We start from the raw sequence: 113,769 nt of genomic DNA, 5'->3' as shown, positions 1-113,769 counted from the left end.
AGGATGCCAAGCGGAATCTCGATCGCCAGGATGATACCTGAGAAAATCAGGTTGCGGGTCAGCGCATCCCAGAAGCGGTCGGACTGCAGCACCTGGATGAACCAGTCGGTGCCTGCCCAGAAGAATTCATTATTGCCGAAGGTGTCCTGAACCGAATAGTTCACCACCGTCATCAGCGGGATAACCGCCGAGAAAGCGACCAGCACCAGCACCGGCAGAACCATGAACCAGGCCTTGTTGTTCCAGGTCTTCTCCATGATCAGGCCTCCCCGCCCACACGCCAGCTATCGGCGTAGATATTGATGGCTGCCGGATCGAAGGTGATCTTCGGTGCCGCCGGGATCTCTCCATCTTCATGAACGACAATGGCGATCGGCCGGTTGGCGAAGGTGGCGCGGACAATTTTCTGGCGGCCGATATCCTCGACCTTGGAGATCGAAACCGGCATGCCTTCGCGGCCAAGCCGGACAAATTCCGGGCGGATACCCAGTTCGGTCTTGGCACCAGCTGCGATTTTCGGCGCAAACGACAAGGCAACCTTCTGGCCATCGAGATCGACGGACGACCCGTCGATCTTTGCCGGCAAGACGTTCATGCCCGGAGAACCGATGAAATAGCCGACGAATGTGTGCTTGGGCTTTTCGAACAGCTCTGCAGGCGTGCCGATCTGAACAATCTCGCCGTCATACATGACGACGACCTTGTCGGCGAACGTCAGCGCCTCGGTCTGGTCGTGCGTGACGTAGACCATGGTGAAACCGAACTGCTTGTGCAGACGCTTCAACTGCGAGCGCAGCACCCATTTCATATGCGGATCGATGACCGTCAGCGGCTCATCGAACAGGATGGCGCTGACGTCGGAGCGGACCAGACCACGGCCGAGCGAAATCTTCTGCTTCTGGTCGGCCGTCAGCCCCTGTGCCTTTTTCTTCGCGCGATCGGAAAGCCCGATCATCTCGAGGATTTCCGTAACCCGGCGATCGACCTCATTCTCCGGAACCTTACGATTGCGCAGCGGAAAGGCCAGGTTGTCGTAAACGGTCATCGTGTCGTAGATCACCGGGAACTGGAACACCTGCGCGATGTTGCGCTCCTGCGTCGACAGGTTGGTGACGTCCTTGCCGTCGAACAGGATCTTGCCTTCGGACGGCTGCAGCAATCCGGAAATGATGTTGAGCAAAGTGGTCTTGCCGCAGCCGGAAGGCCCAAGCAGCGCATAGGCGCCGCCGTCGTTCCATTCGTGATGCACTTCCTTCAGCGAATAGTCGGAAGGCTTTGTCGGATTGGGGCCGTAAGCGTGGCGGATATGATCGAGATTGATGCGTGCCATGGTTTTCTCCTCACGCTCCTCGAACGGCAGAGCCGCCGATGGCGCGGCCATCCGGGCCGAAGGCCATCAGGTGGCGGGTATCGACGAAAAGCTCGATCGCCGTATCCGGCTCGATGTCGTGGATGCCGTGTTCAAGCATGACCCAGCGTGATCCCGCGCAATCGACGTGGATAAAGCTCTCGGAACCGGCAATTTCGGAAATGATGATCCGCGCCTTCAGCGTCGCTGCCGTATCGTGCGGACGGGTGAGCGACAGATGATGCGGATGGAACGCGATGGTGTAGGCACCATCGGCGATACCGGCCAGATGCCCCGGTACCGGCAGGACGCTGAGACCACCACGTTCGAATGTATTGCCGGACTTCACCACGTCGAGAACATTCAGCGGCGGATCGGCAAAGGTTTTTGCGGTCGCGATGTCTGCCGGCTTGCGATAGACCGAGATGGTCGGTCCAAACTGGCTGATGCGGCCTTCGCTCATGGTTGCGGTGTTGCCGCCGAGCAGCAGCGCTTCCTGTGGTTCGGTCGTCGCATAAACGAAGATCGAGCCTGCGGCCGCAAACAGTTTGGGCAGTTCTTCACGCAATTCCTCGCGCAGCTTGTAGTCGAGGTTGGCGAGCGGCTCATCAAGCAGCACGAGGCTGGCATTCTTGACGATGGCGCGCGCCAGCGCGGTGCGCTGCTGCTGCCCGCCCGACAGGTTGAGCGGCGTGCGCTCCAGATAGGGCGTCAGCTTCATCAGTTCGGCGGCTTTGCGAACTTCGCGATCGATCGTCGCCGCGTCCTTACCGGAAATGCGCATCGGCGAGGCGATATTCTCATAAACCGTCATCGCCGGATAATTGATGAACTGCTGATAGACCATGGCGACGGAGCGGTCCTGCACGCGCACGCCCGTCACATCCTTGCCGTCGAAGGTGATGGTGCCGGTGGTCGGCTTGTCGAGACCGGCCATCAGCCGCATCAACGATGTCTTGCCCGACAGCGTCGGGCCCAGCAGCACATTCAGCGAGCCCCGCTCCAGCACAAGGTTCGTCGGATGGATATGCGTATCCGCTCCGACAACCTTGGTTATGTTTTTCAGTTCAAGCATTCTCAGGCTTCCTCCCAGCCATCGGCGGCGCCATCCCGGCGCGGCCTTCAGGCAACGTTGCGGATCGTTTCCCGCATGTAGTCTTCCAACCCGTCGGCTTCCGCTTGGGTCAATGTCAGGCCCAGTTTGGTGCGGCGCCAGAGGATATCCTCGGCATGCCGCGCCCATTCCTGGCCAATCAGCCACTGCACCTCGACCTCATAGAGATCAGCGCCGAAATGCCGCCCGAGATCTTCGGTCTTGCCCGCGCTTCCAAGCAGGCTCGCCGCAAGTGTTCCGTAAAGCCGAACCAGACGGCGCGCGTAACGCTCGGCCAGAAACGGATAGCGGCTCTTGAGTTTCGCCACTTCGGCCTCGTAGCCCGTCGCTGGAAAATCACCGCCCGGCAGCACGCTCTTCGCGGTCCACGGATTGCCCTTGGCGCCAATCGCAGCAGCGATCTTTTCCAGGGCATGCTCTCCCAGCCGGCGATAGGTGGTCAGCTTGCCGCCGAAGACGTTGAGCAACGGCGCTTCGCCATCACCGCCATCGATCTTCAGCACGTAATCGCGCGTCGCTTCCTGCGCCTTAGAGGCGCCATCATCAAACAGCGGCCGCACGCCGGAATAGGTCCAGACCACATCGGCCGGTTTGACCGGTTCGGAAAAATACTCGCTCGCCGCATTGCAGAGATAATTGATCTCGCCTTCGGTGATCTGGATGGTCTTCGGATCGCCGGTAAAATCGTTGTCGGTGGTACCGATCAGGGTAAAATCGGTCTCGTAGGGGATCGCAAAGATGATGCGATTGTCCGGGTTCTGGAAAAAATAGGCGCGCGGATCGTTGAACTTCTTCTTCACGACGATATGGCTGCCTTGAACCAGGCGCACGTTGTGAACCTTGTTCTTGCGCACCGCATTCGATAAGACCACGTCCACCCAGGGTCCAGCCGCATTGACCAGCATGCGCGCTTTGAAGGTCGTGATGGCACCGGTCGACACATCCTCGACATTGACGGACCAAAGCGCGCCTTCGCGGTCAGCCGAGACGACCCGGCTGCGCGTCATGATCTGCGCACCCTTGAGCGCCGCATCCTTGGCGTTGAGCACCACGAGACGGGCGTCATCGACCCAGCCATCTGAATATTCGAAGGCCTTGGTGAACAGCGCCTTCAACGGCTTTGCGGCCGGGTCCCGCCGCATGTCGAGCGTACGGGTGGCGGGCAAAAGCTTGCGGCCGCCAATATGATCGTAAAGGAAGAGGCCGAGGCGAATGAGCCAGGCCGGGCGGATGCCACCCTTGTGGAACGGCAGGACGAACCGCATCGGCCAGATGATATGCGGGGCCATGGCCCAGAGCACTTCGCGCTCCATCAAGGATTCACGCACCAGCCTGAACTCGTAATGTTCAAGATAGCGCAGTCCGCCATGAATGAGCTTGGTGGCGCGCGATGACGTGCCGGAAGCGAAATCGTCCATTTCAGCCAGCGCAACCGAATATCCACGGCCAACGGCATCCCTTGCGATGCCGCATCCATTGATGCCGCCACCGATCACGAAAATGTCGAGTACGTTCTGCGCAGGCACTGCTTCCCCTCCCACATTTCGCATTGCACAATTTTGAGCACATGCGAAAGTGAAATTAATTAAAGCGAAAATATTACGAATGTCAAACGAATGTTTATGGAAAACAAGCAGACGCTAAAACCAGCGTTTTTAGCGCGCGGTCTCGATCAATCGCACATCCTGCTCCTGGCAGATGTTACGGACATTTTCGATGGGGCAAATATCGGTAATGAAGGTGTGAACCTGGGTAATATGGCCGATCCGGACCGGAGCTGTGCGCTCGAATTTGGTCGAATCGGAGACAAGAATGACATGCCTGGCATTGGCGATAATCGCCTGCGCCACTTTGACTTCGCGATAATCGAAATCCAGAAGCGCGCCGTCATGATCGATCGCGGATGCGCCGATAACCGCGTAATCGACCTTGAACTGCCGGATGAAATCGACGGCCGCTTCGCCGACGATACCGCCATCGGCACCGCGCACCACGCCACCGGCAATCACCACTTCGATCGAGGGATAAACCCGCAAGCGATTGGCAACGTTGATGTTGTTGGTAATGACCATCAACTCCGTATGGTCGAGCAGCGCTTCGCCAACGGCCTCTGTCGTCGTGCCGATATTGATGAACAGCGACGAATTGTTCGGGATCATGGCTGCTGCCGCCTGGCCGATTGCCTGCTTCTCGAGAGCCGCGATCGAGCGCCTGGCTTCGTATTTCACATTCTCGTTGCCGCGCGGAAAGATTGCTCCGCCATGGATGCGCGTCAGCACCCGGCCGTCGCAGAGATCGTTCAGGTCCTTGCGGATGGTCTGCGGCGTCACCGAAAAACGGGCAGCGAGTTCATCGACGAGAACCCGGCCTTCGGTCTTGGCCAGCTCCAGAATTTCCGACTGGCGCCCCGTCAGATACATGGTAATTCCTCCCCGTCGTTTTCGTTTTCTTTCATAATAGGCAAAAACGAAAGCAGCGCAATTTCATAAACGCGGCGAGTGCTCGAAAATGAGCCCTTCGCAAAGAAGGAAGCCGCTCCGCGTTGCAATTCAGGTCATCATGCGACAGCCTGTCGGTCGCGGGAGGGTTTCACCATGTTTCATCCATCGCTGTTCAAAGGTTTGAATGTCGTCGTCACCGGTGCCGGCCGTGGCATCGGACTGGAGGTCGCACGCCAGTTTCTCGATTGCGGCGCAAACGTCTACCTGCACGGCGGCCGCGTGGCGCGCGAACCGCTGCCGGATTTTCTCGATGCGGCGCTGACTGAGGGCCGGGCCTTTCTCTCCTATGCCGACTTCTCGACCGCTGGCGGCATTGAGCTTCTCGCCACCGGTATTGCGTCCCGTTTCAAAACGATCGATGTGCTTGTCAACAATGCCGGAACGATGGTCGGACGATTTCCGGCTGGCGACCTGACCGACGAACAATATGAGACGGTGGTGCAGCTTAACCAGACCTCCGTGGTCCACACCACGCGGGCGCTGCTACCGCTCATTCGGCGTGGCACGCATCCGGCCATTATCAACACCGTCTCGATCTCGGCACTCACCGGCGGCAGCGCCGGATCGGCGATCTATTCCGCCACCAAGGCCTTCGTCTCGACCTATTCCAAGGCACTCGCCCGCGAACTGGCGCCGGAGGGCATTCGCGTCAATTGCGTTTCGCCGGGAACGATCACCACCGATTTCCACGAACGCTATTCATCCGCGGAAAAGCTCGAAGCCACCCGCAAGACCATCCCGCTGCAGCGGCTCGGCACCGCCGAGGATTGCGCGCCGGCCTATTTGTTTCTCGCATCAAACGCGCTCTCGGGTTACATCACCGGTCAGGTGCTGGAAGTGAACGGCGGTCAATTGATCTGCTGAGCGCAGACGGCGGGAGGGTGGCGGTTGATCGACAAGCTGGAATTCTTCATCGCGCTGGCGCAGGAGCGGCATTTCGGCCGCGCCGCCGATCTCTGCGGCATCACCCAGCCGACGCTTTCGGCCGCGATCAAGCAGCTGGAAGACCAGCTCGGCGTCATGCTGGTCAACCGCGGATCCCGTTATCAGAGCCTGACGCCGGAAGGGCAGCGCGTACTGGAATGGGCGCGCCGGATCGTCGGCGATTCCCGTACCATGCACGAGGAAATGCGCGCCGCCCGCCGCGGTCTTGTCGGTCATATCCGGCTGGCTGCCGTGCCCACCACGCTTGCCATGGTGCCGCGCATTACCGCACCGTTTCAGGAGAAACACCCGGACGTCACCTTCTCCATCCTCTCGACAACCTCGCTGAAAATCCTCGGCCTCTTGGAAAACCTCGAGATTGATGCCGGTCTCACCTACCTCGAGAACGAACCGCTCGGACGCGTCACCAGCGTGCCGCTGCAGGTGGAGCGCTATCATCTGGTGACCGCCGCCGGTAGCCCGCTTTCGGATCGCGAAACTGTGACCTGGAAGGAAGTCGGCAGTATTCGGCTTTGTCTATTGACCGCAGATATGCAGAACCGTCGCATCATCAACCAGCATTTCGCCGAGGCTGGCGCCACCGTCGCGCCGACACTGGAATCCAACTCGATGATCGTGCTGTTCTCCCATGTCCGCACCGGCCACTGGGCCAGCATCATGCCCTATAACGTCGCAAAATCATTTGGTTTTCACGAGGATATCAAGCTGATCCCGATCATCGAGCCGGATGCCCGCCACACGGTTGGCCTGGTCGCGACGCACCGGGAGCCGTTTACCCCACTTGTCTCTGCCCTGCTGCACGAAGCGCGTATCCTGGCGGATGCGCAGGCGCTTTGATAGAAATCATCTATCGCTTAACGGAACACGCCTATTGACCCTCCCCCAGCCTGCTGACACGCTGTATTTCAGTACGTGAGCTGCAAAACCGCGTGTTATCGGCCCTTTCGAGCCGGAAATCTGAATCGATGATGGTCTGGAGGGACTTCGTTCGGTTGGAGGTATTGCAGAGCGCGGCCAATTGTTCATTTCAGTTCGGGAGGTCTGAACGTTGAACCTGCATGTATCAAGCCGTGATATCGGTGAACGGACACTGGATATAGTCAGCGCGTTGAAGTCGCTCGAAGGGCCGCTTCTGCCGATCCTGCACGAAATCCAGGCCGAGTTCGGCTATGTGCCGCAGGAAGCGCTGCCGGTCATTGCCCGCGAACTCAACCTGTCGCGTGCCGAAGTTCATGGCGTCGTCACCTTCTATCATGACTACCGTGATCACCCGGCAGGCCGGCATGTGCTGAAGCTCTGTCGTGCAGAGGCCTGTCAATCGATGGGCGGCGACGCGCTGGCCGAACGGGTGAAATCCCTGCTCGGGATCGATTTCCACCAAACGACGCCCGATGGCGCGGTGACGCTCGAACCTGTCTATTGTCTGGGGCTCTGTTCCTCCGCACCCGCCGCGATGCTCGATGGCGAGGTGCACGGACGGCTTGATGCGGATGCGGTGCGAGACCTCGTTGCGGAGGTGCGGGCATGAGCGTGCGGATTTTCGTTCCCCAGGATGCTGCTGCTCTGGCGCTTGGCGCCGACCGGGTCGCCGTGACATTGTCGCGTGAAATCGAAACCCGCGGCATCGACGTCACGATCGTTCGCAACGGCTCGCGCGGCCTGCATTGGCTGGAGCCGATGGTCGAGGTCGAAACAGCGGAAGGCCGCGTTGCTTACGGCCCGGTCAAGGCATCCGACATTTCTTCTCTTTTGGACGCGGGCCTTGCCAACGGCGGGGATCATCCGCTCTGTCTCGGGAAAACCGAGGAACTGCCCTTCCTGAAAAACCAGACACGGCTGACCTTTGCCCGTTGCGGTATCGTCGATCCGCTGTCGCTGGAAGACTACAAGGCCCATGACGGCCTGAAGGGCCTTGCCAAGGCCGTGGCGATGGCCCCTGCCGACGTGGTGGCACAGGTGACGGAATCTGGCCTACGCGGCCGCGGCGGTGCGGGGTTCCCGACCGGCATCAAGTGGAAGACCGTGCTCGACACCGCTGGCGACCGCAAATACATCGTCTGCAACGCCGACGAGGGCGACAGTGGTACCTTTGCCGACCGGATGATCATGGAGGGCGACCCCTTCGTGCTGATCGAAGGCATGGCGATCGCCGGTCTCGCGACCCTTGCTACCAAGGGCTTCGTCTATATCCGCTCGGAATATCCGCACGCGATCGCGACGATGACGGAAGCCGTCGAAATCGCCCGGCGCGCCGGTGTTCTCGGTGCTTCGGTGATGGGATCGGGCCGAGCCTTTGACATCGAAATCCGCACCGGTGCGGGTGCCTATGTCTGCGGCGAAGAAACGGCGCTGCTCAACAGCCTGGAAGGCAAGCGCGGTATCGTTCGCGCCAAGCCGCCTTTGCCCGCCCACAAGGGCCTGTTCAACTGTCCGACCGTGATCAACAACGTCATCTCGCTCGCGTCCGTGCCGATCATCATGGACAAGGGCGCAGTCTTTTATAAAGACTTCGGCATGGGCCGCTCGCGCGGCACGATCCCGATCCAGATCGCCGGCAACGTCAAGCATGGCGGGCTCTATGAGGCAGCCTTCGGCCTGACACTCGGCCAGATCGTTGACGAGATCGGCGGCGGCACGGCATCAGGACGCCCGGTCAAGGCCGTGCAGGTCGGCGGCCCGCTCGGCGCCTATTTCCCCCGCGCCCTGTTCGATACGCCGTTCGACTACGAAGCCTTCGCCGCCAAGGACGGCCTGATCGGCCATGCAGGCATCACCGTCTTCGATGACACCGCCGACATGCTGAAACAGGCCCGCTTTGCGATGGAGTTCTGCGCCATCGAATCCTGTGGCAAGTGCACTCCTTGCCGGATCGGCTCGACCCGCGGCGTCGAAACGGCGGACAAGATCGCGCAGGGCATCGAGCCCGAGAAGAATCTCGCCCTGCTCGCCGACCTCTGCAACACGATGAAATTCGGTTCGCTCTGCGCACTCGGCGGTTTCACCCCCTATCCGGTCACCAGCGCCATGACCCACTTCCCGGACGATTTCCGCCCGGCTCCCTTGGTGGAGGCGGCGGAATGAGCAAGACGTTGCCTGTCTTCGAGCAGCCCACCGCACGCTCCCTCTTCTCCCCCGCGGGGAGAAGTGCCGAGCGCAGTGAGGCGATGAGGGGGTCTGTCCTCGAATTCGTTGCGTGGCCCCCCTCATCCGGCGCGACGTGCCACCTTCTCCCCGACGGGGAGAAGAGGAGCCGCAGCGCCAGTGCCTACGACAGAAATCTCGCTAAGACATCCACCCAGGAGGCCCTCCATGCCCCTCGTTCCTGAAATCGACTTCGGCACCCCCGCTTCCCGCTCCGAAAAGATGGTGACGCTCACCATCGACGGCAACGAGATCACCGTGCCGGAAGGCACCTCGATCATGCGGGCCTCGATGGAGGCAGGCATCCAGGTGCCGAAGCTCTGCGCCACCGATATGGTCGATGCGTTCGGCTCCTGCCGCCTCTGTCTTGTCGAGATCGAAGGGCGTAACGGCACGCCCGCCTCCTGCACCACACCCGTCGCGCCTGGCATCACCGTCCATACCCAGACGAGCCGCCTGAAGGATATCCGCAAGGGCGTGATGGAGCTGTATATCTCCGACCACCCGCTCGACTGTCTGACCTGCGCCGCCAATGGCGACTGCGAACTGCAGGATATGGCCGGCGCGGTCGGCCTGCGCGATGTGCGTTATGGCTATGAGGGTGACAATCACGTCAAGGCGCGCAACAACGGCGATATCAACCTCAAATGGATGCCGAAGGACGAGTCGAACCCGTACTTCACCTATGATCCGGCAAAATGCATCGTCTGTTCGCGCTGCGTGCGCGCCTGCGAAGAGGTTCAGGGCACGTTCGCGCTGACCATCGAAGGCCGCGGCTTCGACAGCCGTGTCTCGCCCGGCATGCATGAAGACTTCCTCTCCTCCGAATGCGTCTCCTGCGGCGCCTGCGTCCAGGCCTGCCCAACGGCGACGCTCACCGAAAAATCCGTTATCGCCATCGGCCAGCCGGAACATTCCGTTGTCACCACCTGCGCCTATTGCGGTGTCGGCTGTTCGTTCAAGGCCGAGATGCGCGGCGAAGAGCTGGTGCGCATGGTGCCGTGGAAGGACGGCCAGGCCAATCGTGGCCATTCCTGCGTCAAGGGGCGCTTCGCTTATGGCTATTCGACTCACAAGGAACGCATCCTCAACCCGATGATCCGCGAAAAGGTCAGCGACCCCTGGCGCGAAGTCAGCTGGGAGGAGGCCCTTGCCCATACGGCATCGGAATTCCGCCGCATCCAGTATCAATATGGCCGCGAATCGATCGGCGGCATTACCTCGTCGCGTTGCACCAACGAGGAAACCTATCTCGTCCAGAAACTGATCCGCTCCGGCTTCGGCAACAACAATGTCGATACCTGCGCCCGCGTCTGCCATTCGCCGACCGGCTACGGTCTCGGCGCCACCTTCGGCACGTCGGCCGGCACGCAGAATTTCGATTCGGTCGAGCATACCGATGTCGTCATCATCATCGGCGCCAACCCCACCGATGGCCACCCCGTCTTTGCCTCGCGCCTGAAGAAGCGTCTGCGCCAGGGAGCGAAACTGATCGTCATCGATCCGCGCCGTACCGACATGGTCTCCTCGCCGCATATCAAGGCGTCGCACCATCTGCCGCTGCGTCCCGGCACCAATGTCGCCATCGTCACGGCGCTCGCCCATGTCATCGTCACCGAAGGCCTGTTCGACGAAAAATTCATCCGTGAACGCTGCGACTGGTCGGAATTCGAGGATTGGGCCGGCTTCGTCGCCGAAGAACGTCACAGCCCGGAAGCGATCGAACAACTGACCGGCGTTCCGGCCGAAGAGGTTCGTGGTGCCGCCCGCCTGTTTGCCACCGGCGGCAATGGCGCGATCTATTACGGCCTTGGCGTCACCGAGCATAGCCAGGGCTCGACGACCGTCATCGGCATCGCCAACCTTGCGATGGCCACCGGCAATATCGGCCGCCCCGGTGTGGGCGTGAACCCGCTGCGCGGCCAGAACAATGTCCAGGGCTCCTGCGACATGGGTTCTTTCCCGCACGAACTGCCGGGCTACCGTCACGTCTCCGACGACGCGACCCGCGACATCTTCGAAAAGCTCTGGGGCGTGAAAATCTCCAACGAGCCGGGCCTGCGCATTCCCAACATGCTGGACGCCGCCGTCGACGGGTCTTTCAAGGGCATCTACATCCAGGGCGAGGACATTCTGCAGTCCGACCCCGACACCAAGCACGTTTCGGCCGGCCTCGCCGCGATGGAATGCGTCGTGGTGCAGGATCTGTTCCTCAACGAAACCGCCAACTACGCCCATGTCTTCCTGCCGGGCTCGACCTTCCTCGAGAAGGATGGCACCTTCACCAACGCCGAACGCCGCATCAACCGTGTCCGCAAGGTGATGACCCCGCGCAACGGCTTTGCCGATTGGGAAGTCACGCAGAATCTGGCAAAAGCGATGGGGCTGAACTGGACCTATACGCACCCATCCGAGATCATGGACGAGATCGCCGCGACGACGCCGAGCTTTGCGATGGTCTCCTACGAGTATCTGGAAAAGATGGGCTCGGTTCAGTGGCCCTGCAACGAAAAGGCTCCGCTCGGCTCGCCGATCATGCATGTCAACGGCTTCGTGCGCGGCAAGGGCAAGTTCATCCGCACCGAATATGTCGCCACCGACGAAAAGACCGGCCCGCGGTTCCCGCTGCTTCTCACCACCGGCCGTATTCTCAGCCAGTACAATGTCGGCGCCCAGACCCGGCGCACCGACAACATCGTCTGGCACGAGGAAGACCGGCTGGAAATCCACCCGCATGACGCCGAACTGCGCGGCGTGCGCGATGGCGACTGGGTAAAGCTGCAAAGCCGCGCCGGCGACACGACGCTGAGAGCGCTGATCACCGATCGCGTCGCTCCCGGTGTCGTCTACACCACCTTCCACCACCCGACGACGCAGGCCAACGTCATCACCACCGACTTCTCCGACTGGGCAACAAACTGTCCTGAGTATAAGGTGACGGCGGTCCAGATCTCGCCATCGAACGGTCCCTCGCAATGGCAGGTGGATTACGACGAACAAGCCCGCCAGTCCCGCCGCATCGCCGGCAAGCTGGAGGCCGCGGAGTAAGGTTGGAATGTTGAGTTTGTTGCAACCCTGCCGCTCTGTCCCGTTGGGACATCTTCCCCGAAAGGGGGGAGATCGGATGAGCTGTGCGCGGCAAACTCCCTCTTCTCCCCAACGGGGAGAAGGTGCCCGAAGGGCGGATGAGGGGGCGGCGGCCCCATGACCCCCTTCAAACTCACCCAGACAGTGGCCGAAACCGCCCATCGCAGTGGCAAGCTCACGCGAGGCTCCCGCGTCGTGCCCGAAGAAACGCCGATCGCGCTGTCCTATGGCGGCTCCACCCATGCGGTGATGATGGCGACACCCGGCGATTTCGAGGATTTCGCCGTCGGCTTCAGCCTGACCGAGGGGATCATTGCCGATCCCTCCGAAATTGAATCCATCGAAGCTGTTGCGGACGAAAAAGGCATCGACCTGCAGATCATCCTGAAGGACGAGCAGAACGACGCGCTGGTCTCCCGGCGGCGCCATATGGCCGGCCCGGTCGGTTGCGGTCTCTGCGGTATCGAATCGATCGAACAGGCTGTCCGCAAGACACCAATAGTATCGACCTCGCCGCTGCGCCTCTCCGAACAGCAGATCGTCGAAGCAGTGTCCCTGCTGAACGGCCAGCAGCCGCTGCATTTCGAAACGCGCGCCGTGCATGGCGCCGGGTTTTATGTGCCAAGCAAGGGGCTGATCGCCGTGCGTGAAGATGTCGGCCGCCACAATGCGCTGGACAAGCTGGTGGGCGCTGCGGCGCGTGCCGGGCATGCCGGATCGACCGGCGCCGTCGTCGTCACCAGCCGCGTTTCCGTCGAAATGGTGCAAAAGACCGCCATCATCGGCAGCCCCTTCATCATCGCCATATCGGCACCGACGGCGCTCGCCATCCGCACGGCGGACGAGGCAGGCATGACGCTGATCGCGCTGGTGCGTGGCGCCGATTTCGAGATTTTCACCCACCCTGACCGCATTCAATCCGGAGCCATCGCCGATGTCGCTTGATAACACCAATGGCAAACTGGTCCGCATGGCCAACCAGATCGCCACCTTCTTCAAGTCGCAGCCCGAAGCCGAGCGCGTTGCGGGCATCGCCACCCATATCAACAAGTTCTGGGAGCCACGCATGCGCAAGGCATTCTTCGAACTGATCGAACAGGGCGACGCCGGCTTCGACCCGCTCGTGATATCGGCTGCCGCCATCATCAAGCGGCCGGGAAGTCCGGCAAAGCCGTCCGAGGCATCCGAACACGTCGATCAGACCATGCTGGAGGCCGGCTTCAGCGATTGATCCAGGTCCAATACTGACTTCCACATTGAACGCGATCGATGTTCACGCTATGCAGCAATATCGAAAAAGATGGGCCGGTTGGTAATCCGGTCCCTGCAATCAGCAGCTTATGCCCCCTCTGGGTTTCCACGGTACCGGTTTGATCAGCATTGGTCGGCGAGGTACGTGGTCTTGTGCCGTGGTTCCTCAATGACGAACAAGGAACAGCGACATGGCGCCATCCGCCTCCCCGGGCACCCCAATTCCAACGGAAAATGTCCTCGAAAACCGTGCGCTTGATCGCGCGGAGGTCGAACTCCTTTCGAAAAGTGGACAACCGCACAAGCTTGTCGCCTGCGTGTTTGAGGAAGTCGACCTGTCGCGCCTGATGCTGGAAGGCTGGGTGTTCGAAGCATGTACCGTCAAGCAAGCCAATTTCATAGGGGCGAAACTGAGTGCGACGCTCTGGTCTAGCTGCAAGGGCGGCCAGGCCGATTTCACCGGCTGCGACCTTTCCGAAAGCAAGATTGAAGCCTGTGACTTCAACAACAGCAATTTCCGGGGTGCGACGCTGACAGGAGCGCAATTTTCCCGGTGCAAGCTGACGGGAGCCAACCTCTCCGAAACCAAAACCCTCAACCTGACCTTCGACGAAACCCGCCTCGCCGATGCCCGCCTTCCCGGCCTCTCCTTTCGCAAGGCCCGCCTGAACGGCCTCGACTTCCAGATGGCCGACCTGAAGAAATGCGATTTCCGCGATGCGATCTTTCAGGATTGCAGCCTGCGCGATGCAAACCTCGCCGAATGCCGCTTCGAAGGCGCCGACCTGCGCGGCGCAGATCTGGGCGGCATCCGCCTGCTGAACGCCAAACAATTCAAAGGCGCAACGATCTCGCGGGATCAGGCCGGGCAACTGCTCGCGGAACTGGGGTTGAAGGTGCGGTAGATTGGCGCCTCTTAAAGCACGCCAATCCAGTCATGCCCCGGATGCACTAGCCCGAGGCTGGCCTTCAACCATTTCCGTTCCGGCGTGGTCAGCTTCGGCAAGGCAGTCTCGAAATCGGCTTCGTCCTTTGTCCGTTGGTACTTTGCCTTGAAAAGAAGGATCGCGGCCGGAGCCAGATAGGGAATGCCCTCGACAGTCTTGCGCACGAAATCATGACGGGGGCCGTGGATTTGCGGGTCGCGTTTGCAGACCCATGTCTGCTCCGTTCCGGGCTCGATCATCATGTCCACGCGCCAGCGGCGCGCGGCGGCGTCCATGCACCAGATCTGCGCGATATCGGCCGGCGGCTCCACGCCATGCGGCAGTGGCGTCACGACGCCGCTGCCTGCGGTGTAAAATTCGAGCCCTTTCAAAGCGTCGCGAAATATCCCGGTATGCTCGCGCAACACAGTGAATTCGAGATCGTCGTGGTCGCGGATCTGCTCACCATGCCACAGGTCAAGCGCCCAACCGCCGACAACGCACCAGGGTTTCGTCACGCCGGACAGCCGGGCTGCCAGTTCCAGCGGATGCCAAGCGCTCCAGGCATCGTGATCCGGAATTTTTAGTGCATTCATCGAAACGCCCTTCGCCTTCATCAGATCCGGCCTCTAGCAGAGTTGAACCAACGAATAAACAAGGCCGATCAGCGGCGACCAAGCGGCTGTTGGGCAAAAGAGTTTCGAAAGAGCTTTGTACCTGCCCGCCAGCCTTGCTAAGGTCGCCCCGTCAAAAGAGGGAGAGACTTTTGCAGGGAGAGGCAGCGCGAAAGACGTCCGTGCCGGAGCGCGATCCGGAGTTCGGCCCGTGGCTGGCGCAGGCCTCCATCCTGATTGTCGATGACGAACCAGGAATGCGCAATTTTCTCGTCCGCACGCTCGGCCCCCGCTGCAAGCGGATCGAAGAGGCGGCCGATACCGACGAAGCCTCGCGCAAGCTCGACGCGCACCATTTCGACGTCGTCATCCTCGACAATATCATGCCCGGCAAGAACGGCGTCGACTGGCTGGCCGAACAGCGCGCCATCGGCTTTTTCGCCGAAGCGATCCTGATCACCGCCTTTGCCGATCTTGAAACCGCGATCCAGGCTCTGCGCGCCGGCGCCGTCGATTTTGTCTTGAAACCGTTCCGCTCCAACCAGATCCTCAATTCCGTCGCCCGCTGCCTCGACCGGATGCGGCTGCAGCGCGAAAATTTCGTGCTGCGCTACGAGTTGAAGGCAACGTCCGATCACATCCTTTTGCGCGACCGGCTGATCGGTACGTCACGGGTGATCGGCGATGTCCGCGACACCATCGCGCGGGTCGCGCCGCTACCGACTTCAGTATTGTTGACCGGCGAATCCGGAACCGGCAAGGAAGTTGCCGCCCGCTCGTTGCACACCCTGTCCGATCGGGCCGAAAAACCCTTCGTGCCGGTCAATTGCGCTGCCATCCCGGCCGATATGATCGAGACCGAACTGTTCGGCCATATCAAGGGCGCTTTCACAGGGGCTGAAAACAATCGCGAGGGCCTGTTCACCTATGCGCAGGGCGGCACATTGTTCCTGGACGAAATCGGCGAAATGCCGCTCGCCACGCAGAGCAAACTGTTGCGCGTCATTGAGGATCGCCGCGTTCGGCCGGTCGGTTCGGAGCGCGAGGTACCGGTCGATCTCCGCTTCATCTTCGCCACCAATGCCGATCTGCAGAAGGAGGTCGAAAAGGGCCGCTTCCGCGCCGACCTGTTCTACCGGATCAATGTGATGCAACTCTACCTGCCGCCGCTGCGCGAGCGCGGCAATGACGTGCAGGAACTGGCCGATCTGTTCATGCTGAAACTGTCACAGCAACTTGGCATGCCGCAGGTGACGATCGACGCGCCGGTGCGGGCGGCTCTCACCCGCTACCCCTGGCCGGGCAATGTGCGCGAGTTGCGCAATCTGATCGAGCGCTCGCTGATCCTCGGAAAATTCCCTGGCGATTTTCGAGGCGGCCACAGCCAGCAATCCGCCGGCGAGACGCTGGATGACATCGAACGCCGGCATATTCTGGCAGTGCTGGAGGAAACCGGCGGCAATCGTGATGAAGCAGCCCGCCGCCTTGGCATTTCGCGCAAGACCATCGACCGCAAATGTGCCGTCTGGAATGGCTGAGTCCTCCCGCCCGCAGGAACGCCCTGCCCGCTCCATCCGGTTCCGGCTGCTGGCCATCGCGCTGCTGCCGACGCTGGTCATCCTGCCGCTCCTGCTCGGCATCGCCATTGCCCGCTGGAACGCCAAGTTCGACGCGCTTCTGATCACCAAGGTCAATGGCGACCTGACCATCGCTCACCAATATCTGTCCCGCATTCTCGAAAACACCGGCGAGCATATTCAGGCACTGGCCGTCTCCGCCGCGTTTCGCGACACTGTCGGCTCCAGCGAGATGCCGCTCTTGCCAGCATTCCTTGAGAGAAGCCGCGCGAAACTGGGGCTCGATTTTCTGATGCTGGTGGATCGGCAAGGCCAACCCGTAAACACAGCCGGACTACCGTCTGGCGCATGGCCGGTGGTGGCCACTGCGCTTCGCGGCACATCCTCGACCGCCATCGACATTTTTTCCATTGAACAACTGGCAGCCCTGTCCCCCGCCCTGGCTGCACGCGCCCAGATCGAGCTGGTAGAGACGCCAAACGCGGTGCCAACCGACAGGAAAATCGAGACCCGTGGAATGGTCGTTCATTCCGCCAGTCCCGTAACGCTGGCAAATGGCGAGAAAGCAGCGCTTGTCGGCGGTATCCTGCTCAACCAGAATCTTGTCTTCATCGATACGATCAACGACCTCGTCTACCGTGAGGCAAGCCTGCCGGAAGGCAGCAAGGGCACTGCGACGCTGTTTGTCGAGGATGTGCGCGTCAGCACCAATGTCCGCCTGTTCGAGGATCGCCGCGCGCTCGGAACCCGCGTCTCGGCTGCCGTGCGGGCCGCCGTTCTGGACGAGGGCCGGACGTGGCTCGACAGCGCCTTTGTCGTCAACGACTGGTACATCTCGGCTTACGAACCGATCGTCGACAGTTTCGGCAAGCGCGTCGGCATGCTCTATGTCGGCTTTCTCGAAACGCCGTTCCGGCAGGCGAAATACGCCACTCTACTGACCATCGTGCTTGCCTTTCTCGTCGTCACTGCCATCAGCGTACCGATCTTCCTGCGCTGGGCACGGGCAATCTTCAAACCGCTGGAGCGCATGAGCGACACGATTACTCGCGTCGAGGGCGGCAATATGGGCGCGCGCACCGAACTGAAGGCAGCCAGCGACGAGATCGGCCGCGTGGCGCTGCATCTCGACGGCCTGCTCGACCAGCTGCAGCAGCGCGACCGGGAGCTGCGGCAATGGAACGAGGAACTGAACGATCGTGTGGCCGAACGGACCAGCGAACTGGAGCTTGCCAACCGCCAGATCGAGGCGACAACCAAGCAGCTGATCATGTCGGAAAAACTCGCCGCCATTGGCCAGATCACCGCCGGCGTTGCCCATGAGATCAACAATCCGATCGCCGTCATCCAGGGCAATCTCGACGTGGTGCGCAGCGTGCTGGGCGCAAGGGCCGAAGAAGCGAAGGTCGAGTTCCGGCTGATCGATGAGCAGATCCACCGCATCAGCCAGATCGTCACCAAACTCCTGCAATTTGCCAAGCCGGAGGAATATGCCGGTTACGTCGAGCGCCACGCGCCATCGAACGTGATCTCCGATTGCCTGCCGCTGGTGCAGCATCTTCTGCACAAGGCCGCCATCAAGCTTGTCCGCGACGACAAGGCAACCCGGCTGGTTCTGATGAACCGGACGGAGCTGCAACAGGTGGCCATCAACCTGATCGTCAATGCCATCCACGCCATGCCGAAGGGCGGATCCCTGACGATCCGAACACTGGACCAGGATATCGAGGCCCGGCCCGGCGTCGTGATTGACATTACCGATACGGGCGTCGGCATGACGCCGGAGTTGATCGGCAAGATCTTCGATCCGTTCTTCACCACCAAACGCCAGGAAGGAACCGGTCTTGGCCTGTCCATCAGCCAGCGGTTGATCTCCCGCCAGGGCGGCCGTATTTCGGTTCAAAGCGCCCCCGGAAAAGGAACCACCTTTTCCGTCTGGCTGCCAGAAGCCAGCTAGAGCGGACAAAATGTCCGCCAAGTTTCGGACATTTTGTCCGCTACCGGCGGCGTGCCTCCCATAAACCATTGAAATCCTGAATGAGCCAATTTGGCATGCCGATTGCTCCCATGTTGGCAAGGACGGCAAAGACGGCACCACGCGTTGAGGAGCGGGTGGTGCAAAACAAACCTCTGCCGACCCCGAAATGGCTTCATTGGGAACCGCCCGCTTGGGCGCACGGAGGACAAAATTCATGACGGCAACAACGGACACCTATGTGGGCGGAGGCTCGGTGGGTCTTCTCGACCGCGAACGCATCATCGCCAGGCCCGGCTTCAACCGCTGGCTCGTACCGCCTGCGGCACTTGCCATCCATCTCTGTATCGGCATGGCCTATGGCTTCAGCGTCTTCTGGCTGCCGCTGTCCAAGGCGCTCGGCACCACGCCTGACACCTGCGCCAGCATGAACCTCGCGTCTGCGCTGTTTACCACCACCTGCAACTGGCGCGTCGCCGATCTCGGCTGGATTTATACGCTGTTCTTCGTGCTGCTTGGCTGTTCAGCCGCCATTTGGGGCGGCTGGCTGGAACGCGTCGGTCCGCGCAAGGCAGGCTTCGTCTCCGCCTGCTGCTGGTGCGGCGGCATTCTTGTCGCAGCACTTGGCGTCTATACCCATCAGCTCTGGCTGATGTGGCTCGGCGCCGGAGTGATCGGCGGCATCGGTCTTGGCCTCGGTTACATCTCGCCGGTTTCCACCCTGATCAAATGGTTCCCCGATCGGCGGGGCATGGCGACCGGCATGGCGATCATGGGCTTTGGCGGCGGCGCCATGATCGGCGCTCCGCTTGCAAACCTGCTGATGACCACTTTCCGCACCGATGTTTCGGCCGGCGTCTGGCAGACCTTCGTCGTCATGGCCATCATCTATTTCGTCTTCATGATGGGTGGCGCCTTCGGGTACCGCATCCCGCCTGCCGGCTGGCGTCCGGAAGGCTGGACACCGCCAGCCTCCAAAAGCACGATGATCACCACCAAGCACGTGCATCTGCGCGACGCCCACAAGACAAAGCAGTTCTGGTTGATCTGGGCAGTCCTCTGCCTGAATGTCTCGGCCGGTATCGGTGTCATCGGCATGGCATCGCCGATGCTGCAGGAAATCTTCGCCGGTTCGCTGATCGGCCTGCCGGATGTCGCCTTTGCCGACCTTGATACGACGCAGAAGGCATCAATCGCCGCCATCGCGGCGGGCTTTACCGGGCTTCTCTCCCTGTTCAACATCGGCGGCCGCTTCTTCTGGGCATCGCTGTCGGACAAGATCGGCCGCAAGAACACCTACTTCTGCTTCTTCATCCTCGGCATCGCGCTCTATGCGCTGGCGCCGACGCTGGCCGGTCTCGGCAACAAGGCGCTGTTCGTGCTCGCTTTCGGCATCATCCTGTCGATGTATGGCGGCGGCTTTGCCACCATCCCGGCCTATCTCGCCGACATCTTCGGCACGCAGTTCGTCGGCGCCATCCACGGGCGCCTGCTGACAGCCTGGGCAACGGCCGGCATCGTCGGTCCCGTCGTGGTCAACTATATCCGCGAAGCGCAGATTTCAGCCGGCGTCGCCCCAGGACCCGAGCTTTATACCGGCACGATGTACATCCTCGCTTGCATGCTAGCGCTGGGCCTGATCGCCAATGCGCTGGTCCGGCCGCTGGCGGACACGTGGTTCATGAAGGATGAGGAAGTGGCTGCCCTGCAGGCCAAGTCGGCTGCCGCAAACGCGGGTCCGACCGGTTCCTTCGGCATCGGCACTGGCAGTTTCGATGGGACAGCCCTGATCGCCTGGGCCATCGTCGGCATTCCGATGCTCTGGGGCATCTGGGTAACGCTTCGGGCCAGCATGGCATTGTTTGGGTAAGGACGCGCTGGGGTCGCCCCTCATCCGCCCTGTCGGGGACCTTCCCCCGTAAACGGGGAGAAGGGAACAAGCGGCAACCTCTATCATTCCCTCTCCCCGCAAGCGGGGAGAGGGTTAGGGTGAGGGGCGGTTGCCAAGCGCCTCACTGGCCGAATGACTACCGGTTGATCCGCGTCGACAGAATGATTGACGACAGCGTCTTTTCCACCCCGTCGATCTCGCCGATCCGGTCGATCACCAGATCGAGTTCGCTGATCGATGACGCCGCGACGATGGCGATCAGGTCGAAGCTGCCGCTCACCGAATGCAGCGTCCGCACGTCCTCGATATCGTGCAGGTCCTGCGTCACCCGCCCCAGCGCCTTGGCCGCGAGCGTGATCAACACATGCGCCTTGACCAGCCCCTTTTCGAAATCATCCGACAGGCGCACGCCATAACCGGCAATGATACCGTCCCGCTCCAGCCGCTCGAGCTTTGCCTGTACCGTGGTGCGTGAAAGACCGAGTTTTCGCGCCAGAAGCGCCGTCGGCATGCGGGCATTCTCGCTGAGAATGGCGAGAAGCTGCCGGTCCTTGTCTACTAACGTCATATTGATCATCCAGATCGGCATTATGCCGATTATTGGTCGGCATTTTTATCAGATCAGCGCTTCATATCAACCATCGAAAAGCGGACAATGACGCTACAGACAGACTCATTCGGGGAACTTACTATGAAAAACATCGTTGTCATCGGCGCCGGCAAGATCGGCTCGACCATTGCCCGCCTTCTCGCCCATTCCGGCGATTATCAGGTGACATTGGCCGACCGCAGCGCCGAGCAGCTTGCCCTGATCGAAAAGCACGACGCCATTTCGGTCACGGAAATCGACATCTCCGACAGCGCTGCCATGGTCAAGTTGCTGACCGGCAAGTTTGCCGTCCTCAGCGCTGCCCCGTTCCATCTGACGATCGCGATTGCCGAAGCCGCCTCCAAGGCCGGTGTCCACTATCTCGACCTGACCGAAGACGTCGAATCCACCCGCCAGGTCAAGGAAATTGCCGAAAAGGCCAACACCGCCTTCATTCCGCAGTGCGGCCTCGCACCGGGCTTCATCTCCATCGTTGCCAACGATCTCGCCAGCCGCTTCGACACGCTTGACAGCGTCCGCATGCGCGTCGGCGCCCTGCCGCAGTATCCGTCCAACGCCCTGAACTATAACCTGACCTGGAGCACCGACGGCGTCATCAACGAATATATCGAACCCTGCGAAGCCATCGTCGAAGGCCAGTTGATCACGGTACCGGCGCTCGAAGAACGCGAAGAATTCTCGCTCGACGGCGTCACCTACGAAGCCTTCAACACGTCGGGCGGCCTTGGCACGCTCTGCGAAACGCTGAAGGGCAAGGTCCGCACGCTCAACTATCGCACCATCCGTTATCCCGGCCATGCCGCGATCATGAAGGCGCTGCTCAACGACCTCGGCCTGCGCCATCGCCGTGAAGTCCTGAAGGATATCTTCGAAAACTCGCTGCCCTCGACCATGCAGGACGTCGTCATCATCTTCGTTACGGTTTCGGGCCGCAAGGAAGGCCGCCTGGTGCAGGAAACCTACGCCAACAAGGTCTACAGCGCCGTTGTCGCCGGCCGCATGATGAGTGCCATCCAGATCACCACGGCAACCAGCATCTGCGCCGTTCTCGACATGCTGGCCAAGGGCGAGCTGCCCGCCAAGGGCTTCATCCGCCAGGAAGAAATCGGCCTCGACGCGTTCCTCAAGAGCCGTTTTGGCCATCACTACGAACAGCGCGCCTACGCCGACAAAATGGCTGGCTGATCTGCGGGGATAAAATGACTTCAAAACCGCGATGCCCGGGATTTTACGATCCCGGGCTTTTTTGTGCGCGGACTTACCCAAGACCTTCAGAGAGGCGGCAGTCCCTTCTCTCCGACGGCAAGAAGAAGAGCACGCGAAAACCTGGCCTGCCGGAAAGCTCCCCCACAAAACCGCTCAGGCCGCCGAATGATACGCTGTTACCCGAAACAGGAGGTTATCTGGCGCTCAATCCGGCCAGCTGGATCTTTGCACGATCAAACCGGTGACACGGCGTGCGCCGGCAGCAAGGGGTCTTAAACCACCGCGCGGCGAGCAAAATCCGGACAATAAAAAACCCCGCCGGAGCGGGGTTCGAAAGTCACGTCACTGACCCTTTCAGGCTGCAACAACGATCTCATTCAACTGCGTCAGCTCTGCAAGAAAGCTTTCCAGGCGCGTCTTGTGTTCGTCGCTGTGCGAGCCGTCTTCCAGCTCGGACTTGGCAGCGTCCATGCGCCTCTGGATCAGCTGGGCATCGACTTCGCTGACCGGAACAGCGGATTCGGCAAGTAGCGTGCAACCGGTCGGCAGGATATCGGCGAAACCGCCAAACACGACATAGCGCGTAACCTTGCCGTCAACAGCCTTGACGGTGACAATGCCCGGCTTGATCGTCGTCATGACGGGCGCATGATTGGCCATCACGGTCATTTCGCCTTCCGTTGCCGGAAGAACGACTTCGCTGACGCGCTCGGAAAGCAGCAGGCGTTCCGGGGAGACGAGTTCGAAATTGAAATCAGCCATGATCATTCGCTTCTTTTGGCGCTACCGGCGAGAAACCCCGGCAGAAAATCCCGTTCGGCGCGGCCGGACAACTGCCAGCCGCAGCGAGTGACGATCGGGGCGCCATTAGCGCCCCGATCAAAAGTCATTAAGCGGCTTCGGCAGCCAGGCGCTTGGCCTTTTCGATCGCTTCTTCCATGGAACCAACCATGTAGAAAGCGGCTTCCGGGAGATGGTCGTACTCGCCGTTGACGAGGCCCTTGAAGCCCTTGATCGTGTCTTCGAGCGCAACCAGCTTGCCCGGCGAACCGGTGAAGACTTCGGCGACGAAGAATGGCTGCGACAGGAAGCGCTCGATCTTACGGGCGCGGGCAACGGCCAGCTTGTCTTCTTCCGACAGTTCGTCCATGCCCAGGATGGCGATGATGTCCTGGAGCGACTTGTAGCGCTGCAGGGTCGTCTGCACCTTACGGGACACTTCGTAGTGCTCTTCGCCGACGATCATCGGGTCGAGCATGCGCGAGGTCGAGTCGAGCGGGTCAACGGCCGGGTAGATACCCTTTTCAGCGATCGAACGCGACAGAACGGTCGTTGCGTCCAAGTGGGCGAACGAGGTTGCCGGCGCCGGGTCGGTCAAGTCGTCGGCCGGAACGTAGATGGCCTGAACCGAGGTGATCGAGCCCTTGGTCGTCGTGGTGATGCGTTCCTGCATCTGGCCCATGTCGGTGGCGAGCGTCGGCTGATAACCAACGGCCGAAGGAATACGGCCGAGAAGAGCCGACACTTCGGAACCTGCCTGGGTGAAGCGGAAGATGTTGTCCACGAAGAACAGAACGTCCTGACCTTCGTCACGGAACTGTTCAGCGATCGTCAGACCGGTCAGAGCGACGCGAGCGCGGGCGCCCGGCGGTTCGTTCATCTGGCCGTAAACGAGGGCCGCCTTGGAGCCTTCGCCACCGCCGTGCTTGTTCACGCCGGATTCGATCATTTCGTGGTAAAGGTCGTTGCCTTCGCGGGTACGTTCACCCACGCCGGCGAAGACCGAGTAACCACCGTGCGCCTTGGCGACGTTGTTGATCAGTTCCATGATCAGAACCGTCTTGCCAACGCCGGCGCCGCCGAACAGGCCGATCTTGCCGCCCTTGGCGTAAGGAGCGAGCAGGTCGACAACCTTGATGCCGGTGACGAGGATCTGTGCTTCCGTCGACTGTTCGACGTAGGACGGTGCTTCCTGGTGGATCGAGCGCTTGCCCGAAGTGATCAGCGGACCAGCTTCGTCAACCGGCTCGCCGATGACGTTCATGATGCGGCCGAGCGTTTCCAGACCAACCGGAACGGTGATCGGAGCGCCCGTATCCGTAACCGGCTGACCGCGAACCAGACCTTCGGTCGAGTCCATGGCGATCGTGCGGACGGCATTTTCACCGAGATGCTGTGCGACTTCGAGAACAAGGCGGTTGCCGTTGTTGTCGGTTTCCAGCGCGTTCAGGATCTGCGGCAGCTGACCTTCATCGAAGGTCACGTCGACGACGGCGCCGATGACCTGCGTAACGCGGCCGACTGCGCCAGCTGCCGTGACGGCAACCTTGGCTGCCGGTGCCTTCTTCGCCACAGCGGCCTTCGCTGCTGCTGCCGGCTTTTCCGCTGCTGCCTTCACTGCTGCCGGCTTCTTAGCCGCTGCTGTTGTACTGGGGGTAGCTGCCTTAGCCATAATCCTTACCCTCTTTCCGTAACCTTAGAGCGCTTCCGCGCCCGAAATGATTTCAATGAGTTCCTTGGTGATCTGAGCCTGGCGCTGACGGTTGTAGGACAATGTCAGCTTGTTGATCATTTCACCGGCATTGCGCGTAGCGTTGTCCATCGCGCTCATTTTGGCACCCATTTCACCGGCAACATTTTCGAGCAGAGCCCGGAAAACCTGCACCGAAATGTTGCGCGGAATAAGATCGTTGAGGATCTCGCCCGCATCTGGCTCGTATTCGTAGATCGCAGCCGCTGCATCCGTCTGCTCCGCGCCTGCCGGAACGGCAGCCGGGATCAGCTGAAGAGCTGTCGGAACCTGCGATATCACCGACTTGAATTCCGAATAGAACAGCGTGCAGACATCGAACTCGTTCTTTTCGAACAGGCTGATGATCTTCTTGCCAATCTGGTCGGCATTTTCAAAGCCGATCTTCTTGACTTCACGCAGGTCGACACGGTCGATGATCAGCGATGCGAATTCGCGGCGCAGGATATCGAAGCCCTTCTTGCCGACGCAGACGATCTTCACCGTCTTGCCTTCGGCAAGCAGCTTGCGCACGTGGTCACGGGCAAAGCGGGCAATCTGCGAGTTGAAACCACCGCAGAGGCCGCGTTCCGCCGTGCAGACCACGAGCAGATGCGTCTGGTTCTGACCGTTGCCGGTCATCAGGCGAGGTGCACTATCATCCGAACCGACAGCGGCGGCGATGTTCGAAAGAACAGCGCTCATCCGTTGCGAGTAAGGCCGTGCGGCCTCGGCCGCCTCCTGCGCACGCCGAAGCTTCGCCGCGGCGACCATTTTCATCGCCTTGGTGATCTTCTGCGTCGCCTTGACGGAGGCGATCCTGTTTTTCAGATCCTTAAGTGAAGGCATCGGTTGTCCGTCCTAACTGGTACCCGATCAGGCGAAGGATTTCGCAAACGTGTCGATGGCAGCCTTGAGCTTGCCCTTGACGTCGTCGCTGATTGCCTTGTCCTTGCGGATAGCCTCAAGAATGTCCTTGCCTTCGGAACGCATGTACGACAGCAGACCCTGCTCGAACGCGCCAACCTTGTTGACGGCGATCTTGTCGAGGTAACCGTTCACGCCAGCGAAGATGACCGCGACCTGCTCTTCCGTCTTCAGCGGCGAGAACTGCGGCTGCTTCAGGAGTTCGGTCAGGCGTGCACCACGGTTCAACAGACGCTGCGTTGCAGCATCGAGGTCGGAACCGAACTGGGCAAACGCTGCCATTTCGCGATACTGGGCGAGTTCACCCTTGATCGAACCAGCAACCTGCTTCATCGCCTTGATCTGGGCGGCCGAACCAACGCGGGAAACCGACAGACCGACGTTAACAGCCGGGCGGATACCCTGGTAGAACAGGTCCGTTTCAAGGAAGATCTGGCCGTCGGTGATCGAGATCACGTTGGTTGGGATGAACGCCGAAACGTCGTTACCCTGGGTTTCGATGACCGGCAGAGCCGTCAGCGAACCAGCACCCATCTCGTCGGAAAGCTTTGCAGCGCGCTCGAGCAGACGGGAATGCAGGTAGAAAACGTCGCCCGGATAAGCTTCGCGGCCCGGAGGACGACGCAGAAGCAGAGACATCTGACGATAGGCCACAGCCTGCTTCGACAAGTCGTCGTAACCGATCAGAGCGTGCATGCTGTTGTCGCGGAAGTATTCGCCCATGGCAGCGCCAGCGAACGGTGCGAGATACTGCATCGGAGCCGGATCGGACGCCGTTGCGGCGATGATGATCGAGTACTTCAGTGCGCCGCGCTCTTCGAGCACCTTAACGAACTGAGCAACCGTCGAACGCTTCTGGCCGATAGCGACGTAAACGCAGTACAGCTTTTCGCTGTCCGGGCCGTTGTCGTGGATCGACTTCTGGTTCAGGATCGTGTCGAGAATGATGGCGGTCTTGCCGGTCTGACGGTCACCGATGACCAGCTCGCGCTGGCCGCGGCCAACCGGGATCAGAGCGTCGATGGCCTTGAGGCCGGTCGACATCGGCTCATGAACCGACTTGCGCGGGATGATGCCCGGCGCCTTGACGTCAACGCGCGAGCGCTGCTTGGCATTGATCGGGCCCTTGCCGTCGATCGGATTGCCGAGTGCGTCAACAACGCGGCCGAGCAGTTCCGGACCAACCGGAACGTCAACGATGGCGCCGGTCCGCTTGACGGTGTCGCCTTCCTTGATTTCGCGGTCGGCGCCGAAAATAACGACACCAACGTTGTCGGCTTCAAGGTTCAGCGCCATGCCGCGAATTCCACCCGGGAATTCGACCATCTCACCTGCCTGAACATTGTCCAGACCGTAGACGCGGGCAATACCGTCACCGACGGAAAGCACTTGACCGACTTCGGAGACAACTGCCTCCTGGCCGAAGTTTTTGATTTGATCTTTGAGAATTGCGGAAATTTCCGCGGCGCGGATATCCATCAGCCGACCTCTTTCAGTGCAAGCTTAAGGCTAGAAAGCTTTGTGCGAAGGGAAGTGTCAATCTGGCGGGACCCGACCTTGACGATCAGACCACCGAGAATAGAGGGTTCAACCGTGACGTTGAGCGTCACGTCTTTGCCGGTGACGCCCTTGAGCGCCGCCTTCAATTCAGTCTGCTGCGCTGCCGTCAGGGCATGCGCCGAAGTCACGTCAGCAGAAACTTCGCCACGATGACGGGCAGCAGTTTCGCGATAGGACTTGACGATGCCAGGCACCGCGAACAGGCGGCGATTGCGTGCAACCACCTTCAGGAAGTTACCGACCAGACCCGAAATACCGGCCTTCGCGATGATCGCGGAAATGGCCTTGAACTGGTCGTCGGCAGAAAAGATCGGGCTGACGATAAGACGCTTCAGATCAGCGCTCTCGTTGATCAGCGACTGGAACTTGTCCAGATCCGCCCCCACGCTCTCCACCGAACCCGCCTCCAGTGCGAGATCGAAAAGCGAAGACGCGTACCTTTCTGCAACACCGGAAATAAGCTGGGATGTGTCTGCCACGGGCACAAGCTTCTCTTATTTTAATTCAAGAGCGATGTCTGCGGAGAACCGTAAACCCAACACCTTGAATTTGTTGCTATATTTTAAAGGACATACAAGCCGGGCGGCCTGTTTCCCCCACAAGTCGCGGTTCGTCTAGCATAGGATATCTGGACTCGCAACACGCGAACCGCACGAATGCGCATAGTTCTGGCCGGTTTGGCCAAATTTTGACAAAAAGGGGGTATGAGCTGACGAGGTCCGCGCTGTAGGCCCTTGCTGGCCGGGTTTAGATAAAACCAAAGACATAGGCCAGGGGCAACGCCGAGAGCACGATCTGGACGATCAGATACAACCAGTTCACAACCGTATTGCCGCTGTCCGACAGCATCGACAGGATGCGTCCGAACGCCGCAAGCGCAAAGGCAGCACCGAGCGCCAGATAGACCATCGGCTGGGCCAAAAGCAGCGCGGCAATGCCAAGCCCGAGATGAAAGCCGCCCATCGTGGAGCGCGCCTCCGCATACCCGCCGCGTCGGCCTTCACGCAGATCTATCCCCAGAGCCCGGAAGGCAATGCCCGGTGCAAACAGGAAGACAAGCCCGAGCAGCGAGGTCATTACGGCGGCGCAGAACGCCAGGAATTCTCCCGTTTCGGTTGGAATGTAGAACTCCATGCCTGTCCCCTCATGTCTTGCGCCGACTTCGCGACGAGAGAGGATTAACGCAGTGGAAAGGAAAAGGGAATCAGGTGCAGAGAGGTAATCCAAAGGTAGCTTGCCCGCCTACGCCGGACTGCCCCTCACCCTAGCCCTCTCCCCGCTCGCGGGGAGAGGGGACGACGGAGCGGATCATTCGCTCCCAGCTATATCGTCGCGAGGTGGAAAGAAGGTGCGGCATATCCCTTCTCCCCGCAGACGGGGAGAAGGTGGCCGACAGGCCGGATGAGGGGCTTTTTCGCGATTCTACAAAAAGCTCTGCGGATCGATATCCAGCTGGACGCTGACCGATCCGCGAACCTTCGGCCCGTTCGCCATCATCGTCTTCACGAAGGCCTGCATGTCGCTGTTGCGCCGTCCGTGCACCAGAAGCCGGAACCGGTGCCGTCCGCGGATCAGCGCCAGCGGCGCTTCGGCCGGGCCCAGAATAGTAATGCCGCTCACCTTGGGAGCCGCCTGCCGCAGACCGCGCGCGTGACCCTCTGCATCGGGGCGGGTATCGGCCGAGACGATGATCGAGGCAAGGCGGCCAAACGGCGGCAGCAATGCCTTTTCCCGCTCGCCGATTTCGCGTTCGTAAAACGCTTCCGAATCGCCCGAAACGATCGCCTGCATCACCGGATGTTGCGGCTGGTAGGTCTGCAGCAGGCCAAGCGACTTGAGGCCGGTGCGCCCCGCCCGGCCCGTCACCTGGCTAAGCAGCTGGAATGTCCGCTCCGCCGCACGCGGATCGCCGTTGGCAAGCCCGATATCGGCATCGACAATGCCGACGAAAGTCATCATCGGGAAATTATGTCCCTTGGCGACCAGCTGCGTGCCGACGACAATATCCGCCTCGCCCTTGGCAATGGCTTCGAGCTCCAGCCGCAAGCGCTTGACGCCCATCAGGTCGGACGACAGCACGATGGTGCGGGCATCGGGAAAATGCCGGTCGACCTCCTCGGCGATCCGCTCGACACCCGGGCCGCAGGCAACCAGATGATCGAGCGTGCCGCATTCCGGGCAGCTCTCCGGCGTCTTTTGCGCATAGCCGCAATGATGGCACTGGATCTGGCCACGGAACCGGTGCTCGACCAGCCAGCTGGAGCAGTCCGGGCACTGAAACCGGTGGCCGCAGACCCGGCAGAGCGTCAGCGGCGCATAGCCGCGCCGGTTGAGAAACAGCAACGCCTGTTCACCGCGCTCCACCGCCTTGCCGATATAGCGCAGCATCACCGGCGACAGGAAACCGCCGCGCTCCGGCGGATGTTTGCGCATGTCGACAAGCCCCAGATCCGGCAGCGCCGCATCGCCAAACCGCGTCGGCAGATGGATCGGATTGTAGCGGCCAAGATCGCCATTGACCCGGCTTTCGACCGATGGCGTCGCAGACACCAGCACGATCGGGAATTCGCCGATCCGGGCCCGCACCACCGCCATGTCACGCGCATTATAGAAGACACGATCTTCCTGCTTGTAGGCCGGGTCATGCTCCTCATCGACAATGATCAGCCCAAGATTCTCGAACGGCAGGAACAGCGCGGAACGCGCGCCGGCGACGACCCGCACGCCGCCCTCCGTCACCTGCCGCCAGACTTTTTCGCGGGTCCGTGGCGCAAGGTCCGAGTGCCATTCGGCCGGCTTGGAGCCAAAGCGATCCTGAAACCGTTCGAGGAAACTCGCCGTCAGCGCAATTTCCGGCAAAAGGATCAGCACCTGCTTTCCGGCCTTCAGGGTCGCGGCAATCGCCTCGAAATAGACCTCGGTCTTGCCGGAGCCGGTAATGCCATCGATGAGGGACACAGAAAACCCGCCGGCATCGACGCTTTCCAGAAGATCGATGGCCGCCTGTTTCTGCGGTCCCTCGAGCCGGTGCCCGGCATAATCGGGATCGGGTGCCGCCACCACCGGCGGCGGCGGCATGAACACGGTCTCGAACACGCCTTGCGCGGTCAGCCCGTCGATGACGCTGGACGAGGTACCAGCCGCATGCGCCAGCCCGGAACGGGTCCAGGTAAATCCGTTGTCGGCCGTCGCGATCACCCGCTCACGCGCCGATGTCATCCGCTCCGGCCGCATGTCCGTCAGCCGCAAGCCTTCTATCATGGGCTCCGGATCAAACGCCGCCGGAGCCCGGAGCGCCATGCGCGCCACCAGACCGGGCGGTGAAACCGTATAGGACGCGACCCAGTCGAGAAAGGTGCGCATATCCTTCGCCAGAGGCGGGCAATCGAAGACCTGGGTAATCGCCTTCAATTTCTTTGGATCGACACTGCCATCGTCAACGCCGTCCCAGACGACGCCCACCACCTGGCGTGGCCCGAGCGGCACCTGGACGATCGATCCGGGCTCGACGGCCATTCCCTCCGGCACGGCATAGGAGTATGGTTTCGGGGCGGGCATCGGCACCAGAACGGGCACGACGCGGCGGGCGAACAGGTCGTCAAACAAATCGGTCGAATCTTCAGTCATCGGCCGTGACCTTGCCCCCGGATTGCGTTAAAGAAAACCCCGAAACAACACAGCAGCCCCCGCATCCCAAGGGAGAATACCAATGAAGTTTTTTGTCGATACAGCCGATGTCAATGAAATCCGGGAGTTGAATGACCTGGGCCTCGTCGACGGCGTCACGACCAACCCTTCGCTGATCCTGAAGTCCGGCCGCAATATCGTCGAAGTGACCAAGGAAATCTGCAGCATCGTTGAAGGCCCGGTTTCTGCCGAAGTCGCCGCCACCGAATACGAGCAGATGATGAAGGAAGCGGCTGTCATTTCGAAGATCGCCGACAATATCTGCATCAAGCTGCCGTTGACGCTCGATGGCCTCAAGGCCTGCAAGAACCTGTCGTCGGATGGTCACCTGACCAACGTCACCCTGTGCTTCTCGGCCAACCAGGCCCTGCTCGCCGCCAAGGCTGGCGCCACCTTCGTCTCGCCCTTCGTCGGCCGCCTCGACGACATCGCCTTCGACGGCATGGACCTGATCCGCGAAATCCGCCAGATCTTCGACAACTACGGCTACGAGACCGAAATCCTCGCCGCCTCGATCCGTACGGTCAACCACGTCAAGGAAGCCGCCCTGATCGGCGCCGACGTCATCACCGCCCCGCCGGCAACGCTGAAGGCCCTCGTCAAGCACCCGCTGACCGACAAGGGCCTCGAAACCTTCCTGGCCGACTGGGCCAAGACCGGCCAGAAGATCGCCTGATTTTTTGAGGTTTTGGAATGAACGAAGCCCCGCGAGACGATCGCGGGGCTTTTTTTGTTTCTAATCATCCTCATCGATCACGCCGGTCAGCCGCATCCCCTCGATCCAGGTCGCGCCGTCGTTGCGGATCACCCGTTTCGGGCGGGTACCGCAACGCTTGTGGATTTCCGTGGCTAGCAGTTCGGAATGGGTGACGATCCAGATCTGGCTGTCGGTCGATGCTTGCGCGATCATTTCGGCAAGTGCGGGCAGCATGTCGGGATGCAGGCTGGTTTCCGGTTCATTGAGCGCGATGAAGCGGGGTTTGCGGTAGGAGAGCAGCGCACCAGCCAGCGCCAGGAACCGCATCTGGCCGTCCGACAGCTCCCGCGGTGAAAACTGGCGTTGCGGAAAATCCGGGAAGACCAGCGAGAATTCGGCGAACTCTTCTGGTTCGGGCACGACAAGCCGGGCGCCGCCAAAGGCATCGGCAATCGCCCGGTCGAGATCGACCGTATCCTGGCGGGTATGAAACAGCGTCGCAAAGACGGCCGCGAGGTTGGAGCCGTCCTCGTCCAGCATCGGCGCGGTGACGGCAAGACAGGGCGAGCGCAGCGGTGAATCGCGGTCCGTGCGGAACCCATGGAAAAAGCGCCAGCCATCGATCGCCCGCCGGAACGTGCCGATCTCCGGGTAATGCCCGGCGTCGCCCAAGAGCGCGATGGCGGTTTCCGAGGTCAGCGCCTGTTCCGGGTGTTCCTCCATGCGGCCTGCCGCATTTCTGACGAAGATGCCCGGCCCGGCCCGCTTCATAACCGTCACCGGCCGGCCGGCATCGACCTTCAGCTCCTCCTCCTTCACCTGCGGCTCGAAGATGAACCCGGCAGCAGCCTTTGCGGGACGCAACCCGGCCTCGACACGGTAGAGGAAACTCAGCGCCTGAACCTCGTCGAGCAGCTCGACCTCAAGCTTGATGCGAACGGGATCGCCGCTGCGGCGCCTGCCGCTCCACAGCGCCGAAGCCATGCCGCCTTCGCGGGCAATCTCGTGCGCCAGCCTCCCACGCACGGCCGCCTGGATCAGCTGCAGGGCACGGTAGAGATTGGACTTGCCGACACCGTTTTCGCCGATGAACAGGTTGACGCCGGCCATATCCATGCGGATGGATTTGAGCGAACGGTAATTGGCGGCGAACATGGAGCGAATCTGCATGATGCAGAATTTACCCGATCGTCTCCACTGACGAAACCGGGTTGCGGAACTGTGTATTGCCATCGAACGCCAGATCAAAGACGGTGTGGCGTTCCAGAGCGCGCGTCACCTCGATCGGATCGCCATCCAGCGCATCCGGCTGAATGAGGTTGCCGATGGTGAAATCGAACAGGTCGCCCTTCTTGTTCAAAAGCTCATGAAACACCGTCATGTCGCGCAGTTCGGTCGACCATTTGGCGAGCCAGTAGAACAGCCCGGAATTGCGCGCCGACATATGCACCGGCAGGATGGCCAGATTGTACTTGCGGGCAAAGCCGACAGCCGACGTTTTCCATGGCCGCTCATTGAGCCGCCCATTCGCCCAATAGGCGATCCGGCCGGAGGGAAACAGCACTGTCGCCTTGCCCTCCGAGATCGCCCGGTTGGTGATCTGCAGCGTTTCACGCGCCTTCAGCTTGCTCTTGTAGTCCTCGCGCCACTCGACCGGGATGACCATTTCGGCAAAGCGCGGATTGACCCGGATGGCATCGCGATTGGCAAAGAACATCATGTCGGGGCGGCGGATTTTTAAGAGATCAAACACCGCAATACCGTCGGCAATGCCGGTCGGATGGTTGCTCACCAGCAAGAAACCACCCGTTTCGGGGATACGCTCTTCGTTACGCACGCGGATATCAAGCGACAGGGTCCGGCTCAGGTGTTCGAACGCCTGGAAACCCGGGGCATTGGCAACAGCGTCGGCAAACTCGATCGCCTTGCGGTAGTTCAGCAGCATGTAGAGAAACGGCCGCATCACCGGCCAGAGCGGATGCTGGACGATACGCTGGCCGCGTTCGGCAATCAGCGTATCGACGATATGGCCCGGCTGGCCATGCGATACCAGCGCCACCGTCTCTGCGAAATAGGTGAAACCGCTTGCCGAATCCCGTCGCGCCATCGCTTCTTCCGCCTTGCCTGCGCTTGAGCTATCGCAGTTGAATATGATCCGGGCATGACAAATTCCAAGGGCCGTTAGGAAAAACATAACCGGCTGGCGCGCAGAGTCGCGATCATCTGAAATCGCGGAGCATGGCTGTGAACGAACTGCTGATCATTGGTCATCCCGAGTTGATGGCCGAGCGCCAGCGCTGGCTTTCCGGCCTTGGAGAGGAGCGGCGGCTGTCGGACAAGACAGTCGAAGCCTATGAGCGCGACACGCGGCAATTCCTGCATTTCCTGACCGGGCACCTCAGCGGCCCTGCCCGGCTGAGCGACATCAGCGCGTTGCGCCCCGGCGATCTGCGCGGCTTTCTCGCCGCGCGCCGGCGGGATGGCGCCGGAGCGCGAACGCTTGGACGCGGGCTGGCCGGCCTGCGCTCGTTCCTGCGCTATCTGGAAAAGAAAGGCATGGCCAACGCCGCCGGTGCTTCTGCCGTTCGCTCGCCCAAACAACCGAAATCCCTACCAAAGCCGCTGACGGCAACGGATGCGCTGACGGTCGTTACCAATGATGCGCAACTGGCCGAAGAGCCCTGGATTGCCGCACGCAACGCTGCCGTCCTGACGTTGCTCTACGGCTGCGGCCTGCGTATTTCCGAAGCGCTGGCCCTGACGCCAGCCGATTTTGCCGGTACGCCGACAGCGCTGCGCATCCATGGCAAGGGCGGCAAGACCCGCATCGTGCCGCTGATCTCGACGGCGGTCGATGCCATACGCGCCTATGAAAAACTCTGCCCCTATCATCTGGCAGCGGACGGCCCGCTGTTTCGCGGCGCCAAGGGCGGCAAGCTGCAACCGGCGATCATCCAGCGCGAGATGCAGAAGCTGCGCGGCGCGCTTGGCCTGCCGGATACGGCAACGCCGCATGCCTTGCGCCACTCCTTCGCCACCCATCTGCTCGCGGGCGGCGGCGACTTGAGGACCATCCAGGAACTGCTCGGTCATGCCAGCCTGTCAACCACGCAGGTATATACCGGCGTCGATTCCGCACGGCTGCTCGAAATCTATGATCGTGCTCACCCACGCGCCTGAATTATGCCGGTTAACCCGCGTTAACCAGTTTTGTTAAACGGCCCGTGAGGCCTGGGCAGCTAGAATCGCCGGATTGATGTTTCGCAGACAGGATCGATGATGTTTCAGCACTGGGCAAAACCGGCACGCAGCCTGGCAGATAGATTGACCAGCAGGTTGGGCGATAACCTGCTTGCGCTGATCGCCACGCTGCACGTCCTGTTTGCACTCAGCCTGATCGTCACCCTTCTGTCGATTTCCCCGGCCCATGCCGAAGAGGTATCCTGCGGCGGCAAGAACCTGATCGCCGAAATGCGCACATCCGATCCAGCCCGGTTCGCGGCGCTGGAAAAGGAGGCGGCGGCCGTTCCGAACGGCAAGGGCACATTCTGGAAGATCGAGAAGCCCGGCGTTGCGCCATCCTATCTGCTCGGCACCATGCACGTCACCGATCCGCGCGTTCTGGCCATGCCTGCCGGCGCCAGCCAGGCCTATGACACATCCGGGACCGTCATCGTCGAATCCGACGAGATCGTCGATGACCGCAAAGCTGCCGCTGCGATCATGATGCAGCCCGGTTTGACTATGTTTGCCGATGGCAAGTCGATCAAGGACTTCCTCAAGCCCGAAGACGTTGCGAAGCTGGAAGCGGGGTTGAAGACGCGCGGCATTCCGCTGACGCTGGTGGCCAAGATGAAGCCGTGGATGATTGCCAGTTTCGTTGCCCTGCCCGCCTGCGAAATGAGTCGCAAGGCCGCCGGCGCCGCGTTCCTCGATAAAAAGCTGGCCGAGGATGCCTTGAAACAGGGCAAGAGCCTGAAAGGGCTGGAGACCCTGGTCGAGCAATTGCAGGCCATGGATGCGCTGCCGGTGCAGTTTCATCTGGAAGCGCTGATCGAGACATTGGCACTCGGCGACACCATTACCGACGTCATGGAAACAACCACCGAGCTTTATCTCTCCGGCGATACCGGCCTGATCATGCCAATGATGAAAGCGGTTTCGGAAGAGAAGTCCACCAGCGATGATGCAGGCTACGCCGATTTCGAACAACGCATCATCACCGACCGCAACAAGACCATGGCGACGAGAGCCAGGCCGATCCTCGACGGTGGCGCTGTCTTCATGGCCGTCGGCGCCCTGCACCTGCCGGGCAACGAAGGCGTGATCGAACTTCTGCGCAAGGACGGCTTTACCGTCACCAGCATGTCGGCCGCCAATTGAGCGGCCTCCCTCTTCTCTCCCGCAGGGAGAAGTGCCAAACGCAGTGAGGCGATGAGGGGCGTTTCGGCGTATTCCGCACCTGCGGTCCCCCCACCCGGCCTTTCAGGCCACCTTCTCGCCGCCGGGGAGAAGGGACAGATCACCCTCCAGAAACCCTCGCCAGCACAGCAATTTTAGCTGTGACTCTTGCACGCGCGCCGTCTCTCTGCCTTTTTGCCATCATAACCTGCAGCGGCCTGATTCGCGCCCGCTCCGCTTCGTATTCGATGCAGCTCCCGGAACGCGCTTCCACACGCCGGGGCCGCAACCAAGTCCAAGGAGACAAGATGACAGAGATCAAGAAACCCGTGATTTCGGAAATGAGGCCGAAGATCACTGTCATCGGCGTCGGCGGCGGTGGCGGCAATGCCATCAACAACATGATCTCCGAGGGCCTGCAGGGCGCCGAATTTGTTGCCGCCAACACTGACGCGCAGGCGCTGACCATGTCGAAGGCGACCCGGCTGATCCAGCTCGGAGCACAGGTGACCGAAGGTCTCGGCGCAGGCTCGTTGCCGGAAGTCGGCCGCGCTGCAGCCGAGGAATCGATCGACGAGATCATGGATCATCTCGGCGGCACCCATATGTGTTTCGTCACCGCCGGCATGGGTGGTGGCACGGGCACCGGTGCCGCACCGGTCATCGCTCAGGCCGCGCGCAATGCCGGTATCCTGACGGTCGCCGTCGTCACCAAGCCGTTCAGCTTCGAAGGCAAGCGGCGCATGCAATCGGCTGAAGAAGGCATCGAACGGCTGCGTGAAGCGGCCGATACCGTCATCGTCATTCCCAACCAGAACCTCTTCCGTATCGCCGACGCCAAGACCACCTTTGCCGACGCGTTCGTCATAGCCGACCGGGTTCTCTATTCCGGCGTCGGCTGCATCACCGACCTGATCGTCAAGGAAGGCCTGATCAACCTCGACTTCGCCGACGTCAAATCGGTGATGAAGGGCATGGGTCGCGCGATGATGGGTACCGGCGAAGCCAGCGGCGACAGCCGCGCCTCCAAGGCAGCCGAAGCAGCGATTGCCAACCCGCTGCTCAGCGAAGTTTCGATGAAGGGTGCCAAAGGCGTGCTGATCTCGATCTCCGGCGGCTCCGACATGACGCTGTTCGAAGTCGATGAGGCAGCGACCCGTATCCGCGAGGAAGTCTATGAGGACGCCGACATCGTCGTCGGCGCGATCTTCGACAAGAGCCTTGATGGCGTCTTCCGCGTTTCCGTCGTTGCCACCGGCCTCGACGGTCAGGCTGCGGGCACCGATGCCGGCGCAATCCCCGCGCAGGCGGCTCAGTTCCGCACCCTGCAGTAAGCCTATCGACGCGCGGCGCTGGTATCCCCGGCGCCGCCGTTTTCTGTCAGGATTGAGGCTGGCTACGCTGCCGGATCGAACCGCACCCGGAAGGCGCTGACGGGGTGAGCGATGTTCTTGACCTTGAGGAATCCCAGATCATCGAAAACCAGATGCCGCTGCTTGCGGATGTGATCGCGAACCGCGCGTGAGATGCAGATCCCGCCGGGATCCGCCATTGGCTCCAGCCGCGCTGCTACATTCACCGTATCGCCAAAAATATCGCCATCCTGCACGATGACATCGCCGACATTGATGCCGATGCGGAACATCAGGTGCTGTTCTTCCGGCAGGTCTGCGTTGTCCGCCGCCATCGTCCCCTGGATTTCCACCGCGCAATCGATCGCCGACAGCGCACTGGCAAAGGCGACAAGCACGCTGTCGCCCGCCGTGGTGACAATGCTGCCGCTGTGATTGGCAATGATCGGATCGATCCGGTCCCGCACGTCTTTCAGCCGCGCTAGGGTCTGGGCTTCATCGCCCTCCATCATCCGGCTATAGCCAACGATATCGGCCGCCATGATGGCGAGCAGCTTGCGGTCGAGATGCTGCAGCAATTCGTCGCGCGACGCTTCTGCCGACCGTGCGCGCCGCAATGTGGCGCGCACGGCGATGACGCCCATCAGGGCGGTCAACATCGCCAGCCCGATCACCATCATCTCCAGTACGAACCCGGCGCGGCGCGCCTGATTAGCCCTGAGCGTCATCAGGCTTTCCTCTTCCCTGCGCATGCGCTCCAAAACGTCACGCACGCCGTCCATCAAGACCTTGCCCTGACCGTTGCGCAGCATGGCAATGGCGGCGCCTTCATCACCGGCGCGGCGATGCTCAATGGTCTGGCGCAGCTCTGACAGCTTCTGGGTGGTCAGCGACCGCAGCACCGCAACATTGCCGTCCTGGCGGCGATTGTCGGACACTCCGGTGGCAAGGCTCTCCACGCTGGCGCTGATCGCGCTGACAGCCTTGTCGTAAGGCTCGAGGTAAAAGGGGTCACCGGTCAGAAGATAACCGCGCTGTCCGATTTCCGCATCCTGGAGCTGGGATTGCACGATGGAAATCAGGCGCTCGTTGTGAACCGTGTGTGCGACGGCCTCGTCCGCTTCCTGGCCCTTCTTGGACACCCAGAAGGATGCTCCCAGGAGCAGGACGATAAACACGGCGACGCCCACGGTGATCAGCCGCAGGTTCTGCCCTGCCTCGTAGCGGATGTGACGGATGACCGTCGATGTTCTCGGACCGGAAAGCTTGGGCGCACTGAAATCGGATGCCACGGATATCTGCCTTGAGCCAGCGGTTGCGCCGTCAGAAGGAAATGGCGCGCAACCGCGGTTTTGCAAGGGCGGACCGGCAGGCGGGCTCGCAAGAGCCCGACCGGACGGGCAAGCCGGGCCAGCATCGTCCTGACGATCAGCCGGTGAAACGGTGTGATGACAGCAATGTAGATCTTGCCCAGCAGGATCTTGCGGCGCACCAGCGTCGTGACGCTGACCCTTTGGGCGAGTTCGCCGGCCTGGCGCACGTCGATGACGATGCGGAAATCCAGATGCGTGTCGTCAAAGCCGAGTACGGTCTGTTCACTGGACTTCGAAATGACGGGAAAAAAGCCGATCATCTCCGTTTGACTGCCTGGATGATCGCCCGAGCCCTTCAGTCCGAAGGGGCGGACAACCAGATTTCGCAACCACAACAGAGCACGTGCCCAGACCGGAAAAACACCCATTGCACGCCTGCTCGCGGAAATCGCGTTTGTCGATTGGCCGGGAACAACGAGCTCGTAACAATCTGCCCAATCGGCGAGCGGCAGGGCTGGGTGTGGCAACGTGACAGGAACGGAATGGGTACGGGGGGCCATCGGCGCGTGCTCCTTGAATGCGCCGATTCTAGACCGCGCACTCAGGAGCCGCAAAGGGGCCGATTGTCACGGCCCCTCATACCAAGTCTCTCATCGAGACTTGGTATTGCTGGTTTCTTACATATGGATCGGCTTGAAGAAGGTCGCGAGAGCCGCTTCCTTCACCGCTTCCGACATGGTCGGATGGGCATGGCAGGTGCGGCCGAGATCTTCCGAAGAGCCGCCGAATTCCATCAGAACGGTGATTTCGTGGATCATTTCGCCAGCGCCGAAGCCGACGATGTGACCACCGAGAACCCGGTCGGTTTCCTTGTCGGCCAGAATCTTCACGAACCCATCCGTCTGCAGCATGGCGCGGGCACGGCCATTGGCGGTGAACGGGAACTTGCCGACCTTGTAGGCAATGCCTGCAGCCTTCAGCTCTTCCTCGGTCTTGCCGACGGAGGCGACTTCCGGCTGGGTGTAGACGACGCTCGGGATGACGTCATAGTTCACGTGGCCAGCCTGACCGGCAATGATCTCGGCAACGGCAACACCTTCGTCTTCGGCCTTGTGGGCCAGCATCGGTCCGCGCACGACGTCACCGATGGCATAGATGCCGGTGACGTTGGTCTGGAAATGACCATCGATTTCGACGCGGCCGCGGCTGTCCATGACGACACCGGCCTCAGCCAGGCCGAGACCATCGGTGAACGGCTTGCGGCCTGTGGCGATCAGCACGACATCGGCATCGATCGTCGCAGCATCGCCGCCCTTGACCGGTTCGAACGTTACCTTGGCGCCGTCTCCGGCCTTCTCAACGCCGGTCACCTTGGCGCCGAGCTTGAAGTCGATGCCCTGCTTGGCGAGCATCCGCTGGAACTGCTTGGAGACTTCACCGTCCATGCCGCCGAGGATCGTGTCGAGATATTCGACGACGGTCACCTTGGCGCCGAGACGCGACCAGACGGAACCGAGCTCGAGGCCGATGACACCGCCGCCGACGACGACCATGGTGGCCGGAACCTTTTCCAGCGCGATGCCGCCGGTGGACGAGATGATGATCTTTTCGTCGATTTCAACGGGAACGCCGGGGATGCCTGCGACATCCGAACCGGTGGCGATGACGATGTTCTTCGTCTCGATGACCTGCTCTTCGCCCTTGTCATTGGTGACGGAGACCTTGCCTTCGCCGACAACCTTACCGGTTCCCTGGAAGGCATCGATCTTGTTCTTCTTGAACAGGAAGGCGACGCCATCGGTGTTCGACTTTACCGTTGCATCCTTGTGGGCCATCATCTTGCCAAGGTTCAGCGTCGGAGCCGCGACTTCGACACCCAGCGCATCGATGCCGTGGCCGGTCTGATGGAAGACTTCGGATGCGTGCAGCAGCGCCTTGGAGGGAATGCAGCCGATGTTGAGGCAGGTGCCGCCATAGGTGGCGCGCTTCTCGATGACGCCAACCTTGAGCCCGAGCTGGGCTGCCTTGATGGCGCAGACATAGCCGCCGGGGCCAGTACCGATAACGATGAGATCATAAGCCATTGAAAAGTCCTTCCTGAGAGCGGCTAGCGTCCGCCGCTGACGTTGAGAATGGCGCCCGTAACATAGGACGACGAAGGGGAGATGAGATAGAGAACAGCATCGGCGACCTCTTGCGCGGTGCCTGGCCGTTTCATGGGAATAGTCGGCCCGAGTTCACGGGCACGGTCCGGAAGCCCGCCGGAGGCGTGGATATCCGTATCGATGATGCCGGGGCGTACCGCGTTGACGCGGATGCCATCCGAGGCGACTTCGCGCGAAAGGCCGATGGTGAACGTGTCGATAGCACCCTTGGAGGCGGCATAATCGACATACTGCCCGGCCGAGCCAAGCACGGATGCCACCGACGAAATATTGACGATGACGCCGCCCTTGCCACCATGACGCACCGACATACGGCGGACTGCCGCAGCGGCACAGAGGATCGAGCCGGAGACATTGACGCGCAGCATGCGCTCCAGCCGCTCGGCGGTAATGTCCTCGACACGTGCCGGCATGCCGACGATGCCGGCATTGTTGACCAGCCCGTCGAGACGGCCGAACCTCTCGTCGATCGCCGCAAAGATATCAGCAATTCCGGCCTCGTTGCCGACGTCGCCTTCCACCGCAATCGCAACACCACCTTCCGCTTCGATCGCAGCCACGACTGCGTCAGCGGCAGAGCGGTTGGAGGCATAGTTTACGGCAACCGCCCAGCCTTGCTCGGCGGCAGACCGGCAGATCGCGGCACCGATGCCGCGGCTGCCGCCGGTGACCAGCAAAACGGGCCTGTCATTCCGCGTCATTGGCTGCATCCCTTGAAGGTCAGAACATCCCAGGGCGCGACAGTCGCCTTGCCCCAGATGGATGAATTGCGGATCGCCGGGCCGAAATCGGGCAAAAGTACCTGCGCGGCGGCTTCGAGGCCTTCGCCGGGCAACGAGAGGACCTTGCCATCCGCACTGACCGAATAGATCACGCCCTGCCAGATCGTGCAGGCGGCGATGTCGTCGCCGGTCACGTCACCTTCCGGGCATTTGTGCATGATCATGCCGTTGGCGCGCACAGGCTCGTCGGATTGCATGACGATGCCATCAAGCACCAGATCGGTCTTGCCGACCTTGACCTTGAAATGATTGCTGGTGGCGGCACTGGCCGAGCCGACCGGCTCGAAATGCAACTCGTAAGCATTATCCGCATCACCATAGATCGCCTGTTCCTGCAGGCAGTCGGCGGCACGTGCCGGCGAAACCGCCAGAAATGCGCTCAGGATAGATGCGGGGCCCGCGAGACGCATGCTCAGGCCGCCTTTTCCGTGGCGAGCTTCAGGCCAAGCGCAATGAAGACCATGCCGCTGGCGCGGTCGATCCACTGGCTGGCGCGCGAGAAGGCGGCGCGCATCTTCGGCGTCGTCATGAACATGCTGACACCGACGAACCAGAGGATCAGGCAACTGGCCATCACCAGCCCGTAGCCGAAATTGACCATGATCGGCGTATGGGCGCTGACCACCGTCGAGAAGATCGACAGGAAGAAGAAGACCGGCTTCGGGTTCAAGGCATTGGCGGCAAAGCCGAGGCCGAATGCCTTCAGCCCCGACTGGCGCTTTTCACCGGCCTGCACCCCTTCGGCCTGCGCCGTCATGTCGGTCTTGCCCGCCCGCAGCGACTTGACGCCGATATAGAGAAGGTAAGCGACACCGCACCATTTGACGATGTTGAACAGGTAGATCGACTGCGAGATGATCAGCCCGAGACCGAGGATCGTATAGGTCACATGGAACATCAGCGACGCGCCGACGCCGAAGGACGTGATGATGGCGGAGCGGCGGCCGTTGACGATCGACTGGCGCATGACCATGGCAAGGTCTGCGCCCGGAGAAACGATAGCGAAGGCGAAGATGGCCATCAGCGAGGCGAGTTCGAACAGATAGGGATGCACTGCACTCTCCGTTTATCGCTGTGGGACGTCAGAAAATCAGCGTCGCGACCATGATGAGAAGCCCGGCAAGCGAACCGAGCCAGATGAGCGAGCGGATATAGGGAACACCCGCCAGATAAAGCGGAATATAAATGATCCGGCAGACAAGCCAAGTCCAGGCACCGGTCAGGCCCCAGCCGGTGAGATCGCCGGTGATGGCCAGCGCAAGAGCCAGGCCGACAAAAGCCGGATAAGTCTCACGGAAATTCGCCGATGCCCGGGCCGCCCGGCCGGCCAGTTTGCCGGAGGGTTTCTTTTCCTCATCCCGCGGACCGGCATTCCATGCCGATCCAAGTTCGAGGGTTGCAGAAAAGCCCTGCAGTGAGACATGAAACACCAGCAGCACCACGCTCCATGCAAGAAGCGTGACGAAGGGCGATACCGCCAGTGCTGCCGGGTCCATGCCTATCGTTCCTTACAGGTCGAGAACGAGGCGTTCCGGATCTTCCAGGCTTTCCTTGACGCGCACGAGGAAGGTAACCGCTTCCTTGCCGTCAACGATGCGGTGGTCATAGGAGAGCGCGAGATACATCATCGGACGGATGACGATCTGGCCGCCGACGACGACCGGGCGATCCTGAATCTTGTGCATGCCAAGAATGCCCGACTGCGGCGCATTGAGGATCGGCGAGGACATCAGCGAACCGTAGACGCCACCATTGGTGATCGTGAACGTGCCGCCCTGCATGTCGCCCATGGAGAGGGCGCCATCGCGAGCGAGCTTGGCGAGACGGCCAAGATCCTTCTCGACTTCGGCGATCGACATTTCGTCGGCGTCGCGGATGACCGGAACGACGAGGCCCTTATCAGTGCCGACGGCCATGCCGATATGGCAGAAGTTCTTGTAGATGATGTCGGTGCCGTCGATCTCGGCGTTGACCGAAGGAATTTCCTTCAGGGCATGCGTCACAGCCTTGGTGAAGAAGCCCATGAAGCCGAGCTTGACGCCGTGCTTCTTCTCAAAGATGTCCTTGTACTTGGTGCGCAGCGCCATCACGGCCGACATGTCCACCTCGTTATAGGTGGTCAGCATCGCTGCTGTGTTCTGCGCATCCTTGAGGCGCTTGGCGATGGTCTGGCGCAGGCGGGTCATCTTGACGCGCTCTTCGCGCGGCGCGTCCTCGGCCGACGACGGACCACGCGATACGGCCTTTACCGGCTCGGAAGCGGCTGGTGCCGAAATGCCCTTGGCAACGGCAGCGATGACATCGCCCTTCAGAACCTGACCGCGCTTGCCGGAGCCGTCGACCTGATCGGCCGAGAGGTTGTTTTCAGCCAGCATCTTTGCGGCAGCAGGAGCTGCCGGCATGGCGGACGCAACCGGTGCGGCGGCCGGTGCAGCAGCGGCGGCTGCAGGGGCAGCAGCAGCCGGTTCAGCCTTCTTTTCAGCGGCGGCCGGTGCGGCAGCACCAGCAGCGCCTGCTGCGATGTTGCCGAGCAGCGCGCCGAGGCCGACGGTCTCGCCGGCAGCGGCGACGATTTCGGACAGCACGCCAGCGGCTGGCGACGGAACTTCGATCGTCACCTTGTCGGTTTCAAGTTCAAGCAGCGGCTCATCGGCCTTGACGGTATCGCCAACCTTCTTGAACCAGGTACCGATGGTGGCTTCGCTGACGGATTCGCCCAGAGTGGGAACGCGGATTTCTGTGGCCATGATTTTTTGTCGTCCGTTGATCGGGTGTCGGTTTCTGTTGAGGCAAAAGAGGGAGGCCTTTCAGCCTCCCGTTTTCTTAGCCCCCGAGGGCGTCTTCGAGGAATGCGGCAAGCTGGGCGAGATGCTTGGACATCAGGCCCGTCGCCGGAGAGGCGGCAGCCGGACGGCCGGTGTAACGCACGCGCTGGTACTTTGCATCGATATGGGCAAGCACCCATTCCAGGTACGGGTCGATGAACGACCACGCGCCCATGTTCTTCGGCTCTTCCTGGCACCAGACCATTTCGGCATGGCGGAAGCGCGAGAGTTCGTTGATCAGCGCCTTGGCTGGGAACGGATAGAGCTGTTCGACGCGCAGCAGGTAGACATCGTCGATGCCACGCTTTTCACGCTCTTCCAGCAGGTCGTAATAGACCTTGCCGGTGCAAAGCACGACGCGGCGGATCTTGGCGTCCTTCTGCAGCTTGATCGGGCCGTCCTTGATGACCTCGGCATCGTCCCAAAGCAGACGGTGGAACGAGGTCTCGCCCGCCATTTCCGACAACGAGGAGACAGCACGCTTGTGGCGCAGCAGTGACTTCGGCGTCATCATGATCAGCGGTTTGCGGAAGTCACGCTTCGTTTGGCGGCGCAGAATGTGGAAGTAGTTCGCCGGCGTCGTGACGTTGGCGACCTGCATGTTGTCTTCGGCGCACATCTGCAACCAACGCTCAAGGCGGGCCGAGGAATGTTCCGGACCCTGGCCTTCGTAGCCGTGCGGCAGCAGGCAGACGAGACCCGACATACGCAGCCACTTGCGCTCACCCGACGAGATGAACTGGTCGAACACGACCTGCGCACCGTTGGCGAAGTCGCCGAACTGGGCTTCCCAGAGCGTCAGCGCGTTCGGACGGGCCAGCGAATAGCCGTATTCGAAACCGAGTACAGCCTCTTCCGAAAGCATCGAGTTGATGACTTCGTAACGGGCCTGGGTCGGCGACAGGTTGGCCAGCGGGATGTAGCGGTCTTCGGTTTCCTGATCGTAGAGAACCGAGTGGCGCTGCGAGAACGTGCCGCGTTCGCAATCCTGGCCCGACAGACGAATCTTGGTGCCGTCGATGCAAAGCGTGCCGAAAGCCAGCGCTTCGGCCATCGCCCAATCGACGCCTTCACCGGTCTGGACCATGTTGGCCCGGCCGTCCATGAAACGCTGAATGGTCTTGTGGGCATGGAAGCCCGCCGGAACTTCCGACAGCTTGCGGCCTACTTCCTTGAGCGACTTCATCGGAACCGAGGTCTTGCCGCGGCGCTGCTCATCCTGGTTGTCGGCGGCGCGAAGTCCCGACCACACACCGTCCAGCCAGTCGGCCTTGTTCGGCTTGTAGGATTGGCCTGCCTCGAACTCCTGCTCGAGATGCGCACGCCAGTCGGCCCGCATCTTTTCCAGTTCGCCTTCGGTGATCAGGCCTTCGGCGATCAGACGCTGGGCGTAGATCTGCACGACCGTCTTGTGGGCGCGGATGACCTTGTACATTTTCGGCTGCGTGAATGACGGCTCATCACCTTCGTTATGGCCGAAGCGGCGATAGCAGAACATGTCGACGACGACAGGCTTGTGATACTTCATCCGGTATTCGGTGGCGATCTTGGCAGCGTAGACGACCGCTTCAGGATCGTCGCCGTTGACGTGGAAGATCGGCGCTTCGATCATCTTGGCAACGTCCGACGGATAGGGCGACGAACGCGAGAAGGCCGGATTGGTGGTGAAGCCGATCTGGTTGTTGATGATGAAATGCACCGTACCGGCAACGCGGTGACCGCGCAGGCCTGACAGGCCGAGGATTTCAGCCGTGACGCCCTGGCCGGCAAAGGCAGCGTCGCCGTGCAGCAAAAGCGGCATGACTTGCGCGCGCTCGGACAGCGGAATGACGTCGCCTTCGAAGATCTTCGCCATCTGGTCCTGCTTGGCGCGGGCCTTGCCCATGACGACAGGATTGACGATTTCCAGATGCGACGGGTTGGCCGTCAGCGACAGGTGAACCTTGTTGCCGTCGAACTCGCGGTCCGAGGAGGCACCCAGATGGTACTTCACGTCGCCCGAGCCTTCAACGTCGTCCGGTGCGTAGGAGCCGCCCTTGAACTCGTGGAACACGGCGCGATGCGGCTTGCCCATGACGTTGGTCAAGACGTTCAGACGGCCGCGATGGGCCATGCCGAGGATGACCTCTTTCAGGCCTTCCTGACCGCCGCGCTTGATGATCTGCTCCAGCGCCGGGATCAGCGATTCACCGCCGTCGAGACCGAAGCGCTTGGTGCCCTTATACTTGACGTCGATGAACTGCTCGAAGCCTTCGGCCTCGATCAGCTTCTGCAGGATGGCCTTCTTGCCCTCAGGCGTGAAATCAACACCCTTATCCGGGCCTTCGATGCGTTCCTGGATCCAGCCTTTGATTTCCGGATCGGAGATGTGCATGAACTCGACACCGAGCGTCGAGCAATAGGTGCGCTCGAGAATGTCGACGATCTCGCGCAGGGTTGCGTATTCAAGACCAAGCACGTTGTCGATAAAAATCGGCCGGTCCATGTCTTCCGGGCCGAAACCGTAGTTCGACGGCGAAAGCTCGTGATAATCCTCGACCGGAGCGGCGATTGCCAACGGGTCGAGCTTGGCATGCAGGTGGCCGCGCATGCGGTAGGCGCGGATCAGCATGATCGCGCGCACGCTGTCACGGGTCGACTGGTGAACGTCGGCGGGCGCTGCGGCAACGCCGGTCACGGCAGCCTTGGCTTCGGCCTTCGCCTGAACCTTCTTTTCGATGACCTTTTCAACCGTGCCCCAGTCGCCGTCCAGCGCCGAGACCAGTTCGCCACTGGCTTGGATTGGCCAGTGTGGCTTCTTCCACGAAGCGCCCTTGGCGGCCTTGATCACGTCTTCCGGCTGCTCCTGCAGCGCCTTGAAGAACGACTGCCATTCGCCGGAGACCGACGACGGATCGTTTTCGTAGCGCGCATAGAGCTGGTCGATATAGCCAGCATTCGCTCCATCGAGGAACGAGGTCAGCTGAAATTGCTCGTTGGCTTCTTGCCGTGCCATGGTGTTCCGCGGACCTGTCCGTCCGCCTCCTGACTAGTTAACTCTGCCGGGTGGATGGCCCCGGTAAACCGCATTTTCGAGAGCGCCGGATGCGCCCCCGCGTCATCAGATGGTGCGGACCGGGCCAACCGCAATGGGCGGCCCGGTCACGTTATTCGCTTGGAACGTCTCAGCCCTTGAGGACTTCGACCAGCGTCTTGCCGAGGCGCGCCGGGGAAGGCGATACCTTGATACCGGCCGCTTCCATGGCCGAGATCTTGGATTCCGCATCGCCCTTGCCGCCGGAAACGACAGCACCGGCGTGGCCCATGGTGCGGCCCTTCGGAGCGGTACGGCCGGCGATGAAGCCTGCCATCGGCTTCTTGCGGCCCTTCTTGGCTTCGTCGATCAGGAACTGGGCTGCATCTTCTTCAGCCGAGCCGCCGATTTCGCCGATCATGATGATCGAGGTCGTGGCCGGATCGGCCAGGAACATCTCAAGCACATCGATGAACTCGGTGCCCTTGACCGGGTCGCCGCCGATGCCGACAGCCGTCGTCTGGCCAAGGCCTTCGTTCGACGTCTGGAACACGGCTTCATAGGTCAGCGTGCCGGAGCGCGACACGATACCGACCGAACCCTTGCGGAAGATCGAGCCCGGCATGATGCCGATCTTGCATTCTTCCGGCGTCAGGATGCCCGGGCAGTTCGGGCCGAGCAGGCGCGACTTGGAGCGGTCGAGGCGAGCCTTGACGCGAACCATGTCCATGACCGGAATGCCTTCGGTGATGCAGGTGATGAACGGGATCTCGGCTTCGATCGCCTCGATGATCGCGTCGGCAGCACCTGCCGGCGGAACGTAGATCACCGATGCGTCTGCGCCGGTGCGTTCCTTGGCTTCAGCGACGGACGCGAAGATCGGCAGGCTTTCGCCCTTCGAGCGGGTCCAGGTTTCGCCACCCTTCTTCGGGTGGATACCACCGACCATCTGCGTGCCGTAGTAGGCAAGCGCCTGTTCGGTGTGGAACGTACCGGTCTTGCCGGTCAGGCCCTGAACCAGGACCTTGGTATTCTTGTTGACGAGAATAGACATGAGTTCGGGTCCTTAAAAATTAGGCGTTGATCGCAGCGACGATCTTCTTGGCCGCATCGTCCAAGTCGTCTGCCGCCGTGATCGCGAGACCCGATTCGTTCAGAATCTTCTTGCCGAGCTCGACATTGGTACCTTCGAGGCGCACGACGAGCGGAACCTTGAGGCCGACTTCCTGCACCGCAGCGACAACACCTTCAGCGATGACGTCGCACTTCATGATGCCGCCGAAGATGTTGACGAGGATGCCCTCGACCTTCGGGTCAGCCGTGATGATCTTGAAGGCAGCAGCCACCTTCTCCTTGCCGGCGCCACCGCCGACGTCGCAGAAGTTTGCCGGCTCCTTGCCGTACAGCTTGATGATGTCCATCGTCGCCATGGCGAGACCAGCGCCGTTGACCATGCAGCCGATGTTGCCGTCGAGAGCGACGTAAGCGAGGTCCCACTTGGAGGCTTCGATTTCCTTGGCGTCCTCTTCGGTCTCGTCGCGCAGCGCCTTGACGTCGTCGTGGCGGAAAATCGCGTTGCCGTCGAAGGACATCTTGGCGTCGAGGACACGCAGATGGTCATTCTTCATGACGATCAGCGGGTTGACCTCGAGCAGCGCCATGTCCTTCTCGTTGAAGGCTTTGTAGAGGATCGGGAACAGCGACTTGGCGTCTTCGGCAGCAGCGCCCGAAAGCTCGAGTGCCTTGGAGATCGCAGCAACGTCAGCGTCGGTCACGCCCGTTTCCGGGTCGATTGCGATTGTGTGGATCTTTTCCGGCGTGTCATGGGCGACAGCCTCGATGTCCATGCCGCCTTCGGTCGAGACGACGAAGGCAACGCGGCCAACCGAACGGTCGACCAAAAGCGAGAGGTAAAGCTCGCGGGCAATGTCGGCGCCGTCTTCGATGTAGAGGCGGTTGACCTGCTTGCCGGCTTCGCCGGTCTGCGCGGTTACCAGCGTGTTGCCCATCATTTCCTTGGCATGCGCCTTGGCTTCGTCGATGGAGAACGCCAGGCGAACGCCACCCTTGGCATCCGGGCCGAGTTCCTTGAACTTGCCCTTGCCGCGGCCGCCAGCGTGGATCTGGCTCTTGACGACGTAGAGCGGGCCTGGAAGCGACTTTGCAGCCGCTTCTGCCTCGTCGGCGGAGAAGATGGCAACACCTTCTGCGACCGGAGCGCCAAAGGTCTTCAGCAGAGCCTTGGCCTGATATTCATGAATGTTCATGGGGATATTTCCTGTTTAAGCCGAGCGGTAATTACGTGAGGCGCAATTACTTCAGGCTGGGCGCGATGGCGACGCAGGCTTCGCAAAGACCGGCAACCGCGGCAACCGACTTGTCGAAGGCTTCCTGTTCGGCCTTGTTGAACTCGACTTCGATGATACGCTCGACACCACCGGCGCCGATGATCGTCGGGACGCCGACATACATGTCCTTGACACCGTACTGGCCGGTGAGATGGGCGGCGACGGGCAGAACGCGCTTCTTGTCCTTGAGGAAGGATTCAGCCATTTCGATCGCCGAAGCGGCCGGAGCGTAGTAGGCCGAACCGGTCTTGAGCAGACCAACGATTTCGGCGCCACCGTCACGGGTGCGCTGGATGATTTCTTCGAGGCGTTCCTTGGTGACCCAGCCCATCTTGACCAGATCGGTCAGCGGAATGCCGCCAACGGTCGAGTAACGGGCAAGCGGCACCATCGTGTCGCCATGGCCGCCGAGAACGAAGGCGGTGACGTCCTGGACGGAAACGTTGAATTCCTGGGACAGGAACAGGCGGAAGCGCGAGCTGTCGAGAACGCCGGCCATGCCGACAACCATGTTCTTCGGCAGGCCGGAGAACTTCTGCAGCGCCCAGACCATCGCGTCGAGCGGGTTGGTGATGCAGATGACGAAAGCGTTCGGGGCATACTTCTTGATGCCGGCGCCGACCTGTTCCATCACCTTGAGGTTGATGCCGAGCAGATCGTCGCGGCTCATGCCCGGCTTGCGGGCAACGCCGGCGGTGACGATGCAGACATCGGCGCCTTCGATTGCGGAATAGTCGCTGGCACCGGTCAGGTTGGCATTGAAGCCTTCGACGGGGGAGGACTGAGCGATATCGAGACCCTTGCCCTGCGGAATGCCGTCAGCGATGTCGAACAGGACGATATCGCCCAGTTCCTTCAAGCCGGCGAGATGCGCCAGCGTGCCACCAATCATTCCAGAACCAATAAGTGCGATCTTGTTGCGCGCCATGAAAGTGCTTCCTTTGCGATCCAAATCTGACAAGGCCTGACGTGGCGCTCTAAGCGCAGACTGTGGCAAACCTTCGGCGCTAGGAATTAAGCTTCAAAATCTAAAATATCAACCGATACTTTCGGACAGAACAATTTCAATCGGTTAGATCATAAAATTCTTACGTAAACGTAAGAATTTACGTCGCCGTTCTGTCATAAAACACCAGAAGCTGCATGATGGTTAGCCGCGTATTCTTTGCTCTGCAGCTCAATGAGCCGCGACACCGTGCGGTCAAACTCGAAACCCTCGGTGCCTTTTTTCGCCGTCAGCAGATTGATCGGCGCCGATGCTGCAGAAGCAAACAGCCGGGCGCCATGATCGTAGATCGTATCGACCAGCATGATGAAGCGCTTGGTCTCGTTGCGGCGTTCCGGCCCGAGATGCGGAATATGCTCGACGAAAATCGTCCGGTAATGCGAAAGGATGGCGAGATAATCGGCGGCGCCCAGCGGCTTTTCGCAGAGGTCTGCGAAGGAAAAACGAGCGCATTCGCCGGCAGCCTTGGGCACGACGATCTTGCGTCCCTTGAACGCCACCTCGGCGGAGGCAACCGTCAGCCCCGCCGTTGCCAGCCTCCAGGCATTGTCGAGTTCGGCGTCGGCTTGCGGGCCAAGCGGCGATGACCAGACTGGTAGTCCCTCGATCTTCGCCAGCCGGTAATCCGTCGTTGTATCCAGCGGCACGATAGCGGCATGCGCCTTCAACAGATCGATGAACGGCAGAAACAGGCCGCGATTGAGACCATCCCTGTAAAGATTGCCCGGCTCGACATTCGATGTCGCCACCAGCACGCAGCCTTTGGAGAAGAGTTCGCCGAACAGCCGCGACAGGATCATCGCATCGGCAATATCGGTGACGGAAAACTCGTCGAAGCACAGAAGCCGCGCTTCGGCAAAGATCTCGGCCGCCACCGGCGGCATCGGGTCCGCCTGCCGCGTCTCGCCATTTTTCAGCTTCTGCCGGTGCTTGAAGATGCGATCATGCACATCGGCCATGAATTCGTGGAAATGCGCCCGCCGCTTGCGCTTGATCGGCACCGTCTCGAAGAACAGGTCCATCAGCATGGTCTTGCCACGCCCGACGCCCCCGTAGAGATAAAGCCCCTTCAGCGGCGGATGTTCATTCTTGCGTGAAGCAAACAGCCATCCAAGCGCATTCGACTTGCGCTCGGCGCGGCCGGCGGCGAGCTCTGAGGAAAGGTGATCGAGCCGCCTGGCGATGGCAAGCTGCGCCGGATCACGCGACAGCGTTCCCGCCGCGACCATGGCTTCGAGTTTTCGTGAAATACTGTCTTCGGGATTTGGCACGCGCTGGACCGCCCTGGTGTCGGAAACGACGGCAAGAAAAAGCCCGGCTGATGCCGGGCTGGTGGTTAGCGGCTAAGACTGACCGACTGGCCGCCATTGGTCGAGCCGTCAAAGCGTGCATCGGCCGTCTTGAACAGGCGGGCGAGCGGATTGCCGTTGCGATCCTTCAAGACGACTTGCTTGCCGGCCACTTCCCAGGATCCCATCGCCGTCAGTTCGCCAGCGCAACCGCGCGTACCGCCGCGCGAACCGCTGCCGAGATTGGTCAGCGTCAGGAACATGTCGCAGGATGCGCCCGCATTCGAGACACGCCAGTTGCCTACCATCGATTCCTTGGTGACATCAAGCGCATTGGCCGCCGCAGCAGTATCGGTAGCACCCGGCGTCGTGACGCCGCCGACCGCCGCCGTGCCGCTGACCGGCGCTGCCGGAAACTGCGAGGTATCACCGGGCGCTGCAAGCTGGCCGGAAGAGACACTCGGCACAGGCTGCGCCTGCAATGGAGCCGGCGCGGGGTTTCCACCGAAATCGCTCATGGACGTCCGCTGACATCCAGCCAGCGCCAGCACCAAGGCCAGTCCCGCTACCGTATGTATTGTCCGCATGTTCAAGCTCCCGATCATCTCTGCTATCGCGTTGTCCAGGGGAATATAGGCGGAATTAGCTTAAAACTAACTTTAAATTCAAGATGCACCGGATTCTTTAAGACTGTGGCATGATTGAAACGGTTCCCATCCTGCTCTGCGAAGTTGCCGGCGCATCAGGATGCCGGGCGATATCCGCTCTACCGGCGACAACGACACTACACTGGCAGGCTTCAATCTGAACACGCTGGATCTACAGCGCAAACCGGCAATAAAATACCTGGCAGCTCCTTCGAAAGGGGAGATCCCAAGCTCGGAAAGCCTGAAGGCTCGCCTACAATCAAACAACCATCATTCAACCATAACGACAGATTCAGGCAAGCATTCCCCTCTAAAGCGAAAGCACTCAAGGAGGGACAGGCAATGAATATCAGCGGCATCAGCTATTTCAACATTCAAACCGCCGGACCGCTAGCCGCCACCAGACAGCTGGCCACCTCCGGAAATCCAGTTACGTCTGCCACCTCCTATGGCGCGCCTGAACCTGCCGGTAACGACGGCGACATCGGAACATACGATAGTTTTGGCAAATTAGCCCCGATATCCGACAGCTTCGTAACATCGCAGCCGAACGGCTTTGAAATTTACATGCCGGTCCGCCCCGGGTTTTCGTCCAACAATTTAGCCCTGGCGGTGACCGATCCGGCGGCGGAACCATTCTCGTCGGGCAAGACAAAGACGGAAGTTGCCGAAGCAGCACGCAAGGCGATCGACAGCCGATACGCCCAGATGAGCGGGAACGGACAACCGTTCGGGTACAACAGTCATGAGGGCAAGGATTGGTATTCCGCCCTCGGCGATCTGGATCGCCGGGCTTTGAATGCCATGCGCACCGACACGACCGGGCTTTTTTCCAAAGAGGAAAAGGATATGGCGGCGTCAATCATGGCAAATCAGCAGGGGCTCGCCATGGGGCTCTATGCTGGCCCCATACGGCTGGCGGAAACATTCGTATCAGACCCTTCCAATCACATGGCAGTCGGGAAAGCCGGGGCGCTCTGGCTCGACAAGGTCAGCTATGAAGAGAAAACCACATCTATCGAATGGATGGAGCAGCGGGCAGCGACACAACGCCTCTATGAGCATGGCGCGGAGCATGCCGGGGTCGAGCCAGAGGACCTGAGTTCCGGCTTCTCATTTGTCGATATGTTGTTGCAGGCCTATAAAGACCTCGAACAGCTGGGCGAAGGGTACGATTTGAAGGATGTCCCGGCCTATCAGAAGGCGTTCGAACTCTTTGCGAACTACGCGCCAGCCAAACAACAGACTGCATCAACCTTATACCTTTGATCACAGCGATCAGTTCGCCAATTTTCCCAATCGGAAAGTATGGCGTGACTTGTTTTGCTACCTCGCGAGGGGCGTGCGACCGGCGGCGGCTTTTCAGTAAAAAAGCCGGCCGCAACGTTTGCTGCGGCCGGCTTCAATACATGAAAAGTGTCGATCTGGATGAAGGCCGAGGCAAGTGGGCCTCCACGATCACCCCCACACCCAGTTATCAGACGCGGCGTTCGACCATCATCTTCTTGATCTCGCCGATCGCCTTCGCCGGATTCAAACCCTTCGGACAGGTCTGGGCGCAGTTCATGATCGTGTGGCAGCGATAGAGACGGAACGGATCCTCAAGATTGTCGAGGCGCTCGCCCTTGGCTTCGTCGCGGCTGTCGATCAGCCAGCGATAGGCCTGCAGCAGCACAGCCGGGCCGAGATAACGGTCGCCATTCCACCAGTAGCTGGGGCACGAGGCGGAACAGCAGGCGCAGAGAATGCACTCATAGAGGCCGTCGAGCTTCTGGCGATCCTCATGGCTCTGCTTCCATTCCTTGGCCGGTGTCGGCGAAACCGTCTTCAGCCAGGGCTCGATCGAGCGGTGCTGGGCGTAGAAATTGGTGAGATCCGGCACGAGGTCCTTGACAACAGGCATATGCGGCAGCGGGTAAACCTTTACCGCCCCCTTCACCTCGTCCATGCCCTTGGTGCAGGCCAGCGTATTGGTGCCGTCGATGTTCATGGCGCAGGAACCGCAGATGCCTTCGCGGCAGGAACGGCGCAGCGTCAGCGTCGGGTCGATCTTGTTCTTGATGTACAGAAGCGCATCGAGAACCATCGGGCCGCAGTCGTCGACATCGATATAGAACGTATCGATCGACGGGTTCTTGCCGTCGTCCGGGCTCCAGCGATAGATGCGGAATTCGCGGGTATTGGTGGCACCGGCCGGCTTCGGCCAGACCTTGCCTTCCGTCATCGTCGAGTTCTTGGGGAGAGCGAGTTCAACCATGGATCATTCTCCTCAATACACGCGTGCCTTGGGCTCGATCTTTTTCGGATCGATGCCTTCGGCCAGAAGTTCGGTGTGAACCGGACGATAGTCGAGACGGACTTCGCCGGCCTCGTTCACCCAGGACAGCGTATGCTTGCGCCAGTTGACGTCGTCGCGGCCGGCAAACGGGCCGTCGACAAAGTCCTCACGCGCATGGCTGCCACGGCTTTCCTTGCGGGCCTCGGCGCCGTAGACGGTGACGATGGCGTTGGCCATCAGGTTTTCCAGCTCCAGCGTTTCCACCAGGTCGGAATTCCAGATCATCGAACGGTCGGTGACCTTGACGTCGGCCAGTTCCTGCCAGATGGCGCTCATCCGCTTGCAGCCGCTCTCCAGCGATTCCTGGGTGCGGAACACGGCAGCGTCGTCCTGCATGGTCTTCTGCATCTTTTCGCGCAGAACCGCCGTCGGCGTGCCGCCATCGGCAAACCGCAGCCTGTCAAAGCGCGTCATGATCTTTTCGCAGGCTTTTTCGTTGATCGGCGGGATCGGTGCGGCGCGGTCGATGACTTCACCGGCGCGGATCGCAGCGGCGCGGCCGAAAACCACGAGGTCGATCAGCGAGTTGGAGCCGAGACGGTTTGCGCCGTGCACCGAGGCGCAACCGGCTTCACCGACAGCCATCAGGCCCGGCAGCACACGCTCGGGATTTTCACCGTCGGCATTCAGCACTTCGCCCCAGTAGTTGGTCGGAATGCCGCCCATGTTGTAGTGAACGGTCGGCAGGACCGGGATCGGCTCGCGCGTCACGTCGACACCGGCAAAGATCTTGGCGCTCTCGGAAATGCCCGGCAGGCGCTCGTGCAGAACGGCCGGATCGAGATGGTCGAGATGCAGGTAGATATGGTCCTTGTTCTTGCCGACGCCGCGGCCTTCGCGGATTTCCAGCGTCATGCAGCGGGACACCACGTCGCGCGAGGCAAGATCCTTGGCCGATGGCGCATAGCGCTCCATGAAGCGCTCGCCTTCGGAATTGACGAGATAACCGCCTTCGCCGCGCGCGCCTTCGGTGATCAGGCAGCCCGAGCCGTAGATGCCGGTCGGGTGGAACTGGACGAACTCCATGTCCTGCAAAGGCAGGCCGGCGCGTGCCACCATGCCGCCACCGTCGCCGGTGCAGGTATGGGCCGAGGTCGCCGAGAAATAGGAGCGGCCATAGCCGCCGGTCGCCAGAACGACCATCTTGGCGGAGAAGCGATGGATCGTGCCGTCGTCGAGGTTCCAGGCAACGACGCCGGTGCAGCGGCTGCCGTCATCCGACATGATCAGGTCGAGTGCGAAATACTCGATGAAGAATTCGGCGTTGTTCTTCAGAGACTGGCCATAGAGCGTGTGCAGGATAGCGTGGCCGGTGCGGTCGGCAACGGCGCAAGTGCGCTGTACCGGCGGGCCTTCGCCGTAGTTCTGCATGTGGCCGCCAAACGGCCGCTGATAGATCTTGCCTTCGGCATTGCGCGAGAACGGAACGCCATAATGTTCCAGCTCGTAAACGGCTTTCGGCGCTTCCATCGTCAGGTACTGCATGGCATCGACGTCGCCGAGCCAGTCGGAACCCTTGACCGTGTCATAGAGATGCCACTGCCAGCTGTCCGGCGTCATATTGGTCAGCGAGGCGGCAATGCCGCCCTGGGCTGCGACCGTATGCGAGCGCGTCGGAAAAACCTTGGTGATGCAGGCCGTCTTGAAACCCTGTTCGGCCATGCCAAGCGTTGCGCGCAATCCGGCGCCGCCGGCGCCGACGACGATGACGTCATAAGCATGGTCGACATAATCATAGGCGTGGCCGTTGATGAGCGGCGATGAGGTGGGTGCCATTGTGAATTACCCTGCAAACGCGATCTTCAGGATGGCGAAAAGACAGAGCCCGCCAACTGCGATCGCAAAAAACGTATTGAGCATGACGAGGACGACCTTGGCGCCTTCGTTGTGAACATAGTCCTCGATGACGACCTGCATGCCGAGCTTCATGTGGATCAGGCCGGAGATGACCACCAGCCCCATGATCACCGCCACGAAGGGGTTCGACAGGGCAACGACGACTTCAGCATAGGGCGCGCCTGCATATTTGATCAGGAACAGCACGAAGAAGATGATCAATGGCACGTTGGCGACGGCCGTCAGCCGCTGGCGCCAGAAATGATCGGTGCCTTCCTTGGCCGAACCGAGGCCGCGAACCTTGCCGAGGGGAGTACGCATATCCATGGAATTCTTGTCCTCTCAGCGAACCGCGTAGCCGACGATCCAGATCAGCGCGGTAACCGCGACCGAACCGATCAGGTTGGCAATGGCAAGCTTGGTGGCGAAATGCTTCTCGTAGCCGTAGCCCAGATCCCAGACAAAGTGCCTGAGACCGCCGAACAGATGATGCACCAGCGCCCAGGTATAGCCAAACAGAACGAGCTGGCCGATGATCGTGCCGAAGGCCCACATGGCCCAGTCGTAATGTTCCGGTCCGCTGGCTGCGGCGATCAGCCACCATGCAACAAGCACCGTGCCGAAGTACAAGGCACAGCCGGTAATGCGGTGCACAATGGACATGACCATCGTGGGGATAGGCTTATAGATTTGTAGATGCGGCGACAAAGGCCGGCTTTTGGTGACATTCGTCATCTGAACCTCACGGAAGACCCGGAAAGATGCCCAAAAACTGGACTATTTTCATCCGGTATTGCACCTGATTGTGCGCAATTCAGTCAGCCGACGTTTAATCACCATATTGATTAACGACAAGTGTGTTTGCACTGCAAAATCAATTTAATCGATTAGACGAAAATGTGGCGGCTTGACCGGCGCGATTCGCCCACCGCGTTAACGATAAGGCGTGAAAATTCAACGCAATCCGTGACTTTTGCGGGCATGTGCCCCACATTGCCCGTTAAGGATTTGTTAAGACCCATCCGGAGGGCTGCACGAAATGCGTCCATTGAGCATTCAGAATGCGACGAAAGTCTTGATCGCGGCGCTCGCTGTGATCCTCTCGTTCGCCAGTTTCGCCGAAGCACGTGATCGCAATGGCGAAAGAAATCACGTCCGCCGGCCGCATTTCGAACGGTCGCATGATCAGCGCCCCCATCGCGGACGGCAGGAAGCCATTTCCGGCGTCACGGCCGATCGCTACTATTACCGCCGCGACTGGCGAGATCGCGGATACCGCTATGATCGCCGGCATGACAGATTCCAGTTCGACAGGCGCCAGGCCAATCGCGGCCATTTCCAGCCGAGATATGGACGTGACCGCTTTGACCCCACCCTCCCGGTGCGGGAATATCGTGGCCAGCGCCCAAGCGGCTGGAGCCAGTCCTATGGCGGCGACGGTTTCCCATCCTATGCCAATGGCGGCACCTATTTCGGCGGCTTGTCGGCCTGGACCGATCCCGGCAACGGCACCTATTTCAGCTCAGAGCGGAGCGGCTACGGTTACTTTCCGGATGATACCGGCATGACCTATCCCGCGGTGCGCCCGAAAATCATCCACGTCAATCCGTCGACCAACGCGCGCGCCTGTTCCTGGGAATCCGGCGTTTGCGTGATCCGGCGGTGACAGATAGAGCCATAGCCGCATGAGTGCCGATAAAGTTGCAATCCTTCTGCAAGACGTAAAAGAGCATCGCGCGGATCTCTTTCCGATTGTCGCGCGCCTGCGCGACGTGATTCTGGCCGCCGGTCCTGCGATTACCGAGGAGGTGAAGTATGGTGGATTGCTGTTTTCATCCGGCCAGAGCTTCTGCGGCGTTTTTCCCTACAAGGACCACGTGACGCTGGAATTCAGCCAGGGTGCATCCCTCACTGACCCGCATGGCTTCCTGTCCGGCGAGGGCAAGTACCGGCGCCACATCAAACTGGAGACCATGCAGGATATCGAGACAAGCCACGTTGCCGATTATATCACGGCAGCACATGCGGCGGTGAACACCTGACCGCCTGCGCTATGGTTCGGCGCATCATCATTTGCCGCGCCGTGAAAGTCCTCAATCACAACCCGCGCTCAAAAAACGCCAGACCGTGGTCTTCTTGACCTCGCTGTCCTCCAGCGCCCGGGTCACCGGCACCTGGTAGGTCGCCAGCATCTGCATCCGGTCCCGCGGGCAATAGGCACGGCCGGGATCACCGACGAGGACATCGGCTCCCTCGGCGGCCAGCGCGCTCAGCCACCGCACGATCCGGTCGGCAAACGCCTTGTCATAAAAGACATCGCCAGCCAGATAGACATCCGCATCCCGCCCGGCGCCGATCATGTCGAGGCCCGCGGAAGCGACGTCGACACCATTCAGCGCGGCATTGAGCCGGATCGCCGTTTCGGTCCACGGATCGATATCGACGGCCAGCACCGACGATGCCCCTGCCTTCATCGCCGCGATCGCCACCAGACCCGAGCCGGAAGCGAAATCGATCACCCGCTTGCCGGCCACCAAATCCGGATGATCGAGAATATGCCGCGCCAGCCCCTGCCCACCCGCCCAGGCAAACGCCCAGAACGGCGGCGGCAAGCCTATCTCTTCCAGCTCTTCCTCCGTCTTCAGCCACAGATCATGCGCTTCGCTGGCCAGATAGAGCCGCACCTCCGGCACATGCGGCGGCGCCATGATGTCCGTGTTCTCGCGGATGAAGGTTTCGGGATTGGTTTTCATGGAGTCTGTTTGATGATTGGCCATTAGGTTGACGGCACCTCTTCTCCCCAGCGGGGAGAAGGTGGCCCATGGGGCCGGATGAGAGGGCGGTACACTCAGACTCGCTGAAACACCCCCTCATCGCCTCACTTCGTTCGGCACTTCTCCCCGCAGGGGAGAAGAGGAAGATCACCGCGGCGGATTATCCAGCCCGCCGATCCGGCAGATTTCCAGATACTCCTCCTCGGTCACCGGCTGCACCGATAGCCGCATCGAGGTAACCAGCGCCATCTTCTCGAATTTCGGATTGGCCTTGATGTCCTTCAGCGATACCGGGTTCGGCAGGTCGCAGACGGCGCGGATATCGACGCAATCCCAGCGGGCATCGCCCTCGGCGGTCGAATCCGGGTGCGACAGTGCACAGACCTCGGTGATCCCGACGATCTCCAGTCCCTCGTTCGAGTGGTAGAAGAAACCCTTGTCGCCGATCTGCATCGCCCGCATGTTGTTGCGCGCCAGATAGTTGCGCACGCCCGTCCATTCGGTCCCCTTGGCACCCGCATCCTTCTGCATCGCCCAGGACCATTTGAACGGTTCGGACTTGTAAAGCCAATACCCCACGCTCAGGCCTCCGGCTTGTTGAAGACCCAGTTCCAGGGCTTGATATCGACATTGGAAAACAAGCCGGCCTTGGCATAGGGATCGGCGCTCGCGATGGCCCGCACGTCCTCGATCGTCTCTGCCTTCAAAACCACCAGGCTGCCATTCGGCTTGCCGGCATCGTCAAGAAACGGACCGGCGAAGACCAGCGTACCCTTGGCGTTGAGATCGTTCAGAAACTCGACATGCGCGGGACGGGCGTCCATCCGCACCTGCAGGGCATTCGGCTTGTCCGTGCACAGAACCGCAAACAGCATTGTGTTCTCCTTGATTGCCTATTCTTAGGAAGTGTTTATTCCTGCGTGATCGGCCGGGACATCAGCTGTTCCAGCGCCGTCTTCACGTCCATCTTTCCATCAATGATCGCAGCCACCGCTTCGGTGACCGGCATATCGACACCCAGTTGCCGGGCCACATCGGCAGCGACGGAGGCAGCAAACGCACCTTCGACCAGCTCATTCGAATGCCCCTTGGCACTGCCGCTCTGCCCGAGCGCGATGCCATAACGCAGATTGCGCGACTGATGGCTGGTTGCTGTCAACACCAGATCGCCAAGACCGGACAGCCCGCGTACCGTATCCGCCTCGCCGCCCCGTGCCGCAACGAACCGTGACATCTCGGCCAGTCCGCGCGAAATCAGCGCCGCCCGGGCGGAATCGCCAAGACCTGCCCCTTCGACGATACCGCAGGCAATCGCCAGCACATTCTTCAACGCGCCGCCGAGCTGCACCCCAATACGGTCAGCCGACGGATAAAGACGAAAAGTCGCACCCGACAAGGCTTCGGCCAGAACCGCGGCCCGCTCGACAGAGCCCGCCGCAATCACCATCGCCGTCGGCAAGCCCTTGGCGATATCGGCGGCAAACCCCGGGCCGGAGAGCACGGCGACATTCTGCAGATGCAGCTCTTCCTCGACGACATCGGTCAGCAACCGGCCACTCGCCCGCTCCATGCCTTTGGCGCAGATCACCACATCGGCCCCCTTGCCGATGAAACCGTGCAATGACCGCCCAGCCTCGCGCTGCGCCTGCGATGGCATGGCGAAGAGCACGATGCCGGCACCCTCAAGAACGGTTGGGTCATCGGAAACAACAAGCGTTTCCGGCAGATCGATGCCCGGCAGCGCGCTGTCATTGCGGCCGGTTTGCTTGAATTCCTCGACGATACTTTCGCGGCGGGTGAGCAGCGTCACCGGCACCTTGCCAGAGGCGGCGGCAACGGCGGCCAGTGCCGTTCCGAAGGCCCCGGAGCCAACGACGACGATACGATCGGTATTCATGACGTCCGCCATCACGCCTTTGCTCCCCGCTTGCCAAAGCCGATCAGGGCTTTCGCATCCGCATCCAGCGGCCAGCGCGAACGCGGCGCCACATCGAGATCATCGGCCGGCAATCCTGCCGCCATGCGCTCGGCCCCCGCCCAAGCGATCATTGCCGCATTGTCGGTGCACAGTTGCATCGGCGGCGCGATGAAGTGAAAGCCATTCTTGTCGCACAGCTCCTGCAGCGTCGCCCGCAGCGTCTGGTTGGCCGCCACCCCGCCGGCCACCACCAGCGCCGGATGCGTCACCGTGCCGGCAAACTGCTCCTTGAAGCGGGCAAGCCCGCGGCCGATGCGATCCTTCAGCGTGCGCGAAATCGCCTTCTGGAAGGAGGCGCAGATATCGGCGATGTCCTGTTCGGTCACTGGCTCGATCGACTGCGCCGCCTGGCGCACGGCCGTCTTCAGGCCGGAAAATGAAAAATCGAGCCGCGCTTCGCCGACCAGCGGACGCGGGAAGGAAAACCGGTCCGGATTGCCACTTTTTGCCGCACGCTCCACCGCCGGACCGCCAGGATAAGGCAGCCCCAGAAGCTTCGCGGTCTTGTCGAACGCCTCGCCCAGCGCATCGTCGATTGTCGTCCCCCAGCGCTCGTAGACGCCGACGCCCTTCACCAGGATCAGCTGTGTGTGGCCACCGGAAACCAGCAGCATCAGATAGGGAAAGGCCAGCCCATCGGTCAGCCGTGCTGTCAGCGCATGACCTTCCAGATGATTGACGGCATAAAGCGGTTTTCCCGATGCCCGTGCCATCGCCTTGCCGGTCATCAGGCCCACAAGCAGGCCGCCGATCAGGCCGGGACCGCTGGTGGCGGCAATCGCATCGATATCCGCAAGGGTTACCCCGGCGCGCAAAAGCGCTTCCTCGATCAACGTATCCAGCGCCTCGACATGGGCGCGCGCCGCGATCTCCGGGACGACGCCACCATAGGCGCTGTGCTCTTCCAGCTGGCTCAACACCACGTCGCCCAGAATTTCGCCGTGGCCGTTTTCGTCGCGCAACACGACGGAAGCTGCGGTCTCATCACAGCTTGTTTCGATACCGAGGATGCGCAGGCGGGCAGACATGGGCAGAATTACTCGAACATTGCGGTCGCGGGGAAAGGCGGATACACGGAACTCCGGTAACAACGGATCGCAGTGGATGCAAACAAAACCTTTCCGGATCGGCACGCGGGGCAGCCCCCTGGCGTTGGCGCAGGCCCATGAAACGCGGGACCGGCTGGTGGCTGCGCATGGTATGCCGGCCGAAATGTTCGAAATCGTCGTACTGTCGACCATGGGCGACCGGATCACTGACCGGTCGCTGTCGGAAATCGGCGGCAAGGGCCTCTTCACTCAGGAACTGGAGGATATGCTCACCTCCGGCGGGCTGGATTTTGCCGTGCATTCCTCCAAGGACATGCCGACCAAGCTGCCAACGGGCCTCTATCTCTCCGCCTACCTGCCGCGCGAAGACGCCCGCGACGCCTTTGTCGGTCGCACCGCCAGGAAACTTCTCGATCTGCCGCAAGGAGCCACGATTGGCTCGTCGTCGCTGCGCCGTCAGGCGCTCATCAAGCGCCTGCGCCCGGATATCAACGTCATCACCTATCGCGGCCTCGTCGATACCCGGCTAAGAAAGCTGGCCGAGGGCCAGGTCGATGCGACGCTGCTTGCCTTTGCGGGCCTGAAGCGGCTGGGCAAGGACGACGTGCCAACCGAGCTTCTCGATCCCGAAACCTTCCCGCCAGCCCCGGCACAGGGCGCAATCTGTATTGAAAGCCGGATCGACGACAACCGGGTCAATAGTCTGCTCGAAGCGATCAACGATGCGCGAACCCACGAGGCCGTCACCTGTGAACGTGCATTCCTTGGGACGCTCGACGGCTCCTGCCGCACGCCGATTGCCGGTTACGCGGTCTCTGATGGCGAAAACATTCGTTTTTCCGGCATGGTCCTGACGCCTGATGGCAGCGAATATTTCCGCGTGGGCATTGAGGGCAAGGCAGCCGATGCCGAACAGCTTGGCGCCAAGGCCGGCAACGATATCCGCCTCGATGCGGGACCGGACTTCTTTTCGAGCTGGGCGTGAGCATGCCCGCCCCGTTGCGCATTCTTGTCACTAGGCCCAGGCCTTCAGCGGCGGCAACCGCAGCAAAGCTCGCAGCGATGGGGCACGAGGCCGTGCTTCTGCCGGTCATGGAAGCCATCCATCAGCCACGAGCGGCACTGGAAGCGCTGACCCATGCCCACAGCGCCATTGCCGTCACCAGCGCCGAAGTGTTTCGTGCCTTGGCACCCTATGGCGAACAGGTGACGCCGCATCTACGGACACCGGTCTATTGCGTCGGTCCCGCAACGGCGCAGGCAGCACAACGCATGGGCTTCCAATCCCTGATAACGGGCAGCGGCACCGGCGTTTCCCTGGCAAAGATTGCCGCGGCCGCATCGGTCGATCTCGCTGACGGCCTGGTCTATCTCGCCGGGTCGCCGCGCTCTCCGGCTTTCGAGGCAGGGTTACAGGCCGCAGGCATCGCCTGCCGCACCGCCGAGACCTACCGGATGTCGGCCATCGCGCACCCACCCGGGACAGTCGAGCAATGTCTGCATCCGCCGGTCCCGGACCTCGTTCTGCTCTATTCGCACGAAACCGCACGGCATTTTTTCGCGCTGCTGTCTCCACAAACGACACACAGGATGTCCGGCATGCGTATCCTGTGCCTCAGCCAACACGTCGCAAATGCCATCCCCCCTGGTTTCGGGCCGGTCGCCATTGCCGCGGAGCCTTCCGAAGAAGCCCTTCTCGCCCTCGTCTGACCCGCTGCACCACAGGCAGCGGAACACAAATCCATCCAGCGACGGTCAAGGAATTGTCGCTTGGGGGCTTTCCCTATCCCTGCCGCATGTCTAGGTTTAAGACTGTACGTCAAGTTCATGCGATAACGGAAAGAGATCATCATGGGACCGGAAAACCCTCCGCGCCGCTCGAAGTCCGATCAGGAGCCGTTGACGATCGACCTGGATGCCAATCCGGCCACTGCGGACGATGCAAAAAACGACGCAGCCGTGGAAACCGCTGAAAATGGCGACAGGGCCGACATCCGGGCTGGGGAAGCCGATGAAACCGTGCGGGCCGATATCGCCGAAGCATCCGATAACGCCAGAACAGACACCGGCTCCACAGCTCAGCCGGACGAAGAGGATACACGGGCAGAAGCCGCATCCGCAGCCTTTGCTGAGGAACCGGTATCGGCCGCGACTGCGGCAGAAGAACCGGCAAGGCCCATCTACCCTGCACAGCATCGTACCTCCAATTCCGGCGCCCTTGCCGCCGGCATTCTCGGCGGCCTGATCGCGCTTCTCGGCGCCGGCGTCCTGCAATATGCCGGTATCATGCCCTCGCTTGGCCCGGGCGGTGGCAATACCGCGATCGAGCAGAGCCTTGCCAGCGATATCGAAGCCCTGAAAGCGCAGCTCGCTGCAGCTCCGGCGCCGCAGGCGGCGGCCGATCTTGGCCCGCTCGATGCCCGCATTGCCGAACTGGAGAAGAAGACCGCCGAAGCGGGCAATGGCGCGGCCGCCGACGTCTCGGGCCTCGATGCTCAGATCACCAACCTGACCGGTGAAATCGCCACGCTGAAAGCGGCGTTGGCCGATGCACAGCAGTCAACCGAAGCCGCCAAATCCGAGCTTTCGGCCCGCCTTGACGCAGCCGAAAAGAAGATCGATGAGCCGGCAAGCGATGTGCAACTGGCCCGGGCCGTGGCGGTCACAGCTTTGAAGACGGCGATTGATCGTGGCGGACCGTTCTTGGCCGAGCTCGACGCGCTGAAAAGCGTCGCCGCCACTGATCCGGCCGTCACCGGCCTTGCGGAGGACGCCAAGACCGGTATTTCCCCGCGCGCCGACCTCGTGCGTGATTTCCCAGCCGTTGCCGATACCATGCTGGAGGCAACCCGGCACACCGATCCCAATCAGGGTGTGTTCTCCCGCCTGATGGACAGCGCATCTTCGGCCATCCGCATCCGCCCCGTCGGCAGCGTCGAGGGCGAAGGTCCGGAAGCCGTCGTTGCCCGCATCGAGGACAAGCTGGTGAATGGCGACCTGAAGGGCGCAAGCCTGGAATGGGACGCGCTGCCGGAACCGGCAAAGGCCGCAGGTGCCGCTTTCAAGACCAAGCTGGATCAACGCATCCGCGTCGAGGGGTTGATCGATGCCACCGTTGCCGGCGCCATGACGGCCAACCAAGGCTAAGGAAGAGTTCATGATCCGTATTCTGTTCTATGTTCTCGTCGTCCTCGCCCTTGGCGCAGGCTTTGCCTGGCTGGCTGATCGCCCCGGCGAACTGTCGCTGATCTGGCAAGGCCAACGCATTGAGATGAGCCTGATGGTCGCGGCAACGCTGCTTGCCTCGTTGATCGCTGCCATCCTGATCGTCGTCTGGTTCATCCGCGTCGTCTGGCTTTCGCCCCATTCGATCTCCCGCTATTTTCGCGCCCGCAAGCGTGACCGCGGTTATCAGGCTCTGTCCACCGGCCTGATCGCCGCCGGCGCCGGGGACAGTGCACTTGCCCGCAAGATGACCGCCCGCACCCACGGCCTTCTGAGCGCCGATCAGGAGCCGCTGATCCATCTGCTCGAAGCGCAGACGGCGCTGATTGAAGGCAAATACGACGACGCCCGCAAGAAGTTCGAGCTGATGGCCGACGATCCGGAAACCCGCGAACTCGGCTTGCGCGGTCTCTATCTCGAGGCCAAGCGGCTGGGCGCCAATGAAGCTGCCCGCCAATATGCCGAACGCGCTGCCGACAAGTCCCCGCACTTGCCCTGGGCAACGCTGGCCGCGCTCGACTATCGCAGCCAGACCGGCCAGTGGGACGAAGCCATCCGCCTTCTCGACCAGAGCCGCACGGCGCATGTCATCGAACGCAAGGAGGCCGACCGCAAGAAGGCCGTGCTGTTGACCGCCCGCGCTTCCGAAAAACTGGAGACCGATCCAAAGGGCGCCCGCGACGATGCGCAGGCAGCGCTCAAACTGGCCGAGGACCTGGTGCCGGCCGGCCTCATCGCCGCCAAGGCGCTGTTTCGCGAGGACAATCTGCGCAAGGGTGCCGCCATTCTGGAAAAGCTCTGGAAACAGGAGCCGCATCCGGACGTCGCCAAGCTCTATGTCCGTGCCCGCAGCGGTGATTCCGCCACCGACCGGCTGAAGCGCGCCAACAAGCTCGAAGCATTGCGGCCCAACAATCCGATCGCGCTCGCCGCCGTCGCCGAAGCAGCACTTGAAGCCCGCGAATTGCCGCTGGCTCGCGCCAAGGCGGAAGCCGCCGCCCGCATCCAGCCGAACGAAAACATCTTTCTGCTGCTCGCCGATATCGAGGAGGCAGATACCAACGATGACGGCCGCATCCGTCACTGGATGAACCAGGCACTGAAAAATCCGCGTGATCCAGCCTGGACCGCCGATGGCGTCACATCGCCGGAATGGCTGCCGGTCTCGCCGGTCAGCGGCCGCCTGGACGCCTTCGAATGGAAGCAGCCGGTCGCCGAGATTGCCGGCGCGATTGAAGAAGGCAGGCCGGATACCGCCGACGCGGCGATCCGCAGCCTGCCGCCTGTTGCCATCGTCCACCAGCGCCCGGAACCACAGCCGGAGCGGGCCACCGTTGCGGTCAAGGCAAGCCCGGTGATCGAAGCTGCGGATAAGGCGCCGGAGACAGTCAAGACCATCGCCGTACCGGCACCGAGCGAATCGGTGATCGTGCCGCAAACGGTGAAGGCAGAGCCGAAACCGGTCCCGGCCAAGACTGTGGAAGCCAAGTCGACAGAGGCTGTCGTCGAGCCCTTCTTCGGTCGCCCACCCGATGATCCGGGCGTGCGCGACGATAACAACAAGCCATTGGAAAAGACGGCATTCCGCCTGTTTTGAGACGAAACCCCGACCTTAAACGGAAAAACATGTTTGAGCGTTTTCGAAGCTTTCTCGATAGCCTGACCGGCAGCGGAACGCCGGTCATCCAGCCCGGCGACCCCCGCATCGCCATCGCCGCACTCTGCATCCAGGTGATGGAGGCCGACGGCGAAATCCACGAGAAGGAGCGCAAGAAAGTGCGCTCGATGGTCAAGGATCATTACAAGCTCGACGATGCCTCGCTCGACGCGCTGATCGTCGCCGGGGAAACCGCCGAAAGCCAGGCCATCGATTTCTTCCGCTTCACCTCCGATATCAAGCGGCATTTCTCCGAGGAGCAGCGGATCGACCTGGTCGGCATGCTGTGGGAAATTGCCTATGCCGATGGCAAGCGCAGCGAGATGGAGGACCACGTGATCTGGCGCGTCGCCGATCTCCTGGGCGTATCCGGCAGGGACCGGATCATCAAACGGCAGGAGGTTGCTGCCAAACTGGACATCGTGGAGGAGGCCACAGCCCACCAGGAAAAGTGACATGCTTTTCGACGACCGTACCTACTATAGGCGCAACGCAGGCAAGCCGGTCCTGATCGTCCTGCACCAGGAGCGCTCCAGCCCTGGCCGTGTCGGCCATCTCCTCTTGGAAAAAGGGCTGAGCCTCGATATTCGCCGCCCGGTGTTGGGCGATCCCTTGCCCGCAACGCTGGATCAGCATGCCGGCGCCGTTGTCTTCGGCGGACCGATGAGCGCCAATGACGACGAAGACTATGTCCGCCGCGAGATCGACTGGCTCTCGGTGCCTCTCACCGAAAACAAGCCCTTCCTCGGCATCTGCCTTGGCGCCCAGATGCTGGTGCGCCATCTCGGCGGCGTGGTCGGCCCGCATCATGAAGGCCAGACGGAAATCGGCTGGTATCCGCTTGAAGCGACCGACAAGGGCCGCGCCCTGATGCAATGGCCATCGATGGTCTACCAGTTTCACCGCGAGGGCTTTGATCTTCCGGCGGGTGCCGAACTGCTTGCGTCTGGCGCCACCTACCCCAACCAGGCGTTCCGCTATGGCGAAAACGCCTGGGGCATCCAGTTTCATGGTGAGTTGACGCGGGTGATGATGCACCGCTGGGTCGTGCATGGGGCGCACCGGTTTGAACTGCCGGGCGCGCAGCTGGGGCGCCTGCATCTCGAAGGCCGGATGGACTATGATGCGCCGCTGCGCGCCTGGATGGACCAGTTTCTCACCCACATCTTCCAGCGGCACGGCGAGAAGACCGCTCTCTGATCGTCACGCCTTGCTGCGATCCGGCGCATCGAGCGAATCGATCTTGCGCAATTGCGGAAAACCGAGCGCCCAGATGACCGCGACCGCCAGCGTACCAACGCCGCCGATGACGACAGCCGGAACGGCGCCGATAAAATGCGCCATCGTTCCGGCGCGGAATTCACCGAGTTCGTTGGACGCTCCGACAAACACCATGTTGACCGCATTGACCCGGCCGCGCACGGCGTCCGGCGTCCACAGCGCAATCAGCGTTTCGCGCACATAAACCGAGATCATGTCCGCCCCGCCCATCAGCATCAAGGATGCGATCGACAGCCAGGCAATATGCGACAGCCCGAAAATGACCGTGCCGAGACCGAACAGCGCCACCCCGGCGAACATCAGCCTTCCGGCATTGTGACGGATCGGGTAGGCGGCCAAGGTCACGGCCACAAGGATGGCACCGATGCCGGGCGCCGCCCGCAGCAGCCCCAGACCGAGCGGACCGAGCACGAGGATTTCGCTGGCGAACACCGGCATCAGCGCCACGGCGCCACCGAGCAGCACCGCAAACAGGTCGAGCGAGATGGCCCCCAAAACGATCTTTTCCGTGCGGATGAACCTGAAACCGGCCAGTACCGAGGTCCAATCGCGCGGCTCGCTGAGGCTATGTTGCGCCGGCTTTGCGATCAGGAAGATGAGAATGGAGGCAAGGACGAGAAAGACCAGCGCCACGGAATAGGCAACGACGGCGCTCAGACCATAGAGCAGGCCACCGGCCACCGGCCCGAGGATCGCCGCCGTCTGCCACGAGGACGAATTCCAGGCGATAGCATTCGCCAGATCCTTGGCCGGAACCAGATTCGGCGCCAGCGACTGGACTGCGGGTGCCATGAAGGCGCGCTCGATGCCGAAGACGATCAGGATGGCAAAGACCGGCCAGGGCGAAAAGGCATGGGCAAGCGTCAGCCCCAGCAACGCCGCCGCGCAAAGGGCGCTGATGATCATGCAGATCGAGACGATCATGCGGCGCGAGTGCCGGTCGGCCACATGCCCGGTGATGAGGATAAGCAAAAGCGACGGCAGGAACTGGAAGAGGCCGATCAGACCGAGATACAGCGTGTTCTGCGTCTGCTCGTACATCTGCCATCCCACCGAGACGCTGATGATCTGGATGGCGAAGGACGCAAGGAAGCGGGCGAAGAAGAAACGGGCGTAGGAGACATGCCGGAACGCGGCGAACCGGTCAGCATCCTGATGAACGGACATACGGCAATCTTCCCGGACAATGGCAGTTATTCCGCCGTATTAAACATGTTTGGCCCATCGCGAAAGCACGGACTTGCCGGTTTAGCCGTCAATGTCTACATGTCTGTCAATAACGAATTGGAGACCGGCATGCTTGCTGTCATTGCGACCCTGAATTTCATCATCAACATAGCGTGGTTCCTGGTCATCGCCTCGGCCATTTTTTCCTGGCTCTACGCTTTCAACGTCATCAACGTGAACAACAACGCCATCAACATGATCGGCCGTTCGCTCTACCAGTTGACGGAACCACTCTACCGGCCGATCCGCAACATTCTGCCCAACATGGGCGGCGTCGACCTGTCGCCACTGGTGGTTTTGGTCATCCTCTATTTCCTCTGGTATTTCCTCAACACGACCGTTGCTGCCGCCTTGCTCAGCTAAACGCTGCCGCGCCTACGGGCTCATGGTTTGAATATTCGAAAACAAAAAACCTCCGGATCAGCCTGATCCGGAGGTTTTCTTTTGTAGAATGTCGAAACTCTGCCCTCCCTCTTCTCCCCACCGGGGAGAAGGTGGCCCAAAGGGCCGGATGAGCGGCTACAAGCCCAGAACTCGAGAAAAGTCCCTACCCCGCTGGGTAGAGAGCACGCACCGCGAACCGTTACTTCTCAGCCTTGGCGCGCTCGACTGCTTCGAGAATCAGCTTCTGCGCAACCGTGACATCCTTCCAGCCAAAGATCTTCACCCACTTGCCGGGCTCCAGATCCTTGTAATGCTCGAAGAAGTGCTCGATCTGCTGCAGGGTGATTTCCGGCAGGTCGGTATAGTCCTTCACCTTGTCGTAGCGTTTGGTCAGGTGATAGTTCGGCACGGCGACGATCTTTTCGTCCTTGCCGGAATTGTCTTCCATCATCAAGACGCCGATCGGGCGCACGTTGATGACGCAGCCTGGAACCAGCGGGCGGGTCGATGCGATCAGCACATCGATCGGGTCGCCATCTTCCGACAGCGTGTGCGGTACAAAGCCGTAATTGCCCGGATAGGTCATCGGCGTGTAGAGGAAACGGTCGACAACCAGCGTGCCGGCTTCCTTGTCCATTTCATACTTGATCGGATGGCCGCCAACCGGAACCTCGACGATCACGTTGATATCTTCCGGCGGATTCTTGCCAATCGAAATTGCATCAATACGCATGAGTTTTCCCCCAAGGGCCAGTTTTTCGGATGGCAAGTCCGATAAAGGGAAACATGACGCAGCGCAACATTACTTTCGTTTTCGTCCGAAAAATGCGACGTTTGAGCGAATATTCGCGCAGGATGGGACGTATATCTGCAAGAGGAACTCCGATGAAACAGTTCGCCTATGCAATACCGTTTCTGATGCCATTCTCGATGGCGGCCGGCCCGGCCCATGCCAATGACAGCGCGTATACGGACCTAGATACCGATCACTGCAAGGCCCTCTTGCCGGAAGATACGGAAAGCGGCAGCGTTTCGCTGCGCTGCAGGGGGTTCAAGGATTATGCGGTTTATTTCAAGGAAGGCGATCTGCGTCAGAGCATCCTCTACGGCTTCGTCAGCGACACCTATGTCAACGACGCCTTCGAAAGCTTCGAGCCGTTCAACACTGCGACGCGAAAGATCGAATGGCGGCTTGGTGTGGACGGCAAACCGGCTGCGACAATCCTGCGCTGGTTTCTGGACAATATCGATCCGGTTACCTACGAACCGTCACCGAAATTGAAAGGCCAGGTTCTCGTCGTCTCGAAAGTGGCGGATGGCTCCGGACAGGGATGTGTCGTCGGCTATGTCGATGCATTGGCCAATCCCGAGCCCAACGCACTGGCCCGGGAAATCGCCGACACCAGGACAAAAGACTTCGTCTGCGGCCGCAACATGGCAGCGTATCACGGCATTCGCGGGCCAACTGCGGCAGAGCCAACGCACGTTTTTCCCGACTGAAACGGATTGATAGGCAGACGCAGTCAGCCGGGGGTATCAGTCCCAGATATAGCCGATCTTCTTCAGGTTCCTTTCGCCGAAATCTTCCATGCCCTCGCAGAGATCGCGGCCGCCGGCCATGCGGAAGAAGCGGTCGGCATGGTGGCTGTCTTCCAGGCACCAGACAACAAGGCCCTGGCAACCCAGAGATTTCAGCAGGTTCTTCGCTTCGCCGAACAGGATGCGGCCAAGCCCGATGCCCTGATATTCCGGGCGCAGGTAAATCTCGTAGACCTCGCCTTCCTGCGGCAAAGACCGGGACCGGTTGAGGCCAAGCGTGGCGTAACCGGCGATAACGCCGGCCACTTCGACGACCAGCAGCGTCGAGGGTCCGCGCGTGGCTTTGCGCCACCATGCGTGATCGCGCCGGTGAACCATCTGGGTCAGCGGCTTGTGCGGAATGAGACCGCCATAGGCCTGCAGCCACGAGACGCGGTGAACATCCGAGATGGACATGGCGTCCCTCGGTTCGCCCGGACGCACCTCGATCGATAGTGTTTTCATAACGCGACTCTAGACCCGTGCCGGACAAACAGGAATCCCGTCCAAAGGCCTGTCTTTAACTAACTCACAGGCAACTTATGGGGACAACCATCCAAAGTTAACGCTTTTTTAACTTTTCCGGCAAGCGGCTTTCATCATGGCGCACAGGATTTGGCACCCGGCGCCCGCCTAACACTCGGATAGCCTTCTCTTTTCTGGCCAAACAGGTGATTCGGCCTGGCGAACACCAGCCTTTTGCAGGGTTGCGGACAGCAATTGGAGGTACGAACGCGATTGGAGGGTCATGACCGCAGAATATGGCGGCGCGGCATGGAACCTTTTCAAGGGTCGCGCGTTTGAGAACGTCTGGATATGCGCAGCGACGCACATCGGGACTGCCGCGGCCACGTCTTCCGGCCCCGGATCTTAACGGGAAGTAGGGCGGTTCCAATTCTGGTCAAGCTCCAGGCTGCGGAAATCCCGAAACACCCATCGACCGATCGTTCAGCGGCACCCCTCGTGCCCGTTATGGAGTAGCCGATGAAAAATCTCTCAGCAGACAGGCGGATGATCAAGATCGCCATGGCGGCACCCTATCTCGAACGGGATGAGGAACACGCGCTGGCAATGGCATGGAAAGACCATCACGATCAGGACGCCCGCAACAAGATCGCCATGGCGCATATGCGGCTGGTCATCTCCATGGCCGCCAAGTTCCGCAATTTCGGCTTGCCGATGAGCGATCTTGTCCAGGAGGGACATATCGGCCTTCTGGAAGCAGCGGCCCGCTTCGAGCCGAGTCGCGAAGTCCGTTTCTCAACCTATGCCAGCTGGTGGATTCGCGCCTCGATGCAGGATTACGTGCTGCGCAACTGGTCGATCGTGCGTGGCGGCACCTCGTCGGCGCAAAAGGCTCTGTTCTTCAACCTGCGCCGGCTGCGCGCCAAGCTCGCCCAGGGCGACCGCCAGCTGACAGCCCGCGCCGTCCATGAAGAAATCGCCGTGGCGCTCGGCGTCAGCCTTGCCGATGTGCAGACAATGGACGCCCGCCTCTCCGGCAACGACGCTTCGCTGCAGGCGCCGATCTCCACCTCAGGCGAATCCGATGGCGGCGAGCGCCTCGATCTTCTCGCCTGCGACGCACCGCTTCCCGACGAGCAGGTTTCCGAAATGATCGACAGCGAGCGCCGCCGCACCTGGCTCAGCCACGCGCTCTGCCAGCTGAATGACCGCGAAATGAAGATCATCCGTGCCCGCCGCCTTTCCGAAGACAGTGCCACCCTCGAAGAACTCGGCGCCGATCTCGGCATCTCCAAGGAGCGGGTCCGCCAGATCGAAACCCGGGCATTGGAAAAGTTAAAGATCGCGCTTGTAGCGGAAGCGCCGGTACTGGCGATGCGGCATTGATATGCCTTTGACTGAGCACGGAACCGGATGAATAGTTTCATCCGGTTTTTTTGCGTCAGGATGAACCGTGTAAGCATATCCGCTGCCCGATCTTCTGCGACGGCGGTCACGGGCGGTTTACCTTTCAAAGCTAATACTTCAAACACGTGGTATTGCGCCGGCGGCGCAGATTGTTCCCAGCTCGCTTTCAGGTGGTCTAATGCACGAGACATTCGATTCCGGCGTCTTCAACCTGGCGCCGATTGCCATGTGGATCGAGGATTTCAGTGAGGTAAAAGCGCTTTTCGATGTTTGGCGCGCCCAAGGGGTTACCGACATCCGTGCGTTCCTGCGGGAGGATACATCGCGCATCGGGCAATGCTCTGCGCGAATCCGGGTTCTGGATGTCAACCGCAAAACCCTCGAGCTTTTTGAGGCCGGTGACGTCGATCATCTTCGCGCGGGCATAGCCCAGGTCTTTCGAGACGATATGCTCGAAACACACATCAATGAACTGGCCGCCCTTTTCGACGGGGAAACCACGTTTTCCAGCACCACCGTCAACTACACGCTCTCCGGCCGGCGTCTCGATATCCAGCTTCGCGGTGCCGTCATGCCGGGCCATGAAGGCTCGCTTGCAAAGGTGTTGCTGACGACGGAAGACATCACCGCGCGGGAAGATGCACGCCGGGCGGAACTTGAACAACGGCTCTATGCCGAAGGCATCTTCGAACATTCGCCGGTGTCGCTCTGGATCGAGGACTTCAGCCGCATCAAGGCTCTGATCGAGGATATCCGCAATCGCGGCATCAGCGACTTTCGAACATTCATGGACGTCCATCCGGAATTCGTCACCCAATGCATGAGCGAAATCCGTGTCATCGACGTTAATCAGGCGACACTCGATCTGTTCTGCGCTCCGGATCGCATGACGCTGCTTCAACGGTTGAGCGATATCTTCCGCGACGATATGGAAAAGCCGTTCCGCGAGCAATTGATCGAGCTTTGGAACGGCAACCTCTTCCATCACCGCGAAATCGTCAACTACGCGCTGGATGGGTCCGAGCGGCATATCCTGCTGCATTTTTCCGTCTTCCCCGGACACGAAAACGATTGGTCCCGCGTTCAGGTGGCGCTGGCCGATATCACCGCGCGCAAGAAAGCCGAAGCCTATCTCGAATATCTCGGCAAGCATGACGTCCTGACGAAACTCTACAATCGCGCCTTCTACGCTGAGGAAATCAACCGGCTGGAACGGAAATCGCTGCGGCCGGTTTCAGCGATCATTATCGATCTCAATGGCCTGAAGGAGGCCAACGACCAGCTTGGCCACGACGCTGGCGACGCATTGCTGCGGCGGTTCGGCGAAATCCTCAACGGCGCTGTCTCGCAGCCCAACCATGCCGCCCGGATCGGCGGCGACGAGTTCGCCGTGCTGATGCCAGGTGCGGACATCAAGGCGGCAGGCGCGATGATGGAGACGATCAACGAACTCTTGAAGATCAACAACCAGTTCTATTCGAGCGCTCCCCTTACCCTGTCCTTCGGCGTCGCGACCAGCGAGCAGGGCGAATCCATGGAAGCGCTCGTCCAGCGCGCCGATACCCTGATGTACGAGCAGAAGAGAGCATTCTACGAAGCCAAGGGCACGATGGGCGTGACCGGCGGCCGCATCGCCCGCCGGACATCGTAGCGGGGAATGTCGAGGGCAGGGCGCGCCACGCGGACGAAGCGCGCTGGAACGGGAGAAAAAGTTAACTAAGGCTCAAGCAAATCGTTTCAACTTTAAATGTATATTAATGCAACTTTAATGTTCCGCAGCTGCTGATCGCCTCTTTGATTGGCATGCGCCCCGGCTGCATCCATGTTCCCCCGGCGGCGGCCGAGCCGTTCAGGCTCGCTGTCACCAGCATTGCGGGGGTATTGTTCCGAATGATTGCTTTTGTCATCCGACTTCGGAGCCGCGCGCATTTCAATGTGCAGAGAAAAAACGCCCAAAGCGCCCGCGCTTTCGTCGGCTCCGCCAAGCGTAGAATGGATACCAGGTCCAGGCTCGGCATCGTCATTGCCGCTTTTGCCGTGATCTTCCTCGCGGCCCTTGCCCGTCTTGTTCAATTTGGGGTTGCGGAACCCATCGCCCTCGCATCGATCGGTGACAATGTCTCGGCAGTTGCCTCGCGGCCGGATATCGTCGATCGCAACGGGCAGCTGCTGGCAACGGATCTTCGAACCATGTCGCTCTATGCCGAGCCGCGCCGAATCGTCGATGCCGACGAAGCCGTCGAAAAACTCTCAACCGTCATTCCCAATCTCGACTGGAGCGACACCCACCGGAAACTGCGATCCGATTCAGCGTTTCAATGGCTGAGACGCCAGCTGACCCCGCGCCAGCAATCGGACATCCTCGCCTTGGGCATACCCGGCATCGGCTTTAGGCCCGAAAACCGCCGCTTCTATCCGGGCGGCCCCACCGCATCGCATATTCTCGGCCATGTGAACGTCGACAATCAGGGCCTTGCCGGCATGGAGCGCTATATCGACCAGCAGGGGCTGGCCGATCTGCGCGCCGCCGGCCTGACGGGTGATGTACCGCTGGAACCGGTCAAACTATCGATCGACCTGCGTGTTCAGCATATCGTCCGCGAGGTCGCCGCGCGGGCAATGCAAAACTATCAGGCGGAAGCCGCGGGCGCCGTGGTTCTGGACATGAAGACCGGCGAGATCCTCGCAATGGCCTCGGTGCCCGATTACGACCCCAATCAGCCATCCCGGACACTGCCGGACGGCAGCATCGACAAGGAATACGAAAAAGGCTGGTTCAACCGCATCAGCAACGCCACGTTCGAGATGGGATCGACCTTCAAGAGCTTTACGCTGGCCATGGGTTTCGACGCCGGAAAGATCGACCTCAATTCGGTTGTCGACGCCTCCCGCCCGATCCGTATGGGCGGCTTCACCATCAAGGATTTCAAGGGCAAGAACCGCCCCCTCTCGATCGTCGAGGTATTCCAGTATTCCTCGAACATCGGCACGGCCGCCGTGGCAGATATGGTCGGCATTGAAGGCCATCAGGAATTCCTGACCCGGCTGGGGCTCCTGTCGAAGATGGAAACGGAAATGCCGGGCGTGGCGACGCCGACGCAGCCCAGAGCCTGGAAGAAGATCAACTCGGTGACCATCTCGTTCGGTCACGGGGTAGCGACCACGCCGTTGCAGACCGCCGTTGCGGCAGCCTCGCTGATCAACGGCGGGACCCTGATTCCGCCGACATTTCTGCCCCGGACACTTGAAGAGGCAGGGGCGATCTCCCGCACGGTCGTGACGGAAAAGACAAGCGCCGACATGCGCTATCTCTTCAACTGGAATGGTTCAAACGGATCAGGCCGCCACGCGCAAGTCCCCGGTTTCAATGTCGGCGGCAAGACCGGAACGGCTGACAAGGTCATCAACGGCCGGTACGCGAGCAACATCAACTTCAACGCCTTCGTTGCGGGCTTCCCGATGGACAAGCCGAAATACATTGTCCTGTCGATTATCGATGCGCCGAAAACGGGCGAGAACGGCGGACGCACGGCGGCATCGACCGCCGCCCCGATGATCAAGGAAATCATCGGCCGCGCCGGCCCCCTGCTCGGCATTCAGCCGCAGTTCGGCAAGGACGGATCGATGATGCTTGCCGACTATTGAGGCAAGACTGATCAGCCTTCCAGCCGTCTGCATCTATTCCGAGATGATCTTCACCTTGTCGCCCGGCTTCACCGTCGAGGTGATCTGCATGGCGTTGATCAGCCGGAAGAGATCGAGCTTGCGGTCAGTTCCCATCATCCGGGCCGAAAGCGTGGCCAGCGTATCGTTCGCCTTGACGGTCACGACACGGATGCGCAGCGGCTTCAGGGCCGCGGCCTCCTGCGGCGTCATGCGGCGGAAGGAGGCGCGCAGCACATCGGCCGTCGGCTCCAGGCTCGGCGCGCCCTTCGGCACGGCGGTCAGGAACCGGTAGATCTGCGTGTCGATCCGGATCACGGTGACGTCGAAATCCCAGCGCTCCGCCGATGCCCGTGCCGTTGCCGCCTCAAGCCCGTTGATCGTCACGGCATGGATCGTATCCGGCTGCAGGCCGGTTACCCAGCCGCTGCCGATATAGTCGGTCAGGCTGCGCTTCTGCGCATCGGCCACGCCGTCAAAGCGGATTGCCGTCTCGTTCGGCCCGGTCGCAAGCACCGCCTCGGCCTTGTTGTCGATCTGGAAGCCGGCCGGTACATCGAAACGGATGCCGAGCGTTCCGTGCAGGAACGTCTGGCCACGGACATAACCCTCCTGCGGGCTGTCGCCATAGAGCAAGCCATCGATCCCGGCGAGATAATAGTCGCGGCCGCGATCACCGACAGCGCCTTCTGCGCCAAAGGCACGGGCATGGCGGCGGGCGAGATCGACGCGCTGCGGCGCGCTCGGATGGCTCGACAGGAAGTCCAGGCTCTGGTCGCTGTCCGGATCGACCGAGGAGAACCGGCTATAGGCTGCCATCGAATCGAGGAAGCGTGCCGCCGCATAGGGATCGTACCCGGCTTCGCCGAGCATGCGCACACCGATGACGTCGGCCTGCAATTCCTGATTGCGCGAGAAGGCCGCCAGGCGCAGCTTGCCCCGCGCCAATGCCTGCTTGCCGGCCAGATCGCTCGACAGCACTTCGGACACGACGCGGCTGGCAATCACCTCTGCCTCTTCGCGCTGCTGCCGCTCGATGCCATGGTTGGCGGTCACGTGTGCCATCTCGTGGGAGAGCACAGCGGCCACTTCCGAGGCATCGTCTGCGAGCGCCAGAAGGCCGCGCGTCACATAGAGATAGCCACCCGGCAGCGCAAAGGCGTTGATCGCGGGCGAGTTGAGGATGGTGATGCGATAGGACTGGTTCGGGTTTTCCGAAACCGCCGTCAAAGCGCCGGTGATACGGGCAACCAACCGCTCGGTCTTTTGATCCTGATATTCGCCGCCGTAGCTCGCAACGATGCGCGGATGCTCGCGGGCGCCGACCTGGGCGCGCGGATCGTTCTTCTGGACTTCCTCGACGATCTGCGGATTGGAGGACGGCGAAACCTTGGGCTCATAGGTCTGCTCGATCACCGACTGGCAACCCGACAGGAGCAGGGCCCCGAACAACGCCGCGACGGCGCGATAGGACACGCCGAAGCCCGTTCCTGAATCCCGCTTTTGCGTTCCTGCCGTTCTGCTCATCGCCTCAGCTCGTTTCCAGTCTTCAGCCCAGCCGCGCAAACAGTCAGTTGATCGCGCGGATGCAAATTCAGTATTCTTTACAGCCGTATAAATAGGTCTGGCGCCAGTTACGGCAATGACCTGCTGTAACCTATTCGCGCCATGCGTGCCTAGCATACACCCATAGAAATAGTTTCCCCGTGATATCCCGGCAACGCACACCCAAACGTGAACGCGCAAGATAGCCAAAGCGCCGTCGCACAGGGTGTCGTTCAAATTGTGGCAAAAGCATCGCAGGCGATGCTCATCGCCCCAGAAACCGGGCGACCGCCGGAAGATCGGTATGCTCGAGAAACTGCGTCACCGGCTCATGCAGGAGAATGCGGCCCTTGTCGAGAAAGAGCACACTGTCTGCCAGCGTCCGGACGTCGTCAGGATGATGTGTAATGATCAGGATCGTGTGACCTTCCTGCTGGTGCAGATCAAGCAGAAGGCTGCTCATCCCGGCCCGCAGGCCCGGATCGAGCGCCGCAAACGGCTCGTCGAGCAACAGGACCGGCTTGCGGCGCACCAGCGCCCGGGCGAGCGCCACCCGCTGGCGTTCGCCGCCGGATAAGGTCGGCGGCAGGCGCTTGCCAAACCCCTCCAGTCCGACGCGCAGTAGCGCGCTTGCGATTTTCGCCTTTTCCTTGATGCCAAGCCTCAGTGCCGGATCGATGCCGAGACCGATATTGGTGGCGACGTCGAGATGCGCAAACAGGTTGTGCTCCTGAAAGATCACCGAGACCGGCCGTTCGGCAGGATCGCGCCCGGCAACATCTTTCCCGAGAATCTCAACCTGGCCGGTATCCGGTGTTTCGAACCCGGCGATCACATTGAGCAGCGTCGACTTGCCGGAACCGGATGCCCCCGTCACGGCAACGATCTGTCCCTTGCCGACGGCGCAATCGAAATGTAGTCCGGTTTCATCGAACTGGACCCGCACGTTGTCGAGACGAACAGCGATATCCGTTTCAGGCAGTGACATCTTTTCTCCTCTGATCGTCAGCCCCTGCCCGCGGCGTCCCGGCGATCGTTAGCACCAGGCAGACAAGCCCGAGAAACAAGGCCAGGCCCGCCGCATCGGTCGAGCGGTAACCTGCCATGCGGCTGTACAGCAGCCAGGGCAGCGTCACCATATCCTGCGAGCCGAACAGCGCCACGGCGCCGAGATCGCCAAGTGACAGGGCGCAGGCAAAAGACAGCGCCATCAGCAACGGCCTGCGCAAACCCGGCCAATCGATCAGCCGCAGACGATGCCAGCCGCTGAGACCAAGGCTGACCGCAAGTTTGGCCGTGCGGGCCGTATGCGTGGCCATTGCCGGTTCCAGCACGCGATAAACGAAAGGCAGCGCCATCAGCGTATTGATCAGGATGACCAGCAGCGGCGCAAATCGTGCGACATCTCCGAACGGCCGCAACAGCAAAAACCAGCCAGCCCCCAGAACCACCGGCGGCACCAGCAGCACCAGCGACGAACTGGCAAAAATCCCCACAGCCAGCCCCCGAAGAAGCACCGCTGGCCGCCTCGACGACAGGGCTGCCTGCCGCGCCCGGATCATGAGGGAGGCGGAGACAACACAAAGCAGCCCCGAGATCAGCGCAATGACGATACTGGTGATCAGCGCCCGCCGCACCATCGGATCCCCGGCAAGCTTGACGAGATCGGCACGCAGGCCGGAAGAGACGACCGAGCCGAGCGGCAGAGCCAGAAACAGAACGGCAAGCGCGATCACCAGTCCGTCGCCTGCCCGACCAAACCCACCGCGTCCATCAAAGCGGCGCACCCTGCGCCCGCCGCCATGCCCCTCGTCTGCCGCAGGTGTGAGCAGCCGGATCGCAACCAGCAGCGCGGCGGTCACGGAAATCTGCAGCAGCGACAGCGCGATAGCCCGTGGCGGATCGAAATCGAAGCGCAGCGCCTGATAGATAGCAACCTCGATCGTACTCGCCGCCGGCCCGCCGCCCAGCGTCAGCACCAGCGTAAAGCTGGTGGCGCAAAGCATGAAGATCAGCCCGGCAATGCCGGGCAAAAGCCCACGGATCACCGGCCATTCGATAAAGCGGAAAATCGACAGCGGCCGCATGCCGAGATTGGCCCCGGCCAGCCAGTATTCGCCGGGAATACGCTCCAGCCCGCCCAGCATCAGCCGGGCGGCGAGCGGCATGTTGAAAAAGACATGGGCAACGAGAATGCCCGACAGGCCGTAGATGCTGACCGGCTGGTCGAGACCGATGGCCACCAACGCGGTATTCAAAGCGCCCTGCCGTCCCCAGATGCCGATCAGTCCCAAAGCTGCCACGAGCGCCGGCAGCCCCAGCGGCAGCGCCATCAGCCGGATGATCCAGACACGGCCGGGGAACGCCGCCTGCCGCGCCAAGGCCCGCGCCACCGGAATGGCAAAGACAATCGACAGAACGGTCGAAAGCGACGCCTGCAGCAGCGTGAACCGGGCCACGCGCCAGACATAGGCATCGAACACCACGCCGTCATTGGCGGATCCCGGCTCGTCGAAAGCCAGGAGTGCCACCGCCGCCAGACAGACGAACAGCACAATGCCACCGAGGCATAGCGCCCCGGCAGTCAGTGTCAGACGTCGTTCCATGCGGTTGATCATGATGGCTTCGTATTGCTTTCGGGCGTCGCCTCGCCCTTTCTTCTCCCCAGCGGGGAGAAGGTGGCCCGCAGGGCCGGATGAGGGGGCCAAACACTCAGAATGTGCCGAACCGCCCCCTCATCGCCTCGCAGTCGCTCGGCACTTCTCCCCGCTGGGGAGAAGAAGAAATGATCGTCCCGGCACATCCAGTTCCTGTTCATCGCCGCCAGCCACTCATCAATCCAGACCTCCAGCCACCTGAGAACCTTGGCCCCTCACCCTAGCCCTCTCCCCGCACGCGGGGAGAGGGGATGACAGAGCTTGCCGCAAATCCCTTCTCCCCGTCACAACGGGGAGAAGGTGGCCGACAGGCCGGATGAGGGGCAGGCCTTGCCCAAACGAGGTGCTAATTCTTGCTCATCGCAGCCAGCCATTCGTCGATCCAGGCCTTGCGGTTAGCCGCCACTTCATCCGACGACATCAGAAACGTCTTTTCCGGCGCCACCAGCTTGCCGAATGCCTCCGGCAGCGGTTCCTTGGTGGCGGCAACCGGCATCATCCAGTTGGTCGTCGGGATGATCGACTGGAATTCAGGGCCGGTGACGAAGGTCAGAAAATCCTTGGCGAGCGCCGGGTCCTTGGCAGCCTTGGTCATGCCGGCGACTTCAATCTGGATATAGTGGCCTTCGGAAAAGGCAGCAGCCTGATAGCGGTCTGTATTTTCGGCAACCATATGGTAGGCAGGCGACGTGGTGTAGGAAAGCACCATCGGCGCTTCGCCCTTGGTGAACAGGCCGTAGGCTTCCGACCAGCCTGGCGTGACGGTCAGAACACGATCCTTGAGCTTGGCCCAGGCGGCACCGGCCTCATCGCCGTAGACCGATTTCATCCAGAGCAGCAGGCCAAGCCCCGGCGTCGAGGTGCGCGGATCCTCGATGACGATCTTCTGGTTCGGATCGCCCTCGACCAGTTCCTTCAGGCTCTTCGGCGGCTCCTTCATCGTCTCAGTGTCATAAACCACGGCAAAATGGCCGTAATCATAGGGAACGAAGGTATCGTCGGTGAAACCACCGGGAACCTTGACGGCCGAGGTGTCGATGCCATGCGGCGCAAAGAAGCCGGTTGCCTTGGCTTCGGACACAAGATTGGTATCGAGGCCCAGCACGATATCGGCCTTGGACGACGCACCCTCGAGCTTCAGCCGGGTCAGGAGTTCGACACCATCGGCGACGCTGACATAGGAAACCTTGCACCCGCAGGTCTTTTCGAAGGCTTCCGCCACCTTGGCGGCGGGCCCCCATTCGCTGGTGAAGCTTTCATAGGTATAGACCGTCAGCACCTTGTCTTCGGCCGAGGCGGAAAACGCGATGGTGAATGCAGCAGCTGCTGCGAGAAATGGAATGATTGCCTTGCGCATCCGCGCCTCCTCATAAATCCAAAATTGGGAATAGGGCGCTGGAATGTGCCGTCTAATCCCTCCGCCGGTACAAACCGGATCAGGTTCTTCGGGTTGGCTTTTGAATAGCCTCTCAGCCGAACGTTCCATAAAAGAACGGCCGGCACCCCGTTAGAGCAGGAGGAGGTTTAGACCCGGGCGAAATACTTGGCAAGTGGGGATTGTTGCCCCGCCCGATTACCGCAAAGCGGACATAATCCCATGACATGGGGCCTTATTGATTGAGAAATTTAGAGTGATACTGGAGATACGCCCGATGACCGAGACGTGCCGCATCCTTACCCCCGCCGAACAGAAAATCAGCGGCATAATGGTACGAGCCGAGCAAGCAATGATGGCGGCCATCTACAAAGCTGTCGAGGATGCCACCACGCAGACCGCCAATGAATTGCGTTCGATTGGCGCGCAGGACGAAGCGCCGGCATATGATTACTTTGCGGCCACCGCTCAACAACAGCTTTTTTTGTCGCAATGCGGCGCCGACCCCGAAACGCTTGAAGGCGGAAATCCCGAAATCGCCGCCCAGATCATCACCAATTATCAGAACATCTCCGACCACTACTGGCGCAAAAAAGGCTGAAGTACCGGCCGAAAGACGACGGCCAGCCCCTCATGCCGCCGGCTTCTGCGGCAACCTTACCGCTTTCAGGCTGATGGCCGCGATGAGCGAGATCAGCGAGATACCGCCAGCCGTCAAAAACAGCGGCAGGAAGGCGGCCGTATAGCTATCAGCCACCAGCTGGCGGGTCGCCTCCGGTAATGTCGACAGCACCAGCGGCGTCAGCTTTTCGATATCGGCAACACCCGGGATCGCCGTGGCGCCGCGGGCAAGACCTGCCGCGATGATTGCACCATAGATCGAGATGGCAATCGAGGCGCCGCCCATCCGTGACAGGGTGACCGCGCCGGTCGCCGCCCCGACATCACCACGCGAGGCGATGTTCTGCACCGCGACGATCGGCACCTGCTGGCCAAACCCGATGCCGATGCCATGCAGCGCCATGATCGCGCAAATCACATAAAGCGGCGTACCGGGCTCAATCTGGGTAAAGATGAGCAAGGCCAGAACCGTCAGGCTGGCGCTGACGATGGCAAACGGCTTGTAGCGGCCCGAGCGCGAAATCAGCCTCCCTGCCGTCAGCGAGCCGCAGACGATACCGCCGGTCAGCATGATGAACAGCAAGCCAGCCAGCGACGGCGACAGCCCCGTCGTCGTCTGCAGATACAGCGCGAAATAGTTGACCATGCCGATGCCGACGGCACCGCTCGCCAGCGAAATCACCAGCATCAGGCTGAATGTCGGGTTGCGAAACAGTGTCAGGGGAACGATCGGCTCCGGCGCCCGGCGCTCGACAACCACCCAGGCCGTCGCGCAGACCACGCCGAGCGCAACGATCGCCAGACTGCCGAATGAAAGTAGCGAGCCAAACAGTTCGGCACCGTCGCCCAGAAGCACGACGCAGGTTACCGAACCCGCCAGCAGCAGCGCACCGGCATAGTCGATGGTCGGACGGCGTGTCGGGCGGCGGTAGGGCAGGAAGACGAACAGGCCGATCAGCACCGCGATGCCGATCGGGATATTGATGAGGAAGATCGAGCGCCAGCCGAAATGGTCGCTCATCGCCCCGCCAAGTACCGGACCGACGGCCCCGGAGGCCATCAGGACGAGGCTGGAATAGCTCTGGTAGCGCGCCCGCTCGCGCGGCTCGAACAGATCGGCGTTGATGGAAAAGATCGATACCATGATGCCGCCGCCACCCAGGCCCTGCAGCACACGGGCGGCAATCAGCGTGTTCATCGACACGGCAAGACCACAGGCGATCGACCCCAGCGTGAAGATCGTCACCGCCGTGACCATCACATATTTGCGGCCGAACAGATCGCCCAGCTTGCCGTAAAGCGGCATGACGGCACAGGTGGCCAGCAGATAGGCCGAGCCGATCCAGCCGAAACGCTCCATCTGGCCAAACTCGCCAACAATGGTCGGCAGCGCGGTGGCGACAATCTGGTTGTCCAGCGTCGCCATGAACAAAGCCGTCATCAGGAAGAAGAAAAGGGTGAGCCGCAGCGCTGGGCTCGAAACGAGCGGCGCCGGCGCGATGTGCATGTCCATGGGAGCGTTCCGGTTGGTTTTGGCAATTTATGTGCTGTTAGCATATATTTGTCAACAGCACATTTATGCCGAGAGCATATTCATGCTTTATGGATCGCGCTTGTTTTGCTAGGATCAGCCATGGATCACGCACCTTTGCCCCTGGAATGCACATCTGAGACCGGAGAGCCCGAGGCCAGCCGCGCCCTGATCGGCCGCTCGATGGGCCGCTGGCGCACGATGATCGGCCGCCGCGTGCTGGCGCGCCTCGCCATCAGCAATGTCGCGCCCAGTCTCGAAATCACCCATCTCGACGTTCTCGATGCCGTCAGGCGGGCCGAACCGGAGGGCGAAGTCACGGTCGGCACCATCGCCGGGATGATGCGCATCGATCCCTCCCGCGCCAGCCGCATCGTCGGCGAAATGGTGGCGCGCGGCGCTCTGAGGCGCGAGGCCTCGCAGGCCGATGCCCGCCGCATCATCGTCGTGATGACCGAGCTCGGCCAGCAATTGATGGGCGAAATCCAGGCGGTCAAGCGTAACGTCATCGACAGCGTGCTGGCCGACTGGCCGGAAGAAGACGTCGCCAGCTTCTCCCTCCTCTTCGACCGCTTCGTCACCTCCTTCGAACAGGTCTGCACCACCCCCGGCAAGGATACGGATTAGCGGCGATCTCCCTCTTTTCCATAACGGGGCAAGGGCGAGCGGCAGACACCCTCTTCTCCCCGGCGGGGAGAAGTGCCGAACGCAGTGAGGCGATGAGGGGGCCGCTCGGCAATTTCTGAGCGTGTGGCCCCCTCATCCGGCCCTTTGGGCCACCTTCTCCCCGCCGGGGAGAAGAGAACACCAAATCCACGCCTGCCCCTTCCCCTCATCCCCCTGTTTACGCTATGGCCATGCGCCATGAGCAAACAGGCTTTTATCATCTTGATGGGCGGTCCCCTGACGCCGACGGACAGGCTTGCCACCCAGCTTGCCGGCGCCCGCGTCATCGCGGCCGATGGCGGCATGCGCCATGCCAGTGCGCTGGGGCTAAAGCCGGAGCTCTGGGTCGGCGATTTCGATTCCACGCCGGATGCCCTGATCGCCGAATGGCCGGATGTCCGCCGCGAGCCCTATCCCGCCGCCAAGAGCGAGACCGACGGCGAAATCGCCGTTGCCACCGCCCTTGAGCGCGGCGCGAAAAGGCTCATTCTCGCCGGCGCGCTCGGCGGCGAGCGCAGCGACCATGCCTTCATGCACCTACTTTATGCCGCCAAGCTTGCCGAAGACGGCATCGAGATGCTGCTCACCTCCGGCGAGGAGGAAGCCTATCCGCTGCTGCCCGGCAGCTCCGTGATCGCCCTGCCGAAGGGCAGCCTGTTTTCCATCCTCGGGCTCGATACGCTGACCGGTCTTTCCATCGAAGGCGCCCGTTATCCGCTCAGGGATTTTCATCTGCCGTTCGGCTCCTCGCGCACCGTTTCCAATGTCGCCGAAGGCACCGTCCGCTTCACCCTTTCCTCCGGCCGGGCGCTCATCCTTGCCCGCCCTCATGATTTTTCGGGAGCCTGACCATGGCGCCACCCATTCTGAAACTCGATGATATCGTGCTCTCCTTCGGCGGTACGCCGCTGTTGAACGGCGCCAATCTGCAGGTTGAGCCCGGCGACCGGATCTGCCTTGTCGGCCGCAACGGCTCGGGCAAATCGACCCTGATGAAGATCGCCGCCGGCCTTGCCGAGCCGCAGTCGGGCGAAACCTTCCGTCATCCCTCCGTCACCGTCCGCTACCTGCATCAGGCGCCGGATTTTGACGGTTTCGACAGTGTTCGCGCCTATGCGGAAGCAGGCCTCGGCCCGAGCGACGACCCCTACCGCGTCGCCTACCTGCTCGAACATCTCGGCCTGACGGGCGATGAAGACCCAACGCAGCTGTCCGGCGGCGAAGCCCGCCGCGCGGCGCTTGCCCGCGTCATGGCGCCGGAGCCGGATATCCTGCTGCTCGACGAGCCGACCAACCATCTCGACCTGCCGACCATCGAATGGCTGGAAGGCGAGCTGATCAAGAGCCGCTCGGCCCTCGTGGTCATCTCGCACGACAGGCGCTTCCTCGAAAAGGTTTCCAACGCCACCGTCTGGCTCGATCGCGGCCAGTCGCGCCGCCTCAATCAGGGTTTTGGCGCCTTCGAGGCCTGGCGCGACAAGGTGCTGGAAGAAGAAGAGCTGGAGCAACACAAGCTCGGCAAGGAAATCGAGCGCGAGGAACACTGGCTGCGCTACGGCGTGACGGCAAGGCGCAAGCGCAACATGCGCCGCCTCGGCGCGCTGCAGGACCTGCGCGCCAAGCATCGCGGCCATAATGGCCCGCAAGGCTCGGTGCAGGCGACCGTCTCCGACGCCCGCGAATCCGGCAAGCTGGTTATCGAGGCTGATCAGATCACCAAGACCTATGGCGAGCGCACCATCGTCGCCCCCTTCTCGATCCGCGTCCATCGCAGCGATTGCATCGGTCTCGTCGGCCCGAATGGCGCGGGCAAGACGACGCTTCTGAAGATGCTCACCGGCCAGATCAAGCCCGACAGCGGCTGGGTCAAGCTCGGCACCAACCTCGAGATCGCCACGCTCGACCAGCGCCGCGAGGACCTGAACCTTGAGGATACGCTGGCCCATTACCTCACCGACGGCCGCGGCGACAACCTGCTGGTCAATGGCGAGCAGCGCCATGTCACTGGCTATATGAAGGAATTCCTGTTCCAGCCCGAACAGGCGCGCACCCCGATCAAGAACCTGTCGGGCGGCGAACGCGCCCGGCTGATGCTCGCCCGCATCCTGTCGCGCCCGACCAACCTCTTGATCCTCGACGAACCGACCAACGATCTCGATATCGAAACGCTCGACCTGCTGCAGGAAATCGTCGCAGGCTTTTCCGGCACCGTCATCCTCGTCAGCCACGACCGTGACTTCCTCGACCGCACCGTCACTTCGACCATCGCGCCCGCCAATCCGGATGCGCCGGATGGACGCTGGATCGAATATGCCGGCGGCTATTCCGACATGATGGCCCAGCGCAAGGGTGCTGCCGACGAAAAGAAGCGCACGGAAAAAGCCGAAAAAGCCAAATCCGCCAGCAACGACGGCTCGTCCTCCGCCCCCAAGACCGGCAAGGGCAAACTCTCCTTCAAACAGAAATTCGCGCTGGAAAACCTGCCGAAGGAAATGGAAAAGGCCGAAGCCCAGATCGCCAAACACGAAAAGGAAATGGCCGACCCGAATTTGTTTTCCAAGAACCCCACGCGGTTTTCGGCGCTGGCTGCAGAGCTCGAAAAGCTACGAACCTCGATCACGAAGATGGAAGAGGAATGGCTGGAGCTGGAGATGTTAAGGGAGGAGATCGAGGGGTAGGGCACGCGGCACCGAGCCGCAGAATGATTGCTTTGCGTCGTTAGCGGGGAAAGACGAAAGCTGCCATATCACTGCGGTGTAACGATGTGCGCCATCGGCCCGATAGCAGCCTTCTCAAACGGCCTATGGCAAGATTCCGCTGCCATAGGCCTCATTCAACTGGGTTGATTTCAGATTTCTTTAAGTCTCGGGGTGCTGTCGAGACTGCCAATCAGAGTAGCACTTGCATCATTCACCCCCAAAACAACGGGGGTTGTGCCATGGGCTTTAAACCGCTCCACCACCTTTTCCAGTGCTGCAACTGCTGTGATATCCCAGAAATGAGCTTGCGAAACATCTATCGTCACGGCCATGCCGTGTGCTTCCTCGATGTCGAATGCCTCGATGAAAATATCGGCCGAGGCAAAGAACACTTGTCCGGACACGCGGTACATCATGTGAACTGCGGCAGCATCGATCTCCGTTTCGACCCGCAGCAGACGAGCAACCTTGAAGGTGAAGAACACGCCGCTCAGAAGAACGCCAACCGTGACGCCGAGCGCAAGGTTTGAGCTGAACACCGTAACGAGAACCGTCGCCACCATGACGGCACTGGACATCTTCGGGTGAACAACCAGCGTCTTCAACGAAGACCAATCGAACGTATCGATAGACACCATCACCATGATAGCAACCAGTGCAGCGACGGGAACTTGAGAAACCCACGGCTTCAACAGGACCATCAAAACCAGCAGGAACGCACCAGCAAAGAGCGTGGATAATCTGCCTCGTCCACCATATTTCACATTGCTGACGGTCTGGCCGATCATGCCGCAGCCGGCTATTCCGCCGAATAGGCTCGCGGCCATGTTGGCGATGCCAAGGCCGGTACACTCCCTGTTCTTCGGGCTTGGCGTACCGGTGAGATCGTCGACAACACTTGCCGTCATCATCGATTCCAGCAGGCCAACCATGGCAATGGCAAGCGCCGGTCCGGCGATGATCGTCAGGGTTTCCAATGTCATCGGAACCGCGGGCCAGCCAAAGCCCGGAAGGGAATCGGGAAGTTTGCCAAGGTCGGCAATTGTCATGACCGGCAGCTGAAAGGAGATCGATGCCGCCGTCAGGACCAGAATGCAAATCAGCGGCGATGGGATGGCATTGGTTATCCGGGGTGCAAGGTAGATGACAGCCAGTCCGGCCGCCAGCATGCCATAGGAAAGCCAGTCTCCCCCGATGATATGGGGCAGTTGGGCTGCGAAAATCAGGATTGCAAGGGCATTGACGAAACCTGTGCGTACAGATTTCGAAACGAAGCGCATTAACACTCCGAGACGCAGAAGGCCGAAAACGATTTGGAACAGTCCGGCCAGCAGCCCGGCGGCGAAGAGGTAAGCAAGCCCATGGGCATGAACCAGCGGTGCCGCGACGAGGGCGACCGAACCCGCGGCGGCGGATATCATCGCCGGACGGCCACCTGTGAAGGCAATGACGATGCCGATTATGAAGGAGGCGAACAGGCCGACCTGGGGATCGACACCCGCGACGAAGGAAAATGCGATAACCTCGGGAATCAGCGCGAATGTCGCAACTGCTCCGGCGAGCATTTCGCGCATAGGATTGGCATTCCAATCCCCACGAATCGAAGAAAATTGCATTTGATGAGTTCTCGCAAAGCATGGCGAACCGCGCTATCGGGCGGTCGGTTGAATTGGCATGCAGGTTTTGCGTGGTCTGGCGGATCGGCGGCCAGAAGAGCCACCCGGAATTACACCGGGTCCGTGGTGAGTGGATGTGTTCTACCGAAGTTTTCTCGCATTGCAATATGGAATAGCTACGACTCCAATGAGGGCATTTTCCGGACGCGGCATGCTGAAGTGGACTGGCTGCTTTCAAGAAGTCGAGAAGGTCATGGCAAGACCGGGGGTAACGGCGTTAAGTGGAAAGTATTTCCGATGGGAAGACTGCAGGAACTGTCCGTCACCCAACCCGCGCTGCGCATTCAAACAAGATATGACCGAACCAGAAAGGGTAACAGTCCATGGATAACGGGATTCGACGGGTCGTCCTGATCGTCGCGCTGGCGAACCTGGCTTACTTCGGGGTCGAGTTTGCTGTCGCGCTCCGGATCGGGTCTGCGTCGCTTCTGGCGGACAGCGCGGATTTCTTCGAGGACGCGTCCGTCAATCTCTTGATCTTCGTCGCAATTGCATGGTCAGCGAGGAACCGAGCCCGTGCCGGAATGGCGATGTCGCTCATTCTGCTTGCTCCGGCCATCGCGTTCCTCTGGACCGCCTGGCAGAAGTTCGAGGTTCCAGTTCCCCCCGAGCCGCTCGCCCTCGGCCTGACAGGGCTCGGCGCACTGGTGGTCAATCTCTCTTGTGCCTTCCTCCTTGCAGCCTATCGGAATGCGAGCGGATCGCTGACTAGAGCGGCGTTTCTCTCCGCGCGGAACGATGCCATCGCCAACGTCGCGATCATCGCTGCCGGGGCAGTGACGCTTCTGCTGTGGCGCTCGCCATGGCCGGACCTGATTGTTGGCTTCGGTATTGCCTGGATGAACCTTGATGCGGCCAAGGAAGTGTGGGAGGCAGCTCGCAAGGAGCACGAGGCGGTGGCGTAGCTGGAATTCGTCGGATGCGAAACCGGTTGTGCCGCGAACCTGTCATTATCTGTCCATGACCAAAGGTCTGCTTTCGCCCGCCTGAACTGCTCTCCAATGGCTTAAATGAAGGAGCCAACAGTCTTTTGGAAATGCATCCGTTATGGCCGCTTCGGCCCGGTCGCACTCTTCCAAGAAAAAATTCATCCCCGCAAATCCCCGCCCTTTAAACCCGTGCGATACTTCTTGCCGTCCCATCACGGATACACCGGTTTGCGTTGCCGGCGAGATGGGGCCGGTGCCCGGATGGTTTGGCGAAACGCGCGTCAAATCCCCGGGGCTGCGTGAAAGGTGGTTCTCCTCCGGTTCGCAAATGAACCGGGCGTGCCGGGTGGTCACACCGTTCTTGGACGGTCCAGGGCCAGACCTCGCCGGATTGAAAGGCTTGGCGGATAAGCGGCCGGGCTGGGGCATTGGAGGCTTTCCTGTCAGAGAGGAAAGCGCAGAAGAACCTGAGAAGCGCGGCANTCGGTTCGCAAATGAACCGGGCGTGCCGGGTGGTCACACCGTTCTTGGACGGTCCAGGGCCAAACCCCGCCGGATTGAAAGGCTTGGCGGATAAGCGGCCGGGCTGGGGCATTGGAGGCTTTCCTGTCAGAGAGGAAAGCGCAGAAGAACCTGAGAAGCGCGGCAAAAAACATCGAACGGGGCGCTGAGAGGTGTCACCTGTTACTACTTTACGAGGCAGCTTTCAGCGCCCCGGCCGGCCTGCTCTTTGAAAACCCACGGCGAATTTTTCGCGCGTGGACGCAAACCATGGGACATTGTTTGTGCCCAACTTCCTAAGCCCTTCCGACGGGGATGCAATGCCGCAAGAAAGACGGCTGCAAGGAACAGCAGCGCGGCAAACTCTTACTCCCTCCAAAAGGGTGAGACGGTCCTCCCAGCCAAGCCCAAGGACCGTCCCACCCGCCGTCTGCGGCAATCGCCTCGCCCCGTTACAGAGTGGGAAGAAGACGCCGACTGCCGCGCGACCTCGCTCAACTCCGGCTTTGGCTCAGCGCCGCCACCCGGCCATGCCAGATGACCAGGCAGGGCACGACGACGAGCTCCATGCCAAGCCCGAGCACATGCCCCGCCGAGGGTACGCCATCGGCAATCAGCGAATACAGCCGCGCCAGCCCACCGCTGAAGGTCAGGATTGCCAGAAGCCGAATCCGCTCCGCCTTCGTCTCGATCGCCGGAATACAGCTGTACCAGGCGAGACCAAAGGCCAGGAACAATCCGGACAGGAACCGGACATGGCTGCTCAAATCCACCGGAGGTTTTGCTTCGGCAAGAAATGCCGGCCCCATCACCACGCCCGCCAGCCCGGCAAACACCGGCAGCATCGCCAGGATGGCAATGCTCGCTTGAAGCAGGCGCCGCTGGCGGAAATCGGCCGGGCTGATCTGATAGGCAAGACTGGGCATCGCACATCCTCCTGAAGTCATCAGAGGAGTACGGGCGGGGGCGCCGCGAGGTTTCAGCAGCTCGAACACATCGGCGTGATGACAACCGAACGGCGACCATCACCGCGGCGCGCCACTCATCGGCGGGGCGCCGCATATTGATTCGCACGCCAACAGGCGCTATCTAGGAATTCGTGGTGATTTGGCCGGCCGGCTTGCAGCCACGTTAAATAAGTCGCTAAAGGGCCGTGCGAGCGCAAGCAAGCGGGGCCGGGAGCGATTCCTATCGTTGCCGGTTTTTTTGTGCCGGTCTGTTCGTTGAACCGAGTGTTGCCCATGCCGATCAAGATTCCCGATACGCTGCCTGCCTATGAAACCCTCGTCAAAGAGGGCGTGCGGGTGATGACCGAAACCATGGCGGTCCGCCAGGATATCCGGCCGCTGCAGATCGGCCTGCTCAATCTGATGCCGAACAAGATCAAGACCGAAGTGCAGATGGCGCGCCTCGTCGGCGCCTCGCCGCTACAGGTCGAGTTCTCGCTGATCCGTCTCGGCGGCCACAAGGCCAAGAACACCCCGGAAGAGCATCTGCTCGCCTTCTACGAAACGTGGGACGAGGTGAAACATCGCACGTTCGATGGCCTGATCATCACCGGCGCGCCGGTCGAGACGCTCGACTACGAGGACGTCACCTACTGGAACGAGATGCAGCAGATCCTTGACTGGACCCATACCAATGTCCATTCGACGCTGAACATCTGCTGGGGGGCGATGGCGGCGATCTACCATTTCCATGGCGTGCCGAAATACGCGCTGAAGGAAAAGGCATTCGGCGTCTACCGCCATCACAATCTCAACCCGTCCTCGCCCTATCTCAGCGGCTTCTCGGATGATTTCCAGATTCCCGTGTCGCGCTGGACCGAGGTGCGCCGTGCCGATATCGAGAAAAGGCCCGAGCTGGAAATCCTGATGGAATCCGATGAAATGGGCGTCTGCTTCGTGCATGAGAAGGCGGGCAACCGGCTCTATGTCTTCAACCATGTCGAATATGATTCGACCTCGCTGTCTGACGAATATTTCCGCGATGTCGATGCCGGTGTGCCGATCAAGATGCCGCACAACCATTTCCCGCATAACGATCCGACACTGACGCCGCAAAATCGCTGGCGCAGCCACGCGCACCTGTTGTTCGGCAACTGGATCAACGATATCTATCAGACGACATCCTATGATCTCGCCGATATCGGGAAGGACAGACGCTGACCGCAACCCTCACCATCCGCCCCATCGAATCCGGCGACGAGCAGGACTGGCGCCGCCTGTGGAAGGCCTATCTGGCCTTCTACGAAACCACCCTGCCGGAAGACATCTACGCCCTCACCTTCTCGCGGCTCCTGAGTGGTGCTGCACATGAATATGCGGGTTTTCTTGCGGTTCTCGATGGCAGGCCGGTTGGCCTTGCGCATTACCTCTTTCATCGCTCCTGCTGGCAAAAGAACTCAATCTGTTACCTGCAGGACCTGTTCGCCGATCCTGAGGTTCGCGGACAGGGGATCGGCCGGGCGCTGATCGAGGCCGTCTATGCCCGGGCAAACGCGGAAAAGGCCGAAGAAGTGTACTGGATGACCCAGGACTTCAACGCCAATGCCCGCAAGCTCTATGACCGCATCGCAGACAAGACCCCCTTCATCATCTACCAGAAGACGTTCTGAAACGGATCGGCCTGTCTCTGCAGGAAGGTGATGCGAGCCTGAGGCGGCCACCGTCGTTAATTGTATGACTTTTCGGTTGCCGCGTTCAACGAAATGACGCAGTTTGCCGCCGGGAAGAGTGGAGGAAGAATACCCGTGCAGACAGAGACTGAAGTATTCGGCCATATGCCGTCCGGCGAACCCGTGCACCGCATCGTCATCAAGGGCGGCGGGCTGACCGCGCATATCCTCACCTGGGGCTCGGTCATCCAGGACCTGCGCCTCGATGGCCACGCTGCTCCTCTTGTGCTCGGCTTTGAGAATTTCGCCGATTATCTCACCCATTCCCCTTATTTCGGCGCCACGCCCGGCCGCAATGCCAACCGCATCGGCAGCGGCCGATTTGCCATCGATGGCGTCTCCTACCAGCTCGAATGCAACGAGAAGGGCGTTACCCACCTGCACGGCGGCAGCGACGGCATTGCCAAGCGCCTGTGGACCTTGATCGAGGCGGCGGAAAACCGCGCCGTGCTGCAGATCGTCGATCCGGATGGCCGCGCCGGCTATCCCGGCAATTGCACCATCACCTGCACCTACACCGTCAGCGATGGTGGCGTCCTCAACGTCCTCTATGAGAGCACCACGGACCGCGCAACGATCTGCAACGTCTGTCAGCACAGCTATTTCAACCTCGATGGCACTACCGATGCGCTCGGCCATGATGCGATGATCGCCGCCAACAGCTATCTGCCGACCGACGAGCTGCAGGTCCCGACCGGCGAGATCCGCTCCGTCGAAGGCACCGTTTTCGACCTGCGCGCCATGACGCCGCTGCGCCGCCAGCTGGAAGGCGACAAGATCGGCTACGACCACAATTTCTGCCTGGCGGACGCCCGAGGCGCCAAGCAATCCGTCGCGCTGGTGCGCAGCATCAATTCCGGCGTTTCGCTGGAAGTCCGCACCACCGAGCCCGGCGTGCAGTTCTATACCGGCTTCAAGATGGACGTTCCCGTGCCCGGCCTCGAAGGCCGTCATTACGGGCCTTTCGCAGGCTTCTGCCTGGAAACCCAGATCTGGCCGGATGCGATCAACCACGCCAATTTCCCGCAAGCCGTCCTGCGGCCCGGTGAAACGCTCAGGCAGGAAACCGATTACGTCTTCACCCGTAGCTGACCGCTCGAGAGCCGTCTGCCGCCTGCTCAGGATCAGCCTGAAGGACATGGACCGCCCCCGTTGCGGCGCGTCATCCTTTGGCACGTGTGATACTGTTTAAAGACGAAGCGCTCTAGGCTTTTGCGGTAAAACCGGATTTGATGCCCCGATCGAGGCTGCGGCAAGGGGAGGACTTGGCATGGCTGAAACGGACAGACCGAAAATCGCGTTGGTAACGGGCGGCGGCACCGGTATCGGCCGCGCCATTGCCGAAGCACTGTTGAAAAAGGGCTACACGGTCATCCTTTCCGGCCGGCGATTCGATGTTCTCCAGCATGCAGCAAAGGAAATGGCCACCTTGACCGGCGGCACGGCGCGGGCGTTCGCGGCCGATGTCGGCGACCCGCAAGCGGTCGCCAGCCTGTTTTCCGCCATCCGCCATGATTTCGGCCGCCTCGACCTGCTCGTCAACAATGCCGGCATGGGGCTGCCCGCTGTTCCGATGGAGGATATTACCTTCGAACAATGGAATGCCATCGTCGGCGCCAACCTGACCGGCGCATTCCTCTGTACCCAGCAGGCCATGAAGCTGATGAAGGCACAAACACCGCGTGGCGGCCGAATCATCAACAACGGCTCGATCTCCGCCTCGACGCCGCGGCCGATGTCAGCCCCCTACACAGCCACCAAACACGCCATCACCGGCCTGACCAAGTCGACGGCGCTCGATGGTCGCCCGTTCGACATCGCCTGCGGCCAGATCGATATCGGCAATGCCTCGACTGACATGACATCAGGGATGCGCGCTGGCATCCTGCAGGCCAATGGCGAGATCGCCTCCGAACCGACCATCCCGGCAAACCTCGTCGCCGACGCCGTCATCTACATGGCCGGCCTGCCGCTCGACGCCAACGTGCTGACGATGACCGTGATGGCGACGCAAATGCCGTATGTGGGACGGGGATAAGGAAACAGTCCACGCACCAAGGCGGCTGCTAAGATTATACCTATTTTCCTGGGAGGCTCTCCGAAGAGAAGAAAATGGAGCGGGTGAAGCGATTCGAACGCTCGACCCCAACCTTGGCAAGGTTGTGCTCTACCCCTGAGCTACACCCGCTCATCAACCTCGATCCGGGGGTAGTCGGTGGACCGTGGCGCCGCTGCGTTTGTTGTTTGCTGCGACGACGGCTATATGGCCCAGACGATTTTTAAATGCAACAGGGAAATGACGGCCAACCCAATATTTTTTTGAAGAAATGTCGCAAGCCCCTGAAAACAAGGCGTTTTGCAGCGTGCATTCTGTGGAAGATTGCGATTTTTTGCCCTTCGCCGTAAGGAAGACCACCATTTTCAAGCGAAAGAGAAGCCGCCATGAGTGAAATGCAGCCGAAGACACAGGACGAATTGTTTGCGCTTCTCGACAGCCTCGGCATCCCACACAAGACGATGCGGCACGAGCCGGTTTTCACCGTTGCCGAATCGGTGGCACTGCGGGACGCGATTGCCGGCGGACACACCAAGAATCTGTTCGTGAAGGACAAGAAGGACAATTATTTCCTGCTCACCGTCGAGGAGAACGCAACAGTCGACCTGAAGACGGTGCACACGCTCATCGGCGGTGCCAGCAAGGTGTCCTTCGGCAAGCCGGAAAAACTGATGGAATATCTCGGTGTGATTCCGGGAGCGGTCACAGCCTTCGGCGTCATCAACGACATTGGGCAGAACGTGAAGATCATCATCGACGAGGAGCTGATGAAGGATGAGATCGTCAACTGCCATCCGCTGTCGAACGATGCGACGACATCGATCGCCTCGAAAGATCTGCTGCGCTTTATCGAAGCGACGGGACACGAAGCCCTTGTCTTGAAAGTGACGTCCTGACATACGATCTTTGACGCAAAACAGTCAGGCGGACGCGGATGTCCGCGAGGAGACACGATGAGCGGCAACGACAATCCCTACGCAGCATCCTACGGCAACCAGATGACGGCAACGGCCAGCTACGGCGCCGCCCCGGCACCGGCGGCAGCGGCCGCGCCGGCGGGTGACCTGATCAAGGAAACCACCACCGCCAACTTCACCCGCGACGTGCTCGAAGCTTCCCGCCAGCAGCCGGTCCTCGTCGATTTCTGGGCGCCCTGGTGCGGCCCGTGCAAGCAGCTGACGCCGGTGATCGAAAAGGTCGTCACCGAAGCACAGGGCCGTGTCAGGCTGGTCAAGATGAACATCGACGATCACCCGTCGATTGCCGGCCAGCTCGGTATCCAGTCCATCCCCGCCGTGATCGCCTTTGTCGGCGGCCGCCCGGTCGATGGCTTCACGGGCGCCGTGCCGGAAAGCCAGATCCGCGACTTCATCGACAAGGTTGCCGGTCCGATGATCGACGACCAGCAGGCCGGGATCGATGCGGCGCTCGCAGACGCAAAAGCCCTGGTCGAGCAGGGTGATATCGAGAACGCTGCCGGTCTTTTCGGCGCCGTGCTGCAGGCGGACCCGGAAAATGCAATCGCGCTCGCAGGGCTTGCCAATTGCCTGATCACCGCCGGCGAACTGGACCAGGCACGCGAGGTTCTGGCCGATCTCTCCGAAGAGCTGGCCAAGGATGCCGGCATCGCCGCCGTTGTGAAAAAGCTCGCCCAGATCGAGGAAGCCCGCAAGCTCGGCGACCCGAATGCGCTGGAGCAGATCCTTGCTGCCGATCCTGACGATCATGGCGCCCGCATCAAGCTCGCCAAGATCCGCAATGTCGAGGGTGACCGCGAGGCGGCGGCCGATCACCTGCTGAAGGTGATGAAACGCGACCGGACGTTCGAGGATGATGGCGCCCGGCGCGAACTGCTGCAGTTCTTCGATGTCTGGGGACCGATGGACCCGGCAACGCTGTCAGCACGCCGCAAACTGTCATCGATCCTGTTTTCGTGATACCCTGACAGGGGCGCCTTTATGACAATCTCCCTTGAGATTTGACGTCGGCGCCCCATTTCTTGTCAGTAAGCGGCGCGGCGTCATTAAGGCCGCCACAAGAACGCCTGACAGCGACGGGGTAGTTGAGACATGCAAGTTGGTAACGCACGTTATCTGAGGCCTCAGGACCTGCCGGAGACCCTTCCGGTGTTCCCATTGACGGGCGTGCTGCTGCTTCCGGGTTCGCAATTGCCGCTCAACATCTTCGAGCCGCGCTATCTTTCCATGTTTGACGATGCGCTGGCCGGAAACCGCCTGATCGGCATGATCCAGCCCTTCTTCGGTGAAACGCGCGAAGAACCGGGCCAGGCGCATGTGCAGGCGCTTTGCCAGGTCGGTTGCGCGGGCCGCATCACCTCGTTCGCCGAAATGGAAGACGGCCGCTATATCGTCTCGCTGACCGGCATTTGCCGGTTCCGGCTGTTTGATGAAGTGCCGCTTGCGAAAAAAGGCTATCGCTCCTTCAAGATCGCCCCGTTTGCGACCGACCTCACCGGACCGGACGATGAGGCTCAGGTCGATCGCGAGGCTTTGCTGGCCGCTTTCAAGGCCTATCTCGATGCCAACAAGCTGGAAGCCGACTGGGAGAGCGTCGAGCGCGCCAGCAATCTGACGCTGGTCAATTCGATGGCGATGATGTCGCCCTATGGCCCGGCGGAAAAGCAGGCGCTGCTTGAGGCGCCCGACCTCAAGACCCGCGCCGAAACGCTGATCGCGATTACCGAGATCGTGCTCGCCCGAAATTTCGGCGATATCGAAACCATGCTGCAATAGGCGGATATGATGGAAGACAGGACCAGCCGGGTCGATCCCAAACTGCTTGAACTGCTGGTCTGCCCGCTGACCAAGGGCCGCCTCAGCTACCACGCGGCCGAAAATGAACTGATCTCGGAAAAGGCAAGGCTGGCCTACCCGATCCGCGACGGCATTCCAATCATGCTGATTTCCGAGGCGCGCAAAATCGAGGATTGAGGCTGCGATTGATCGTATGAAAGCCCCTCATCCGCCCTTCGGGCACCTTCTCCCCGTCACGACGGGGAGAAGGACCGACCGGCAAACTCCGCGCAGATCCCCTCTCCCCGCGTGCGGGGAGAGGGTTAGGGTGAGGGGCATTCGCCAGTCAACGAAGTCCAGCGCTTAAATCGCCTGCCCGCCCAGCATCTTCGGCTCGCTCTGGCCGCCAAGTCCGGACGCCTGACGGATGAAGAATGATTTGACCGATGGCATCCGGTCGACGATGCCCAGCCCGAAATCGCGCAGCGCCCTGACCGGCGTGACATCGTTGGAAAACAGCCGGTTCAAGACATCGGTGGTCACGCCCATGCGGAACGTGTCGAAGCGCCGCCAGCTCTGGTAGCGCTCGAGCACCGCGAGCGAGCCGATATCGAGACCGAGGCGATCAGCATCGACGATGGTTTCTGCCAGCGCTGCCACATCCTTGAAGCCAAGATTGAGGCCCTGGCCGGAAATCGGGTGAATGCCGTGAGCTGCGTCACCGGCAAGGGCGAAACGCGGCGCGATGAAATCGCGGGCCAGCGTCAGCCCCAGCGGAAAGGCGCGGCGTCCGCCGACGACCTTCAGCGTGCCGAGCTTGTGGCCGAAACGGCGCTCCAGTTCTTCCTCGAACACCAGATCGTCGCTGGCGACCAGCCGGTCGGCGTCGCGCGTCCGTTCCGTCCAGACCAGCGAGGAGCGATTGTTCTTGAGCGGCAGCGTCGCAAACGGCCCGGCCGGCAGGAAATGCTCTTCCGCCGTGCCGTCATGCGGCCGCTCATGTTCGACCGTGGTGACGATGCCCGACTGGCCATAGTCGAAATCGACGGTCTTGATGCCTGCGGCATCGCGCAGTTTCGAGCGCACGCCATCGCAGGCGACCAGGAGCCGCGCTTCCATTGTCTCGCCATTGGCCAGCTCAATGGAAACCGAGTGATCGCCGCTCTTGAAACCGGCAGCCGCCGTCGATTGACGAATCTCCACGCCGAGATTCGTGGCTGCCTTCCGCAGCGCGCCGACCAGAGCGACATTCGGCACCATATGGGCAAACGGCCGGCCCTCGATCTTTTCATCCTCGAAGGTCAGGAACACCGGGCGAACCGGATCGGCGGTCTTCGAATCGGTGATGACCATACGCTTGATCGGCTCGGCTTCCGGCTCGATCTCGCTCCAGATACCGAGCACGTCGAGCATTTGCGAGGCGGCGGCGATGATCGCCGAGGCGCGCTCGTCCTTCTTCCAGGCAGTCTCCGGAGCGCCGTCGATCAAGCTGACGGCGAGATGCGGCGCGGCCTTCTTGATGGATACGGCCAGCGACAGCCCGACATAACCGCCGCCCGCAATCAGCACATCGATCATCTCTCATTCTCCCGTCGCTCTTGAGCATTGCATGTGGCCTATATAGATCATTGATGCGCTCGTTCCTACCGTTTGAGCGCTCGAGCCCAGGAGATCGCCGAAATGTCGCGCCCCGCCGAGACCCCCGCCCCGATGGATGTCCTCTTGCAGACGCTGGATCTGGAAAAGCTGGAGGAAAACCTGTTTCGCGGCCGCTCGCCGCAGGTCGGCTGGCAGCGCGTGTTCGGCGGGCAGGTGATCGGCCAGGCGCTGGTGGCCGCTCAACGTACCGTCAGCGAGGGCCGTTACGTGCATTCGCTGCACGCCTATTTCATGCGGCCGGGCGATCCGTCCGTGCCGATCATCTACGATGTTGACCGGATCCGCGATGGCGCAAGCTTTGCCACCCGCCGCGTCGTCGCCATCCAGCATGGCAAGGCAATCTTTTCGATGTCGGCCTCCTTCCAGTTCGACGAGGAAGGGTTTGACCACCAGATCACCAGGCCGGACGTGGCGCCGCCGGAAACGCTGATGGGCGAGCAGGACATCAAGGAAAAATTCCTGGTCAATGCGCCGGAAGCGATCCGCCGCTATTGGGAGCGGCCCCGGCCGATCGAAATTCGCCCGGTTTCGCTCAAGCACTATTTCTCGCGCGACAAGCTGGAGCCATCGCAGGACGTCTGGGTCAAGGCGGTCGGCGCCGTTCCGGACGAGCGTCACATTCAGGCGGCGGTGCTCGCCTATATCTCCGATATGACCCTGCTCGACACCGCGCTCTATGCCCATGGCACCTCGGTGTTTGACCGCGACCTGCAGGTGGCGAGCCTCGACCATGCCATGTGGTTTCATCGCCCCTGCCGCATGGACGACTGGATGCTCTACACGCAGGACAGCCCCAGCGCCTTCGGTGCACGCGGCATGACGCGCGGTAGCCTTTTTGATCGCTCCGGCACCCTGATCGCTTCCGTTGCCCAGGAAGGCCTGATCCGGAAAAAGGCATCTGAATAAAAAATCGCCTCTTTTTTGATTCTGATTAATTTTTAATCGTTTATTTCGATGATTTTTTGACATTTCGCCGATGGCTTTCGGCGAAATATCGCATTTCCATGTCTTTTCATGGACTTACCCATTCAATCCCAAACTGGCACGCCCCTTGAATAGCTAGGGGCAGTCGTTGGGGATTTGTGCTCGGCGGCAAGGAGAGACGGCCCCGAGCCGAAGTTGAACAAGGATGGGAAACCAGATGAAAATTGTAATGGCCATTATCAAGCCGTTCAAGCTCGATGAGGTTCGCGAAGCCCTCACTGCCGTTGGCATCCAAGGCCTGACCGTGACCGAAGTGAAGGGTTACGGACGTCAGAAGGGACATACGGAAATCTATCGCGGCACCGAATACGCCGTGAGCTTCCTGCCGAAACTGAAGATCGAAATCGCTGTTGCCTCGGAGATTGTCGACAAGGCCGTCGAAGCGATCGCCACGTCAGCCAAGACCGGCCAGATCGGCGACGGCAAGATCTTCGTCTACTCGATTGACCATGCGGTGCGCATTCGTACCGGCGAAACCGACACAGAAGCGCTGTAAGTCACGGCCGTTCAGGGAGCTCCATATCAATGTCTTCATTTAAACTTTCTACCTCTCTTGGACGCGTGGGCGCTGCAGCCGCAGCCCTCCTCGCCCCGGCCATCGCCTATGCGCAGGAAGCCGCACCGGCGGCAGCCGAAGCGGTTGCTGCAGCCCCCGTGCCGAACAAGGGCGATACCGCCTTCATGTTCCTCTGCACCATTCTCGTCCTGTTCATGCTCATCCCCGGCCTCGGCCTGTTCTATGGCGGCCTCGTCCGCGCCAAGAACATGCTGTCGGTCCTGATGCAGTGCACCGTCGCCGGTTCGGCCGTCATGCTCATCTGGGTCATCTACGGTTATTCCTTCGCCTTCGGCGGTTCGACATCGCCCTATTGGGGCGGTACCGCCAAGATGTTCCTCGCGGGCGTCACGATGGACTCGACCGCCGCCACCTTCTCCGATGGCGTCGTCATCCCGGAAATGATCTTCATCATGTTCCAGATGACCTTCGCGGCCATCACACCGGCCCTGATCGTCGGCGCCTTTGCCGAACGCATCAAGTTCTCGGCTGCAATCCTGTTCTGCGTCCTGTGGGCAACCTTCGTCTACTTCCCGATCGCCCACATGGTCTGGGACGCAAACGGCCTGATCTTCGGCTGGGGCGCTCTCGACTTCGCTGGCGGCACGGTCGTTCACATCAACGCTGGCGTTGCCGGTCTGATCGGCGCGATCATGGTCGGCAAGCGGACCGGCTTCGGCAAGGACATGATGGCTCCCCATTCCATGACGCTGACGCTCGTCGGCGCGGCCATGCTGTGGGTCGGCTGGTTCGGCTTCAACGCTGGCTCCAACCTTGAAGCATCCGGCGGCGCGATGCTTGCCACCGTCAACACCTTCATCGCCACGGCTGCAGCCATCATTTCGTGGTCGCTGGTTGAAACCTTCACCCGTGGCAAGGCCTCTATGCTTGGCGCCGCGTCCGGCATGATCGCCGGTCTCGTCGCCATCACGCCTGCTGCCGGCATCGTCGGCCCGATGGGCGCGATCGTCATGGGCCTGATCGTGTCGCCGCTGTGCTACTTCTTCGTCTCCGTGGTGAAGAACAAGTTCGGTTATGACGACACGGCAGACGTTTTCGGCGTCCATGGCGTTGGCGGCCTGTTCGGCGCCTTGGCCACCGGTATCTTCGCCTCGTCGTCCCTCGGCGGCATCGGATATGCCGATGGCGTCACCATGGGCGGCCAGTTCATGACCCAGGTTTATGCCGTTCTCGTTACGCTCGTCTGGTGCGGCATCGGCTCGGCAATCCTCTACAAGATCGTCGATGTCATCGTTGGCCTGCGTGTTCCGGTCGAAGCCGAACGCGAAGGTCTTGACCTCTCCTCGCACGGCGAAGCCGCCTACCACTCCTGATGAACTTGCGGGCCGGGAAAACCGGCTCGCATCTCTTCCCGTCGCGGTTTCGTCTTGTGCGAAACCGCATTTGACCCGGACACCCGTCCGGGTCTTTTTTTGCCCTCACACCTGCCAATGACTGCCAAAAAACGCTTTCAATAGGGAAAACTGCGGTTGCAGAAGCGTTTCACGTAAAGGAAGCGTCAAGGTTAATAGGGCTTTAACTCTCCTCTGCTTACCTTCGAAGCATGCGCCCATGGCGTTTTTCGGGAATAACAGGCAGCAGGTCATCATGAGCAGAAGCAATCAGGCGGTATACGACAACCGTTCCAACCGGTTTGTGCTTTCCACATTCGTCTGGAAACAGGTCGCCGCCCTGGCGGGGTTTGCGGTGTTCGTCGCTCTCGGGTTCGCGATCGCGGCATTGTCGAGCTGGAACGTCGCCGATCCCAGCTTCTCCTACGCCACAGCCGATGCTCCGACCAACCTGCTCGGCTATACAGGTGCCGCCTTCGCCGACATCTTCATGCAGTTCTTCGGCATTGCCAGCGTTGTCGCACTTCTGCCCGTCGTCGCCTGGGGCCTGGTGCTGATCATCGGCAAACCCTTCGATCATATCGTCAAGCGCGCCGGCGCCTGGTTCCTCGGTTCGGTGCTGGCCTCGGCTGCACTCAGCTGCGTTCCCGCCCCCGTCACCTGGCCCTTACCCAACGGCCTTGGCGGCGTCTTTGGCGACATGATCCTGCGTTTTCCTGCTTTGTTTACCGGTACCTATCCGACCGGCACGTTCGGCACCGTGCTTGCCGTCCTGTTCACGCTTCCCGCCGCCTACTTCCTGATCTACAGCGCCGGCCTCATCGGCGTATCCGACCCTGAGGACGAGATCGACGAGCCGGCACCGGCACCCAGCAAGGCCCGCACCGTCAGCGACGAATCCGAGGACGACGAATCCGAAGGCATCATCATGGTGATGGCAGGCGCCCTCACCCATATGCGCTTTACCGCGCAAGCCCGTATCCGCCGCCTGTTTGGCTTGAGCGGCCGCCGCAAGCCGTCCGCGCGTGATTATGACGAACCCTATGATTTCAACGGCGACGAATTCGGTACGTTGAACGAACCGTCCCGCCCGAAGGCTGTTTCCCGCTCGGAGCGGGTCGAGCCGTCGCTGGACCGCAGCGAACGGCGCACGGTTGCAGCGCCGCCAATGTCTATGGACGAAGACGACGACGATTTCCCCGCGTTCGACAACCGCCGTGCCTCCGCCGACTTCATGCCTGATGGTGACGAGGACGACGACAACGATCCGGCTGCCGACTGGGCGCCGGTGCCCGCACCGCGCAAGCAGGCCATGCCGCAGACCGCCGCCCGTGTGGTCCCCGCCGCACCCCGCCCGAAGACCGGCCAGCGGGGCGATCGCGAGGCGCAGGCGTCTCTGGTGTCCGATGACGGCGATTTCACTCTGCCGCCGCTGCATTTCCTTGCCGAGCCAAAGAACGTCGCCCGCGACGCAACCCTGTCGGCCGATGCACTCGAACAGAATGCCCGCATGTTGGAAGGCGTGCTGGAGGACTTTGGCGTCAAGGGCGAGATCATCCATGTCCGTCCCGGCCCGGTCGTCACCATGTACGAACTGGAACCTGCGCCGGGCATCAAGTCCTCGCGCGTCATCGGCCTTGCCGACGATATCGCCCGCTCGATGTCGGCGATCGCCGCCCGCGTCGCCGTTGTTCCTGGCCGCAACGCCATCGGTATCGAACTGCCGAACCAGCGTCGCGAGACCGTCTATCTGCGTGAACTGATCGGCTCGAGAGATTTCGAGACCAGCAAGACCCGCCTTGCCATGGCGCTCGGCAAGACGATCGGTGGCGAACCCGTCATCGTCGATATTGCCAAGATGCCGCATCTTCTCGTTGCCGGCACCACCGGCTCGGGTAAATCTGTCGCCATCAACACCATGATCCTGTCGATCCTCTACCGGCTGAAGCCGGAGCAGTGCCGTCTGATCATGATCGACCCGAAGATGCTCGAACTCTCCGTCTATGACGGCATCCCGCATCTGCTCTCGCCTGTCGTCACCGATCCGAAAAAAGCAGTCGTCGCTTTGAAATGGACCGTGCGCGAGATGGAAGAACGCTACAAGAAGATGTCGAAGATCGGTGTGCGCAACATCGACGGCTTCAACTCACGCGTCGAGCAGGCGATGGCCAAGGGCGAGCAGATCAGCCGCACCGTCCAGACCGGCTTTGACCGCCAGACCGGCGAGGCCGTCTACGAAACGGAAGAATTCGACTTGGCACCGATGCCCTATATCGTCGTCATCATCGACGAAATGGCCGACCTGATGATGGTCGCCGGTAAGGATATCGAGGGTGCCGTCCAGCGGCTCGCCCAGATGGCCCGTGCCGCCGGTATACACGTGATCATGGCAACCCAGCGCCCGTCCGTCGACGTCATCACCGGCACGATCAAGGCCAACTTCCCAACCCGTATCTCCTTCCAGGTGACGTCGAAGATCGACAGCCGCACCATCCTTGGCGAACAGGGCGCCGAACAGCTGCTTGGCATGGGCGACATGCTCTACATGGCCGGTGGCGGCCGCATCCAGCGTGTGCACGGCCCGTTCGTCTCCGACACCGAGGTCGAGGATGTCGTCAAATACCTGAAGACCCAAGGCTCTCCGCAATATCTCGACGCCATCACCGAAGATGACGGAGAGGATGATGAAGGCGGCAGCGGCCCGGCGGGCACCTCCAACCTTGCCGATTCGGACGATCCCTATGATCAGGCCGTCGCTATCGTGCTGCGCGACGGCAAGGCATCGACATCCTATGTCCAGCGCCGCCTCGGCATCGGCTACAACCGCGCCGCCTCGCTGATCGAGCGCATGGAACAGGAAGGCATCATCGGTGCTGCCAATCACGCCGGCAAACGCGAGATCCTGGTGCCGACCGAAAGCGACATAACCGGCCGGTAACCCTCCGAGAAAGCCGTTCGCAAAAGAGCGTCGATCCCGGACAAAAATCACCGGGAAGACCCTCACGGCGAATTGAAGACGCGCGCAGGACAGGCCTTGAAGGCGCCGCACTTGCGCTCCACATGAGACTGGAAATGAAGGAGACGACGATGACAGACACGCAAACCGGCCATTTTGAACAGGATACGAAACGTCCGTCCCTGTCGCGCCGCGCCTTCGTCGGCGGCCTTGCTGTTTTCGCCGCTCTAAGCTTTATTGGCCTGCCAATCGAGCCCGCGCGAGCGCAAGCAGCTCCAGCAGCGGTCGCCCAGAAAATCGCCGACCATTTCGCCTCGGTCAAGACCATGAGCGGCGAGTTCGTGCAGTTCGGCCCGCGCGGAGAACAGACCGGCGGCAAGTTCTTCATCAGCCGTCCGGGCAAGATCCGCTTCAACTACGAAGCCCCCTCGCCGATGCGGGTGATCGCCGACGGCAAGTCCGTCGTCATCGGCAACCAGAAAATGAAGACCTGGGATATTTATCCGCTGTCGAAGACGCCGCTGAAGTTGCTGCTGTCCGACGAGATCGACCTGACCGGCAAGATGGTCCGCGACGTCAAGGAAGAGCCCGACCTGATCACCATCGTGCTGGGCGACCGCACCGTGTTTGGCGATGCGACGATTACCCTGATGTTCGACCCGAAGACCTATGACCTTCGCCAGTGGACGATCACCGATGCGCAGAAGAAGGATACGTCGGTAATGATCTTCAACGTCAAGAACGGCGTGCCGATGGACGACAAAGTTTTCCAGATTCCGTATGACGACATCAACAATCGCGGCAAGTAAGCCCGATTGAGGCTACCGATCATCCTTGATGGGCGCCGCCGTCGATGCGGCGAACCATGAGGATATCGTCGATCTCCCTGCCTTCATGAAGAATACCCGCTTCGACGCGGCCGATTTCCCTGAACCCCTCGCGCTGATAAAATCTCAGGGCCTGAGGATTTTCCGCGCTCAGCGCCAGTTCCAGCAGCCGCACACCGGTGCCGCGCGCGTAATCGGCAATCGCATCGAGAAGAGCCTTCGCATGACCGGCGCCACGCCTGTCCTTGCGCACATAGACCATGATCACCGTGGCACGATGCGCCAGCTTGCTGGCGCCTTGCCGCATCAGGCCCATGATGGCGACCGGCTCGCCTTCGTGAAAATCGACGAAAACAGCATTGACGGTCAGCCGCCTTGCCCATTCGGCATCCGGCAAGGCTTCCCAGTCCGCGGCGCTGCTGGCGAAGGCTGCGGGCTCGCGGCGCAGGGCTTCGAGCCGGATCCGGCGGAATATGTCGATGTCCTCAGGCCCGAGGTGCCGGATCATGTTGCTCTCCCATCAGCGGCAGAATCGCAAACCGCTGCCGCCCGGCACGCTACACGGCAATGGATCACGTGGCCAAGCTTAGAAAAACGGGGGCAGCATTACCCCTCACATCAGGGATGTAAGAGCCGATCCGGCAGCGATGGCGAGATAATAGGACACAATGCAGGCGGCAACGCATGCCGCCATGGCCACGATCACCATCAAACCATCCCTTTCCGCCAGCGAGATCGCGATCAGGACGATCGCCAGCGATGGAAGCGTGTTACCGAACGGGATCGGCAGAGCAATCAGGACGGCAAGCAACAAGACAGGGAGCGCCAGCACGATCCGGGCCTTGCGCCCGGTCAGCGCCCCAAGCCGCCCCGGCGTGAGCCACGCCTCGAAGCGCAGGACCCATGGCCGTGTCGTTGAAACCGTTGCCTCGACGGCTTTCAACGGCAGAACGCGGCGCCCGATGAAATCGGGCAACCATAGCCGGTCAGCTCCCGCCATCATCTGGATAGCAACAAAGGCAAGGCAGGATCCGAGGAAGAATCCGAACGGCCCGGGCAATGGAATGATCGTCGGCAGGGCGAGAATGAGAAGCGTGAAAGCGACACCAATCCGGCCTTCACGTCCCAGCATGCATTTCAACTGCAGCCCATTATCCTGTCTCGCGCGGTCGAGGAGTTCCAGCATGAACTCCGACCCCTTGATTTTTTCTTCCTCAAGCTGACCGTCCAAGTCATCAATCCGTCGAATGACTGTCGAGCAATGACTGACGGTGGAAGGATTTGAGCAGCTTGCGCATCTCTTCCTCGCTGACAGTAATACCTTTGGCTTCGAGATCGTGGATCAGTTTGGCGATGATGTCGGCATCGCCGGCAATCTCGAAATCGCTCCTGTGCACATCTTCCACATAGGCGGATAAATCATCGCCCGAAAGATTGAGTTTCTGACCCGCCCAGTAACCGGCGAGACGATTGCGTCTGGCGCGGATTTCATTGAGTGGCGAGGAATCGAATGGCTCGCTGGTTTCTGCCCCGCTCTCATTTTTCATAATTGTGCTCATCCCTACATTCGTCTTTCTATATCTACTCGCGATGGAAGGTGTCAGGTTTCGTCTTTCTGGAGTTGGGCCAAGGTAGCATCGCAGGCCGGATGGATACCCTGAAGAAAATCATCCGGCTGATACCAGCCAATGGTGACACCCATCGCAGACGTCAAGGCCCAGGCAGGCCGTTCACCCGCCTGAGTAAGGAGACGCGGTGCGCCCTCACGTAGGCAGGTCTCTGCCTGTTCGACGATGGCAGGCGCTGCCTGCGCACCGGCAAGCGCTTCGCGCAGGTCAGCTGCAGCGGGTTCGACGATCATCGAAGCGATAACTGATGACATGAATTCGAGAAGCATTTTTAAGTCCGTATTGAGTTAGGGGGAGAGTGTGTGGGCTGCCCTTAATGGGCAGCCGTCTCGCTTTTGCGGGTCTTCATCAGGCTCCAGACCACGCCGCTTGCGATGATCAGGAAAGTCATCGACAGGGACAGGGCAGCCGGGAATTTTTCCAGGCCGAGAAGATCGGCGACGAAGATCTTGGAACCGATGAACACCAGGACGATGGCAAGCGCCGGCTTCAGATATTTGAAGCGATGGATCATCGCGTCGAGAGCAAAGTAGAGAGCGCGCAGACCCAGGATAGCAAAGATGTTCGAGGTGTAGACGATGAACGGGTCGGTGGTGATCGCGAAGATCGCCGGAACCGAGTCAACGGCGAAGATCACGTCGGCAATTTCGATCAGCACCAGCGCCATGAACAAAGGCGTGATGAACAAAACCGTCTTGCCGGTCTGCGGGTGCGGCAGCTTGACGAAGAACCGTTCGCCGTGATGCGTCTCCGTGACGTTGAACTTGCGTCGCATGAACGACACCAGCGGGTTGTTGGCGATATCCGGATCGGATTCCCCGACAAACAGCATTTTCAAGCCGGTGAAGACCAGGAAGGCCGCGAAGAAATAGAGCACCCAGGAGAACTCGGTGACGAGCGTAGCGCCAAGGCCGATCATGATGGCGCGAAGGACGATGACGCCGAGAATACCCCAGAACAGCACGCGATGCTGATAGATGCGCGGAACGGCAAAGAAGGAGAAGATCAGCGCGATAACGAAGACGTTGTCCAGGGCCAGCGTCTTTTCGACGACGAAGCCGGTGACATAGTTCATCCCGGCTTCAGCGCCGAGATACCACCACACCCAGCCACCGAAGGCCAAACCGAGGGAGATGTAGAGCGCCGAAAGCTTGAGGCTTTCCTTGACGCCGATTTCCCGGTTTTCCTTGTGCAGGACACCGAGGTCAAATGTCAGAATGGTCGCGACCAGCGTGATGAACGCAGCCCACATCCAGAGTGGGGATCCCATCCAGTGGACGAGCATAAACGAAAGGTCCAAAGCCTTCTCCTTCGCCGGCATATAATGTCGAAGAAGGTCCGACATCGTAGAACGCCGGCGGCTCTACCAGAGGGGCCCGGACCACGGGTCTGGCCCCAAGTGGAGTTGCGCATCGGGCCGTTCAAGGGGCCTGGTATTTTTTATTTTCGATTTTGACGTTCCTGATGAGTGGCTCGCCGGGGATGCGCAGGACTACGCAATAACAGCGTAAATCCAATGGCCAAGCCGGTGAAAAATCCCTATGACGGAATGCGCGGGCTGCGCCCGTCTCAACCAGTCTTCATGAAAGAACCCCTCGCATGGCATTGTCGATCGCGACCTGGAACATCAACTCGGTGCGCCTGCGCATGCCGCTGGTCGAGCACCTTTTGAAGACCTGGGCGCCGGATATCCTCTGCCTGCAGGAAACCAAGGTCGCCAATGACCTCTTCCCCTTTTCACCGCTGAAGGAACTCGGCTACGAGCATATCGCCATCCATGGCCAGAAGGGTTACCACGGCGTCGCCACCATCTCCCGCCTGCCGCTGCATGAGCTGAGCGACCGGCGCGATTATTGCGGCGTCGGCGATGCCCGCCATCTCTCGGTGGTGTTTGAAAAATCCGGCAAGAAGATCCGCCTGCACAATTTCTACGTGCCCGCCGGCGGCGACGAGCCGGACCGGGCGATCAACCCGAAATTCGGCCACAAGCTCGACTTCATCGACGAGATGAAAATGCTGCACGCCGAAAGCGAGGCCGGTATTTCCTCGGTGCTGGTCGGCGATCTCAATATTGCCCCGCTGGAACACGATGTCTGGTCACACAAGCAGCTCCTGAAGATCGTCAGCCACACGCCGGTCGAGACCGAAGGCCTGACGGCGGTGCTGAACGGTGGCGCCTGGGTCGACCTGATGCGCCAGCACACGCCCTCACCCGAAAAGCTCTACACCTGGTGGAGCTACCGCGCCAAGGATTGGGAAGGTGCCAACAAGGGCCGGCGTCTCGACCATGTCTGGTCATCCGCCGACCTCTCGCCGCACCTCACCCGCGTCGATATCCTGAAAGAAGCCCGTGGCTGGGACCGTCCCTCGGACCACGTCCCCGTCATCGCCCATTTCGACCTTTAAAGCGGTTCATCGCCAGCCGAGTGCCGGCGCCACATGCTTCAGAACCGATTCGATGACATGGGCGTTGTAGTCGACGCCCAGCTGGTTCGGAACGGTCAGAAGCAGGGTATCGGCCTCGGCGATCGCCTCGTCTTCAGCCAGCTGCCGAATGAGGGCATCAGGTTCAGCCGCATAGGATCGGCCAAAGATCGCCCGCGTCTGGTCGTCGATATAGCCAATTGAATCGCTTTCCTTGCTGCCGCCACCGAAATAGGCCCGGTCGCGATCATCGACCAGCGCAAAGATGCTGCGGCTGACCGACACGCGCGGCGTGCGCGTATGGCCAGCGTCCTTCCAGGCCTCGCGGTAGAGCCGGATCTGCGCCGCCTGCTGGACATGGAAAGGCTCGCCGGTTTCGTCGTTCTTCAGCGTCGAACTCTGCAGGTTCATGCCGAGCTTGGCCGCCCAGATGGCGGTGGCGTTGGAGCTGGCGCCCCACCAGATACGCTCGCGCAAGCCCTCCGAATGCGGCTCGAGCCGCAGCAGGCCGGGCGGATTGGGAAACATCGGACGCGGGTTCGGCTGGGCGAAGCCCTGACCCTTCAGCACTTCGAGAAACACTTCCGTGTGCTTGCGGGCCATGTCCGCATCTGTTGCGCCTTCTTCCGGTTCAAGGCCGAAATAACGCCAGCCGTCGATCACCTGTTCCGGCGAGCCGCGGCTGATGCCGAGCTGCAGGCGTCCGTTCGAGATCAGGTCGGCGCTTCCGGCATCCTCGGCCATATAGAGCGGATTTTCGTAGCGCATGTCGATGACGGCAGTACCAATCTCGATCTTCTTCGTCCTTGCGCCAATAGCGGCAAGAAGCGGAAAGGGCGAGGCGAGCTGACGGGCAAAATGATGGACGCGGAAATAGGCGCCGTCGGCACCGAGTTCTTCGGCGGCAACCGCCAGGTCGATCGATTGCAAAAGCGCATCCCCAGCCGAGCGGGTTCCCGATTGCGGCGAGGGGCTCCAATGTCCGAACGAAAGAAAGCCGATTTTTTTCATTGTTTTCTATCCCGATGATGGCGATGTGTTGCAGCATAGATGGGGAAGAAGCGCATCACAGGAAAGAGCGTAGATCAACCGCAGACCTCCTGTCTTGGAAACACACTGTCTTCAAAAAGAAACGGCGATCTGGTCCTGGCACAAGCGCCGGTCTTTTTCCGGTCTTGCTATTCGATCAACGTCACCTGCCCATGCTCCAGGCAGTAAAATCCATCCTGCGGCACCGGCAGTTCCAGCATTTCACGGCGGGACAGCCCGAGGTAGACGCCCCTGATCAATCGCCCGGTGAGCCCGTGTGAAACGGCGATCACCGGCGTGGATATTCCAGAGAGCCAGCTGTCGACGCGTGCACAGGCACTGTCGAATGTCTCGCCATCCGGAGAACGGAAGTACCAGTCGAACGCATCCGCTCCCTCAAGCACGCCCGGATATTCGACGTCGATCTCGTATAGCGTCATGCCGTCCCAGCAACCGGTGGTCACCTCCATCAGGCGGGCGTCCTCCCGGGCAGGAAACGAAACCGTCAGCATGATGCGCGCGGCCGTCTCCTGCGCGCGGCCAAGCGGGCTGACGTAAAACTCAAATGTAATGCCATTCGCGCCGATTTCCTGCGCCAGCCGCGCAGCTACCCGATCCGCCTGAAGAATGCCGCGCGGCGTCAGCGGCGAATCCTTCTGCCCCTGGAAACGCCCAAGCGTATTCCAGACGGTTTCCCCATGGCGGAGAAGGTAGATCATGCGGGATATCTTTCGCGACGAGTGATCACCGCCGAGCTCTACCCGAATTTCGGCGCCAGCCTCTGCATGGCGTCGATCATCGCCTGCAGGTTAGCCTTGATCCGGCCTTCGACAACAACGGCGACTTCCGGATATTCCTCGAGCATGCGGCGGAACAGCGGCCGGTTGATGCGGATGACTTCGCTATCTTCCTCGGCGGTTGCAGTAAACTTGCGCTCGACGAACGAGATCATCGCCAGCTCGGAGAGAAGCGTGCCACGCCCGACTGTATCCACCACCTCGACGCTGCCATCGACCAGATTGCGTGTCAGCGTGACGGAACCACTGGCAATGGCAAAGGCGCAATCGGCCGGCGCGCCCTCGCGAAACAGCTGCTGGCC

The 113,769-nt window shown here is 60.9% G+C and carries 107 protein-coding genes, 1 tRNA gene, 2 riboswitches and 1 other annotated feature (2 of these 111 only partly in view); of the genes, 49 read left to right on the top strand and 59 right to left on the bottom strand.

What is annotated here, in order from left to right:
- From ASC96_RS09705 to ASC96_RS09685, 5 genes are all read right to left on the bottom strand, one after another.
- A protein-coding gene (locus ASC96_RS09705) for a sugar ABC transporter permease (protein ID WP_060502783.1) crosses the window boundary here: on the bottom strand, positions 1 to 257 show its beginning. Its footprint begins 610 nt before the window's first position; the window shows 257 of its 867 coding nt (coding positions 1–257); it begins with the start codon at positions 255 to 257; its stop codon lies beyond the left edge, outside the window.
- Between the two features lie 2 nt (positions 258 to 259).
- Positions 260 to 1,330, bottom strand: a complete 1,071-nt coding sequence (locus tag ASC96_RS09700; protein WP_060502880.1) for an ABC transporter ATP-binding protein — start codon at positions 1,328 to 1,330, stop codon at positions 260 to 262.
- A gap of 10 nt (positions 1,331 to 1,340) precedes the next feature.
- Complete coding sequence (locus ASC96_RS09695) at positions 1,341 to 2,423, bottom strand: ABC transporter ATP-binding protein (RefSeq protein WP_060502782.1); 1,083 nt, start codon at positions 2,421 to 2,423, stop codon at positions 1,341 to 1,343.
- Between the two features lie 47 nt (positions 2,424 to 2,470).
- A complete protein-coding gene (glpD, locus tag ASC96_RS09690; protein WP_060502781.1) occupies positions 2,471 to 4,012 on the bottom strand; it encodes a glycerol-3-phosphate dehydrogenase in 1,542 nt (513 codons plus the stop codon).
- 105 nt (positions 4,013 to 4,117) lie between these two features.
- Positions 4,118 to 4,882: a DeoR/GlpR family DNA-binding transcription regulator gene (locus ASC96_RS09685; RefSeq protein WP_060502780.1), complete on the bottom strand. Its 765-nt coding sequence runs from the start codon at positions 4,880 to 4,882 to the stop codon at positions 4,118 to 4,120.
- A gap of 174 nt (positions 4,883 to 5,056) precedes the next feature.
- Here ASC96_RS09685 and ASC96_RS09680 point away from each other — a divergent pair, with 174 nt between their 5' ends.
- The 8 genes from ASC96_RS09680 (at position 5,057) to ASC96_RS09640 (ending at position 14,292) form a co-directional block, all read left to right on the top strand.
- Positions 5,057 to 5,827, top strand: coding sequence for an SDR family oxidoreductase (locus ASC96_RS09680; RefSeq protein WP_060502879.1), 771 nt, complete (start codon positions 5,057 to 5,059; stop codon positions 5,825 to 5,827).
- A 24-nt stretch (positions 5,828 to 5,851) separates the two neighbouring features.
- Positions 5,852 to 6,745 (top strand): LysR family transcriptional regulator, encoded by an 894-nt coding sequence (locus ASC96_RS09675; protein WP_060502779.1) that lies wholly within the window; start codon positions 5,852 to 5,854, stop codon positions 6,743 to 6,745.
- 211 nt (positions 6,746 to 6,956) lie between these two features.
- Positions 6,957 to 7,436: a formate dehydrogenase subunit gamma gene (locus tag ASC96_RS09670; protein WP_060502778.1), complete on the top strand. Its 480-nt coding sequence runs from the start codon at positions 6,957 to 6,959 to the stop codon at positions 7,434 to 7,436.
- Positions 7,433 to 8,989, top strand: a complete 1,557-nt coding sequence (locus ASC96_RS09665; RefSeq protein ID WP_060502777.1) for an NADH-quinone oxidoreductase subunit NuoF — start codon at positions 7,433 to 7,435, stop codon at positions 8,987 to 8,989. The genes ASC96_RS09670 and ASC96_RS09665 overlap by 4 nt, the downstream gene beginning before the upstream one ends.
- 228 nt (positions 8,990 to 9,217) lie before the next feature.
- The gene (gene fdhF, locus ASC96_RS09655; RefSeq protein WP_060502775.1) at positions 9,218 to 12,097 is read left to right on the top strand and encodes a formate dehydrogenase subunit alpha; all 2,880 of its coding nucleotides are present in this window, start codon (positions 9,218 to 9,220) and stop codon (positions 12,095 to 12,097) included.
- Between the two features lie 156 nt (positions 12,098 to 12,253).
- Positions 12,254 to 13,081 carry a formate dehydrogenase accessory sulfurtransferase FdhD gene (gene fdhD / locus ASC96_RS09650; RefSeq protein WP_060502774.1) on the top strand — a complete coding sequence of 276 codons (828 nt, stop codon included), beginning with the start codon at positions 12,254 to 12,256 and terminating at the stop codon, positions 13,079 to 13,081.
- The gene (locus ASC96_RS09645) at positions 13,071 to 13,367 is read left to right on the top strand and encodes a formate dehydrogenase subunit delta (RefSeq protein WP_060502773.1); all 297 of its coding nucleotides are present in this window, start codon (positions 13,071 to 13,073) and stop codon (positions 13,365 to 13,367) included. Before fdhD ends, ASC96_RS09645 begins: the two co-directional genes overlap by 11 nt.
- Positions 13,368 to 13,578: 211 nt before the next feature.
- A complete protein-coding gene (locus tag ASC96_RS09640; RefSeq protein ID WP_082512000.1) occupies positions 13,579 to 14,292 on the top strand; it encodes a pentapeptide repeat-containing protein in 714 nt (237 codons plus the stop codon).
- A gap of 11 nt (positions 14,293 to 14,303) precedes the next feature.
- On the opposite strand, the gene ASC96_RS09635 is transcribed toward ASC96_RS09640, so the two are convergent.
- Entirely contained in the window at positions 14,304 to 14,930 is a 627-nt protein-coding gene (locus ASC96_RS09635; protein ID WP_244481956.1) for an amino acid transporter, read from the bottom strand.
- Between the two features lie 149 nt (positions 14,931 to 15,079).
- On the opposite strand from ASC96_RS09635, the gene ASC96_RS09630 reads away from it, so the two are divergent.
- The 3 genes from ASC96_RS09630 (at position 15,080) to ASC96_RS09620 (ending at position 20,349) form a co-directional block, all read left to right on the top strand.
- Positions 15,080 to 16,465, top strand: a complete 1,386-nt coding sequence (locus ASC96_RS09630) for a sigma-54 dependent transcriptional regulator (RefSeq protein WP_060502772.1) — start codon at positions 15,080 to 15,082, stop codon at positions 16,463 to 16,465.
- The gene (locus ASC96_RS09625; protein WP_060502771.1) at positions 16,458 to 18,461 is read left to right on the top strand and encodes a HAMP domain-containing sensor histidine kinase; all 2,004 of its coding nucleotides are present in this window, start codon (positions 16,458 to 16,460) and stop codon (positions 18,459 to 18,461) included. The genes ASC96_RS09630 and ASC96_RS09625 overlap by 8 nt, the downstream gene beginning before the upstream one ends.
- A gap of 235 nt (positions 18,462 to 18,696) precedes the next feature.
- Positions 18,697 to 20,349: an OFA family MFS transporter gene (locus ASC96_RS09620; protein WP_060502770.1), complete on the top strand. Its 1,653-nt coding sequence runs from the start codon at positions 18,697 to 18,699 to the stop codon at positions 20,347 to 20,349.
- Between the two features lie 157 nt (positions 20,350 to 20,506).
- Here ASC96_RS09620 and ASC96_RS09615 read toward each other — a convergent pair whose 3' ends face one another.
- The gene (locus ASC96_RS09615; protein ID WP_037097622.1) at positions 20,507 to 20,938 is read right to left on the bottom strand and encodes an Lrp/AsnC family transcriptional regulator; all 432 of its coding nucleotides are present in this window, start codon (positions 20,936 to 20,938) and stop codon (positions 20,507 to 20,509) included.
- Between the two features lie 87 nt (positions 20,939 to 21,025).
- On the opposite strand from ASC96_RS09615, the gene ASC96_RS09610 reads away from it, so the two are divergent.
- Entirely contained in the window at positions 21,026 to 22,165 is a 1,140-nt protein-coding gene (locus ASC96_RS09610) for a saccharopine dehydrogenase family protein (RefSeq protein WP_082511999.1), read from the top strand.
- A gap of 375 nt (positions 22,166 to 22,540) precedes the next feature.
- On the opposite strand, the gene ASC96_RS09605 is transcribed toward ASC96_RS09610, so the two are convergent.
- The 7 genes from ASC96_RS09605 to ASC96_RS09575 form a co-directional block, all read right to left on the bottom strand.
- Positions 22,541 to 22,948 (bottom strand): F0F1 ATP synthase subunit epsilon, encoded by a 408-nt coding sequence (locus ASC96_RS09605; RefSeq protein WP_060502876.1) that lies wholly within the window; start codon positions 22,946 to 22,948, stop codon positions 22,541 to 22,543.
- A 127-nt stretch (positions 22,949 to 23,075) separates the two neighbouring features.
- Positions 23,076 to 24,638 carry a F0F1 ATP synthase subunit beta gene (gene atpD / locus ASC96_RS09600; RefSeq protein ID WP_082511998.1) on the bottom strand — a complete coding sequence of 521 codons (1,563 nt, stop codon included), beginning with the start codon at positions 24,636 to 24,638 and terminating at the stop codon, positions 23,076 to 23,078.
- A 24-nt stretch (positions 24,639 to 24,662) separates the two neighbouring features.
- Positions 24,663 to 25,544: a F0F1 ATP synthase subunit gamma gene (locus ASC96_RS09595; protein ID WP_060502768.1), complete on the bottom strand. Its 882-nt coding sequence runs from the start codon at positions 25,542 to 25,544 to the stop codon at positions 24,663 to 24,665.
- Positions 25,545 to 25,571: 27 nt separating this feature from the next.
- Complete coding sequence (gene atpA, locus ASC96_RS09590; RefSeq protein ID WP_060502767.1) at positions 25,572 to 27,101, bottom strand: F0F1 ATP synthase subunit alpha; 1,530 nt, start codon at positions 27,099 to 27,101, stop codon at positions 25,572 to 25,574.
- A complete protein-coding gene (locus ASC96_RS09585; RefSeq protein WP_060502766.1) occupies positions 27,101 to 27,667 on the bottom strand; it encodes a F0F1 ATP synthase subunit delta in 567 nt (188 codons plus the stop codon). The genes atpA and ASC96_RS09585 overlap by 1 nt, the downstream gene beginning before the upstream one ends.
- 262 nt (positions 27,668 to 27,929) lie before the next feature.
- Positions 27,930 to 28,316, bottom strand: coding sequence for a hypothetical protein (locus ASC96_RS09580; RefSeq protein WP_060502765.1), 387 nt, complete (start codon positions 28,314 to 28,316; stop codon positions 27,930 to 27,932).
- Between the two features lie 288 nt (positions 28,317 to 28,604).
- On the bottom strand, positions 28,605 to 30,809 hold the full coding sequence (locus ASC96_RS09575; protein WP_060502764.1) for a primosomal protein N': 2,205 nt from the start codon (positions 30,807 to 30,809) through the stop codon (positions 28,605 to 28,607).
- Between the two features lie 82 nt (positions 30,810 to 30,891).
- Between ASC96_RS09575 and fsa the strand changes: the two genes are divergently transcribed.
- On the top strand, positions 30,892 to 31,545 hold the full coding sequence (gene fsa, locus ASC96_RS09570; RefSeq protein ID WP_060502763.1) for a fructose-6-phosphate aldolase: 654 nt from the start codon (positions 30,892 to 30,894) through the stop codon (positions 31,543 to 31,545).
- 60 nt (positions 31,546 to 31,605) lie between these two features.
- Here the strand turns inward: fsa and ASC96_RS09565 are convergent, their stop codons facing one another.
- Positions 31,606 to 32,736: an AAA family ATPase gene (locus tag ASC96_RS09565; protein ID WP_060502762.1), complete on the bottom strand. Its 1,131-nt coding sequence runs from the start codon at positions 32,734 to 32,736 to the stop codon at positions 31,606 to 31,608.
- A 10-nt stretch (positions 32,737 to 32,746) separates the two neighbouring features.
- Positions 32,747 to 33,673, bottom strand: a complete 927-nt coding sequence (locus ASC96_RS09560; RefSeq protein WP_060502761.1) for a GNAT family N-acetyltransferase — start codon at positions 33,671 to 33,673, stop codon at positions 32,747 to 32,749.
- 131 nt (positions 33,674 to 33,804) lie between these two features.
- On the opposite strand from ASC96_RS09560, the gene ASC96_RS09555 reads away from it, so the two are divergent.
- From ASC96_RS09555 to ftsZ, 3 genes are all read left to right on the top strand, one after another.
- A complete protein-coding gene (locus ASC96_RS09555) occupies positions 33,805 to 34,746 on the top strand; it encodes a tyrosine recombinase XerC (RefSeq protein ID WP_060502760.1) in 942 nt (313 codons plus the stop codon).
- Positions 34,747 to 34,845: 99 nt separating this feature from the next.
- A complete protein-coding gene (locus ASC96_RS09550) occupies positions 34,846 to 35,949 on the top strand; it encodes a TraB/GumN family protein (protein ID WP_060502875.1) in 1,104 nt (367 codons plus the stop codon).
- Positions 35,950 to 36,215: 266 nt separating this feature from the next.
- Positions 36,216 to 37,301, top strand: coding sequence for a cell division protein FtsZ (gene ftsZ, locus ASC96_RS09545; RefSeq protein WP_348270796.1), 1,086 nt, complete (start codon positions 36,216 to 36,218; stop codon positions 37,299 to 37,301).
- A gap of 62 nt (positions 37,302 to 37,363) precedes the next feature.
- Here the strand turns inward: ftsZ and ASC96_RS09540 are convergent, their stop codons facing one another.
- The 14 genes from ASC96_RS09540 to ASC96_RS09475 form a co-directional block, all read right to left on the bottom strand.
- Entirely contained in the window at positions 37,364 to 38,611 is a 1,248-nt protein-coding gene (locus ASC96_RS09540; RefSeq protein WP_060512025.1) for a CHASE3 domain-containing protein, read from the bottom strand.
- Positions 38,515 to 39,192 (bottom strand): DUF2867 domain-containing protein, encoded by a 678-nt coding sequence (locus ASC96_RS09535; RefSeq protein WP_082512004.1) that lies wholly within the window; start codon positions 39,190 to 39,192, stop codon positions 38,515 to 38,517. Before ASC96_RS09535 ends, ASC96_RS09540 begins: the two co-directional genes overlap by 97 nt.
- A gap of 117 nt (positions 39,193 to 39,309) precedes the next feature.
- Positions 39,310 to 40,716: a dihydrolipoyl dehydrogenase gene (gene lpdA, locus ASC96_RS09530; RefSeq protein ID WP_060502757.1), complete on the bottom strand. Its 1,407-nt coding sequence runs from the start codon at positions 40,714 to 40,716 to the stop codon at positions 39,310 to 39,312.
- A gap of 23 nt (positions 40,717 to 40,739) precedes the next feature.
- Positions 40,740 to 41,498 carry an SDR family oxidoreductase gene (locus tag ASC96_RS09525; RefSeq protein WP_060502756.1) on the bottom strand — a complete coding sequence of 253 codons (759 nt, stop codon included), beginning with the start codon at positions 41,496 to 41,498 and terminating at the stop codon, positions 40,740 to 40,742.
- A complete protein-coding gene (locus ASC96_RS09520) occupies positions 41,495 to 41,989 on the bottom strand; it encodes a hypothetical protein (RefSeq protein ID WP_060502755.1) in 495 nt (164 codons plus the stop codon). The genes ASC96_RS09525 and ASC96_RS09520 overlap by 4 nt, the downstream gene beginning before the upstream one ends.
- Before the next feature lie 2 nt (positions 41,990 to 41,991).
- Complete coding sequence (locus ASC96_RS09515) at positions 41,992 to 42,633, bottom strand: LysE family translocator (protein ID WP_060502754.1); 642 nt, start codon at positions 42,631 to 42,633, stop codon at positions 41,992 to 41,994.
- Between the two features lie 28 nt (positions 42,634 to 42,661).
- Entirely contained in the window at positions 42,662 to 43,075 is a 414-nt protein-coding gene (locus tag ASC96_RS09510) for an MAPEG family protein (protein ID WP_060502753.1), read from the bottom strand.
- A gap of 12 nt (positions 43,076 to 43,087) precedes the next feature.
- The gene (gene odhB, locus ASC96_RS09505; RefSeq protein WP_060502752.1) at positions 43,088 to 44,326 is read right to left on the bottom strand and encodes a 2-oxoglutarate dehydrogenase complex dihydrolipoyllysine-residue succinyltransferase; all 1,239 of its coding nucleotides are present in this window, start codon (positions 44,324 to 44,326) and stop codon (positions 43,088 to 43,090) included.
- 76 nt (positions 44,327 to 44,402) lie between these two features.
- Entirely contained in the window at positions 44,403 to 47,399 is a 2,997-nt protein-coding gene (locus tag ASC96_RS09500; protein ID WP_060502751.1) for a 2-oxoglutarate dehydrogenase E1 component, read from the bottom strand.
- A gap of 169 nt (positions 47,400 to 47,568) precedes the next feature.
- A complete protein-coding gene (gene sucD / locus ASC96_RS09495) occupies positions 47,569 to 48,471 on the bottom strand; it encodes a succinate--CoA ligase subunit alpha (RefSeq protein ID WP_060502750.1) in 903 nt (300 codons plus the stop codon).
- A gap of 19 nt (positions 48,472 to 48,490) precedes the next feature.
- Positions 48,491 to 49,684 (bottom strand): ADP-forming succinate--CoA ligase subunit beta, encoded by a 1,194-nt coding sequence (sucC, locus tag ASC96_RS09490; protein ID WP_060502749.1) that lies wholly within the window; start codon positions 49,682 to 49,684, stop codon positions 48,491 to 48,493.
- A 46-nt stretch (positions 49,685 to 49,730) separates the two neighbouring features.
- Positions 49,731 to 50,693, bottom strand: coding sequence for a malate dehydrogenase (gene mdh / locus ASC96_RS09485; protein ID WP_060502748.1), 963 nt, complete (start codon positions 50,691 to 50,693; stop codon positions 49,731 to 49,733).
- Between the two features lie 194 nt (positions 50,694 to 50,887).
- A complete protein-coding gene (zapE, locus tag ASC96_RS09480; RefSeq protein WP_082511996.1) occupies positions 50,888 to 52,042 on the bottom strand; it encodes a cell division protein ZapE in 1,155 nt (384 codons plus the stop codon).
- Between the two features lie 65 nt (positions 52,043 to 52,107).
- Positions 52,108 to 52,647 carry a protease inhibitor Inh/omp19 family protein gene (locus ASC96_RS09475; protein ID WP_060502874.1) on the bottom strand — a complete coding sequence of 180 codons (540 nt, stop codon included), beginning with the start codon at positions 52,645 to 52,647 and terminating at the stop codon, positions 52,108 to 52,110.
- 402 nt (positions 52,648 to 53,049) lie between these two features.
- Here ASC96_RS09475 and ASC96_RS09470 point away from each other — a divergent pair, with 402 nt between their 5' ends.
- The gene (locus ASC96_RS09470) at positions 53,050 to 53,976 is read left to right on the top strand and encodes a hypothetical protein (RefSeq protein WP_060502746.1); all 927 of its coding nucleotides are present in this window, start codon (positions 53,050 to 53,052) and stop codon (positions 53,974 to 53,976) included.
- Between the two features lie 208 nt (positions 53,977 to 54,184).
- On the opposite strand, the gene ASC96_RS09465 is transcribed toward ASC96_RS09470, so the two are convergent.
- From ASC96_RS09465 to sdhC, 4 genes are read right to left on the bottom strand one after another with little or no spacing between them, the layout of a single operon-like run.
- Positions 54,185 to 54,964: a succinate dehydrogenase iron-sulfur subunit gene (locus ASC96_RS09465; protein ID WP_060502745.1), complete on the bottom strand. Its 780-nt coding sequence runs from the start codon at positions 54,962 to 54,964 to the stop codon at positions 54,185 to 54,187.
- 12 nt (positions 54,965 to 54,976) lie between these two features.
- Positions 54,977 to 56,821 carry a succinate dehydrogenase flavoprotein subunit gene (gene sdhA, locus ASC96_RS09460; RefSeq protein WP_060502744.1) on the bottom strand — a complete coding sequence of 615 codons (1,845 nt, stop codon included), beginning with the start codon at positions 56,819 to 56,821 and terminating at the stop codon, positions 54,977 to 54,979.
- Positions 56,822 to 56,827: 6 nt separating this feature from the next.
- Complete coding sequence (sdhD, locus tag ASC96_RS09455) at positions 56,828 to 57,208, bottom strand: succinate dehydrogenase, hydrophobic membrane anchor protein (protein WP_060502743.1); 381 nt, start codon at positions 57,206 to 57,208, stop codon at positions 56,828 to 56,830.
- A gap of 15 nt (positions 57,209 to 57,223) precedes the next feature.
- On the bottom strand, positions 57,224 to 57,616 hold the full coding sequence (sdhC, locus tag ASC96_RS09450) for a succinate dehydrogenase, cytochrome b556 subunit (RefSeq protein WP_060502742.1): 393 nt from the start codon (positions 57,614 to 57,616) through the stop codon (positions 57,224 to 57,226).
- 313 nt (positions 57,617 to 57,929) lie between these two features.
- On the opposite strand from sdhC, the gene ASC96_RS09445 reads away from it, so the two are divergent.
- Both ASC96_RS09445 and ASC96_RS09440 read left to right on the top strand, forming a co-directional pair.
- Positions 57,930 to 58,547: a hypothetical protein gene (locus tag ASC96_RS09445; protein WP_156393920.1), complete on the top strand. Its 618-nt coding sequence runs from the start codon at positions 57,930 to 57,932 to the stop codon at positions 58,545 to 58,547.
- Positions 58,548 to 58,566: 19 nt separating this feature from the next.
- Positions 58,567 to 58,923 (top strand): DUF1801 domain-containing protein, encoded by a 357-nt coding sequence (locus ASC96_RS09440; RefSeq protein ID WP_060502740.1) that lies wholly within the window; start codon positions 58,567 to 58,569, stop codon positions 58,921 to 58,923.
- A 51-nt stretch (positions 58,924 to 58,974) separates the two neighbouring features.
- Here ASC96_RS09440 and ASC96_RS09435 read toward each other — a convergent pair whose 3' ends face one another.
- The 5 genes from ASC96_RS09435 to tsaD all read right to left on the bottom strand — a co-directional run bounded on the left by ASC96_RS09435 (position 58,975) and on the right by tsaD (position 62,661).
- Complete coding sequence (locus tag ASC96_RS09435) at positions 58,975 to 59,634, bottom strand: methyltransferase (protein ID WP_060502873.1); 660 nt, start codon at positions 59,632 to 59,634, stop codon at positions 58,975 to 58,977.
- A gap of 168 nt (positions 59,635 to 59,802) precedes the next feature.
- On the bottom strand, positions 59,803 to 60,234 hold the full coding sequence (locus ASC96_RS09430) for an EVE domain-containing protein (protein ID WP_060502739.1): 432 nt from the start codon (positions 60,232 to 60,234) through the stop codon (positions 59,803 to 59,805).
- Between the two features lie 2 nt (positions 60,235 to 60,236).
- Entirely contained in the window at positions 60,237 to 60,530 is a 294-nt protein-coding gene (locus ASC96_RS09425) for a YciI-like protein (protein WP_060502738.1), read from the bottom strand.
- Positions 60,531 to 60,565: 35 nt separating this feature from the next.
- Positions 60,566 to 61,564, bottom strand: coding sequence for an NAD(P)H-dependent glycerol-3-phosphate dehydrogenase (locus tag ASC96_RS09420; protein WP_060502737.1), 999 nt, complete (start codon positions 61,562 to 61,564; stop codon positions 60,566 to 60,568).
- Positions 61,564 to 62,661 (bottom strand): tRNA (adenosine(37)-N6)-threonylcarbamoyltransferase complex transferase subunit TsaD, encoded by a 1,098-nt coding sequence (tsaD, locus tag ASC96_RS09415; protein ID WP_060502736.1) that lies wholly within the window; start codon positions 62,659 to 62,661, stop codon positions 61,564 to 61,566. The genes ASC96_RS09420 and tsaD overlap by 1 nt, the downstream gene beginning before the upstream one ends.
- A gap of 76 nt (positions 62,662 to 62,737) precedes the next feature.
- Here tsaD and hemC point away from each other — a divergent pair, with 76 nt between their 5' ends.
- The 6 genes from hemC (at position 62,738) to ASC96_RS09385 (ending at position 68,764) form a co-directional block, all read left to right on the top strand.
- Complete coding sequence (hemC, locus tag ASC96_RS09410) at positions 62,738 to 63,667, top strand: hydroxymethylbilane synthase (RefSeq protein WP_060502735.1); 930 nt, start codon at positions 62,738 to 62,740, stop codon at positions 63,665 to 63,667.
- A 2-nt stretch (positions 63,668 to 63,669) separates the two neighbouring features.
- On the top strand, positions 63,670 to 64,392 hold the full coding sequence (locus tag ASC96_RS09405) for a uroporphyrinogen-III synthase (protein ID WP_082511995.1): 723 nt from the start codon (positions 63,670 to 63,672) through the stop codon (positions 64,390 to 64,392).
- 141 nt (positions 64,393 to 64,533) lie between these two features.
- The gene (locus ASC96_RS09400) at positions 64,534 to 65,829 is read left to right on the top strand and encodes a COG4223 family protein (RefSeq protein ID WP_060502733.1); all 1,296 of its coding nucleotides are present in this window, start codon (positions 64,534 to 64,536) and stop codon (positions 65,827 to 65,829) included.
- Positions 65,830 to 65,839: 10 nt separating this feature from the next.
- Positions 65,840 to 67,504: a heme biosynthesis protein HemY gene (locus ASC96_RS09395; RefSeq protein WP_060502732.1), complete on the top strand. Its 1,665-nt coding sequence runs from the start codon at positions 65,840 to 65,842 to the stop codon at positions 67,502 to 67,504.
- 29 nt (positions 67,505 to 67,533) lie between these two features.
- Entirely contained in the window at positions 67,534 to 68,019 is a 486-nt protein-coding gene (locus ASC96_RS09390; protein ID WP_060502731.1) for a TerB family tellurite resistance protein, read from the top strand.
- A 1-nt stretch (position 68,020) separates the two neighbouring features.
- Positions 68,021 to 68,764, top strand: coding sequence for a glutamine amidotransferase (locus ASC96_RS09385; protein ID WP_060502730.1), 744 nt, complete (start codon positions 68,021 to 68,023; stop codon positions 68,762 to 68,764).
- Between the two features lie 3 nt (positions 68,765 to 68,767).
- Here ASC96_RS09385 and ASC96_RS09380 read toward each other — a convergent pair whose 3' ends face one another.
- A complete protein-coding gene (locus ASC96_RS09380) occupies positions 68,768 to 70,012 on the bottom strand; it encodes an MFS transporter (RefSeq protein WP_060502729.1) in 1,245 nt (414 codons plus the stop codon).
- Positions 70,013 to 70,141: 129 nt separating this feature from the next.
- On the opposite strand from ASC96_RS09380, the gene ASC96_RS09375 reads away from it, so the two are divergent.
- Positions 70,142 to 70,435 (top strand): YggT family protein, encoded by a 294-nt coding sequence (locus ASC96_RS09375; protein ID WP_112834609.1) that lies wholly within the window; start codon positions 70,142 to 70,144, stop codon positions 70,433 to 70,435.
- Positions 70,436 to 70,655: 220 nt separating this feature from the next.
- Here ASC96_RS09375 and ppa read toward each other — a convergent pair whose 3' ends face one another.
- Entirely contained in the window at positions 70,656 to 71,189 is a 534-nt protein-coding gene (ppa, locus tag ASC96_RS09370) for an inorganic diphosphatase (protein WP_060502728.1), read from the bottom strand.
- Positions 71,190 to 71,341: 152 nt separating this feature from the next.
- On the opposite strand from ppa, the gene ASC96_RS09365 reads away from it, so the two are divergent.
- The gene (locus tag ASC96_RS09365) at positions 71,342 to 71,956 is read left to right on the top strand and encodes a hypothetical protein (protein WP_244481954.1); all 615 of its coding nucleotides are present in this window, start codon (positions 71,342 to 71,344) and stop codon (positions 71,954 to 71,956) included.
- Positions 71,957 to 71,992: 36 nt separating this feature from the next.
- Here ASC96_RS09365 and ASC96_RS09360 read toward each other — a convergent pair whose 3' ends face one another.
- The gene (locus ASC96_RS09360) at positions 71,993 to 72,499 is read right to left on the bottom strand and encodes a GNAT family N-acetyltransferase (protein WP_060502727.1); all 507 of its coding nucleotides are present in this window, start codon (positions 72,497 to 72,499) and stop codon (positions 71,993 to 71,995) included.
- Positions 72,500 to 73,018: 519 nt separating this feature from the next.
- Here ASC96_RS09360 and ASC96_RS09355 point away from each other — a divergent pair.
- The 3 genes from ASC96_RS09355 (at position 73,019) to ASC96_RS09345 (ending at position 77,551) form a co-directional block, all read left to right on the top strand.
- Complete coding sequence (locus ASC96_RS09355; RefSeq protein WP_060502726.1) at positions 73,019 to 73,885, top strand: RNA polymerase factor sigma-32; 867 nt, start codon at positions 73,019 to 73,021, stop codon at positions 73,883 to 73,885.
- 199 nt (positions 73,886 to 74,084) lie between these two features.
- A complete protein-coding gene (locus tag ASC96_RS09350; protein WP_060502725.1) occupies positions 74,085 to 75,557 on the top strand; it encodes a sensor domain-containing diguanylate cyclase in 1,473 nt (490 codons plus the stop codon).
- Between the two features lie 239 nt (positions 75,558 to 75,796).
- Positions 75,797 to 77,551, top strand: coding sequence for a penicillin-binding protein 2 (locus ASC96_RS09345; protein ID WP_060502870.1), 1,755 nt, complete (start codon positions 75,797 to 75,799; stop codon positions 77,549 to 77,551).
- 33 nt (positions 77,552 to 77,584) lie between these two features.
- Here the strand turns inward: ASC96_RS09345 and ASC96_RS09340 are convergent, their stop codons facing one another.
- The 4 genes from ASC96_RS09340 to thiB form a co-directional block, all read right to left on the bottom strand.
- Positions 77,585 to 79,096, bottom strand: coding sequence for a M48 family metalloprotease (locus ASC96_RS09340; RefSeq protein WP_060502724.1), 1,512 nt, complete (start codon positions 79,094 to 79,096; stop codon positions 77,585 to 77,587).
- A 283-nt stretch (positions 79,097 to 79,379) separates the two neighbouring features.
- Positions 79,380 to 80,096, bottom strand: a complete 717-nt coding sequence (gene thiQ / locus ASC96_RS09335) for a thiamine ABC transporter ATP-binding protein (RefSeq protein WP_162246339.1) — start codon at positions 80,094 to 80,096, stop codon at positions 79,380 to 79,382.
- Positions 80,089 to 81,732, bottom strand: coding sequence for a thiamine/thiamine pyrophosphate ABC transporter permease ThiP (gene thiP, locus ASC96_RS09330; RefSeq protein WP_082511994.1), 1,644 nt, complete (start codon positions 81,730 to 81,732; stop codon positions 80,089 to 80,091). Before thiP ends, thiQ begins: the two co-directional genes overlap by 8 nt.
- A 385-nt stretch (positions 81,733 to 82,117) precedes the next feature.
- A complete protein-coding gene (thiB, locus tag ASC96_RS09325; RefSeq protein WP_060502722.1) occupies positions 82,118 to 83,128 on the bottom strand; it encodes a thiamine ABC transporter substrate binding subunit in 1,011 nt (336 codons plus the stop codon).
- Positions 83,129 to 83,167: 39 nt separating this feature from the next.
- Positions 83,168 to 83,288: riboswitch (TPP riboswitch) on the bottom strand.
- A gap of 135 nt (positions 83,289 to 83,423) precedes the next feature.
- Between thiB and ASC96_RS09320 the strand changes: the two genes are divergently transcribed.
- Positions 83,424 to 83,747, top strand: coding sequence for a hypothetical protein (locus ASC96_RS09320; RefSeq protein WP_060502721.1), 324 nt, complete (start codon positions 83,424 to 83,426; stop codon positions 83,745 to 83,747).
- Between the two features lie 30 nt (positions 83,748 to 83,777).
- Here the strand turns inward: ASC96_RS09320 and ASC96_RS09315 are convergent, their stop codons facing one another.
- Positions 83,778 to 85,280, bottom strand: coding sequence for an MDR family MFS transporter (locus ASC96_RS09315; RefSeq protein ID WP_060502720.1), 1,503 nt, complete (start codon positions 85,278 to 85,280; stop codon positions 83,778 to 83,780).
- Positions 85,281 to 85,400: 120 nt separating this feature from the next.
- Here ASC96_RS09315 and ASC96_RS09310 point away from each other — a divergent pair, with 120 nt between their 5' ends.
- The 3 genes from ASC96_RS09310 to ASC96_RS09300 all read left to right on the top strand — a co-directional run bounded on the left by ASC96_RS09310 (position 85,401) and on the right by ASC96_RS09300 (position 88,642).
- On the top strand, positions 85,401 to 85,925 hold the full coding sequence (locus ASC96_RS09310) for a MarR family winged helix-turn-helix transcriptional regulator (protein WP_060502719.1): 525 nt from the start codon (positions 85,401 to 85,403) through the stop codon (positions 85,923 to 85,925).
- Positions 85,926 to 86,162: 237 nt separating this feature from the next.
- Positions 86,163 to 86,813: a thiamine diphosphokinase gene (locus tag ASC96_RS09305; RefSeq protein WP_060502718.1), complete on the top strand. Its 651-nt coding sequence runs from the start codon at positions 86,163 to 86,165 to the stop codon at positions 86,811 to 86,813.
- Between the two features lie 2 nt (positions 86,814 to 86,815).
- Complete coding sequence (locus ASC96_RS09300) at positions 86,816 to 88,642, top strand: ABC-F family ATP-binding cassette domain-containing protein (RefSeq protein ID WP_060502717.1); 1,827 nt, start codon at positions 86,816 to 86,818, stop codon at positions 88,640 to 88,642.
- Between the two features lie 170 nt (positions 88,643 to 88,812).
- Here the strand turns inward: ASC96_RS09300 and ASC96_RS09295 are convergent, their stop codons facing one another.
- Complete coding sequence (locus tag ASC96_RS09295) at positions 88,813 to 90,279, bottom strand: SulP family inorganic anion transporter (RefSeq protein ID WP_060502716.1); 1,467 nt, start codon at positions 90,277 to 90,279, stop codon at positions 88,813 to 88,815.
- A gap of 70 nt (positions 90,280 to 90,349) precedes the next feature.
- Positions 90,350 to 90,405 (bottom strand) — a sequence feature (sul1 is cis-regulatory element that is thought to sense ions involved in sulfur or methionine metabolism; They are found in Alphaproteobacteria).
- A 257-nt stretch (positions 90,406 to 90,662) separates the two neighbouring features.
- Here ASC96_RS09295 and ASC96_RS09290 point away from each other — a divergent pair.
- Positions 90,663 to 91,244 carry a cation transporter gene (locus ASC96_RS09290; RefSeq protein ID WP_060502715.1) on the top strand — a complete coding sequence of 194 codons (582 nt, stop codon included), beginning with the start codon at positions 90,663 to 90,665 and terminating at the stop codon, positions 91,242 to 91,244.
- Between the two features lie 1,019 nt (positions 91,245 to 92,263).
- Here ASC96_RS09290 and ASC96_RS09285 read toward each other — a convergent pair.
- On the bottom strand, positions 92,264 to 92,695 hold the full coding sequence (locus ASC96_RS09285) for a DUF4345 domain-containing protein (RefSeq protein ID WP_060502714.1): 432 nt from the start codon (positions 92,693 to 92,695) through the stop codon (positions 92,264 to 92,266).
- Between the two features lie 163 nt (positions 92,696 to 92,858).
- Positions 92,859 to 92,936, top strand: a riboswitch (SAM riboswitch).
- A gap of 74 nt (positions 92,937 to 93,010) precedes the next feature.
- Between ASC96_RS09285 and metA the strand changes: the two genes are divergently transcribed.
- The 4 genes from metA (at position 93,011) to ASC96_RS09265 (ending at position 96,484) form a co-directional block, all read left to right on the top strand.
- Positions 93,011 to 93,937: a homoserine O-succinyltransferase gene (gene metA / locus ASC96_RS09280; RefSeq protein ID WP_037097288.1), complete on the top strand. Its 927-nt coding sequence runs from the start codon at positions 93,011 to 93,013 to the stop codon at positions 93,935 to 93,937.
- Positions 93,934 to 94,386 carry a GNAT family N-acetyltransferase gene (locus ASC96_RS09275; RefSeq protein ID WP_060502713.1) on the top strand — a complete coding sequence of 151 codons (453 nt, stop codon included), beginning with the start codon at positions 93,934 to 93,936 and terminating at the stop codon, positions 94,384 to 94,386. The genes metA and ASC96_RS09275 overlap by 4 nt, the downstream gene beginning before the upstream one ends.
- Before the next feature lie 135 nt (positions 94,387 to 94,521).
- Positions 94,522 to 95,538 (top strand): aldose epimerase family protein, encoded by a 1,017-nt coding sequence (locus ASC96_RS09270; protein ID WP_112834764.1) that lies wholly within the window; start codon positions 94,522 to 94,524, stop codon positions 95,536 to 95,538.
- A gap of 178 nt (positions 95,539 to 95,716) precedes the next feature.
- Positions 95,717 to 96,484 (top strand): SDR family oxidoreductase, encoded by a 768-nt coding sequence (locus ASC96_RS09265; protein WP_060502712.1) that lies wholly within the window; start codon positions 95,717 to 95,719, stop codon positions 96,482 to 96,484.
- Positions 96,485 to 96,559: 75 nt separating this feature from the next.
- Here the strand turns inward: ASC96_RS09265 and ASC96_RS09260 are convergent.
- Positions 96,560 to 96,634 (bottom strand) — tRNA-Gly (locus tag ASC96_RS09260).
- 254 nt (positions 96,635 to 96,888) lie between these two features.
- Here ASC96_RS09260 and ASC96_RS09255 point away from each other — a divergent pair.
- From ASC96_RS09255 to ASC96_RS09240, 4 genes are all read left to right on the top strand, one after another.
- Positions 96,889 to 97,398: a prolyl-tRNA synthetase associated domain-containing protein gene (locus ASC96_RS09255; RefSeq protein WP_082511993.1), complete on the top strand. Its 510-nt coding sequence runs from the start codon at positions 96,889 to 96,891 to the stop codon at positions 97,396 to 97,398.
- Between the two features lie 57 nt (positions 97,399 to 97,455).
- Positions 97,456 to 98,439, top strand: a complete 984-nt coding sequence (gene trxA / locus ASC96_RS09250; protein ID WP_060502711.1) for a thioredoxin — start codon at positions 97,456 to 97,458, stop codon at positions 98,437 to 98,439.
- Positions 98,440 to 98,571: 132 nt separating this feature from the next.
- Complete coding sequence (locus tag ASC96_RS09245; protein WP_060502710.1) at positions 98,572 to 99,255, top strand: LON peptidase substrate-binding domain-containing protein; 684 nt, start codon at positions 98,572 to 98,574, stop codon at positions 99,253 to 99,255.
- A 9-nt stretch (positions 99,256 to 99,264) separates the two neighbouring features.
- On the top strand, positions 99,265 to 99,453 hold the full coding sequence (locus ASC96_RS09240; protein WP_037097280.1) for a Trm112 family protein: 189 nt from the start codon (positions 99,265 to 99,267) through the stop codon (positions 99,451 to 99,453).
- A gap of 165 nt (positions 99,454 to 99,618) precedes the next feature.
- Here ASC96_RS09240 and ASC96_RS09235 read toward each other — a convergent pair whose 3' ends face one another.
- Entirely contained in the window at positions 99,619 to 100,833 is a 1,215-nt protein-coding gene (locus ASC96_RS09235) for a ubiquinone biosynthesis hydroxylase (RefSeq protein ID WP_060502709.1), read from the bottom strand.
- A 102-nt stretch (positions 100,834 to 100,935) separates the two neighbouring features.
- On the opposite strand from ASC96_RS09235, the gene tesB reads away from it, so the two are divergent.
- The 5 genes from tesB to ASC96_RS09210 all read left to right on the top strand — a co-directional run bounded on the left by tesB (position 100,936) and on the right by ASC96_RS09210 (position 107,571).
- Positions 100,936 to 101,820 carry an acyl-CoA thioesterase II gene (gene tesB / locus ASC96_RS09230; protein ID WP_060502708.1) on the top strand — a complete coding sequence of 295 codons (885 nt, stop codon included), beginning with the start codon at positions 100,936 to 100,938 and terminating at the stop codon, positions 101,818 to 101,820.
- A gap of 223 nt (positions 101,821 to 102,043) precedes the next feature.
- Positions 102,044 to 102,394, top strand: a complete 351-nt coding sequence (locus ASC96_RS09225) for a P-II family nitrogen regulator (protein ID WP_060502707.1) — start codon at positions 102,044 to 102,046, stop codon at positions 102,392 to 102,394.
- A gap of 29 nt (positions 102,395 to 102,423) precedes the next feature.
- Complete coding sequence (locus tag ASC96_RS09220) at positions 102,424 to 103,788, top strand: ammonium transporter (protein ID WP_060502706.1); 1,365 nt, start codon at positions 102,424 to 102,426, stop codon at positions 103,786 to 103,788.
- A 274-nt stretch (positions 103,789 to 104,062) separates the two neighbouring features.
- Positions 104,063 to 106,744: a DNA translocase FtsK gene (locus ASC96_RS09215; protein WP_060502866.1), complete on the top strand. Its 2,682-nt coding sequence runs from the start codon at positions 104,063 to 104,065 to the stop codon at positions 106,742 to 106,744.
- 149 nt (positions 106,745 to 106,893) lie between these two features.
- Positions 106,894 to 107,571, top strand: a complete 678-nt coding sequence (locus ASC96_RS09210; RefSeq protein WP_060502865.1) for an outer membrane lipoprotein carrier protein LolA — start codon at positions 106,894 to 106,896, stop codon at positions 107,569 to 107,571.
- Positions 107,572 to 107,590: 19 nt separating this feature from the next.
- On the opposite strand, the gene ASC96_RS09205 is transcribed toward ASC96_RS09210, so the two are convergent.
- The 5 genes from ASC96_RS09205 to ASC96_RS09185 form a co-directional block, all read right to left on the bottom strand.
- Positions 107,591 to 108,097: a GNAT family N-acetyltransferase gene (locus tag ASC96_RS09205; RefSeq protein WP_060502705.1), complete on the bottom strand. Its 507-nt coding sequence runs from the start codon at positions 108,095 to 108,097 to the stop codon at positions 107,591 to 107,593.
- A gap of 105 nt (positions 108,098 to 108,202) precedes the next feature.
- The gene (locus tag ASC96_RS09200; protein ID WP_060502704.1) at positions 108,203 to 108,820 is read right to left on the bottom strand and encodes an exopolysaccharide biosynthesis protein; all 618 of its coding nucleotides are present in this window, start codon (positions 108,818 to 108,820) and stop codon (positions 108,203 to 108,205) included.
- A gap of 4 nt (positions 108,821 to 108,824) precedes the next feature.
- Positions 108,825 to 109,136, bottom strand: a complete 312-nt coding sequence (locus ASC96_RS09195; RefSeq protein WP_060502703.1) for an ATPase inhibitor subunit zeta — start codon at positions 109,134 to 109,136, stop codon at positions 108,825 to 108,827.
- A 53-nt stretch (positions 109,137 to 109,189) separates the two neighbouring features.
- The gene (locus ASC96_RS09190; RefSeq protein WP_060502702.1) at positions 109,190 to 109,486 is read right to left on the bottom strand and encodes a hypothetical protein; all 297 of its coding nucleotides are present in this window, start codon (positions 109,484 to 109,486) and stop codon (positions 109,190 to 109,192) included.
- Between the two features lie 44 nt (positions 109,487 to 109,530).
- Entirely contained in the window at positions 109,531 to 110,517 is a 987-nt protein-coding gene (locus ASC96_RS09185; protein WP_060502701.1) for a TerC family protein, read from the bottom strand.
- A gap of 299 nt (positions 110,518 to 110,816) precedes the next feature.
- Between ASC96_RS09185 and ASC96_RS09180 the strand changes: the two genes are divergently transcribed.
- On the top strand, positions 110,817 to 111,623 hold the full coding sequence (locus tag ASC96_RS09180) for an exodeoxyribonuclease III (protein ID WP_060502700.1): 807 nt from the start codon (positions 110,817 to 110,819) through the stop codon (positions 111,621 to 111,623).
- Between the two features lie 6 nt (positions 111,624 to 111,629).
- Here ASC96_RS09180 and ASC96_RS09175 read toward each other — a convergent pair whose 3' ends face one another.
- The 3 genes from ASC96_RS09175 to ASC96_RS09165 form a co-directional block, all read right to left on the bottom strand.
- Positions 111,630 to 112,652, bottom strand: coding sequence for an LLM class flavin-dependent oxidoreductase (locus ASC96_RS09175; RefSeq protein ID WP_060502699.1), 1,023 nt, complete (start codon positions 112,650 to 112,652; stop codon positions 111,630 to 111,632).
- 167 nt (positions 112,653 to 112,819) lie between these two features.
- On the bottom strand, positions 112,820 to 113,389 hold the full coding sequence (locus tag ASC96_RS09170) for a histidine phosphatase family protein (RefSeq protein ID WP_060502698.1): 570 nt from the start codon (positions 113,387 to 113,389) through the stop codon (positions 112,820 to 112,822).
- Positions 113,390 to 113,427: 38 nt separating this feature from the next.
- A protein-coding gene (locus tag ASC96_RS09165) for a cyclic nucleotide-binding domain-containing protein (protein ID WP_060502697.1) crosses the window boundary here: on the bottom strand, positions 113,428 to 113,769 show its 3' portion. It continues 114 nt past the right edge of the window; only the last 342 of its 456 coding nucleotides appear in the window; its start codon lies off the right edge, out of view; the stop codon is at positions 113,428 to 113,430.

Source organism: Rhizobium sp. Root1204 (genome assembly GCF_001424965.1).
GTDB lineage: Bacteria > Pseudomonadota > Alphaproteobacteria > Rhizobiales > Rhizobiaceae > Pararhizobium.
This window is presented reverse-complemented; position numbering and strand designations above follow the sequence as displayed.

Excerpts from the sequence above, each read along its gene's own strand:
- ASC96_RS09700 (WP_060502880.1), bottom strand. The coding sequence starts at position 1,330 with ATGGCACGCATCAATCTCGATCATATCCGCCACGCTTACGGCCCCAAT.
- ASC96_RS09695 (WP_060502782.1), bottom strand. The coding sequence starts at position 2,423 with ATGCTTGAACTGAAAAACATAACCAAGGTTGTCGGAGCGGATACGCAT.
- glpD (WP_060502781.1), bottom strand. The coding sequence starts at position 4,012 with ATGCGAAATGTGGGAGGGGAAGCAGTGCCTGCGCAGAACGTACTCGAC.
- ASC96_RS09685 (WP_060502780.1), bottom strand. The coding sequence starts at position 4,882 with ATGTATCTGACGGGGCGCCAGTCGGAAATTCTGGAGCTGGCCAAGACC.
- ASC96_RS09680 (WP_060502879.1), top strand. The coding sequence starts at position 5,057 with ATGTTTCATCCATCGCTGTTCAAAGGTTTGAATGTCGTCGTCACCGGT.
- ASC96_RS09665 (WP_060502777.1), top strand. The coding sequence starts at position 7,433 with ATGAGCGTGCGGATTTTCGTTCCCCAGGATGCTGCTGCTCTGGCGCTT.
- fdhF (WP_060502775.1), top strand. The coding sequence starts at position 9,218 with ATGCCCCTCGTTCCTGAAATCGACTTCGGCACCCCCGCTTCCCGCTCC.
- fdhD (WP_060502774.1), top strand. The coding sequence starts at position 12,254 with ATGACCCCCTTCAAACTCACCCAGACAGTGGCCGAAACCGCCCATCGC.
- ASC96_RS09645 (WP_060502773.1), top strand. The coding sequence starts at position 13,071 with ATGTCGCTTGATAACACCAATGGCAAACTGGTCCGCATGGCCAACCAG.
- ASC96_RS09640 (WP_082512000.1), top strand. The coding sequence starts at position 13,579 with ATGGCGCCATCCGCCTCCCCGGGCACCCCAATTCCAACGGAAAATGTC.
- ASC96_RS09635 (WP_244481956.1), bottom strand. The coding sequence starts at position 14,930 with ATGAAGGCGAAGGGCGTTTCGATGAATGCACTAAAAATTCCGGATCAC.
- ASC96_RS09625 (WP_060502771.1), top strand. The coding sequence starts at position 16,458 with ATGGCTGAGTCCTCCCGCCCGCAGGAACGCCCTGCCCGCTCCATCCGG.
- ASC96_RS09620 (WP_060502770.1), top strand. The coding sequence starts at position 18,697 with ATGACGGCAACAACGGACACCTATGTGGGCGGAGGCTCGGTGGGTCTT.
- ASC96_RS09615 (WP_037097622.1), bottom strand. The coding sequence starts at position 20,938 with ATGACGTTAGTAGACAAGGACCGGCAGCTTCTCGCCATTCTCAGCGAG.
- ASC96_RS09610 (WP_082511999.1), top strand. The coding sequence starts at position 21,026 with ATGACGCTACAGACAGACTCATTCGGGGAACTTACTATGAAAAACATC.
- ASC96_RS09605 (WP_060502876.1), bottom strand. The coding sequence starts at position 22,948 with ATGGCTGATTTCAATTTCGAACTCGTCTCCCCGGAACGCCTGCTGCTT.
- atpD (WP_082511998.1), bottom strand. The coding sequence starts at position 24,638 with ATGGCTAAGGCAGCTACCCCCAGTACAACAGCAGCGGCTAAGAAGCCG.
- ASC96_RS09595 (WP_060502768.1), bottom strand. The coding sequence starts at position 25,544 with ATGCCTTCACTTAAGGATCTGAAAAACAGGATCGCCTCCGTCAAGGCG.
- atpA (WP_060502767.1), bottom strand. The coding sequence starts at position 27,101 with ATGGATATCCGCGCCGCGGAAATTTCCGCAATTCTCAAAGATCAAATC.
- ASC96_RS09580 (WP_060502765.1), bottom strand. The coding sequence starts at position 28,316 with ATGGAGTTCTACATTCCAACCGAAACGGGAGAATTCCTGGCGTTCTGC.
- ASC96_RS09575 (WP_060502764.1), bottom strand. The coding sequence starts at position 30,809 with ATGACTGAAGATTCGACCGATTTGTTTGACGACCTGTTCGCCCGCCGC.
- fsa (WP_060502763.1), top strand. The coding sequence starts at position 30,892 with ATGAAGTTTTTTGTCGATACAGCCGATGTCAATGAAATCCGGGAGTTG.
- ASC96_RS09565 (WP_060502762.1), bottom strand. The coding sequence starts at position 32,736 with ATGCAGATTCGCTCCATGTTCGCCGCCAATTACCGTTCGCTCAAATCC.
- ASC96_RS09560 (WP_060502761.1), bottom strand. The coding sequence starts at position 33,673 with ATGGCGCGACGGGATTCGGCAAGCGGTTTCACCTATTTCGCAGAGACG.
- ASC96_RS09555 (WP_060502760.1), top strand. The coding sequence starts at position 33,805 with ATGGCTGTGAACGAACTGCTGATCATTGGTCATCCCGAGTTGATGGCC.
- ASC96_RS09550 (WP_060502875.1), top strand. The coding sequence starts at position 34,846 with ATGTTTCAGCACTGGGCAAAACCGGCACGCAGCCTGGCAGATAGATTG.
- ftsZ (WP_348270796.1), top strand. The coding sequence starts at position 36,216 with ATGCAGCTCCCGGAACGCGCTTCCACACGCCGGGGCCGCAACCAAGTC.
- ASC96_RS09535 (WP_082512004.1), bottom strand. The coding sequence starts at position 39,192 with ATGGCCCCCCGTACCCATTCCGTTCCTGTCACGTTGCCACACCCAGCC.
- lpdA (WP_060502757.1), bottom strand. The coding sequence starts at position 40,716 with ATGGCTTATGATCTCATCGTTATCGGTACTGGCCCCGGCGGCTATGTC.
- ASC96_RS09525 (WP_060502756.1), bottom strand. The coding sequence starts at position 41,498 with ATGACGCGGAATGACAGGCCCGTTTTGCTGGTCACCGGCGGCAGCCGC.
- ASC96_RS09520 (WP_060502755.1), bottom strand. The coding sequence starts at position 41,989 with ATGCGTCTCGCGGGCCCCGCATCTATCCTGAGCGCATTTCTGGCGGTT.
- ASC96_RS09510 (WP_060502753.1), bottom strand. The coding sequence starts at position 43,075 with ATGGACCCGGCAGCACTGGCGGTATCGCCCTTCGTCACGCTTCTTGCA.
- odhB (WP_060502752.1), bottom strand. The coding sequence starts at position 44,326 with ATGGCCACAGAAATCCGCGTTCCCACTCTGGGCGAATCCGTCAGCGAA.
- ASC96_RS09500 (WP_060502751.1), bottom strand. The coding sequence starts at position 47,399 with ATGGCACGGCAAGAAGCCAACGAGCAATTTCAGCTGACCTCGTTCCTC.
- sucD (WP_060502750.1), bottom strand. The coding sequence starts at position 48,471 with ATGTCTATTCTCGTCAACAAGAATACCAAGGTCCTGGTTCAGGGCCTG.
- sucC (WP_060502749.1), bottom strand. The coding sequence starts at position 49,684 with ATGAACATTCATGAATATCAGGCCAAGGCTCTGCTGAAGACCTTTGGC.
- mdh (WP_060502748.1), bottom strand. The coding sequence starts at position 50,693 with ATGGCGCGCAACAAGATCGCACTTATTGGTTCTGGAATGATTGGTGGC.
- ASC96_RS09475 (WP_060502874.1), bottom strand. The coding sequence starts at position 52,647 with ATGCGGACAATACATACGGTAGCGGGACTGGCCTTGGTGCTGGCGCTG.
- ASC96_RS09470 (WP_060502746.1), top strand. The coding sequence starts at position 53,050 with ATGAATATCAGCGGCATCAGCTATTTCAACATTCAAACCGCCGGACCG.
- ASC96_RS09465 (WP_060502745.1), bottom strand. The coding sequence starts at position 54,964 with ATGGTTGAACTCGCTCTCCCCAAGAACTCGACGATGACGGAAGGCAAG.
- sdhA (WP_060502744.1), bottom strand. The coding sequence starts at position 56,821 with ATGGCACCCACCTCATCGCCGCTCATCAACGGCCACGCCTATGATTAT.
- sdhD (WP_060502743.1), bottom strand. The coding sequence starts at position 57,208 with ATGGATATGCGTACTCCCCTCGGCAAGGTTCGCGGCCTCGGTTCGGCC.
- sdhC (WP_060502742.1), bottom strand. The coding sequence starts at position 57,616 with ATGACGAATGTCACCAAAAGCCGGCCTTTGTCGCCGCATCTACAAATC.
- ASC96_RS09440 (WP_060502740.1), top strand. The coding sequence starts at position 58,567 with ATGAGTGCCGATAAAGTTGCAATCCTTCTGCAAGACGTAAAAGAGCAT.
- ASC96_RS09435 (WP_060502873.1), bottom strand. The coding sequence starts at position 59,634 with ATGAAAACCAATCCCGAAACCTTCATCCGCGAGAACACGGACATCATG.
- ASC96_RS09425 (WP_060502738.1), bottom strand. The coding sequence starts at position 60,530 with ATGCTGTTTGCGGTTCTGTGCACGGACAAGCCGAATGCCCTGCAGGTG.
- ASC96_RS09420 (WP_060502737.1), bottom strand. The coding sequence starts at position 61,564 with ATGGCGGACGTCATGAATACCGATCGTATCGTCGTCGTTGGCTCCGGG.
- tsaD (WP_060502736.1), bottom strand. The coding sequence starts at position 62,661 with ATGTCTGCCCGCCTGCGCATCCTCGGTATCGAAACAAGCTGTGATGAG.
- hemC (WP_060502735.1), top strand. The coding sequence starts at position 62,738 with ATGCAAACAAAACCTTTCCGGATCGGCACGCGGGGCAGCCCCCTGGCG.
- ASC96_RS09405 (WP_082511995.1), top strand. The coding sequence starts at position 63,670 with ATGCCCGCCCCGTTGCGCATTCTTGTCACTAGGCCCAGGCCTTCAGCG.
- ASC96_RS09400 (WP_060502733.1), top strand. The coding sequence starts at position 64,534 with ATGGGACCGGAAAACCCTCCGCGCCGCTCGAAGTCCGATCAGGAGCCG.
- ASC96_RS09395 (WP_060502732.1), top strand. The coding sequence starts at position 65,840 with ATGATCCGTATTCTGTTCTATGTTCTCGTCGTCCTCGCCCTTGGCGCA.
- ASC96_RS09390 (WP_060502731.1), top strand. The coding sequence starts at position 67,534 with ATGTTTGAGCGTTTTCGAAGCTTTCTCGATAGCCTGACCGGCAGCGGA.
- ASC96_RS09385 (WP_060502730.1), top strand. The coding sequence starts at position 68,021 with ATGCTTTTCGACGACCGTACCTACTATAGGCGCAACGCAGGCAAGCCG.
- ASC96_RS09380 (WP_060502729.1), bottom strand. The coding sequence starts at position 70,012 with ATGTCCGTTCATCAGGATGCTGACCGGTTCGCCGCGTTCCGGCATGTC.
- ASC96_RS09375 (WP_112834609.1), top strand. The coding sequence starts at position 70,142 with ATGCTTGCTGTCATTGCGACCCTGAATTTCATCATCAACATAGCGTGG.
- ppa (WP_060502728.1), bottom strand. The coding sequence starts at position 71,189 with ATGCGTATTGATGCAATTTCGATTGGCAAGAATCCGCCGGAAGATATC.
- ASC96_RS09365 (WP_244481954.1), top strand. The coding sequence starts at position 71,342 with ATGAAACAGTTCGCCTATGCAATACCGTTTCTGATGCCATTCTCGATG.
- ASC96_RS09360 (WP_060502727.1), bottom strand. The coding sequence starts at position 72,499 with ATGAAAACACTATCGATCGAGGTGCGTCCGGGCGAACCGAGGGACGCC.
- ASC96_RS09355 (WP_060502726.1), top strand. The coding sequence starts at position 73,019 with ATGAAAAATCTCTCAGCAGACAGGCGGATGATCAAGATCGCCATGGCG.
- ASC96_RS09350 (WP_060502725.1), top strand. The coding sequence starts at position 74,085 with ATGCACGAGACATTCGATTCCGGCGTCTTCAACCTGGCGCCGATTGCC.
- ASC96_RS09345 (WP_060502870.1), top strand. The coding sequence starts at position 75,797 with ATGATTGCTTTTGTCATCCGACTTCGGAGCCGCGCGCATTTCAATGTG.
- ASC96_RS09340 (WP_060502724.1), bottom strand. The coding sequence starts at position 79,096 with ATGAGCAGAACGGCAGGAACGCAAAAGCGGGATTCAGGAACGGGCTTC.
- thiP (WP_082511994.1), bottom strand. The coding sequence starts at position 81,732 with ATGATCAACCGCATGGAACGACGTCTGACACTGACTGCCGGGGCGCTA.
- thiB (WP_060502722.1), bottom strand. The coding sequence starts at position 83,128 with ATGCGCAAGGCAATCATTCCATTTCTCGCAGCAGCTGCTGCATTCACC.
- ASC96_RS09320 (WP_060502721.1), top strand. The coding sequence starts at position 83,424 with ATGACCGAGACGTGCCGCATCCTTACCCCCGCCGAACAGAAAATCAGC.
- ASC96_RS09315 (WP_060502720.1), bottom strand. The coding sequence starts at position 85,280 with ATGGACATGCACATCGCGCCGGCGCCGCTCGTTTCGAGCCCAGCGCTG.
- ASC96_RS09310 (WP_060502719.1), top strand. The coding sequence starts at position 85,401 with ATGGATCACGCACCTTTGCCCCTGGAATGCACATCTGAGACCGGAGAG.
- ASC96_RS09305 (WP_060502718.1), top strand. The coding sequence starts at position 86,163 with ATGAGCAAACAGGCTTTTATCATCTTGATGGGCGGTCCCCTGACGCCG.
- ASC96_RS09300 (WP_060502717.1), top strand. The coding sequence starts at position 86,816 with ATGGCGCCACCCATTCTGAAACTCGATGATATCGTGCTCTCCTTCGGC.
- ASC96_RS09295 (WP_060502716.1), bottom strand. The coding sequence starts at position 90,279 with ATGCAATTTTCTTCGATTCGTGGGGATTGGAATGCCAATCCTATGCGC.
- ASC96_RS09290 (WP_060502715.1), top strand. The coding sequence starts at position 90,663 with ATGGATAACGGGATTCGACGGGTCGTCCTGATCGTCGCGCTGGCGAAC.
- ASC96_RS09285 (WP_060502714.1), bottom strand. The coding sequence starts at position 92,695 with ATGCCCAGTCTTGCCTATCAGATCAGCCCGGCCGATTTCCGCCAGCGG.
- metA (WP_037097288.1), top strand. The coding sequence starts at position 93,011 with ATGCCGATCAAGATTCCCGATACGCTGCCTGCCTATGAAACCCTCGTC.
- ASC96_RS09265 (WP_060502712.1), top strand. The coding sequence starts at position 95,717 with ATGGCTGAAACGGACAGACCGAAAATCGCGTTGGTAACGGGCGGCGGC.
- ASC96_RS09255 (WP_082511993.1), top strand. The coding sequence starts at position 96,889 with ATGAGTGAAATGCAGCCGAAGACACAGGACGAATTGTTTGCGCTTCTC.
- trxA (WP_060502711.1), top strand. The coding sequence starts at position 97,456 with ATGAGCGGCAACGACAATCCCTACGCAGCATCCTACGGCAACCAGATG.
- ASC96_RS09245 (WP_060502710.1), top strand. The coding sequence starts at position 98,572 with ATGCAAGTTGGTAACGCACGTTATCTGAGGCCTCAGGACCTGCCGGAG.
- ASC96_RS09240 (WP_037097280.1), top strand. The coding sequence starts at position 99,265 with ATGGAAGACAGGACCAGCCGGGTCGATCCCAAACTGCTTGAACTGCTG.
- ASC96_RS09235 (WP_060502709.1), bottom strand. The coding sequence starts at position 100,833 with ATGATCGATGTGCTGATTGCGGGCGGCGGTTATGTCGGGCTGTCGCTG.
- tesB (WP_060502708.1), top strand. The coding sequence starts at position 100,936 with ATGTCGCGCCCCGCCGAGACCCCCGCCCCGATGGATGTCCTCTTGCAG.
- ASC96_RS09225 (WP_060502707.1), top strand. The coding sequence starts at position 102,044 with ATGGGAAACCAGATGAAAATTGTAATGGCCATTATCAAGCCGTTCAAG.
- ASC96_RS09220 (WP_060502706.1), top strand. The coding sequence starts at position 102,424 with ATGTCTTCATTTAAACTTTCTACCTCTCTTGGACGCGTGGGCGCTGCA.
- ASC96_RS09215 (WP_060502866.1), top strand. The coding sequence starts at position 104,063 with ATGAGCAGAAGCAATCAGGCGGTATACGACAACCGTTCCAACCGGTTT.
- ASC96_RS09210 (WP_060502865.1), top strand. The coding sequence starts at position 106,894 with ATGACAGACACGCAAACCGGCCATTTTGAACAGGATACGAAACGTCCG.
- ASC96_RS09205 (WP_060502705.1), bottom strand. The coding sequence starts at position 108,097 with ATGATCCGGCACCTCGGGCCTGAGGACATCGACATATTCCGCCGGATC.
- ASC96_RS09195 (WP_060502703.1), bottom strand. The coding sequence starts at position 109,136 with ATGAAAAATGAGAGCGGGGCAGAAACCAGCGAGCCATTCGATTCCTCG.
- ASC96_RS09190 (WP_060502702.1), bottom strand. The coding sequence starts at position 109,486 with ATGCTTCTCGAATTCATGTCATCAGTTATCGCTTCGATGATCGTCGAA.
- ASC96_RS09180 (WP_060502700.1), top strand. The coding sequence starts at position 110,817 with ATGGCATTGTCGATCGCGACCTGGAACATCAACTCGGTGCGCCTGCGC.
- ASC96_RS09175 (WP_060502699.1), bottom strand. The coding sequence starts at position 112,652 with ATGAAAAAAATCGGCTTTCTTTCGTTCGGACATTGGAGCCCCTCGCCG.
- ASC96_RS09170 (WP_060502698.1), bottom strand. The coding sequence starts at position 113,389 with ATGATCTACCTTCTCCGCCATGGGGAAACCGTCTGGAATACGCTTGGG.